Origin of the sequence: Seramator thermalis (assembly GCF_004138125.1) — a bacterium.
Lineage (GTDB): Bacteria > Bacteroidota > Bacteroidia > Bacteroidales > Dysgonomonadaceae > Seramator > Seramator thermalis.
This window is the reverse complement of the sequence record NZ_RXHS01000001.1, coordinates 346,029-461,371: the sequence shown is the minus strand read 5'-3', so window position 1 is coordinate 461,371 and position 115,343 is coordinate 346,029. Positions and strand designations below refer to the sequence as shown.

109 protein-coding genes, 1 tRNA gene, 1 other RNA gene, 1 pseudogene and 1 riboswitch (2 of these 113 cut by a window edge) are annotated in these 115,343 nt (G+C 42.7%); of the genes and pseudogenes, 61 read left to right on the top strand and 51 right to left on the bottom strand.

Features of this window, described 5'->3' with window-relative positions; translation table 11 throughout:
- The 3 genes in view from pdxB to EJN84_RS02055 are tightly spaced (at most 55 nt apart) and all read right to left on the bottom strand, a layout consistent with a single transcriptional unit that may run on beyond the window.
- Positions 1-1,133: the 5' portion of a 4-phosphoerythronate dehydrogenase PdxB gene (pdxB, locus tag EJN84_RS02065; protein ID WP_129593858.1), read on the bottom strand. 4 nt of this gene lie to the left of the window's left edge; the window shows 1,133 of its 1,137 coding nt (coding positions 1-1,133); the start codon lies at positions 1,131-1,133; its stop codon lies beyond the left edge, outside the window.
- Positions 1,130-2,608 carry an NADPH-dependent glutamate synthase gene (gene gltA / locus EJN84_RS02060; RefSeq protein WP_129593857.1) on the bottom strand — a complete coding sequence of 493 codons (1,479 nt, stop codon included), beginning with the start codon at positions 2,606-2,608 and terminating at the stop codon, positions 1,130-1,132. Before gltA ends, pdxB begins: the two co-directional genes overlap by 4 nt.
- A 55-nt stretch (positions 2,609-2,663) precedes the next feature.
- Positions 2,664-3,446 (bottom strand): sulfide/dihydroorotate dehydrogenase-like FAD/NAD-binding protein, encoded by a 783-nt coding sequence (locus tag EJN84_RS02055; RefSeq protein ID WP_129593856.1) that lies wholly within the window; start codon positions 3,444-3,446, stop codon positions 2,664-2,666.
- A 253-nt stretch (positions 3,447-3,699) separates the two neighbouring features.
- On the opposite strand from EJN84_RS02055, the gene ssrA reads away from it, so the two are divergent.
- Positions 3,700-4,097, top strand: a transfer-messenger RNA (tmRNA) gene (ssrA, locus tag EJN84_RS02050).
- Positions 4,098-4,190: 93 nt separating this feature from the next.
- On the opposite strand, the gene EJN84_RS02045 is transcribed toward ssrA, so the two are convergent.
- Entirely contained in the window at positions 4,191-5,090 is a 900-nt protein-coding gene (locus EJN84_RS02045) for a DUF368 domain-containing protein (protein ID WP_129593855.1), read from the bottom strand.
- Positions 5,091-5,307: 217 nt separating this feature from the next.
- Here EJN84_RS02045 and amrB point away from each other — a divergent pair, with 217 nt between their 5' ends.
- Positions 5,308-6,741: an AmmeMemoRadiSam system protein B gene (amrB, locus tag EJN84_RS02040; protein WP_129593854.1), complete on the top strand. Its 1,434-nt coding sequence runs from the start codon at positions 5,308-5,310 to the stop codon at positions 6,739-6,741.
- Here amrB and amrS read toward each other — a convergent pair.
- The 5 genes from amrS to EJN84_RS02015 form a co-directional block, all read right to left on the bottom strand.
- Positions 6,738-7,769 carry an AmmeMemoRadiSam system radical SAM enzyme gene (amrS, locus tag EJN84_RS02035; protein ID WP_129593853.1) on the bottom strand — a complete coding sequence of 344 codons (1,032 nt, stop codon included), beginning with the start codon at positions 7,767-7,769 and terminating at the stop codon, positions 6,738-6,740. The genes amrB and amrS overlap by 4 nt on opposite strands.
- A 131-nt stretch (positions 7,770-7,900) precedes the next feature.
- Positions 7,901-7,972, bottom strand: a tRNA-Arg gene (locus EJN84_RS02030).
- An 11-nt stretch (positions 7,973-7,983) separates the two neighbouring features.
- On the bottom strand, positions 7,984-8,604 hold the full coding sequence (locus EJN84_RS02025; protein WP_129593852.1) for a DUF3256 family protein: 621 nt from the start codon (positions 8,602-8,604) through the stop codon (positions 7,984-7,986).
- 143 nt (positions 8,605-8,747) lie between these two features.
- Positions 8,748-8,978 (bottom strand): hypothetical protein, encoded by a 231-nt coding sequence (locus EJN84_RS02020; protein ID WP_129593851.1) that lies wholly within the window; start codon positions 8,976-8,978, stop codon positions 8,748-8,750.
- Positions 8,979-9,122: 144 nt separating this feature from the next.
- The gene (locus EJN84_RS02015; RefSeq protein ID WP_129593850.1) at positions 9,123-10,772 is read right to left on the bottom strand and encodes an AMP-binding protein; all 1,650 of its coding nucleotides are present in this window, start codon (positions 10,770-10,772) and stop codon (positions 9,123-9,125) included.
- Positions 10,773-10,953: 181 nt separating this feature from the next.
- On the opposite strand from EJN84_RS02015, the gene mtaB reads away from it, so the two are divergent.
- The 4 genes from mtaB to EJN84_RS01995 all read left to right on the top strand — a co-directional run bounded on the left by mtaB (position 10,954) and on the right by EJN84_RS01995 (position 15,030).
- A complete protein-coding gene (gene mtaB, locus EJN84_RS02010) occupies positions 10,954-12,267 on the top strand; it encodes a tRNA (N(6)-L-threonylcarbamoyladenosine(37)-C(2))-methylthiotransferase MtaB (RefSeq protein ID WP_129593849.1) in 1,314 nt (437 codons plus the stop codon).
- A gap of 10 nt (positions 12,268-12,277) precedes the next feature.
- On the top strand, positions 12,278-13,180 hold the full coding sequence (locus tag EJN84_RS02005; protein WP_238943896.1) for a lysophospholipid acyltransferase family protein: 903 nt from the start codon (positions 12,278-12,280) through the stop codon (positions 13,178-13,180).
- Positions 13,177-14,211 (top strand): glycosyltransferase family 2 protein, encoded by a 1,035-nt coding sequence (locus EJN84_RS02000; RefSeq protein WP_129593848.1) that lies wholly within the window; start codon positions 13,177-13,179, stop codon positions 14,209-14,211. Before EJN84_RS02005 ends, EJN84_RS02000 begins: the two co-directional genes overlap by 4 nt.
- Before the next feature lie 129 nt (positions 14,212-14,340).
- Positions 14,341-15,030 (top strand): flavin reductase, encoded by a 690-nt coding sequence (locus tag EJN84_RS01995; RefSeq protein WP_129593847.1) that lies wholly within the window; start codon positions 14,341-14,343, stop codon positions 15,028-15,030.
- A gap of 45 nt (positions 15,031-15,075) precedes the next feature.
- On the opposite strand, the gene porT is transcribed toward EJN84_RS01995, so the two are convergent.
- From porT to EJN84_RS01975, 4 genes are all read right to left on the bottom strand, one after another.
- Positions 15,076-15,780, bottom strand: a complete 705-nt coding sequence (gene porT / locus EJN84_RS01990) for a type IX secretion/gliding motility protein PorT/SprT (RefSeq protein WP_129593846.1) — start codon at positions 15,778-15,780, stop codon at positions 15,076-15,078.
- Between the two features lie 51 nt (positions 15,781-15,831).
- Positions 15,832-17,193 (bottom strand): histidine--tRNA ligase, encoded by a 1,362-nt coding sequence (hisS, locus tag EJN84_RS01985; protein WP_129593845.1) that lies wholly within the window; start codon positions 17,191-17,193, stop codon positions 15,832-15,834.
- A 158-nt stretch (positions 17,194-17,351) separates the two neighbouring features.
- Positions 17,352-18,740 (bottom strand): PhoH family protein, encoded by a 1,389-nt coding sequence (locus EJN84_RS01980; RefSeq protein ID WP_129593844.1) that lies wholly within the window; start codon positions 18,738-18,740, stop codon positions 17,352-17,354.
- A 151-nt stretch (positions 18,741-18,891) separates the two neighbouring features.
- Positions 18,892-19,299, bottom strand: coding sequence for a lipocalin family protein (locus EJN84_RS01975; protein ID WP_129593843.1), 408 nt, complete (start codon positions 19,297-19,299; stop codon positions 18,892-18,894).
- A 451-nt stretch (positions 19,300-19,750) separates the two neighbouring features.
- Here EJN84_RS01975 and EJN84_RS01970 point away from each other — a divergent pair, with 451 nt between their 5' ends.
- The 8 genes from EJN84_RS01970 to EJN84_RS01940 all read left to right on the top strand — a co-directional run bounded on the left by EJN84_RS01970 (position 19,751) and on the right by EJN84_RS01940 (position 24,285).
- A complete protein-coding gene (locus EJN84_RS01970) occupies positions 19,751-20,092 on the top strand; it encodes an RNA recognition motif domain-containing protein (protein WP_129593842.1) in 342 nt (113 codons plus the stop codon).
- 90 nt (positions 20,093-20,182) lie between these two features.
- Complete coding sequence (locus EJN84_RS01965; RefSeq protein ID WP_129593841.1) at positions 20,183-20,395, top strand: hypothetical protein; 213 nt, start codon at positions 20,183-20,185, stop codon at positions 20,393-20,395.
- A 40-nt stretch (positions 20,396-20,435) separates the two neighbouring features.
- The gene (locus tag EJN84_RS01960) at positions 20,436-21,065 is read left to right on the top strand and encodes a reverse transcriptase domain-containing protein (protein WP_238943895.1); all 630 of its coding nucleotides are present in this window, start codon (positions 20,436-20,438) and stop codon (positions 21,063-21,065) included.
- Positions 21,005-21,355, top strand: coding sequence for a group II intron maturase-specific domain-containing protein (locus EJN84_RS12520; protein WP_394343070.1), 351 nt, complete (start codon positions 21,005-21,007; stop codon positions 21,353-21,355). The genes EJN84_RS01960 and EJN84_RS12520 overlap by 61 nt, the downstream gene beginning before the upstream one ends.
- A 413-nt stretch (positions 21,356-21,768) precedes the next feature.
- A complete protein-coding gene (locus EJN84_RS01955) occupies positions 21,769-22,110 on the top strand; it encodes an RNA recognition motif domain-containing protein (protein WP_129593840.1) in 342 nt (113 codons plus the stop codon).
- A 119-nt stretch (positions 22,111-22,229) separates the two neighbouring features.
- Positions 22,230-22,922: a tRNA (adenosine(37)-N6)-threonylcarbamoyltransferase complex dimerization subunit type 1 TsaB gene (tsaB, locus tag EJN84_RS01950; RefSeq protein WP_129593839.1), complete on the top strand. Its 693-nt coding sequence runs from the start codon at positions 22,230-22,232 to the stop codon at positions 22,920-22,922.
- 22 nt (positions 22,923-22,944) lie between these two features.
- Positions 22,945-23,133, top strand: a complete 189-nt coding sequence (locus EJN84_RS01945) for a CDGSH iron-sulfur domain-containing protein (protein WP_101487306.1) — start codon at positions 22,945-22,947, stop codon at positions 23,131-23,133.
- Between the two features lie 75 nt (positions 23,134-23,208).
- Positions 23,209-24,285 carry a family 20 glycosylhydrolase gene (locus tag EJN84_RS01940; RefSeq protein WP_129593838.1) on the top strand — a complete coding sequence of 359 codons (1,077 nt, stop codon included), beginning with the start codon at positions 23,209-23,211 and terminating at the stop codon, positions 24,283-24,285.
- Between the two features lie 3 nt (positions 24,286-24,288).
- Here EJN84_RS01940 and EJN84_RS01935 read toward each other — a convergent pair whose 3' ends face one another.
- Entirely contained in the window at positions 24,289-25,134 is an 846-nt protein-coding gene (locus EJN84_RS01935; protein ID WP_165004002.1) for a phosphatidate cytidylyltransferase, read from the bottom strand.
- Between the two features lie 179 nt (positions 25,135-25,313).
- A pseudogene (locus EJN84_RS01930) lies at positions 25,314-25,733 on the bottom strand (DUF5606 family protein); the annotation flags it as partial.
- Between the two features lie 185 nt (positions 25,734-25,918).
- Here EJN84_RS01930 and EJN84_RS01925 point away from each other — a divergent pair.
- Positions 25,919-27,100 carry a lactonase family protein gene (locus EJN84_RS01925; RefSeq protein WP_129593835.1) on the top strand — a complete coding sequence of 394 codons (1,182 nt, stop codon included), beginning with the start codon at positions 25,919-25,921 and terminating at the stop codon, positions 27,098-27,100.
- A gap of 47 nt (positions 27,101-27,147) precedes the next feature.
- On the opposite strand, the gene EJN84_RS01920 is transcribed toward EJN84_RS01925, so the two are convergent.
- From EJN84_RS01920 to EJN84_RS01890, 7 genes are all read right to left on the bottom strand, one after another.
- Entirely contained in the window at positions 27,148-27,477 is a 330-nt protein-coding gene (locus tag EJN84_RS01920; RefSeq protein WP_129593834.1) for a rhodanese-like domain-containing protein, read from the bottom strand.
- Between the two features lie 6 nt (positions 27,478-27,483).
- Positions 27,484-29,304: a peptidase U32 family protein gene (locus tag EJN84_RS01915; protein ID WP_129593833.1), complete on the bottom strand. Its 1,821-nt coding sequence runs from the start codon at positions 29,302-29,304 to the stop codon at positions 27,484-27,486.
- Positions 29,305-30,240 (bottom strand): homoserine O-acetyltransferase MetA, encoded by a 936-nt coding sequence (gene metA / locus EJN84_RS01910; protein ID WP_129593832.1) that lies wholly within the window; start codon positions 30,238-30,240, stop codon positions 29,305-29,307.
- A 64-nt stretch (positions 30,241-30,304) separates the two neighbouring features.
- The gene (locus tag EJN84_RS01905) at positions 30,305-30,877 is read right to left on the bottom strand and encodes a flavin reductase family protein (protein WP_129593831.1); all 573 of its coding nucleotides are present in this window, start codon (positions 30,875-30,877) and stop codon (positions 30,305-30,307) included.
- Positions 30,878-30,916: 39 nt separating this feature from the next.
- Entirely contained in the window at positions 30,917-31,369 is a 453-nt protein-coding gene (pyrI, locus tag EJN84_RS01900) for an aspartate carbamoyltransferase regulatory subunit (protein ID WP_129593830.1), read from the bottom strand.
- A 74-nt stretch (positions 31,370-31,443) separates the two neighbouring features.
- On the bottom strand, positions 31,444-32,364 hold the full coding sequence (pyrB, locus tag EJN84_RS01895) for an aspartate carbamoyltransferase (RefSeq protein ID WP_129593829.1): 921 nt from the start codon (positions 32,362-32,364) through the stop codon (positions 31,444-31,446).
- A gap of 209 nt (positions 32,365-32,573) precedes the next feature.
- Positions 32,574-33,776 (bottom strand): saccharopine dehydrogenase family protein, encoded by a 1,203-nt coding sequence (locus tag EJN84_RS01890; RefSeq protein WP_129593828.1) that lies wholly within the window; start codon positions 33,774-33,776, stop codon positions 32,574-32,576.
- Positions 33,777-33,822: 46 nt separating this feature from the next.
- Between EJN84_RS01890 and EJN84_RS01885 the strand changes: the two genes are divergently transcribed.
- Positions 33,823-34,149: a hypothetical protein gene (locus EJN84_RS01885; protein WP_129593827.1), complete on the top strand. Its 327-nt coding sequence runs from the start codon at positions 33,823-33,825 to the stop codon at positions 34,147-34,149.
- A gap of 334 nt (positions 34,150-34,483) precedes the next feature.
- Here the strand turns inward: EJN84_RS01885 and EJN84_RS12515 are convergent, their stop codons facing one another.
- The 3 genes from EJN84_RS12515 to EJN84_RS01870 all read right to left on the bottom strand — a co-directional run bounded on the left by EJN84_RS12515 (position 34,484) and on the right by EJN84_RS01870 (position 35,672).
- On the bottom strand, positions 34,484-34,711 hold the full coding sequence (locus EJN84_RS12515; RefSeq protein WP_129593826.1) for a helix-turn-helix domain-containing protein: 228 nt from the start codon (positions 34,709-34,711) through the stop codon (positions 34,484-34,486).
- Between the two features lie 191 nt (positions 34,712-34,902).
- Positions 34,903-35,184: a hypothetical protein gene (locus tag EJN84_RS01875; protein WP_129593825.1), complete on the bottom strand. Its 282-nt coding sequence runs from the start codon at positions 35,182-35,184 to the stop codon at positions 34,903-34,905.
- Entirely contained in the window at positions 35,184-35,672 is a 489-nt protein-coding gene (locus EJN84_RS01870; protein ID WP_129593824.1) for a class I SAM-dependent methyltransferase, read from the bottom strand. Before EJN84_RS01870 ends, EJN84_RS01875 begins: the two co-directional genes overlap by 1 nt.
- A gap of 221 nt (positions 35,673-35,893) precedes the next feature.
- Between EJN84_RS01870 and EJN84_RS01865 the strand changes: the two genes are divergently transcribed.
- From EJN84_RS01865 to EJN84_RS01860, 3 genes are all read left to right on the top strand, one after another.
- Complete coding sequence (locus tag EJN84_RS01865) at positions 35,894-36,418, top strand: hypothetical protein (protein ID WP_238943894.1); 525 nt, start codon at positions 35,894-35,896, stop codon at positions 36,416-36,418.
- Entirely contained in the window at positions 36,415-36,708 is a 294-nt protein-coding gene (locus EJN84_RS12330; RefSeq protein WP_238943893.1) for a hypothetical protein, read from the top strand. The genes EJN84_RS01865 and EJN84_RS12330 overlap by 4 nt, the downstream gene beginning before the upstream one ends.
- Positions 36,709-38,378: 1,670 nt before the next feature.
- A complete protein-coding gene (locus EJN84_RS01860; protein ID WP_129593823.1) occupies positions 38,379-39,461 on the top strand; it encodes a 3-oxoacyl-ACP synthase III family protein in 1,083 nt (360 codons plus the stop codon).
- A gap of 356 nt (positions 39,462-39,817) precedes the next feature.
- Here the strand turns inward: EJN84_RS01860 and EJN84_RS01855 are convergent, their stop codons facing one another.
- Positions 39,818-40,522, bottom strand: coding sequence for an SGNH/GDSL hydrolase family protein (locus tag EJN84_RS01855; RefSeq protein WP_129593822.1), 705 nt, complete (start codon positions 40,520-40,522; stop codon positions 39,818-39,820).
- Positions 40,523-40,723: 201 nt separating this feature from the next.
- On the opposite strand from EJN84_RS01855, the gene EJN84_RS01850 reads away from it, so the two are divergent.
- The 10 genes from EJN84_RS01850 (at position 40,724) to EJN84_RS01805 (ending at position 54,264) form a co-directional block, all read left to right on the top strand.
- Positions 40,724-41,821, top strand: coding sequence for an efflux RND transporter periplasmic adaptor subunit (locus tag EJN84_RS01850; protein ID WP_129593821.1), 1,098 nt, complete (start codon positions 40,724-40,726; stop codon positions 41,819-41,821).
- A 1-nt stretch (position 41,822) separates the two neighbouring features.
- Positions 41,823-44,915 carry an efflux RND transporter permease subunit gene (locus EJN84_RS01845; RefSeq protein ID WP_129593820.1) on the top strand — a complete coding sequence of 1,031 codons (3,093 nt, stop codon included), beginning with the start codon at positions 41,823-41,825 and terminating at the stop codon, positions 44,913-44,915.
- A 13-nt stretch (positions 44,916-44,928) separates the two neighbouring features.
- Positions 44,929-46,251 carry a TolC family protein gene (locus EJN84_RS01840; protein ID WP_129593887.1) on the top strand — a complete coding sequence of 441 codons (1,323 nt, stop codon included), beginning with the start codon at positions 44,929-44,931 and terminating at the stop codon, positions 46,249-46,251.
- A gap of 448 nt (positions 46,252-46,699) precedes the next feature.
- Complete coding sequence (locus EJN84_RS01835) at positions 46,700-47,290, top strand: hypothetical protein (protein ID WP_129593819.1); 591 nt, start codon at positions 46,700-46,702, stop codon at positions 47,288-47,290.
- Positions 47,291-48,184, top strand: coding sequence for a DUF2764 family protein (locus EJN84_RS01830; protein ID WP_129593818.1), 894 nt, complete (start codon positions 47,291-47,293; stop codon positions 48,182-48,184).
- 33 nt (positions 48,185-48,217) lie between these two features.
- A complete protein-coding gene (locus EJN84_RS01825) occupies positions 48,218-49,972 on the top strand; it encodes a V-type ATP synthase subunit A (protein WP_129593817.1) in 1,755 nt (584 codons plus the stop codon).
- Between the two features lies 1 nt (position 49,973).
- Positions 49,974-51,293 carry a V-type ATP synthase subunit B gene (locus EJN84_RS01820; RefSeq protein WP_129593816.1) on the top strand — a complete coding sequence of 440 codons (1,320 nt, stop codon included), beginning with the start codon at positions 49,974-49,976 and terminating at the stop codon, positions 51,291-51,293.
- 36 nt (positions 51,294-51,329) lie between these two features.
- Positions 51,330-51,944, top strand: coding sequence for a V-type ATP synthase subunit D (locus EJN84_RS01815; RefSeq protein WP_129593815.1), 615 nt, complete (start codon positions 51,330-51,332; stop codon positions 51,942-51,944).
- Positions 51,938-53,761 carry a V-type ATP synthase subunit I gene (locus EJN84_RS01810; protein WP_129593814.1) on the top strand — a complete coding sequence of 608 codons (1,824 nt, stop codon included), beginning with the start codon at positions 51,938-51,940 and terminating at the stop codon, positions 53,759-53,761. Before EJN84_RS01815 ends, EJN84_RS01810 begins: the two co-directional genes overlap by 7 nt.
- A gap of 41 nt (positions 53,762-53,802) precedes the next feature.
- Entirely contained in the window at positions 53,803-54,264 is a 462-nt protein-coding gene (locus tag EJN84_RS01805; RefSeq protein WP_129593813.1) for a V-type ATP synthase subunit K, read from the top strand.
- 282 nt (positions 54,265-54,546) lie between these two features.
- On the opposite strand, the gene EJN84_RS01800 is transcribed toward EJN84_RS01805, so the two are convergent.
- The 4 genes from EJN84_RS01800 to EJN84_RS01785 form a co-directional block, all read right to left on the bottom strand.
- Positions 54,547-55,524, bottom strand: a complete 978-nt coding sequence (locus tag EJN84_RS01800; protein ID WP_129593812.1) for an aldo/keto reductase — start codon at positions 55,522-55,524, stop codon at positions 54,547-54,549.
- 28 nt (positions 55,525-55,552) lie between these two features.
- A complete protein-coding gene (locus EJN84_RS01795; RefSeq protein WP_129593811.1) occupies positions 55,553-56,785 on the bottom strand; it encodes a PQQ-dependent sugar dehydrogenase in 1,233 nt (410 codons plus the stop codon).
- 91 nt (positions 56,786-56,876) lie between these two features.
- Positions 56,877-58,022, bottom strand: a complete 1,146-nt coding sequence (locus EJN84_RS01790) for an iron-containing alcohol dehydrogenase (protein WP_129593810.1) — start codon at positions 58,020-58,022, stop codon at positions 56,877-56,879.
- A gap of 35 nt (positions 58,023-58,057) precedes the next feature.
- Positions 58,058-59,020, bottom strand: a complete 963-nt coding sequence (locus EJN84_RS01785) for a diacylglycerol/lipid kinase family protein (RefSeq protein ID WP_129593809.1) — start codon at positions 59,018-59,020, stop codon at positions 58,058-58,060.
- A 122-nt stretch (positions 59,021-59,142) separates the two neighbouring features.
- Here EJN84_RS01785 and EJN84_RS01780 point away from each other — a divergent pair, with 122 nt between their 5' ends.
- Genes EJN84_RS01780 through yihA form a run of 3 tightly spaced genes read left to right on the top strand, consistent with a single transcriptional unit; the run spans position 59,143 to position 61,915 of the window.
- Positions 59,143-59,775: an HAD family hydrolase gene (locus EJN84_RS01780; RefSeq protein WP_129593808.1), complete on the top strand. Its 633-nt coding sequence runs from the start codon at positions 59,143-59,145 to the stop codon at positions 59,773-59,775.
- A 13-nt stretch (positions 59,776-59,788) separates the two neighbouring features.
- A complete protein-coding gene (locus EJN84_RS01775) occupies positions 59,789-61,267 on the top strand; it encodes a sodium:solute symporter (protein ID WP_129593886.1) in 1,479 nt (492 codons plus the stop codon).
- A 42-nt stretch (positions 61,268-61,309) separates the two neighbouring features.
- Positions 61,310-61,915, top strand: a complete 606-nt coding sequence (yihA, locus tag EJN84_RS01770; protein WP_129593807.1) for a ribosome biogenesis GTP-binding protein YihA/YsxC — start codon at positions 61,310-61,312, stop codon at positions 61,913-61,915.
- 43 nt (positions 61,916-61,958) lie between these two features.
- Here yihA and aroB read toward each other — a convergent pair whose 3' ends face one another.
- From aroB to EJN84_RS01750, 4 genes are read right to left on the bottom strand one after another with little or no spacing between them, the layout of a single operon-like run.
- A complete protein-coding gene (aroB, locus tag EJN84_RS01765; RefSeq protein ID WP_129593806.1) occupies positions 61,959-63,014 on the bottom strand; it encodes a 3-dehydroquinate synthase in 1,056 nt (351 codons plus the stop codon).
- A 14-nt stretch (positions 63,015-63,028) separates the two neighbouring features.
- Positions 63,029-66,004, bottom strand: coding sequence for a glycoside hydrolase family 3 N-terminal domain-containing protein (locus EJN84_RS01760; RefSeq protein WP_129593805.1), 2,976 nt, complete (start codon positions 66,002-66,004; stop codon positions 63,029-63,031).
- Entirely contained in the window at positions 66,001-66,834 is an 834-nt protein-coding gene (locus EJN84_RS01755; RefSeq protein WP_129593804.1) for a bifunctional metallophosphatase/5'-nucleotidase, read from the bottom strand. The genes EJN84_RS01760 and EJN84_RS01755 overlap by 4 nt, the downstream gene beginning before the upstream one ends.
- 11 nt (positions 66,835-66,845) lie before the next feature.
- Complete coding sequence (locus EJN84_RS01750; protein ID WP_129593803.1) at positions 66,846-67,601, bottom strand: 5'-nucleotidase C-terminal domain-containing protein; 756 nt, start codon at positions 67,599-67,601, stop codon at positions 66,846-66,848.
- Between the two features lie 253 nt (positions 67,602-67,854).
- On the opposite strand from EJN84_RS01750, the gene rplS reads away from it, so the two are divergent.
- On the top strand, positions 67,855-68,205 hold the full coding sequence (rplS, locus tag EJN84_RS01745) for a 50S ribosomal protein L19 (RefSeq protein ID WP_129593802.1): 351 nt from the start codon (positions 67,855-67,857) through the stop codon (positions 68,203-68,205).
- Between the two features lie 89 nt (positions 68,206-68,294).
- Positions 68,295-69,017 carry a DNA repair protein RecO gene (gene recO, locus EJN84_RS01740; RefSeq protein ID WP_129593801.1) on the top strand — a complete coding sequence of 241 codons (723 nt, stop codon included), beginning with the start codon at positions 68,295-68,297 and terminating at the stop codon, positions 69,015-69,017.
- On the opposite strand, the gene EJN84_RS01735 is transcribed toward recO, so the two are convergent.
- Entirely contained in the window at positions 69,014-69,634 is a 621-nt protein-coding gene (locus EJN84_RS01735; RefSeq protein ID WP_129593800.1) for a thiamine diphosphokinase, read from the bottom strand. The genes recO and EJN84_RS01735 overlap by 4 nt on opposite strands.
- 305 nt (positions 69,635-69,939) lie before the next feature.
- Between EJN84_RS01735 and EJN84_RS01730 the strand changes: the two genes are divergently transcribed.
- The 4 genes from EJN84_RS01730 to lpdA all read left to right on the top strand — a co-directional run bounded on the left by EJN84_RS01730 (position 69,940) and on the right by lpdA (position 74,942).
- A complete protein-coding gene (locus tag EJN84_RS01730; RefSeq protein ID WP_129593799.1) occupies positions 69,940-70,953 on the top strand; it encodes a thiamine pyrophosphate-dependent dehydrogenase E1 component subunit alpha in 1,014 nt (337 codons plus the stop codon).
- Positions 70,954-71,024: 71 nt separating this feature from the next.
- Complete coding sequence (locus EJN84_RS01725) at positions 71,025-72,026, top strand: alpha-ketoacid dehydrogenase subunit beta (protein WP_129593798.1); 1,002 nt, start codon at positions 71,025-71,027, stop codon at positions 72,024-72,026.
- 18 nt (positions 72,027-72,044) lie between these two features.
- Complete coding sequence (locus EJN84_RS01720; RefSeq protein ID WP_129593797.1) at positions 72,045-73,157, top strand: dihydrolipoamide acetyltransferase; 1,113 nt, start codon at positions 72,045-72,047, stop codon at positions 73,155-73,157.
- A 72-nt stretch (positions 73,158-73,229) separates the two neighbouring features.
- The gene (gene lpdA / locus EJN84_RS01715) at positions 73,230-74,942 is read left to right on the top strand and encodes a dihydrolipoyl dehydrogenase (RefSeq protein ID WP_129593796.1); all 1,713 of its coding nucleotides are present in this window, start codon (positions 73,230-73,232) and stop codon (positions 74,940-74,942) included.
- A 1,508-nt stretch (positions 74,943-76,450) separates the two neighbouring features.
- Here the strand turns inward: lpdA and pnuC are convergent.
- A complete protein-coding gene (pnuC, locus tag EJN84_RS01710) occupies positions 76,451-77,038 on the bottom strand; it encodes a nicotinamide riboside transporter PnuC (protein WP_129593795.1) in 588 nt (195 codons plus the stop codon).
- Between the two features lie 33 nt (positions 77,039-77,071).
- Complete coding sequence (locus tag EJN84_RS01705) at positions 77,072-79,309, bottom strand: TonB-dependent receptor (protein ID WP_129593794.1); 2,238 nt, start codon at positions 79,307-79,309, stop codon at positions 77,072-77,074.
- A 105-nt stretch (positions 79,310-79,414) separates the two neighbouring features.
- Positions 79,415-79,510, bottom strand: a riboswitch (TPP riboswitch).
- A 133-nt stretch (positions 79,511-79,643) separates the two neighbouring features.
- Here EJN84_RS01705 and EJN84_RS01700 point away from each other — a divergent pair.
- A complete protein-coding gene (locus EJN84_RS01700) occupies positions 79,644-81,947 on the top strand; it encodes a RelA/SpoT family protein (RefSeq protein WP_238943892.1) in 2,304 nt (767 codons plus the stop codon).
- A gap of 39 nt (positions 81,948-81,986) precedes the next feature.
- On the opposite strand, the gene EJN84_RS01695 is transcribed toward EJN84_RS01700, so the two are convergent.
- From EJN84_RS01695 to miaB, 4 genes are all read right to left on the bottom strand, one after another.
- On the bottom strand, positions 81,987-82,382 hold the full coding sequence (locus EJN84_RS01695) for a hypothetical protein (protein ID WP_129593793.1): 396 nt from the start codon (positions 82,380-82,382) through the stop codon (positions 81,987-81,989).
- Positions 82,379-82,750 (bottom strand): phage holin family protein, encoded by a 372-nt coding sequence (locus EJN84_RS01690; protein WP_129593792.1) that lies wholly within the window; start codon positions 82,748-82,750, stop codon positions 82,379-82,381. Before EJN84_RS01690 ends, EJN84_RS01695 begins: the two co-directional genes overlap by 4 nt.
- A gap of 28 nt (positions 82,751-82,778) precedes the next feature.
- The gene (locus EJN84_RS01685; RefSeq protein ID WP_101487422.1) at positions 82,779-83,021 is read right to left on the bottom strand and encodes a YtxH domain-containing protein; all 243 of its coding nucleotides are present in this window, start codon (positions 83,019-83,021) and stop codon (positions 82,779-82,781) included.
- A gap of 111 nt (positions 83,022-83,132) precedes the next feature.
- Positions 83,133-84,494, bottom strand: coding sequence for a tRNA (N6-isopentenyl adenosine(37)-C2)-methylthiotransferase MiaB (miaB, locus tag EJN84_RS01680; RefSeq protein ID WP_129593791.1), 1,362 nt, complete (start codon positions 84,492-84,494; stop codon positions 83,133-83,135).
- 246 nt (positions 84,495-84,740) lie between these two features.
- Between miaB and EJN84_RS01675 the strand changes: the two genes are divergently transcribed.
- The 5 genes from EJN84_RS01675 to nadD all read left to right on the top strand — a co-directional run bounded on the left by EJN84_RS01675 (position 84,741) and on the right by nadD (position 89,052).
- The gene (locus EJN84_RS01675) at positions 84,741-85,184 is read left to right on the top strand and encodes a hypothetical protein (RefSeq protein WP_129593790.1); all 444 of its coding nucleotides are present in this window, start codon (positions 84,741-84,743) and stop codon (positions 85,182-85,184) included.
- 58 nt (positions 85,185-85,242) lie between these two features.
- On the top strand, positions 85,243-86,727 hold the full coding sequence (locus tag EJN84_RS01670) for a succinate CoA transferase (protein WP_129593789.1): 1,485 nt from the start codon (positions 85,243-85,245) through the stop codon (positions 86,725-86,727).
- A gap of 147 nt (positions 86,728-86,874) precedes the next feature.
- Positions 86,875-88,017, top strand: coding sequence for a carboxynorspermidine decarboxylase (nspC, locus tag EJN84_RS01665; RefSeq protein ID WP_129593788.1), 1,143 nt, complete (start codon positions 86,875-86,877; stop codon positions 88,015-88,017).
- A gap of 115 nt (positions 88,018-88,132) precedes the next feature.
- Complete coding sequence (locus tag EJN84_RS01660; protein WP_129593787.1) at positions 88,133-88,378, top strand: GlsB/YeaQ/YmgE family stress response membrane protein; 246 nt, start codon at positions 88,133-88,135, stop codon at positions 88,376-88,378.
- Positions 88,379-88,464: 86 nt separating this feature from the next.
- Positions 88,465-89,052, top strand: a complete 588-nt coding sequence (nadD, locus tag EJN84_RS01655) for a nicotinate (nicotinamide) nucleotide adenylyltransferase (protein ID WP_129593786.1) — start codon at positions 88,465-88,467, stop codon at positions 89,050-89,052.
- A 24-nt stretch (positions 89,053-89,076) separates the two neighbouring features.
- Here nadD and EJN84_RS01650 read toward each other — a convergent pair whose 3' ends face one another.
- From EJN84_RS01650 to EJN84_RS01635, 4 genes are read right to left on the bottom strand one after another with little or no spacing between them, the layout of a single operon-like run.
- Positions 89,077-91,302: a tetratricopeptide repeat protein gene (locus tag EJN84_RS01650; RefSeq protein WP_129593785.1), complete on the bottom strand. Its 2,226-nt coding sequence runs from the start codon at positions 91,300-91,302 to the stop codon at positions 89,077-89,079.
- 5 nt (positions 91,303-91,307) lie between these two features.
- Entirely contained in the window at positions 91,308-92,177 is an 870-nt protein-coding gene (locus EJN84_RS01645; RefSeq protein WP_129593784.1) for a hypothetical protein, read from the bottom strand.
- A gap of 53 nt (positions 92,178-92,230) precedes the next feature.
- On the bottom strand, positions 92,231-93,445 hold the full coding sequence (gene serB, locus EJN84_RS01640) for a phosphoserine phosphatase SerB (RefSeq protein WP_129593783.1): 1,215 nt from the start codon (positions 93,443-93,445) through the stop codon (positions 92,231-92,233).
- A 5-nt stretch (positions 93,446-93,450) separates the two neighbouring features.
- Positions 93,451-94,293, bottom strand: a complete 843-nt coding sequence (locus EJN84_RS01635; protein ID WP_129593782.1) for a DUF4922 domain-containing protein — start codon at positions 94,291-94,293, stop codon at positions 93,451-93,453.
- 43 nt (positions 94,294-94,336) lie between these two features.
- Here EJN84_RS01635 and EJN84_RS12425 point away from each other — a divergent pair, with 43 nt between their 5' ends.
- On the top strand, positions 94,337-94,471 hold the full coding sequence (locus EJN84_RS12425) for a hypothetical protein (RefSeq protein ID WP_262707338.1): 135 nt from the start codon (positions 94,337-94,339) through the stop codon (positions 94,469-94,471).
- Between the two features lie 73 nt (positions 94,472-94,544).
- A complete protein-coding gene (locus EJN84_RS01630; protein ID WP_129593781.1) occupies positions 94,545-95,027 on the top strand; it encodes a DUF4348 domain-containing protein in 483 nt (160 codons plus the stop codon).
- Positions 95,028-95,056: 29 nt separating this feature from the next.
- On the opposite strand, the gene cdd is transcribed toward EJN84_RS01630, so the two are convergent.
- The gene (cdd, locus tag EJN84_RS01625; RefSeq protein WP_129593780.1) at positions 95,057-95,536 is read right to left on the bottom strand and encodes a cytidine deaminase; all 480 of its coding nucleotides are present in this window, start codon (positions 95,534-95,536) and stop codon (positions 95,057-95,059) included.
- A gap of 39 nt (positions 95,537-95,575) precedes the next feature.
- On the opposite strand from cdd, the gene EJN84_RS01620 reads away from it, so the two are divergent.
- The 7 genes from EJN84_RS01620 to metF all read left to right on the top strand — a co-directional run bounded on the left by EJN84_RS01620 (position 95,576) and on the right by metF (position 103,336).
- Complete coding sequence (locus tag EJN84_RS01620) at positions 95,576-96,514, top strand: glucosaminidase domain-containing protein (protein ID WP_129593779.1); 939 nt, start codon at positions 95,576-95,578, stop codon at positions 96,512-96,514.
- A gap of 4 nt (positions 96,515-96,518) precedes the next feature.
- Positions 96,519-97,109 (top strand): DUF4290 domain-containing protein, encoded by a 591-nt coding sequence (locus EJN84_RS01615; protein ID WP_129593778.1) that lies wholly within the window; start codon positions 96,519-96,521, stop codon positions 97,107-97,109.
- An 8-nt stretch (positions 97,110-97,117) separates the two neighbouring features.
- On the top strand, positions 97,118-97,639 hold the full coding sequence (gene rimM / locus EJN84_RS01610) for a ribosome maturation factor RimM (protein ID WP_129593777.1): 522 nt from the start codon (positions 97,118-97,120) through the stop codon (positions 97,637-97,639).
- A 76-nt stretch (positions 97,640-97,715) separates the two neighbouring features.
- On the top strand, positions 97,716-98,696 hold the full coding sequence (locus EJN84_RS01605; protein WP_165004000.1) for an ABC transporter ATP-binding protein: 981 nt from the start codon (positions 97,716-97,718) through the stop codon (positions 98,694-98,696).
- Positions 98,697-99,854: 1,158 nt separating this feature from the next.
- Positions 99,855-101,024: a 1-deoxy-D-xylulose-5-phosphate reductoisomerase gene (locus EJN84_RS01595; protein WP_129593884.1), complete on the top strand. Its 1,170-nt coding sequence runs from the start codon at positions 99,855-99,857 to the stop codon at positions 101,022-101,024.
- Between the two features lie 24 nt (positions 101,025-101,048).
- On the top strand, positions 101,049-102,371 hold the full coding sequence (gene rseP / locus EJN84_RS01590) for an RIP metalloprotease RseP (protein WP_129593774.1): 1,323 nt from the start codon (positions 101,049-101,051) through the stop codon (positions 102,369-102,371).
- Positions 102,372-102,382: 11 nt separating this feature from the next.
- Positions 102,383-103,336, top strand: coding sequence for a methylenetetrahydrofolate reductase [NAD(P)H] (gene metF / locus EJN84_RS01585; RefSeq protein WP_129593773.1), 954 nt, complete (start codon positions 102,383-102,385; stop codon positions 103,334-103,336).
- On the opposite strand, the gene mtgA is transcribed toward metF, so the two are convergent.
- From mtgA to EJN84_RS01570, 3 genes are all read right to left on the bottom strand, one after another.
- Complete coding sequence (mtgA, locus tag EJN84_RS01580; RefSeq protein WP_129593772.1) at positions 103,337-104,038, bottom strand: monofunctional biosynthetic peptidoglycan transglycosylase; 702 nt, start codon at positions 104,036-104,038, stop codon at positions 103,337-103,339. It lies immediately after the preceding gene.
- Between the two features lie 42 nt (positions 104,039-104,080).
- Positions 104,081-104,566 (bottom strand): alanyl-tRNA editing protein, encoded by a 486-nt coding sequence (locus tag EJN84_RS01575; protein ID WP_129593771.1) that lies wholly within the window; start codon positions 104,564-104,566, stop codon positions 104,081-104,083.
- Between the two features lie 142 nt (positions 104,567-104,708).
- On the bottom strand, positions 104,709-105,386 hold the full coding sequence (locus EJN84_RS01570) for a Crp/Fnr family transcriptional regulator (protein ID WP_101487440.1): 678 nt from the start codon (positions 105,384-105,386) through the stop codon (positions 104,709-104,711).
- A 127-nt stretch (positions 105,387-105,513) separates the two neighbouring features.
- Between EJN84_RS01570 and EJN84_RS01565 the strand changes: the two genes are divergently transcribed.
- From EJN84_RS01565 to EJN84_RS01535, 7 genes are all read left to right on the top strand, one after another.
- A complete protein-coding gene (locus EJN84_RS01565) occupies positions 105,514-106,080 on the top strand; it encodes a DsrE/DsrF/DrsH-like family protein (RefSeq protein ID WP_238943891.1) in 567 nt (188 codons plus the stop codon).
- An 81-nt stretch (positions 106,081-106,161) separates the two neighbouring features.
- Positions 106,162-106,413, top strand: a complete 252-nt coding sequence (locus EJN84_RS01560) for a sulfurtransferase TusA family protein (RefSeq protein WP_129593770.1) — start codon at positions 106,162-106,164, stop codon at positions 106,411-106,413.
- 28 nt (positions 106,414-106,441) lie between these two features.
- Complete coding sequence (locus EJN84_RS01555; protein WP_101487442.1) at positions 106,442-106,858, top strand: hydrogenase iron-sulfur subunit; 417 nt, start codon at positions 106,442-106,444, stop codon at positions 106,856-106,858.
- A complete protein-coding gene (locus EJN84_RS01550; RefSeq protein ID WP_129593769.1) occupies positions 106,858-108,162 on the top strand; it encodes a CoB--CoM heterodisulfide reductase iron-sulfur subunit A family protein in 1,305 nt (434 codons plus the stop codon). The genes EJN84_RS01555 and EJN84_RS01550 overlap by 1 nt, the downstream gene beginning before the upstream one ends.
- On the top strand, positions 108,159-109,883 hold the full coding sequence (locus tag EJN84_RS01545; RefSeq protein ID WP_129593768.1) for a CoB--CoM heterodisulfide reductase iron-sulfur subunit A family protein: 1,725 nt from the start codon (positions 108,159-108,161) through the stop codon (positions 109,881-109,883). The genes EJN84_RS01550 and EJN84_RS01545 overlap by 4 nt, the downstream gene beginning before the upstream one ends.
- A 7-nt stretch (positions 109,884-109,890) precedes the next feature.
- Positions 109,891-110,169 carry a winged helix-turn-helix domain-containing protein gene (locus EJN84_RS01540; protein WP_129593767.1) on the top strand — a complete coding sequence of 93 codons (279 nt, stop codon included), beginning with the start codon at positions 109,891-109,893 and terminating at the stop codon, positions 110,167-110,169.
- Positions 110,169-111,224: a 4Fe-4S dicluster domain-containing protein gene (locus tag EJN84_RS01535; protein WP_129593766.1), complete on the top strand. Its 1,056-nt coding sequence runs from the start codon at positions 110,169-110,171 to the stop codon at positions 111,222-111,224. Before EJN84_RS01540 ends, EJN84_RS01535 begins: the two co-directional genes overlap by 1 nt.
- A 133-nt stretch (positions 111,225-111,357) precedes the next feature.
- On the opposite strand, the gene EJN84_RS01530 is transcribed toward EJN84_RS01535, so the two are convergent.
- Together EJN84_RS01530 and EJN84_RS01525 are read right to left on the bottom strand one after the other, a co-directional pair.
- Complete coding sequence (locus tag EJN84_RS01530) at positions 111,358-111,900, bottom strand: 1-acyl-sn-glycerol-3-phosphate acyltransferase (RefSeq protein WP_129593765.1); 543 nt, start codon at positions 111,898-111,900, stop codon at positions 111,358-111,360.
- A 58-nt stretch (positions 111,901-111,958) separates the two neighbouring features.
- On the bottom strand, positions 111,959-113,902 hold the full coding sequence (locus EJN84_RS01525; RefSeq protein WP_129593764.1) for an ABC-F family ATP-binding cassette domain-containing protein: 1,944 nt from the start codon (positions 113,900-113,902) through the stop codon (positions 111,959-111,961).
- Between the two features lie 233 nt (positions 113,903-114,135).
- On the opposite strand from EJN84_RS01525, the gene EJN84_RS01520 reads away from it, so the two are divergent.
- Positions 114,136-115,343, top strand: the 5' portion of a protein-coding gene (locus EJN84_RS01520) for a SusC/RagA family TonB-linked outer membrane protein (RefSeq protein WP_129593763.1). Its footprint extends 1,732 nt past the window's final position; only the first 1,208 of its 2,940 coding nucleotides appear in the window; its start codon is at positions 114,136-114,138; its stop codon lies off the right edge, out of view.

Genomic DNA, 115,343 nt, shown 5'->3' with positions numbered 1-115,343 from the left:
AGAGTTTTTCGATTTCGAAAAGAATTTACATTGAATCCTAACATTTTTAAAGTTTCGGCAATTGTCGGATCTGCATTGACTACCGTATAGGCTACGTATTCACGCCGCAGCGGATAGTTCGATCTGAAACGGTAAAAATCTTCAGGATTCGATTTGAGTGCTTCTGTTTCTTTCATCGGATTGTAGGTATGCCACACCGCAGTAGGCAATTGTTCTTCAGGCGGAACATGTTGCAAATCGATAATTGGTTGATCGGGGTCGGGAATCTTTTGAAACGGTATGGGATCGATGCCTAATTTAAAGTAATCGTTCACGTTCTCAAGTGTCATTTTGGTGGCTGTCCATTTGCCGTCAGCCGAATAACCCGCGATATGCGGTGTCGCTATATCTACTTTTCGAAGTAGATCCAAATCGATATTGGGCTCATTTTCCCAACAATCTATCACCGATGCCGAGATTAAATGTTCATAGATGGCTTTCCCCCATGCTTGATTGTCAACAACTGCTCCGCGACAGGAATTAATAATAACCGGTTGTTTACGTAATGAACGAAAAAACTCGAAATCCACCAAGTGATATGTGGGGTATTTCCCGTTTTTTGTCAAAGGAACATGTAATGTAATGATGTCCGCTTCGTTTTTAATCGTATTGAGAGAAACGAATTTTTGTTTCCCTTCTCGTTCTTCGCGAGGTGGGTCGTTGAGAAGTACTTTCATGCCAAGTTTTCGACAAGCGGCTTCCACACGACTTCCCACATTCCCCACGCCGACAATTCCGATAGTTTTATCTTTTAATTCGCATCCTTGTTTCCGAGCGATGTAAAGCAAAGAGGCAGTAACATATTGTTCGACCGAATTGGAATTGCATCCGGGTGCTGTGCGCCAGGCTATGTTGTGGGCATCACAATAGGCCGTGTCGATATGATCGTATCCGATAGTAGCCGAACATATCAGTTTCACACTGCTCCCTTCGAGAATTTCTTTCCCGAAATGGGTTACAGTACGCACTATCAAGACATCCTTGTCTTTGATTTTTTCTTTGCTAAATTCATTGCCCGGCAAATATTCTACTTCGCCAAACAATTCGATTACACCTTTCAGGTAAGGTATATGAGCGTCCGCAAGAATTTTCATTCAGTTTGATTTGACGATAAATATTCATGCATCGATTTTGCCGCTTTTCTACCGTCGCCCATTGCGAGGATTACGGTTGCCCCACCGCGAACGATATCTCCTCCGGCAAATATGGTTTTTACTGCAGATTGCATGGTGTCGTTATTCACAACAATAGTTCCGCGTGACGTTACTTCGATACCCGAAAAAGATTGTGGAATAAGAGGATTTGGCGAAACACCAACGCTCACTATTACTTCATCCACATCTATCCATACCGTGTCTCCTTCTATGGCAACGGGACTGCGACGTCCGGAGGCGTCAGGGTCGCCTAATTTCATACGCTGAAGGAGCATCCGTTGAACGCGGCCGTTTGCATCGCTTTCATATTTAATGGGATTATGCAGGGTTAGAAATTCTATGCCTTCTTCCTTGGCGTGTTTTATCTCTTCAATTCGGGCAGGCATTTCTTCTTCCGAGCGACGATAAACGATCATCGCCTTTTCGGCCCCGAGACGCCGTGCCGTACGAACGGCATCCATGGCGGTATTGCCTCCACCAATTACGGCAACCTTTTTACCTAAATGTATGGGCGTATCGCTTTCGGGGTCAGCCGCTTGCATGAGGTTGATACGCGTCAGGTATTCGTTGCACGACATCACTCCGTTGAGATTCTCACCCGGAATATTCATAAAGTTGGGTAATCCCGCACCACTGCCAACGAAGATACCTCGAAAACCTTCCGCTACGAGATCCTCTTGCAGGATAGTTTTTCCGACTATGCAATTTGTCAAGAATTTAACTCCCATTTTTTTAAGTACGTCAATTTCAAAATCTACGATTTCGTTGGGAAGGCGAAATTCGGGGATTCCGTAGCGGAGTACTCCGCCCAATTCGTGCAGAGCCTCGAAAACCGTTACATCATATCCCATCTTGGCCATGTCCCCGGCAAATGAAAGTCCGGCCGGACCTGAGCCTACAACTGCTATTTTGATGCCGTTAGCCGGAGCAACATCGGGAATCGATATTTGTCCGCTATTGCGTTCGTAGTCTGCGGCAAAACGTTCGAGATAACCAATGGCAACGGGCTCTTTCTTTAGTTTGAGGGTGTAAAAACATTTGCTCTCGCATTGGCGCTCTTGGGGACAAACACGACCGCAAACTGCAGGCAAGGCGCTGGTTTCCTTTAATGTTTTGGCGGCTTCGAGAATTTCTCCGCGTTCGATATTTTTGATAAATTTCGGAATATTGATTTCAACGGGACATCCTGTTATGCAAGTTGGGTCCACGCAATCGAGGCAACGATGTGATTCGCCAATTGCTTGCTCGAGACTAAGCCCCAGATTGACTTCGTCGTATGTGTGACAACGGATTTCGGGAGGAACTTCCGGCATTTTCACTCGGGGCAAATCGGTTCGATCCTTATTTTTCATCGATTTTCGCAGGGTTTCGCGCCATTCTTGCGCACGTTCTGCCTTTAAATATTCATTATTCATTGTATGTTATGGATAGTTTACTTATGAATTTGTGTTTATTTTCTTTAGTATTTTTTTAATTGTATGCTTTCAGGCGCATCAGCATTTCGTCGAAATCGACTTGATGCGCATCGAATTCGGGGCCATCGACACATACGAAGCGTGTTTTTCCTCCCACCGTAACGCGGCATGCTCCACACATCCCGGTACCGTCAACCATGATCGTGTTGAGCGAGGCTATGGTTGGCACGTCATATTTTTTTGTTAATTCGGAAACAAATTTCATCATGATGGCGGGCCCGATTGTCACGCACAAATCAACTTTTTCGCGTTGAATGACATTCTCAACGCCATTGGTTATCAACCCTTTTTCGCCATACGAACCATCGTCTGTCATAATGATGACTTCATCGGAAAACTTACGAACCTGCTCTTCCAGAATTATTAGTTCCTTTGTGCGCGCAGCCAAAACGGAAATTACTTTGTTCCCTGCTTTTTTCATCCCTTCTATGATAGGAAGCATTGGCGCAACTCCAACACCGCCACCGGCACAAAGTACTGTCCCGAAATTTTCGATGTGCGTAGCTTTACCCAAGGGGCCTACTAAATCGGTTACATAATCTCCAATATTGAGTTGGCAGAGTTTTTCGGAGGATTTGCCTACACGTTGGATAACCAGAGTGATTGTTCCTTTTTGAGGATCTGCAGCTGCAATTGTGTAAGGAACGCGTTCTCCTTTTTTCCCGACTCTGACGATGACAAAATGTCCCGGTTTCCTGCTTTTTGCAATAAGTGGAGCTTCGATTTCGAACTTTACGACTTTATCGGATAAGCCTTCTTTTCCTACAATTTTGTTCATGATCTTGTGTTGTTTCTTTCAGTGTGTTTAATAATCTTGCAAAAATACAGAATTTTTGACGATCGAGAAATTCAAATTTCAATAATATTGATCAATGAAGGATAATTTGTACTTCGTCTTATTTTTTTATCATGGATATTGCAATATAACTCAATGACCTTGAAAAGACGCAATAAAATTTGGTTAGATTAAACCAAAATCGTAATTTTGTGTCAAAGGACAACCAAAAGTAAAATTTTTTGAGATGATACTCGGGGTTGACTGGTTTTGACAGCGAGTAGAAGAGGTTTGTAAGCATGCAGTGCGTTGACAGTTAGCACTTTAATCTCAAATGTCGAACAATTAACTGGCAATAACAATTATGCTCTTGCTGCTTAATCGAAGTATAGTAGATTGAAGCTTAATCCCGGCACAGGTGTTGGGACAAGACATCACCCGGAAGCTGTGGCTTCGAAGCGTTCCGAAACGGTGGTGCAGATAAATCGGAGATAGGACAGGCGAGGCTTTGGCGCCTATCTGAAACAAAAAAGCTAAGGAAAAAGTTGGTAGCTTCTGCCTTACTTTTTCTCGAAAAATCAAGAGAAGATAAGCATGTAGAAAGCAAATTGCTTCCTCGTTTGGACGAGGGTTCGAGTCCCTCCAACTCCACTTTGAATAGTTTTAACTGGTGATTGAGGTTTCAATTACCAGTTTTTTTTGAGAAAAAATTAGAATCTGAGATTTTTATTGATCGGTATTTTTTCCTTAGAAAATATCTTCTCTTGGGTACTTTTCTTCAACTTTACTAAACAGAAATGAAATAAGCGTCCCGATTGCAAAGAAAACGACGCACAGGAAAAATGCCATTCCGAAACTTAGCCTCGTAGCGGCGAGCTGCTCAGGTGCAAAAGCCGGAAACACCACTGTTGGAAAAATTGCCAGCGATGAGCCTATCACCATTCCCAGAATGAAATGATACATTTCGGAGTAGTAACGTTTGAAAAGATAAGCCGCCAGTTTTGCGAAAGCAAGTACACACAGGATAAAACCTATAAGTAGAGGAATGATTACTGCAAAATCGAAATCTTTGATCCCCGTTGCCATCTTATCGTATAACCCAAAGTATATCAGGAAATTGGATGGACTCATTCCCGGTACGATCACCCCCAGTCCGATTAGTGCTCCGGAAGCGGCCCAAATTAATAAATTAGGTGAAACTTCTGTAAATTGCCGACCACCATATATCATCAAAAGAAAAATAAATGCTGTCGAAAGTAGAAATATAAGCATATCGCGCCATGATCGACCTTCTTTTCCCGCCGTTTTGTATAGCGAAGGGAAAGTTCCTGCCACGAATCCGATAAATAGACAGATAAATTCGGCCGCATATACGCCAAAAGCTTTTTCGACCAAAATCGAAAATAAAACGATGCCAATCGCTCCGCCGATAATCACAGGTATGAAATAGAGGACGTTTTCGATGAAATGTTTTTTTAAATCGGATAAAAATCGTATCAGACGGTCATAAATTCCCAGAATAACTGCCAGAACCCCACCAGACAAGCCCGGAAGAATGAAGCCGATGCCCACAATAACTCCTTTTATCAATCTTATGAACCAGTCAATGATCGGAGTCGGTTTTTTCCCTTCTATTTTTGAATTCATATTGTCAATCGAAATTTTCCAAAGTGCAAAAGTACATCAATATTTTTATTCGATGGATGATATTTTCAGTTGTTTTTTACAAATTCGAACTATCTTCTCAGTTATCTATCTTCTACAAATAGATACGTATAAAGTTTTTAAAGTGATTTCACCAAAAATTAGGCAATTATGAAACTTTGATGTATACTTTGTTGTTAAAACAAAAAAATCCGATCTTATGAAAAACAGAAAACCTTCGGTAGCAGGCCAATTCTATCCTGACGATCCAAAACAACTGAAGACAGTGGTCGAAACCTATCTGGGAATAGCAGAACCACGTAAAGTGCAAAAGGTGAGGGCTCTCATTAGTCCACATGCAGGCTATGTTTTTTCGGGGAGAGTTGCAGCGTCAGCTTTTAATCAACTCGAAGAAGATCGACAATACGAAAACGTTTTTATACTTGCGTCATCTCATCATTATCAATTTGAAAAGGCATCGGTTTATTGTGATGGGAATTTTGAGATGCATTATGGTGAGGAAAAAGTGAATTGCGATATAGGTAGAAAACTTGTTTCGGATTTTCCCGATGTGTTTACGAATGAAATTGCTCCACACACAAATGAACATGCCATTGAGGTGCAGTTGCCTTTTTTGCATTACAAGCTGAAAAATGAATTTCAAATCGTTCCGATTGTTATAGCTGCTTCAAAGCCGGAGACTTGCTCTCGTATTGCCGAAGCTCTTAAACCTTACTTCACCGAAAACAATTTGTTTGTCGTTAGTACAGATTTTTCTCATTATCCTCATTATCAAGCGGCTAAACAGGTGGATACTGCCACAAAAGATGCCATAACGTCAAATAATCCACAAATTCTCATTGATACTTTAATCGAAAATCGGAAGAAACGTATTCCAAATCTACTTACGAGTTTGTGTGGATGGACTTCGGTCCTCACTCTCTTGCATTTGACTCACTCAGACTCCTCCCTTCATTATCAAGCTATCGATTACCGAAATTCGGGTGATGAACGAAACTACGGTGATCGTCGCGAAGTGGTCGGATATTGGGCGATAGTTGTTTGTCAACAGGCTGATCTCAATCAAAACGATGAGTTTTATTTAACCAACGAAGATAAGAAAACTCTGTTGGCGGAAGCGCGAAACAGCATAAAGTCTCTTTTTGGCCACGAGGCGAATAAAATAGATATCGGCTCATGCTCTCAAGCTATTTATTCGCATTGTGGAGCTTTTGTTACCTTACACAAACACGGGCAACTGAGAGGTTGCATCGGAATGATAGAAAGCGAAAATCCATTAATTCACACAATACGCCAAATGGCTGTTTCTGCAGCCATTCACGATTACCGCTTCCCACCGGTTGCCGAGCATGAACTCGAACAAATTGAAATAGAAATATCTGTGCTTTCGCCATTAAAAAAAATTGATGATATTTCTCAAATTGTGCTTGGCAAGCACGGAATTTATTTGCGAAAAGGTTCGGCAAGTGGTGTGTTTTTACCACAAGTCGCCGATGAGACAGGATGGAATTTGGAACAGTTTCTGGGCCATTGTGCCCGTGATAAGGCCGGAATTGGATGGGATGGTTGGCGGCAATCTGATATTTATATTTTTTCGGCCGTTGTGTTTTCGGAATCGGAGTTCAGAAATTAGCCCCAACTTCCGGCAATTTGCGTATTACAATATGGGCATCTCCCATCTTCTATATGGTTTTTTGTAATGGAAAAACCTTTTCGCTCAATTAATAAATTTCCGCATTGCGGACAATAGGTGTTTTCGCTTTCTGAATGAGGGACATTCCCAATGTAAACATATCTGATTCCGGAGTTTTTCGCGATTTCTCTTGCATTTAAGAGTAATTCTGTGGGAGTAGGCGGAAGATGAGACAATTTATACGCAGGGGAAAAGCGGCTGATATGCAAAGGAGTGTCATCAAATCCGTTGCGTACAAGCCATTCGCACATTTTTTTTATTTTTTCGAGATCGTCATTGAATTCCGGAATAAGAAGAAATGTAATTTCGAGCCAAACGTTTTGTTGTTTTAAGGTCAACAGAGTTTCGAGTACGGTCGAAAGACGTCCTCCGGTGAGTTTTTTGTAGGTCGCCTCGTCGAAACATTTTAGATCGATGTTAGCTGCATTTATCAAAGAGCACAATTCGACCAAAGGATCGTGGTTGATAAAACCATTTGAAACCATAACCGTTTTTATGTCCTTTTCGCGCGACAGTTGAGCAATGTCATACATGTATTCGTAGAATACGGTAGGTTCGGTATATGTAAAAGCAATAGATCCTATATTTTGCGATAAAGCAGCATCCACAATCCTTATTGGTTCGATGTAAGGATGTGCATTTTGAGGCGAAGTTTGCGATATTTGCCAATTTTGGCAGTTTAAACAATGGAAATTGCATCCGGCGGTTGCGAGGGACAAAATCTTGCTACGGGGATAGAAATGAAATAAAGGTTTTTTTTCAATAGGATCAATACCTATTGAACACGGCCGGCCATAGGATAACGAATATAATGTACCATGAATGTTTTTGCGTGCACGGCATAATCCTGACTGTCCCTCCTTCAAAATACATTCGTGAGGACAAAGAATACATTTTATGTTCCCGTTTTCCTCCGGTTTCTGAAATCGGGCTACACAGTTTCGATCGTCAAATTCAGTATAATTCACGTCGCAATTTTTTTCGAAATATAGGAAAAATTTGGGATCCGTGTATAAGGTATCGAAGAAAAAAATTGCGGCTGAAAATCATTTTCAGCCGCAAAACCGGTAGCTTTGATTTTATGGAGAATGTGTTAGTGTACACCCGGCGAGAATCGAACTCGCATCGTCGGAACCGGAATCCGGTATTCTATCCATTGAACTACGGGTGCATTCAGTAAAATTAGTTTTGGAATGAGGTTTTATTCCACCGCAAAGTTATTGAATCTTGTTCAATAAAAGACTTTATTAGTTCAACATTTTCAGCAGATACATACGATTCGTAATCCAAAATAAGAGTAAGATCGTCAGATCCACCTTTAAATTCGGCTTTAATTGGCTCCATGTCAATTAATCGAAGTGCTTTTTCGAAATCGATGTTGTTTTTTTGCGATCGATCAAAAAACATTTCTGCCGAAAGATGAGGCAGAAGGGGCTCAGATTCGATCGGATTCCACTCGGTTGAATAAAATTGAATTTGACTGTCGCATGCTTGTCCACAAACAGTTTTCACAACACATACAATTTTTGTGTTATTAATGAGTGGAAGTAATTTTATCTGAAGAGTTCCTCTGCTCGAGGTTTTTATTTTTAAAAAATCGTCGCTGTAGTTAATCCTTTCAATATTTCCCAATGGATAGGGAATGCTTGTCAGTGCTGTGTCGACGAGTAGCATAATTTTGTCTGCTTCGGAAAATCCCGGCAGAACATATTGAGGCATTGTTTTGAAAAGTTCTCCCATTTTTTGGGCGGAACAGGTGAGTGCAATTAGAAGAAATCCTAAGGGAATAAATCTTTTAATCATTTGATCGTTCAATATCTATAACGTTAATGTTATCATGATTCTCGTTACGTACGATACAAAGATAATACTTTTGTTTCATAACGCCATGAAAAAAGCCACCCTCTATGGGATGGCTTAAGCATTCTTTCGAACAATGTCGTTTCTTACTTTACAGCAGCAGCGGCTTCCTCTGTAGCTTGTTGCAAAGTGTCGGCAGCAGCAGCGGCAGCAGCGGCAGCGATGCTGTCGGCTTGAGCTTGAGCGATGCTGTCTAATCTTGCAACTTCAGCAAGACTGTCAGCTTTAGCTTTTTCAGCTTCAGCCTGTTTGTTACCAGTGCATGATGCAAAACCCAAAGTAGCTACAATAGCTACAAATAATAATACTTTTTTCATCTTTCAATAATTTTAAACGATAAATAAATTTCTTTTTCAAAAACGCAGCAAAGATATATGATTTATATGTTATACAACATATTTAACGTTATAAATTATCTAAAAAACAAGCCGTATTAGTATTGTTTAACTTTTTCGGGGCGATTATTGGTAAATAAACCGTTTGATGCTTTGTTTAGGAGTCATTTCAAAATCATTTTCCATGAGTTCTATCTTGCTGATTTTTTCGTAGTTAGCAAGATGTTTGTTTAGCGTGTTGAGATTATCTACCATGATGTTATCGAGCATCTCGCGAGGAATATCGGCTTCTTTGAGTGACAGGTAATCCGGAAATACAAGTGCTATTAATTTCCCATCCCGACTAATCACCAAACTCTGAGCCACGTAAGGAAGATTGTTCAATCTGGATTCTATTTCTTCAGGAAAAATGTTTTGACCGTTAGGGCCGAGAAGCATGGCTTTGATTCTTCCTTTGATATATAGACAATTGTTTTTATCCATAACGCCCGAATCTCCGGTTTTGAGCCATCCATCTTTGGTGAAAGCAGACGAAGTCGCCTCGGGATTTTTGTAATATCCCAACATCACATTTTCGCCTCGCACCTGGATTTCACCCGGAATATTTTCAGGATCTTCGGAGTCGATTCGTGCCTGCATGATGTCTTTCAAAACTCTGCCACACGATCTCGGTATAAATTCTTGGTGAGGACTGTACGAGATAAGTGGTGCACATTCGGTCATTCCATACCCTACGGTAAATGGAAAACCTATGGCATAAAAGAAATCTTCCACCTCTTTATTGAGCGCAGCTCCACCGATAATTACTTCTCTAAAATTGCCTCCAAGCGAATGGGTAATGTTTTTTTTGATTTGACTATAGATCATGTGCTTTACAACCGGAATCTTCAATATAATTTTCATTATCCGTTTGTTAAGCAGCGGCTGAATACTTTTTTTGTAGATTTTCTCGAGGATAAGTGGCACCGTAATAATAATATGTGGTTTGACTTCCTGTAGAGCCTCGACTAAATTTCGCGGTGTTGGAGGAATGCCAAGCAAAGTAACATGAACTCCTTGGCTAAGAGCATACAAAAAATCGAAAGCACAGCCATAGGCATGAGCCAATGGTAAAAAAGCTAAATCGCGTTCGCCAGGGAAGAGCAGTTTGAGCCGCTGCGCAAAAGTGATGTTGCCTGCAAAATTGTTGGCCGTAAGCATTACACCTTTGCTAAATCCAGTTGTTCCCGACGTATAGTTCAAACAAATCACTTCTTCGTTTCCAATAGTTGGGTACTGAATATCAGACTTGCGAAATCCTTCCGGATACTTTATTTTAAACGAGTCATCCACTTGTTTGCGTATGTCTGCCGAATCCATGTTTTCTCCTTTTATCAGTTCAAAAGATGGAATCGCGAATACGGGGACGTTTATTTTTTGCGAATCTATGTTTTCCCAAATTTGTTTATTAATAAATACAAGCTTCGCTTCGGAGTGATTGATGATATGCTCGATGCTTTCAGGATGAAAATCTGCCAGAATCGGTACAATAACCGCTCCATAAGTAATTGTGGATAGAAAAACGGTTGCCCACGAAGTGTGATTTTTTCCTATAAGAGCTATTTTATCTCCTTTGGCAAGGGACATTTTCTCGAACAAAAGATGTGTGCGTGCAATGGAACGGGCTAAATCGCCATAAGTTAAAAGATTATCGGCGTGGTAATCGCTAAGGGCATTGAGTTCCCAATGTTTTTTGAAACTATTTTCGTAAAGTTTGATGAAGTTTTGTTCTATCATTGCTGCACATTTTTATCTTTTTTGTGCAAAAATAAGTCCTTCTTTTCAAATTGCAAAAGAAAAACCTCATTAAATAAAATGATTTTGTTGTATTTTTGTACAGCCAACTATTAAGTTTCAAAAAAACCAATCCGAAATATCTTTCGACAAAGAAGATGTATCTCCTTTGCACTTTAAAAATATGATTGACAGATCCATATTCGAGAATAAAACAGCTGCATATTATACACTCGGATGTAAATTGAATTTTGCAGAAACATCTGCTATAGGACGACAGTTGTCTCAGGCGGGTATAACGAAAGCAAGAAAAGGACAAAAAGCCGATATTTGCGTGATAAACACATGTACGGTTACCGAATTGGCCGACAAGAAAGGCCGGCAGGCTATTCGCAAGATGATTCAGCAACATCCGGATGCATTTGTAGTGGTAACCGGATGCTATGCACAGCTCAAACCCGATGATATAGCCTCGATAGAAGGCGTGGATTTGGTATTGGGTGCTGAACAAAAACTCGATATTTTTCAATATCTCAACAATCTGACCAAGAAAGACAAGGGAGCGGTGATAACGTCCAAAACCAATCGGATAAAGACATTTGTGCCTTCTTTGTCGGCTGACGATCGAACACGATATTTTTTGAAAGTACAGGACGGATGTGATTATTTTTGTTCGTTTTGCACCATTCCCCACGCACGGGGCAGAAGTCGTAACGGTTCTATTGCAGATCTGGTGACACAAGCGCAATCGGTTGTGGCTGAGGGTGGAAAAGAAATTGTGTTGACAGGCGTCAACATTGGAGATTTTGGTCATACAACAGGCGAGCGTTTTTTTGATTTGCTGCTTGCTCTCGACGACATACAAGGTATAGAGCGTTTTCGCATTTCGTCAATCGAACCCAACTTGCTTACCGATGAGATTATCGATTTTGTGGCAAATTCAAAGCGCTTTGCACCGCATTTTCATTTGCCTCTGCAGGCCGGCAGCGACGATGTTCTGCAATTGATGAAACGTCGCTACGATACGGCTTTGTTTCGCCACAAAGTGGAAAAAATAAAACAAACAATGCCCGACGCATTTATCGGGGTGGATGTTATTGTGGGAGTGCGGGGCGAGACCGATACTTATTTCGAAGAAAGCCGAAAATTTATTGAATCGCTACCTATTTCGCAACTACACGTGTTCACATATTCCGAAAGAGCAGGAACTCAGGCGCTCAAAATACCTCACAGTGTCGATCCGAAAGAGAAACATGCTCGAAGTAAGGCTTTACTGGATATTTCGGATAGAAAATTGCACGAATTTTATCTCTCTCAAAAAGGTGCTTCAAAAAAAGTGATTTTCGAACATACTCGATATGGTTCAAAAATGTATGGATTTACGGAAAATTATATCAAGACGGTTGCCGATTATAATCCTTCTCTCGTAAATAAGGTCACAAAAGTGCAAATTGGAGAATTGGACGAAGATCGATCGGCGATGAAAGCAATTATATAAGAGGTATTTCATGAAAAAAATCAACTATATCAAGTATTATTTACTGTATGGTATTTCATACATCCATGCCCTGCTCCCATGGAGTTTGTTATATTTTCTTTCCGATATACTTTTTATTGTTTTGTACCGACTTGTAAGATATAGGCGTAAGATAGTTCGTGTTAATCTTCAAAATGCATTTCCCGAAAAATCGGTGATCGAAATAGAAAAAATTGAGCGTCAATTTTATCATTTTCTGTGTGATTATTATATCGAAACTATTAAATTGTTGCACATTAGCGATGAAGATGTGAAACGTAGGATGAAATTTGAAAATCCCGAATTGCTCAACGAGCTTACGAAAGACGGTAACTCTTGTCTGCTCAGTTTGGGGCATTACGGCAATTGGGAATATGTTTCGTCTATCGGCTTTTATCTATCTCCCGAATTGTTTCAGGGTCAAATTTACCACAAATTGCGTGACGGAGCATTCGATCGTTTTTTTTTGAAAATTCGATCTCGTTTTTCTCCTCTGAGCATAGAAATGAGTGATGCCATGCGGACGATCGTTCACAATCGTCAGCAGGGAAAGGCTATGGTCATTGGTTTTATCAACGATCAACGACCTCGCCGTAACGCCGGCCAGCATTGGACTCGATTTCTCAATCAGGACACGCCGGCGCTTATAGGTATGGAGCGCATCGCACGAAAATTTGGATTCTCCGTTGTTTATCTCGATCTACGTCGTGAAAAAAGAGGGCATTATGTCGGTCGATTTTCTGTAATTACGACCGATGCATCCAAAGAAGAAAAATTTGCCGTGACCGAACAATATATGCGGCTTCTCGAAAAAACCATCTTACGCGATCCTGCGTATTGGCTTTGGTCGCACAAGCGATGGAAATTTAAGCGTGAAACGGCTGAAAAAATATGAATAAAACATCGGTCATCATTTTGAATTGGAATGGGCGAAATTTGCTCGAACAGTTTTTGCCCGGAGTATTGAAGTTTTCGAAATCAAACGATACCGAAATCGTCGTTGCCGACAATGGGTCATCTGACGATTCGGTTTCTCTACTCGAAAAGCAGTTTCCCGATGTTCGACTTCTGGCATTCGATAAAAACTATGGTTTTGCGGAAGGATATAATAAAGCCATCCGCGAGGTTGAGGCCGAATATGTAGTTTTGCTGAATTCGGATGTCGAAGTAACCTGCAATTGGCTATCGATACTCGTCTCATATCTTGATCGTCATCCGGAGACGGTAGCAGTGCAGCCAAAAATTCGTTCGTTTCATAGTCGCGATCTGTTTGAATATGCCGGAGCTGCCGGTGGTTTTATCGATCGGTATGCCTACCCGTTTTGTCGTGGACGCATACTTCAACGTGTGGAGCAAGACTATGGTCAGTACGACACCGCAATTCCCATTTTTTGGGCTACCGGTGCCTGTATGTGTATTCGACGCGAAAAATATTTGGAAGTAGGTGGATTGGATGCACGTTTTTTTGCTCACATGGAAGAAATTGATCTTTGTTGGAGGCTCAATGCACGAGGATATGTTATCGAGTGTGTTCCGACGTCGGTTGTATATCATGTTGGTGGCGCGTCTCTCAACAAAGAGAATCCGCAGAAGACTTATCTCAATTTTCGCAATAATCTGCTGATGATATACAAAAATGTATCGGACAGAATGTTGCCAAGAGTGCTTTTTGCACGTTTCATCCTCGATTTTGCAGCGTTCCTGCATTTATTGATAAGCGGAAAATTCGATAATGCCCGTGCCGTGATGAGAGCCGAATCCGATTTTATGCGAATGAGACCGGCATATCGTCTGTTGCGTGAACAAAATCTCGAAAAAACCATTGTCCCCTGCATCAAGCAGCAATTTGGTGGCAGTATTCTCTACAACTATTATTTGAAAGGCAAAAAAACGTTTCAGTCGATTTTCGATCGAAATCATAAATAGATCCGAAAATTACGAAATGTTTTCTTGCTTTTTACACACTGTGCATATTAAGTTACCTCTTTTTGAAAAAAAGGTTTATATTTGCATACCGTATAATAACGACAAACCATTGAAAAATATCTTTTTTATATGATCAATCCCGATTTATTTTCAAAAATTTCGTATGGGCTATATGTTGTCTGTTCGGGCAATAGATTCCGAGGCACCGGATTTGTTGCAAATACCGTTTTTCAAGTAACATCAAAACCGCCTCGGTTTGCTGTTTGTTGCAATAAAGACAATTATACATCCGATTTCATCAAACAGTATAAAGCTTTTTCGGTTTCGGTTCTTTCGCGTGATGTTTCGTCCGATCTTATCAATCGATTTGGATATAAATCGGGTAGGGATATCGATAAATTCTCGAGTTTGGATGTGACGTATGGCGAAAGTGGAGTTCCGATTCTGAAAAACGAAAGCTTGGCCTACTTCGAATGCACTCTTATCGATGCGTTTGATGTGGGTACTCACCTGATATTCATTGGCGAGTTGCTGAATGGTGACGTTCTCGATCTTGAGGGTGAGCCGCTTACTTACGATTATTACCATAAGGTGAAAAAAGGAGTTGCGCCCAAAAATGCACCCACTTATGTCGATCGTTCTCTTTTTGATGAAAAAACGGAATCAGACAAGATGGTTGGATTAAAAAAATACGAGTGTACGGCTTGCGGTTATGTGTATAACGAAGCCGATGAGAAAATTCCGTTTGCCGATTTGCCGGACGATTGGGAATGTCCTATTTGCGGAGCCAAAAAATCGGAATTTGAGGAAATTCTGTAGGCCTGTTTTTTTTGAAACGCTTTTTTTTCGGTAAAGTTTTTACGATTATTCGAAATTAAACGAGAGTACGATCATGCGTTGCGTCGCTTTTGAAAGGGATTTTGCATATTTTTGCAAAGCTTCGTCCTTTAAATCCGAACGATCTGTCTCGAGAATATCGGTCAATCCGAAACAAAATTTCAGCTCGGGCGATAACTTAAACATCGGCATATAGAAATCGCATCCAAAGCCCAATTCTATCCCGTAGTCAAAAGATTTGAGCAGCACTGCTTGCTCTTTCTTGCGATTTAATTCTATGCTACCGTAGCCACCCAACAACAGATAGGGGCGATAGTTGTTAATTCTTCCGGCGGCCATTTTCACCTGCAACGGAATTGTTAAATAGTTGTTTCGTATCGATGTTGCGAACTCTTCACCCGAAGTTTGTTCCTTGAAGACAAGGTCTTTGCTCCCGAAGTGCAGGGTAGGAATGAGGCGCAGGTTCATATATCGGTTCAGATAACGATCGGCAATCAGTCCAACGCTGAATCCGGGAGAATAATGCGGGATTTCGGAAAACCAGACTTCTCCGTCATCATTGATATAACCCGATTGGGTGAGAATGAGGTCTTGCGTGTTTAGTCCGATAGTGAATCCCAAATGAAATATTCGCTGATCGGCATAAGGCATGTTCTGCAGTTTGCGCTGTTGTGCAAAACAGTTTATAGTGATGATGGACAGCGATGATAAAACGATGAGGATCTGTTTCATGTTTTAATAAACGCTTTTTGAGAACAGATAGTATAAAATCGGAATGTTTTTTCAGGAGGTTATCTTGTTGATGAGCTGAAAGAGTGTGAGAGATTGTTGCTCGCCTGTTTTCATGTTTTTGAGCGAAATAGTGCCGTTGCCCATTTCGGTCTCGCCCACCAATGCCACGAACGGAATTTGATTGCTGTCGGCATATGATAGCTGTTTCTTCATTTTTGCAGGTTCCGGATACAGTTCTACTGAAATACCCGCGTTACGCACTTGTGGCAGCAAGGAGAGAATGTATGTTTCTTCTTTCTGTCCAAAGTTCACGAAAAGGATGTCGGTGCCGTGCGTGGATTTTTCGGGGAAAAGGTTGAGTTGTGCCAGCACATCGTAAATGCGATCGGCGCCAAAAGAAATTCCTACACCCGAAACGCCCGGAAGTCCAAAAATACCGGTCAGATTGTCATATCGCCCTCCTCCGGTGATGCTGCCCATTTCGGCATCGAGCGCTTTCACTTCGATAATGGCTCCCGTGTAATAATTGAGGCCGCGGGCCAGCGTCAAATCCAGTTGCAATTCGCTTCCCGGAGCTATTGCATCTACTTTGTTGAGAATATATTCGATTTCGGCCACGCCTTTCATTCCGGTTTCTGAATCGGAGAGCACGTTTTGTAGTGTGGCTATTTTTTCGCGATTGTTGCCTTGCAACAGGATAATCGGTTGCAGCTTGTCGATGGCTTGCTGCGAAATATTCTTCGAGCGCAATTCGGCGTTCACATTGTCCGGCCCGATTTTGTCGAGTTTATCTATTGCAACGGTGATGTCCGTTATTTTATCGGCTTCGCCGATGATTTCGGCAATGCCCGAAAGAATTTTCCGATTGTTGAGTTTTATGCAGACCCTAATGCCGAAGCGTGTGAAAACTTCGTCGATGATTTGCACCAGTTCTACTTCGTTGAGCAGCGAGTCGGAGCCCACAATGTCGGCATCGCACTGAAAAAACTCGCGATAACGGCCTTTTTGTGGACGATCGGCACGCCAAACGGGTTGAATCTGGTAGCGCTTGAAGGGAAATGTGATTTCGTTGCGATGCATCACCACATATCTTGCAAATGGCACGGTCAGATCATATCGAAGTCCTTTTTCCGAAATCTTGGTGGCAGTCCGGGCAGCGTTACCTTCCGTCAAGTCACCAGCATCGATATCTGCAAGAAAATTTCCCGAATTCAATATCCTGAAGAGCAGTTTATCGCCTTCTTCGCCATATTTTCCCATCAGTGTGGACAGGTTTTCCATGGCCGGCGTTTCTATCGGCCGGAAGCCATGCAGGCGATATACTTCTTTGATGGTGTCGAAAATATAATTGCGTTTTGCCACTTCTTCGGGCGAAAAGTCGCGTGTTCCTTTCGGGATGGATGGTTTTTGCATCTTTCTCTATTTTTTTGCAGTGCAAAGATAAACAATTTCGATGATATCTTTTTTTCGTTTTGCGGTGTAGGCAATAGTCGAGGCATGGAATGATAGGAAAAAGCGCTCCCCGAAAAAGTTTTTCCGAGAGCGCCTGAAAAAGTTATGGCATAAAAATACTAAAGCAAATTGCTCGCAAGTTCCGATAGTTCACTCCTTTCGCCTTTCACCAGATTGACGTGCGCGAAAATCGCCTGGCCTCGCATTTTATCAATCATGTAAGCCAATCCGTTGGATTGAGCATCCAGATACGGTTGATCGATTTGTTGCAAATCGCCTGTGAAAACCATTTTTGTTCCTTCGCCGGCACGGGTGATAATGGTTTTCACTTCGTGAGGCGTAAGGTTTTGGGCTTCGTCGATAATGCAGTACGTTTCAGAAAGGCTGCGACCACGAATGTAGGCCAATGCTTCAATTTCGAGTTGTCCCGATTTTTGAAGTTCTTCAATCACCCGCAACTCTGAGCTATTGATGCCAAGTTGGGCTTTTATCACATTCAGGTTGTCGAAAAGCGGCTGCATGTATGGGGCGATTTTTTGCTTTTCGTCTCCCGGCAAAAAGCCCAAATCCTTGTTCGAAAGCGATACAATGGGACGTGCCAGCAGGATTTGCCGGTAAATTTTGTGTTGTTTGAGAGCCGAAGCAAGTGCAAGAAGTGTTTTGCCGGTGCCGGCTTTTCCCGTGAGACCCACCAACTTGATATCGGGATCGTTGAGCACTTCGAAAGCGAAAGCCTGTTCGGCATTGCGGGGAAGGATGCCGAAATTATTGTCCTTGTCAACCTTTTTGATTTTTTTCGTAAACGGATTGTAGCGTGCCAGCACACTATTGCGATCGCTTTTCAGAATAAAGCATTGATTGGGTTCGATGGGCATTTCAAAATTGAATTCGTCGAAATCCACACCAGCCGGTTGCGCATAAATTTTGTCGATCAGGTCGGGATTAATTCCTTCGAAGGTTTCTTCGCCTTTATAAAAAATATCGACGTTCACTACCTTGTCGTTGATGTAATCTTCAGCCAACAGTCCCAACGAACGGGCTTTCATGCGAAGATTGATATCTTTCGAAACCAGAATGGTTTTCATCTTCGGATATTTTTCCGAAATATCGACCACTGTCGAAAGAATGCGGTTGTCGGAAGAGTATTCGGGAAAGGCTTCCGCAATGCGTATGTTGGTTTTAGGACTGTTTACGATATAAAGTTTGCCTCTACCGATGCCCAAATCGGCGCCATTGGTAAAGAGCGTATCATCGGTGATTTCGTCCAGTTCGCGAATGAAAGCGCGGGCATTATAATTGATTTGGTCACTTCCTTTTTTAAACTTATCCAATTCTTCGAGTACCACAAAGGGGATGTAAATATCGTTTTCTTCGAAATTGTCCAGGCATTTGTAGTCGTGGAGAATGACATTGGTGTCGAGGATGAAATTTTTTTTCTGATGTGCCGATCCGGTTTTTGCTCTGCCACTCTTCGTTTTCGGCCGTGGCTTAGTGTCTGTGTCGTTCATATTCAAATCAAATTAGATGTTTGTCTGTGTTTTAAACGTAGTCGGGGAAAGAATGTTTTTTCCCTTCGCATTTATTTTGCAAGGTAGAATAAAAAATGCAATAACGAGTAATCGATATTGCATTTTTTGAAGATAAATGACCGAATCCTGATTACTTAAAGGTTACTTCTACTAAGCCCATGTCTCCAATGGTCATTTTCAAAACCAGTTTGTCGAGCGCAATGTCCACTACTTCATAGTTAGTGGTTATGGCGCCTACTTTCAACGACAATTGTTTGCCGTCGGTGGATAATTGCCAGTTTCCTTCCTGATTTGTTTCGCTGAAGCAGGTCGAAGTGCCAACATTGATGGAAAAAGTACCGTCCGATTTGAAATTGTAAACATCGTCCTTCAAGCAATCGGGCAACTCGTGCCCTTGAATGGAGGAGTATTTCCAATTTTTCACGATCATGGTGGCTTTTGTGATATTGCCTTCCACTTCTTCTTCGGAACACGACGATAGTGTGAGTGCGAATGTAGCAACGAGTGCTAACATGAATAAGTAATAAAACTTTTTCATAATTTCTGAATTGGTTAATAATTAATTGTCTTTTTGCAAACAATGTTTTATCTTTATTGTTGGATGGTGTAAACATTTTTTTCGTAATTCATCCTCGATTTCTGATTTTATAACCTGAAAACGATAGAAATTGATTTTTTTTCATCTTCCTGTTTAAACATCCCTGTTAAAACAATTCCGAAAGGTATCGTTTGATTGCTTTCGGATGATATATCGGATTATGCAATCCCTTTTGCAGGCTTGTAATATGATTATCGTGAAAAAATATTCGAAAAAAAATATTTGTTTTTGCATTATTGTTTCAAAATTCTTTTTACCTTTGTCCCGCAAAAGTTTTTTATGGCAGAACGTTATCTGGTTTCTACTCTTTCAAAAGTACGTAATTGTTAACCTCTCTTAAACATACTTCTGCAAACAGTTTTTTACTTATTTATTTTTTTAATTTTTTTACATGAACATTTTTGTTGCTGGCTTAAGCTATCAAATTAGCGATGCCGATTTAAAGGAACTTTTTGAGGAATACGGAGACGTTACCTCTGCAAAAGTCATTACTGACAAAGAAACTAGCCGTTCAAAAGGATACGGTTTTGTGGAAATGGCAGATGAAAACGGTCAAAATGCCATTGATGAATTGAACGGTGCCGAATACGACGGTCGTACTTTATCGGTATCTGTTGCTCGCCCTCGCACTGAAAACGAAGACAGAAGAGGCGGTGGTTTTCACAGAGGTGGAAACAATAATCGCGGCGGTGGATACGGAAATCGCGACAATAGAGACAGGAACCGTTATTAAGTAATTAAAAGAAATCTCATCGAAGGCCATATCCCTGCAAGGGGCTATGGTCTTTTTTAGTATGCCAGGCATATACATACTACTAACAAGATGCAAGTTCTTGTACACGCCGAGTTGGAAGGAAGTGTTAGCGAATGGCAAGGCTTCGGCCGTGAGCTCAGCCGAACGGGTGTTGCAGGTGACTGCAAATCTGAAAGAAGCCATCAGCAAAGACAGCGTATCAACGCACAGAAATCGGATATAAGGCTGACAAACGGAGGGCGAGCGAGCCATGGATTGCGATATCCCAAAAACCAACCGTAACCGTTTCCAGTAAATCCGGTGGTACCTGTCGAAAGCAGTATTGTTTATCCCGGGAGATCTTGCAGAATGCACCAACAGTGCGGGATATGCAGCGATGTGGATCTATGAACCGCAAGGCGTCAAACAAGTCGAGATTCCGAAGCTCAATGGAGGCAAGCGCAAGTTGGGTATACCCACGGTCACCGACCGTATCATCCAACAAGCCATAGCCCGGGTGCTGAGTCCCCTCTACGAACGCACATTCTCTGACCACAGCTACGGATTCAGACCCAATCGAAGTGCTGCTCACCAAGCGCTTAAGAAAGGGCGCGAATATGTAGAACAGGGTAGATACTTCGTTGTCGATATGGATTTAAAAACATTCTTCGATGTTGAAAACCACGACCGCTTAATGTATCGATTATCATTAACCATTGGCGATAAAACGCTATTGAAACTGATACGCAAATACCTTCAAAGTGGAATAATGGTTGATGGCATTGTAAGTCAACGTACCGAAGGCACCCCTCAGGGAAGCCCTCTTTCTCCGCTGTTGTCGAACATCGTCTTAGATGAGTTGGACAAAGAACTGGAGAAAAGGGGACACAAATTTGTTCGATATGCCGACGATTGCAACATCTACGTACGCAGCCAAGCGGCAGGCGAGAGAGTCATGAAAGTGGATGGTTGAACTACTTTCGCTTTGCCCGATGCAAAGGCTTATTAAAGAATCTCGATTCATGGATACGCAGAAAACTTCGGTGCTACAGATTAAAGCAGTGCAAGAGGGTAATTACCCTGCAACGTTTTCTTGAAAGACAGGGAGTTGAAAGTCGGCAAAGCTGGATATTACCCCTCTCCGGAAAAGGACACTGGTGCAAGTCAGGTTGCCCACAAGCCCACCAGGCTCTTAATAACAAATGGTTTGATGAAGCGGGTCTATACAACCTCACATTAAATTACGAGAAGTTAAACAATTAAAAGAAACCGCCGTGTGCGAGAGCATGCACGGTGGTGTGAGAGGGCGGGGGAGTAATCCCCCTACCTACTCGATTCGGATGATAACCGATATATCGAATAATCCAACCTCATTGCAAGCCTGCAAAACATCTGCACAAGTTTGAATTAGCACTTTGCAGATGTGCAAAGCACTTGAATAGGGTTGATCTGGTGCTTTGCAGACCTGCAATATGATTATCGTGAAAAAATATTCGAAAAAAATATTCGTTTTTGCATTTTTATTTCAAATTTCTTTTTACCTTTGTCCCGCAAAAGTTTTTTATGGCAGAACGTTATCTGGTTTCTACTCTTTCAAAAGTACGTAATTGTTAACCTCTCTTATACATACTTCTGCAAATAGTTTTTTCACTTATTTATTTTTTTAATTTTTTTACATGAACATTTTTGTTGCTGGCTTAAGCTATCAAATTAGCGATGCCGATTTAAAAGAACTTTTTGAGGATTACGGAGACGTTACCTCTGCAAAAATCATTACTGACAAAGAAACTAACCGTTCAAAAGGATACGGTTTTGTAGAAATGGCAGATGAAAACGGTCAAAATGCCATTAATGAATTAAACAGCGCCGAATACGACGGTCGTACTTTATCAGTATCTGTTGCTCGTCCTCGCACTGAAAACGATGACAGAAGAGGCGGTGGCTTTCACAGAGGTGGAAACAATAATCGCGGCGGTGGATACGGAAATCGCGACAATAGAGACAGGAACCGTTATTAAGTAGTTAAAAGAAATCTCATCGAAGGCCATATCCCTGCAAGGGGCTATGGTCTTTTTTTATGGAATTCGCGGTGAACCAATTTTCGAATCAAATGTTTAAACTTCAAATTTAATCGTAAATGAGTGTTATACTTCATATCGAAACTGCTACACCTGTTTGTTCGTGTGCATTATCCGAAAATGGACAAATTATTTTCAACCGCCAAAATCGCGAGGGACTGTCGCATGCCGTTTTGTTGGGCGTTTTTGTGGACGAGGCTATCGCTTTTGCCCGCACCCAACAGAAAAAGATCGAAGCTATTGCTGTGAGTAGTGGTCCCGGCTCCTATACGGGATTGCGAATTGGCGTTTCGGAAGCCAAAGGATTGAGTTATGGATTTGGCATTCCTTTGATAGCCATACCCACGCCGCTCATTATGGCGCAGATGATGATTGATACTGCAGATGCTCAAACGCTGTTGTGTCCCATGATCGACGCACGCCGGATGGAAGTGTTTGCAACGGTTTACGATCATTCGTTGGAAACAATCCGAGCAACTACGGCCGAAATTATTACTCCCGACAGTTTTAGCGATTTACTTGCCGAGCACAGAATCCTCTTTTTTGGAAATGGATCCGACAAATGCAAAAACACCATCACACACGCCAATGCACTCTTTGCCGACAACATTTACCCTTTGGCCATTGCCATGATTCCCCTTGCCGAAAAAGCTTTCGATGCTAATGATTTCGTAGATGTTGCCTATTTCGAACCACATTACCTGAAAGAATTTGTGGCCACAGTGCCAAAAAATAAAGTAATTGAAGTTTAACCCTTTTAAAAAAACATGCTTTATGAGTTCATTAGTCGAAATCAAAATGCTGCCCAATGGGCCACTTCACCTCGAAGGTGATTTCAAGATTGTTCATCCCGACGGAAAAACGGAAGAAAAAAGCGGTGCAATACATTTGTGTCGTTGTGGTCATTCAAACAACAAACCTTATTGTGATGGCTCACATCACAAAGTCGATTTCAAAGGTTAATTTGTTTTTTTTAATCATAAGGTTGAAGAACTTGCAAAAGATCTTCAACCTTTTATTCCTTTTTTTACTAATAATATGAGAACAAAACACATCCTGCTTTTAGCATTTCTCGTTTCATTTTCTGCATCCGTTTTGCATGCACAACCTGTAGCCGTGGTTCGTGGACTTTGTTTGAATGCCCCGTCAAAAGCCGATGTCGAAAGGTTTGTAAAATTAATCGACACCACACTGGCTGCCGACAGTGTCAATACCATTGTTCTCCGAATCGATTATCGTTATGAATACAAATCGCATCCCGAGTTGCAGGCAAGCGATCCGCTGTCGGAGTCCGATTTGAAAAAGATTGCAGATGCGTGTCAAAAAAATCATATCCGCCTCATTCCACAAATCAATCTTTTGGGACACCAATCATGGGCAGGACAAGTCGGCAAATTGCTCGAAATTTATCCCCAATTCGACGAAACACCTTCGATTCAACTGCCCAAAGATTACAAGTGGCCTAACGCCGACGGATTGTATTGCAAAAGTTATTGTCCGTTGCATCCCGATGTACACAAGGTCGTGTTCGATGTGGTAGACGAAATCGTGGAGGCTTGCCGGTCCGATGCATTTCATGCGGGGATGGATGAGGTCTTTTATATTGCTCATCCCGATTGCGAGCGGTGCAAGGGCGAAGATCCGGCAGTACTTTTTGCACGGGAGGTAACCCTCATTCGCAATCATTTGGCTGAAAGCGGAAGGCAGTTGTGGATTTGGGGTGACAGACTTATTGACGGAAAAACAACGGGCGTTGGGGAGTGGGAAGGAAGCTACAACAATACGTATCGAGCCATCGACTTGATTCCGAAAGATGTGATCATCAATGATTGGCACTACGAACAGGCTGTGCCGACACCTGCGTTTTTTGCTGCAAAGGGCTTTTCGGTCGTGGCATGTCCGTGGCGCAAGCCCGAAGTTGCCATTCAACAGTCGGCAATGATGAAAATGTTTCGTGAGAATTCTTCTTCGGTTATGAGTTCCCGATTTGCAGGAGTAATGCACACGTTTTGGAGCGATACGCGCATTTTTATCGACGGAATGAACGGAACCGACGAAAAAGCTCAGAACGATCCATCGGTGCAGACGTTCAAGGCGTTGGTGAAAGTGTGGTGATTTTTATCGGATGGCCAATTCGAAATAAGCCATCAAAAACAAATAGGAAGCCGGAAGCGCAATGAGTACACTGTCGATACGATCGAGAATTCCCCCATGTCCGGGAATAAGGGTTCCCGCATCTTTCAGATCGTAGGTTCGCTTGATGAGCGACTCGAATAAATCGCCCAATGTTCCGAATATGGAAACGACAAATGCGAAGATGACCCAAAAATCTGTCGGATATTCGGGTATAAGATGTGCAAAAATCAGTCCTGCAATCACCGTAAACACAATTCCTGCGATAAATCCTTCCACTGATTTTTTCGGCGAAATTCGTGAAATGAATTTATGTTTGCCGATGAGTGAGCCGATGAAATAGGCAGCCGTGTCATTCACCCAAATGAAAACAAAAATGGCAAGTCCCGGTACGTAATGAAATTTTTCGTCGAAAAGGTTGAAATGATACGAAAGCAGCATCAGTAAACAGAGTGGAAGAGTGATATACATTTGGCCGAAGACCGAATAGATGATGGCATGAAGAATATCGTATCGATTGACAATGATTGCCGACATATAAAGCGCCAATAAGTAGGCCAAAATCGCTGCCGGAAAAGCGAAAAGATTGATTTTTTCGAGAAACAGAAAAGCAGTAAAGAAGATGAGTACTCCGGAAAAGATATTAAATATCTTGCTGATGGCATGGGTGGTATTTTTTTCCACCATCCGGTAAAATTCGTAAAGGCCAAATCCGAGAATGGCGGCAAAGATGGGCATAAACCAAAACCTGCCGCCAAGCAGGCCAATCAGTATGACGATGATATAAATCGTACCGGCTATTGCCCGGGTAAATAAATCTTTTGTATTCAAAATCTGGAATAAGTGATTTCGGGTAAAGTGTCTATTTTTTTTGAACTACATCTTTAGTGTTTGCTTCGTGTTTGCGTCTCAACTTTTTTCGATTTCGAATCGGCTTTCTTTGACGAAGATTCGGAATGTTTGGCATTCACTTCATTCCTGGCTTCGTTGGTCAAAGTCGAGGACTTTTCTTCCTGCATTTCGGTTGATTCTGAGGCATTGTTTTCTGCTTCAAAATCGATATTATTTTCTATCAAAATATTGTACCAACCAATAAGTTTTTTTATGTCGGAGGCATAAACCCTGTTTCTGTCGTAGGTCGGAAGAATTTCGGCAAAATAGGCAAAAAGGTCCTTGTTTTGAGTCAATTTATCGATAGCAACTTTTTTGCCTTCTTCTTTTTCTTTAATTTTTGCGAAAACTTCCCGCAAGGGAACATCTTCTTCTTCGGTGTAAATCGAGACATCACTCAATGCAACGGCTTTTTCAGAGAGATAGATGGGAATACGTTTGCCATCGGCAAGCGATTCTACGATGTTCATGTTTTTACTGGTCGATATCAATTTATATAAACCCGGTTTGCCTGAAACAGATAGTATTTTCGTAAGCATATCTTTGAGTTATTTGTTATCTATATGTTTAATAGAGCGATTTTTGACTCACAAAGGTAGTTATAGGGTGGCATATATGCAAACTTTCGTTTTTTAAATTGAAAAATTGCCTGAGTGATAATTTAAGAGATCGATCCGATTTTCGAAAGAAAGATGTATCTTAGCATTGCAAAAACAAAACAAGTATGAAACGAATCGTTGTTTTTTTATCGATAATAGCCATGTTGTTTGCCTCTTGTTCCAATAAGGATAAAACTCAGAAAACATCTGCCGAAGGTTCGGTTGCAGAAAAAATTGTTGCCGGCGAAAGCGATCTCTTTATGCTGGTCGGAACGTATACTTCGGACAAAGGCAGCAAGGGTATTTATGTCTATCGTTTTAATATGGATTCGGGTAAAGCCGATTCTGTGAGTATGGTTGAAACGGAGAATCCTTCTTATTTGACCATTAGTCCGGACAGTAAATTTGTGTATGCGGTCGAAGAAAATGGTGAAAAACACAGTGCGGCTCATGCATTTTCGTTCGATAAATCTACGGGAATACTCAAACATCTCAACAAACAATTGACAATGGGTGCCGATCCTTGTTATATTACAATTGACCCAAAAGGGAAAACCGTGTTTACTGCCAATTACAGCGGCGGCAGCATTTCGTCTTTCCAAGTCGAAAAAGACGGATCGCTTTTGCCTATTAATACGCTCTTGCAATTTCATGGCTCGAGTTCCGATAAAGATCGTCAAACAAGTTCCCATCTGCACTCGGTAAGATATTCGCCCGATGGGCAATATATTTTTGCTGCCGATTTGGGAGCCGATAAAATATATCGACTGACTCCACTCGAATCACCTTTCAAAGGTCAACCTTCTGTTTTGAACGAAAGTTTAAAGGAATTTCCTGTCCCCGCAGGAACAGGGCCGCGACATTTCGATTTTCATCCGAATGGACGATACGTTTATTTGTTGGGTGAGCTTTCGGGTCAGGTTATAGTGTTCGATTACAGCAGCGGAATGTTGACCCAAAAGCAAACGATAGCTTCCGACACGGTTGGTGCACATGGCAGTGCCGATATTCACGTTTCACCTGACGGACGTTTTGTATATGCTTCCAACAGGTTGAAAGCCGATGGTATTGCAATTTTTACCGTTAACCCCGATGACGGCAAACTTACCAAAATCGGTTATCAGCCTACCGGCTTGCATCCGCGCAACTTTGCCATTACTCCAAACGGAAAATATTTGCTCGTTGCGTGTCGCGACGACAACAAAATTCAGGTGTTTTCGATTGATTCCAAAACCGGACTGTTGAGCGATACTCATCAGGATATTCAACTCAGTAAACCGGTTTGCGTGAAATTCACGTCGATGTAATTCGGGAAATTTTCTTAACTGTAAATAATCCCGGCGATTGTAGCCGATTATTTCCAGGCTAATATACCGCCTTTAAGGTTGTAGATGACGGGGAATCCCTCTTTGGTCAGCATTTGGGCTGCGCGCATGCTTCTCACCCCGCTGCGGCAGAATACTGCAACAGGGCGTGATTTGTCGAGCTTTTTCCTTGCATTCTTGATAAAATCGGGCGAAGTAATGTCTATTTGAATGGCTTGGCCGATCGTGCCAGAGGCATATTCATCGAGTGTGCGAACGTCCACCAATTGCACTTTCGGATCGGCAATTATTTTTTTGAACTCGTTTGCGTTAAGGGTTTTAATATTTCCGGAAGTTGATAAAAAATTAAATAGTCCCATATCGGTTTATTCGTTTTGAGTGATTTGCATGAGGCATTCTTTGCAATCGAATGAAAGTCTCAATTTTGATTTGCCATTCATAAGATAAAGTGGCTCTTTGAAATCGTTTTTTCGGTCTGTTTCTTTCGGACAGTATCCGAGTGCAAATTTGATGCAGTGTCGGGTTGTCATGAGTACAACATTTTTCTGTGCAACTTGTTCGAACGATGGTTGCAGAATCTCCGTATGGTGGGCATTGTAAAACAATCGACTTTTTTCGTTAGAAACATTGCCTAAGTAGGTAAGTTCCTTTGTAGGAAAGGGATGTGTTGTTGCCTGTAGTTTTTTTGTCTCCCGCCGATAATTTATTCTTCGTGCCGAAAGCAGTTTTTCCACGAGTTTTTTGCGCCAGTCACTCAATATCGAGGAGGGAATGAACCATTGACTATCGAAATCGATGTTTACCGACTTAATTTCAAATGGCGTATTTCCTGTTCGTGAGAGCTGCGAGCGTATATTTTCGGTTTGTTCCGTTTTTGCGGGATTCTTTTCAAAAGGTTCTGCAAGACAAATGCTCACGCCGTCTTCATCTCTGATTTGGAGCGCAAAACCGAATGGCTGTTCGCTGATTGTAATAACTGCAGAGATCTTACGATCGGCAGTTTTTTTCGATAATTGCGTTTCGAATTCGTGATCGTAATTTCTGTAGATTTTTGTTCCGACGTTCACATTTGGCATTTCTGCGGGAAATATCGTATTTCCTTCGGCGCGATTGACGCGAAAGCCCGTTAATCCGTCACGATCGATAAAGCAAAGTCCGTCGCCGTTGTCTAGCGATAGTTTCGTATTGATTACCATCGAGTTTCTCCTGACAGATTTAATGGTTCCGATATATTCGCCGACAGATTTGGGTGATTCCGACGAAACAATATCGTGCTGCCGACCATACGAAAAATAATCGGTGAATCCGCGATTGAAGCTTTTGGAAAGATTGGGCGCGAATGTAATTTTGCTGATGCCCGATGAAGCACGGGTAAACTCAGGCCTTCGATTGAAAATCTCGTCGAGTTTCTGACGATATGCCGAAACAACGTTTTTCACATACGAAACATCTTTGAGACGACCTTCGATTTTCAGCGACGATACGCCGGCATCGAGCAATGCTTCGAGATGATCCGACTGATTCAAATCTTTCAGCGAAAGTAAATGGGCGTTTTTTTGCAATACCTGTCCGTTGGCATCCACCAAATCGTAAGGCAACCGACAGAGTTGTGCACACTCGCCCCGATTGGCACTTCTGCCCGTTATGGCCTGACTCAGATAGCATTGTCCGCTATAGGAGACGCATAGCGCTCCGTGAACGAAAACTTCGAGCGGAACGCTCGTCTGCGAAGCAATTTCGGCAATGTCGCCGAAAGAAAGTTCCCGAGCCAGCACCACTTGCGAAAAACCGGCTTGTTCCAGAAATCGGACTTTTTCAACCGTTCGATTATCGGTCTGAGTGCTCGCATGAAGCGGGATAGGAGGAATATCGAGTTGCAGAATGCCCATGTCCTGCACGATAAGTGCGTCAGCCCCTGCACGATAAATTTTGTGAATTAACTTTTCGACGTTCGAAAGTTCCTTATCGTAGAGGATGGTATTCATTGCCACATAAACGCGAGCATTGTAGATATGGGCAAAATCGGCTAATTCTGCGATATCTTCAATGGAATTGCCGGCAGCCGAACGGGCACTGAATCCTTCGATCCCGATATAAACTGCATCTGCTCCGTGCAAAATCGCTTCTTTCCCGATTTGCTTATCCTTTGCCGGAGCCAATAACTCAATTTTTCGTACGGTTTTCAATTACAAATCTCCCAATTGTTGTATTTCGCTCAAATTGAATGGTGTTGCCTGATAAACGAAATAGTTGAGCCAATTGATATACAGTAGATTGGCATGCGATCGCCAACGCACCAGCGGAGGTTGTTGAGGATCGTCGTTACGGTAATAATTTTTTGGCAATTCCACCGAAGTAAGTCCTTTTTTCAAATCACGAACATATTCGTTGTGCAGCGTTAGCGGCGAATACTCGGAATGGCCGGTAACGTAGAATTCCCGGCCGCCTCTCGACGAAACAATATAAACACCTGCTTCGTCCGATTCCGAAAGAATCTTCAGATCGGGACATTGACGGATTTCGTCGGCATTCACCGTTGTGTGGCGGCTATGGGGCGCATAAAATTCGTCGTCGAAGCCTCGAAACAGAGGATATGCGGGATCGTTGATCGTATGTCGAAAAACGCCGAATAATTTTTTTTCGAGCGGGTATTTTTCTATTCCGTAGAAATGGTGCATTGCCGCCTGTGCTGCCCAGCAGATATAAAATGTGGAGGTAACGTGCGTACGTGCCCAATCAAAAATACGCGTGAGTTCGTCCCAATATTTCACTTCGCTGAATGGAAGCAGCTCGACGGGAGCTCCTGTAATAATCATTCCGTCGTAAAACGAATTTTTGATTTTCGAGAATTTTATATAAAACTGAATCAGGTGTTCGATGGGCGTATTTTTTGGTGAATGCGAAGATAGTGCCAGAAACTCGATTTCAACCTGTAAGGGTGAATTCGACAGCAACCGAATCAAATCGGTTTCGGTGGTAATCTTCAAGGGCATTAGGTTGAGAATAAGTATTTTCAATGGACGAATGTCCTGCATGGATGCACGCAGATCGTTCATCACGAAAATATGTTCGTTTTTCAGAATCTCAATAGCGGGCAGGTTATCGGGTAATTTTAGAGGCATAGTTTATTCTTTCGGGTGAGTAATTCAAATTATTTTTATGGATAAAAACGGAAAGAAGAGTTTTTTATGATTTTTTCTTTTTTTGCACACTCCAACCAAATTTTCCGATTGATTTACCCAATCCGTAGTAATTGCCATGTACGTAGGCAAGTAAACCGGCCTGTTGGAGATCGAATTTTCCCGTTTCGGCGTCCATAAATTGTTCGTCGGCTTTCACATTTAGCACTTCGGCTATGAACATATCATGCGAGCCGAGTGAAATAATTTCTTTCACACGACATTCGATATTTAACGGCGATTCTTCGATGATGGGCGCTTCAATCATGGATGCTTTGCCGGGCGTAAGTTTCATTTCCTGAAATTTGTTGAAGTTTTTGCCGGAACGTACCCCACACCAATCGGTCGCGTAAGCCAATTTCTCGGTGGTCAGATTGATCACGAATTCCATATTGCGTTTGATGATTTCATAAGAATGTCGCTCAGGGCGCACCGAAATGTAGCACATGGGCGGATTCGAACAAATCGTTCCAACCCAACTTACAGTGAGGATATTGTATTCTTCGGGTTTGCTGCCGCAACTGATCATTACGGCCGGCAATGGATATATCATAGTGCCGGGTTTCCAGTCCTGTTTCATTTTTTTTCTAAGGGATTTTCCAAATATTTCGTCTCGCAATTATTTCAATTCGATTTCATCCTTGTTAATCTTCAATTCACAATAATGGCATTGCAAAATCACTTTTTCCTTGTCGATGACGTGAAATCGTGTTTTCATCGGTTCGTTGTTGGTGATGCACTTTGGATTGTTGCATTTCACAATTTCTACGATTTCGTCGGGAAGCGTAATCTCTTTTTTTTCGACAACTTCGTAATCCTTGATGATATTGAGGCTTACACTGGGGGCGATCAGAGCGATACGATTGATTTCGTCTTCACGAAAGAATTTATCGGCAATCTTGATGATGCCTTTTTTCCCCATTTTGCGGCTTCGCAGGTTGTTGCCGATAGTGATGCGATGATCGATTTTCTGCAATTGCAGCAGCGAAACAACTTTAAACAGTTCCTCGGTGGGAATATGGTCGATGGCGGTGCCGTTTTCGAGTGCGGCAACTTGCAATTCTTTTCTCATATCTCATTTTTGTTTAAATCTCTTTAAATCTCTTCGGAATAGGGGAAACCCAATCTCGAAAAAATGCAAAATCGTTATTCGTGATATTCCATGTTCAGCAAATCGCAAATTACGGCTTGTCGTGCATATATGCCATTTTTTGCTTGTTGAAAATAATAGGCTTTCGGATTGTCGTCCACATCCTGATCGATTTCTTTCACGCGAGGAAGTGGATGAAGCACACGAAGATTGCTTTTCGAATTGTTGAGCATCTCGTTGTTGAGAACATATGCGTTTTTCACTTTTTCATATTCCATCAAGTCCGTAAAGCGCTCTTTTTGAACGCGTGTCATATACAGAATATCGGCTGTTTCGATGGATTCGGGAGCAAAATCCACAAATTCTCTGTATCGAATCTGTTTGCTGTCGCAAAAGATTTTGTATTTGTCGGGAATATGTAATTCTTCGGGAGCCACAAAATTGAATGTCGGATGAAAATGCGAAATTCCTTGAATGAGTGAGTGCACGGCTCGTCCATATTTCAAATCTCCTACGATGGTAATCGTCAGATTTTCGAGTGTACCCTGAGTTTCGTAAATGGTGAACAAATCGAGCAGTGTTTGCGTAGGATGCTGGTTTGAACCATCGCCGGCATTGATAATGGGTACCGGAGAAATTTCGGATGCATAGCGTGCCGAACCTTCCAGATAGTGTCGCATGATGATGAGGTCGGCATAGTTGCTCACCATCATGATGGTGTCTTTGAGTGATTCTCCTTTGGTGGAGCTTGTAGTGCCTGCGTCCGAAAATCCGATGACTCTGCCGCGAAGTCGATTGATGGCCGTTTCGAAACTCAGGCGCGTGCGCGTGGATGGTTCGAAAAAAAGCGTGGCGCACACTTTCCCTTGCAACAAATCGCTGTTGGGATTGGCTTTGAAGCGAGCGGCACTCTCAAGAATACGCACAATATCATCCTTGTTGTAATCGTTGATATCTACTAAACTTTTGGGCTTCATTGGCGAATTGAAGTATAGATGTTTATATCGGCAAAAATACGGAAATTTGCTCCAAATTTTGAAGTTCGTTCAATAAATTTTTGTTGTTCCGGCACAATCATTTCATTTTCCGATCAAATCGATATAACGAAATGTTTTGAGCTTGTGTGAAAAAAAGCCCGAATTTGCGGTTGCAAGTTCGGGCAAGACTTTTTGTATGAGCGAGTTTGCTATACTTCCAAATCGATATCGAAAAGTTCGTGCCAAGGAAGCCCTTGCTTATTGAGTTGATCCATAAACGGATCGGGATCAAATTCCTCTACGTTGTGTACGCCGGGTTTCTTCCACAGTCCCTGCATAAACATCATTGCTCCGATCGTTGCGGGCACGCCTGTCGTGTAACTTACTCCCTGAGCTCCGGTTTCCCGATATGCGGCTTCGTGACTGCAGTTGTTGTAAATATAATAGGTGCGTTCTTTACCATCTTTTATACCTTTTATTCTGCAGCCGATTGAGGTTTGTCCCTTGTAGTTTTCACCCAGTTTTCCCGGATCGGGAAGAACGGCTTTCAGAAACTGAATGGGAACAATTTTTTGTCCGTTGAATTCCACTTCGTCGATACGCGCCATTCCGATATCCTGAATCACACGCAGATGCGTGAGATATTCCTCACCAAAAGTCATCCAAAAGCGGGCACGCTTGATCGTGGGAAAATTTTTTACCAGCGATTCGAGCTCTTCGTGATAAATCACGTATGATTCTTTTGGTCCGATTTCGGGATACGTAAGTGGTTTATGAATTTCGTGCGGTTCGGTTTCGATCCATTTTCCGTTTTCCCAATATTTTCCTTTTTGGGTTACTTCGCGGATATTGATTTCGGGATTGAAATTTGTGGCAAATGCTTTGCCATGATCGCCGGCATTGCAGTCCACGATATCGAGATAATGAATTTCATCAAAATGATGTTTTGCCGCATACGCCGTGAAAACGCTTGTAACGCCCGGGTCGAATCCGCATCCGAGAATGGCAGTTAGACCGGCTTTTTCGAATTTATCTTTGTAGGCCCATTGCCAACTATATTCGAAATGTGCTTCGTCGCGCGGTTCGTAGTTTGCCGTGTCCAGATAGTTCACGCCACATTCCAGACAGGCATCCATGATGGTTAGATCCTGATATGGTAGTGCTACGTTGATCACGATATCGGGTTTGTACGTATCGAAAAGCTTTACCAATTCGGATACATTGTCGGCATCTACCTGCGATGTCTTAATCGTCACGCCGGTACGACGTTTCACATCTTCGGCTATGTCATCGCATTTGCTTTTTGTACGGCTTGCCAACATAATTTCGGTGAAAACGTCATGATTTTGAGCCACTTTGTTGGCTACTACCGTTCCTACACCGCCTGCGCCAATAATTAATACTTTTCCCATCTATGACTGATATTTAGGTTTGAATTTTGAAAATTATTGTACACAAATGTACAATAAAATTTTTGAAAATACATCCCTTATATCGGTTAAAACGCCGGAGCAAGCCATCGAGCCTTTAGAAAAACAATTCAGACTATCTGCGGAATGGGATATGAATGCCAAGATCCTTATTGAAGAAGGCTCTCTGATTTTTATACGGTTCATTCGCAGCGACTGTAAATTGCGTATTCTCGATTCGGTTTTTAGTGTTGATGAAAAATTGAAATATTCATACGTAATCGCACGAATCGTCATCGAAAAGTATGTTTTAACGGTCTCGAGAAACAACATCGTTTATCATATTTTCCCTTTCCCGATGTTTCTTCCAAAATAAACAACGTGTAAATGAACTCCTGATATTTTGACTGTCCTAACAAGTCGGCCAACCCCATGGGGTTGTGTCAACGAACCGTGATACATTCCCTTGATTAGAATGTAAACGAACTCCTGATACACTTTCCTCGCTTAGAAGTGTAAACGATCTTATGATACATAACAGATAAGCTTTAGGAGCGAGTTTTGTTACATCCAGCTGCACTCTATCGCCAGGAATCTCTTTGTTGTAGAGTTTATAATCACTTTTCTTACGCCGTTTAACGACTGGTTTAACATGATGTTTTTTTCAACACTCTCCATATAGTCATTGTTGACAGATGAATATCGTTCTTTCATAATAAAAATGTTGAGATACGTTGTGCTCCCCAGTTGTGTCTTCTCCTAATATCAAGGATAAGAGTTTCTATTTCGTCTGAGACCTTAAGGTTGGTGAGGATTTTAGGACGTTTCGACTTATCTGACAGTTTTGAATCTACGTCCGATCTTGACCTATCAATCCATCTGTAAAGTGTAGATCGGGAGATACCGCACTTTATAGATGCTTTAGTTACTGACCCCATCTCTTTGTAGATGTAGATATGTAGCCATTTTTAGCGTGCTTTTATGTTTCGCTCTTTATCTTTCATGCCCAAAAAATAAAGAATCTCAACAACTTTACAAAATCAAAATGTATCGTTTCTATTGATATGTTACAATTCATATCAAAAAAAATTTTTAATTCTAAAAAATCGCAATCCCTTGTTAATCGTCACTAATACATTTTTTTAACAATCCATCTGACTTTTTTTAAACCTGTTGGTTCAAGATAATAATTTTGGACTGTAGCCTTTCCTGTTGTCAATCTTTGTGGTTTATCTCTTTTTCCTTTTTCAAAAACTACAATACTATCGTAAAAGTGTATTGCCTTAATGCTTTTGGTATACTTGTTGACTTTTAGTGATGATTGTTCTGAAAAATAAGCATTAATATAGTCGATAAAATTTTTTGAATATTCAATAAATGTCCCGTATCTTTTATGACCACCGCCATACATTATTTGATAGGATGAGTGGGTATCTTCACATAAATAAATACCATCTTCTTTGACATGATCAAACAACTCTCAAAAGCAATAATTTGTTGATTCATTTTATGTCCTCCGTCGTCTATTAGAATGTCAACTTTAGGTATTTCTTGTTTGATTTTACGCAGAAATGCTCTGTCGGATTGTGATTCTATGAATATTTCTATATTTTTTTCTTCAAAACTTTTACAATTAGGATTGATATCTATCCCATAAATTTTAGCATTAGGCCCAAAATAACTTTTCCACATTTGTAGACTTCCGCCTTGAAACACACCAATTTCCAATATAACTATTTCTTCTTTGTTTTTGTATTTGTTAAAATATATATCATAGATATTGAAATAATGTAGCCATTTATCGATCAATTTATCATTATTGTTATAAAAATACTTTTCAAGATCGTTCATATTATTCGTATCCAGTAATTTAGATTCATAATTCTCTATAGAGAACATCAGTTCTCGTTTTTACGACACAAAGGTAACTTTTTTGATTGAAAATATCTATATTCCCTTAATTCCGCAACCAAATTTTAAATTTAAAAGAGCAAAGCGTTGATAAAAAACAAATTACCAAACGCTTTGCCAAGTGTAAGATTTCACCTATTTTTATGAGTGAAAAACAAAAAACAAAGTAAATCTTACAGAAGATGAAATAACAAAAAGTTTCGCAATCCGTGAGTTCATTTGCAGGAATTTCTTTTGTTCACGAAGAATTTGACAACTGCGGTTTATTGCAACTCATAGACGAACACCCGGGGCAAAGGAATGCTTCGGGATACGGTCACGGAGAACTGTTCAGGACATGGTTGGAGGTGTTTTTTTGTGGCGGTGAAGTGGCAGAAGACGTTCACGAACATTTACGATCGACATCGGAAAGCATGACGGAACAGATAAGCCGAATAAGCGAATGGGAAAAAGCAGAGATCAACTACAAGACATACGAAGTAGCATCCATTCCCTTTAAACGGTTTTTTGAAGAGCGCAATTATCGATTGGTGGTTATGCGGGAAAAATCGGATGATGCCCAAATGAATCTGTTTACGGGAGGCAACATGATTTATCGCTCCATCTTAACCAATGATCATGAATCGGATGAAAAGCAGGTCATCGAATACTGCAATATGCGTGGATCAAGCGAGGAGCTGTTCGATACCAAAACACCGACTTCGGTTGGGGACGTCTTCCGACATCAGAGATGAAGAGCAATACCGTATTTTTGATTATGTCGGCCATGATGAAAAACTTTTACAACTACTTTATCGAAAAGGTATCGGCGGTATTCGAAGATATTCCTTCAACCTCAAGAATAAAACGGTTTATTTTCAAATTCATCCGTGTTGCCGGCAAATGGATCAGACGAGTTGACAATGGAAGCTCCGACTTTACACCTACCGCCCGTACGATCAGCTGTGCTTATCCTGAATATCTTCCTGTCAGCCGCTCAAATCGACAAACGAGAAAGGGGAAAATATGTCTTGACGTTAAATGAAGGATGAAATATCACATTTTCTCTCCTTAAATTTGCAAACAGGAGGCACATTTTTGTGGACAATTTTATGCATTGAGAAAAAAACGGCGTGAAATCTTGAAAACGGCAATTTGAACATCTGCCGGAATATACCTGCTTTTTTCAAAATAATTGACTTGCGGATTTTTAGGTATTATATAAATGATAAATGACCCTTCTATTCCCAAAGAAGTGCCCGGTAACACACAAGAATGACTACTTTTTCGGAGAAAACCCATCGTCCGCATTCGCGGAAAACTACATCAGCCGAAAAAATGGTGGTTTCTACACTTCGTGATGATGCAAATCCGTAGAAAATCGTTAAATAATGAGGCCAAATTAACACTCCTGTTACTCAAATTCCATCATCTTCACTCAAAGATGACACGTTTGGCGAGGAATGATCCCCCGTTTTCACTTCGAAATGACACGATTGTCTTGTCGTGACCTGTCATTTTGGAGTGAAGAAAGCATGTTCGTCATAAAAAGTCATGGTTTCTACGTTGCAGATTACATGTTTTAGCCAAAAAATGCCTATAGAATGTTAACAGAAAAGGCAATTTGGCTCGAAAATGTACCTTTCAGGAATGTAGACGGGGCAATCGGCGGACAAAATTGCTCCGTCTACTTTGTAGAAAGTATGTTCGTCGGACAAAGTTGTACTTTCTGCACTTCAATATTGGGCAATTTGGCGCCGAATCCCTATAGAATGTTAACAAGATTGGACGTTTTCGTTCACATTTGCGAAATCTACAAAGTAGATATAACATTCTTTAAGTCGAACGTGGTTTCTACAAAGTAGAAAACAGGTCCGTCGGAGTCAAACGCGTTTTCTACATTTCTGACGGGGCAATTTTGTTGCCGAATCGATGAATTTTTACTTCAGAAACATACAACTAATCTTCTGAAACAGAGAGATTGATATCCTGCAAAAAGCTCACGGCGAAATATAGTGCAATTTTATTAACAAAACATCACAATTGCGAAAGTGAAAGAATGTGAATGGGCGAGAATTACAAATTACGGATTAATTACCAATTAGTCAAATTGCAAATAAAACGGATGGAAACGGAATGATCTTTGTGAAAAAGAATATTTCGCAGCGATGCACCTTTGTTATTTGGATAGATAAATGTTTTTTGCTACAAAAGATTGTGGTGCCATGCACCATAAGTCAATTGATAATTGAGAATTGATAATGTACAATGGATAATTTACCGATTCGATGATTTATCGATGAATTCCGAGCAGTGCGGGGTTATGATAATCTGAGGGCGAAGCCAACTCGCGACTTAGCGTCTTCGTGGCAAATATTAGCCACAAAGGCACTAAAATTCAAAGTAAAACTCTTGATGCGAAGATTTACGAATTGGATAATTCTTTGAAATTCGTAATTAGAAATTTTCAATTTTCATCCCTGCCTTTTTTATTCCTTCCAAATTGACGAAAAACAATTACACCTGTGAAGGCGTTCTAAAACAAAGATAGCTGACAAAACAGTGGTTTTACGAGAACATTTGACAACCTAAAATATTTGTGAATGACGAATTGCAGAATAAAAACGCAAAAATAAGATACGCCAAATCATTTCATTGCAAATTAATTTTTACCTTTGTAGTGATTTAAGTTAAATGATAATTAAAAGTCGATATATGAGTAGAATATATAGCGTGATAACCGGAACGGGAAGTTATATTCCGGCTAAAAGGCAGAAAAACAGTGATTTTCTGTCGAATGAGTTTTACGATTCCACCGGCGAAAAAATTCCTACACCCAATGAGGAAATAGTCCAAAAATTTCTCGAAATAACCACCATTGCCGAAAGGCGGTATGCAGAACCCGACGAAAATACGTCGGATATGGCTAAAGTTGCAGCCGAAAGAGCTATCGAAACTGCCGGCATTGACAAGGAAGAACTCGATTATATTATTTTTGCACATAATTTCGGCGAAACAAAAGTGGACAACAATCGCATTGACATTGTGCCGACATTGTCAGCTCGTGCCAAACAGAAATTGGGTATTGCCAATCCCTACACGGTGGCTTACGATTTGTTGTTTGGTTGCCCGGGATGGATTCAGGCGCTCATCCAGGCCGATTATTACATTCGTTCGGGTGATGCCCAAAAAATATTGGTTATTGGTGCCGACATTCTTTCGCGCATTTCCGATCCGCACGATCGCGACAGCATGATTTATGCCGACGGTGCCGGAGCTGCCATAATCGAAGCCCGCGAAAGCGATGAGCCTATCGGCATTATCGGTCATAATTCGCGAAGCGATGCTTTGGAATATGCCAATATGCTGCATATGGGATATTCCTATAATCCCGAATTGGCCGAGAAAAAAGAACTTTATCTGAAGATGAATGGCCGCCGTTTGTATCAGTATGCGCTCGAAAATGTTCCCAAAACTATTAAGGATGGTCTCGACAAACTTAAACTTCATATCAGCGATGTGAAAAAAGTGCTTATTCATCAAGCCAACGGAAAGATGGACGATGCCATTATCAAACGTCTTTTCAAACTTTACGATTTGAACGAAGTGCCTGAAGATGTGATGCCCATGACTATTTCGTGGCTTGGCAACTCTTCGGTTGCTACTGTTCCTACGCTTCTTGATATGGTAATGAAGGGTAAGATGCATCCGCATAATCTTGAAAAAGGAGATACGATGGTGCTTGCTTCCGTGGGAGCCGGAATGAATATCAATAGCGTTGTTTATCGTTTTCCCTAAGGATCTTAATTTCATTATGATATCATTTTGGGCTGTTTCCTGTATTTCGGAAAACAGCCCGAAATGTCATTGGTCATATTTTGTTTGTTTCAAGTTTGATGTTGATCGTGGTTTGAATTGATTTTCTTTTGAAATCAAAGTGAAGCATTGTCTGTTTTTGAGTAAAAATGTGTTCGTAAGCAATGAGCAAAACTGCCTGTAAATATAGTGACGTGATCGATCATAGAGATCCAAAATTTGAATGTAAAAAATGCGGTGCTACAGTGAAGAAAGAGAAGCATGCATGCAAACCGCATAAAATAAAAAAATAAGGCGGTTACGACCGCTTTATTTATCTTTCATTACTTCGTTTTCTCTTATTTCCATTCTTTCCACATGAGCAGAGCTTGAGCAATGGCTCTCTCGACGAGCGGGGCCATAATGGCATAACCGGCCTTGTTTGGATGTACACCGTCTTCGGATAATTTTTTCGGTAATCCGTTATTTTCATCAGCCATTGCCGAAAAGTAGTCGCAATATACCACTCCATGTGTTCGAGCATATTCTTTGATACGTTTGTTGAGATCCACAACTTTCAGGGCAGGTTCCATGCCTGGTCGCCACGGAAAATCGAGAGCCGGAAGCACAGAGCAAAGGACTACCTGAATGCCATGTGCTTGTGCAAGCTCAGTCATCGAATAAAGATTGTCTTCGATCATTTCGAGTGTCGAAGGGCCGGTATTTCCTGCAATATCGTTTATCCCTGCCAAAATCACCACAACTTTTGGATACAGGTGAATGACGTCTTGACGAAATCTGACGAGCATTTGAGGTGTAGTTTGGCCACTGATACCCCGATTGATATACATGCCGTTGGCAAAAAAATGGGGAACCTGCTTAATCCATCCTTCAGTAATGGAATTTCCCATGAAAACTACGCGCGTGTCGCAAGTGCGCGGCAGTCCTAATTTGGTATTCTCCTCGCGATAGCGGGCAAGATTAGCCCAATCCTGCGACATCATTTCAATGGTTGAAGTCATAAATAAGACAAGTACGACTAATAATAACTTACGATAATTCATAATCTCTGTGTTTTTTGATGTGTAAAAAAGACCGATCAGATAATTGTCAAAATTAGTTATATTTTTTCTGATTTTAGTCAGTTTCGTCGATTAAATTTTACTATACGTCTATTTTCGAAACTAAAAAACCTAAAAGTGTAAACCGGCTATTCGTTAAAGTCAGACGGAATAGCTAAATTTGAGGAAATTTGTATCCACATCATGAGTAAGAAAACCCGAATAATTATTTTTGTTTCCATCGGTTTATTGATTTTGATAATGGCTTTGTTTCCTACTATCAAGAAGAAAGTAAAAGCCGACGACAATGTATCACCTCGCGAAACGGGAATGAGTGGAGGTCGACAACCTTTGGTCGTTACGGCCACTATTCTTCAACCACAGACACTTAACGATATGTTTCGCATGAAAGGTATCATGTTACCTGATGAGGAGGTAGATTTGACGTTTGAGACATCAGGTAAAATCACGAAAATTTATTTTCAGGAAGGAACCTTTGTTAAAAAAGGAGATTTGCTGGCTAAAGTGAATGATGCTCCTCTTCAAGCAGAATTAAAAAAACTCGAAGCGCAATTGCCATTGGCCCAAGATCGTGTATATCGCCAACAGATTCTGCTCGAGAAAGATGCCGTGAGTCAGGAAACGTATCAATCGGTACTTACCGAACTCGAAACATTGAAAGCTGACATTGAGTTGACGAAAGCACGCATCGCCCAAACCGAATTAAGAGCACCTTTCGATGGCGCTATAGGTCTCCGACTGGTGAGCGAAGGCGCCTATGCATCACCTACAGTCGTCATTGCCAAACTTACTAAAATCTCTCCTCTGAAAATTGAATTCTCAGTTAATGAGAATATGGTAAACGAAATCAAACCTGGTACAAATCTGGCATTTACGGTTGACAATGATTTGGCCACCTATCATGCAACAGTGTATGCAATCGAATCGCGACTCGACGTGCAAACATTAACCTTTTTTGCCCGGGCACTTTTTCAAAACCCCGGAGGGAAGATCAAACCCGGACAATCTGCAAACGTCATCATACAATTGGATCAGAAAAATGATGCCATTGTGATTCCCAGTATTTCTATGATCCGCGAAATGGGACGACAACTTGTTTATATATATAAAAACGGAAAAGCCAAGGAAGTGGAAATCAAAACCGGATTGAGCACAGCTTCCTCTGTGCAGGTTACCGACGGATTGTCGTTTGGTGATACACTGCTGACAACCGGCGTCATGCAGCTTACGGACGGCGCTTTGGTGAAAATTGGAGAATTTGTACCTAACAAAACCGAGTAGCATGAATTTATCGGAATTAAGTATCCACAGACCGGTATTGGCAACGGTTTTCGTGCTTGTTATCATTCTCTTTGGAGTGATAGGATACACGAGTTTGCCGGTTCGCGAATATCCCAACGTGGATAATCCCATCATCACCGTAACTGTATCCTATCCGGGAGCAAATGCCGAAGTTATCGAAAATCAGATTACAGAACCACTCGAACAAAACATAAATGGCATTCCCGGAATTCGATCACTCACCAGCCAGAGTAGTCAGGGACGTTCGCGTATTACCGTCGAATTTGAACTCAGTGTGGATATGGAGACTGCGGCTAACGACGTGCGCGACAAGGTTTCGGTTGCACAGCGCTATTTGCCGCGAGATGCCGATCCTCCCACAGTGTCGAAAGCCGACGCTGACTCTGAACCTATTATGCAGATTACGATTGAAAGTCCCACTCGATCGCTGCTCGAATTGTCTGAAATTGCCGATCTTACCGTCAAGGAACGATTGCAAACCATCTCAGATGTCAGTGCTGTAGAAATTTGGGGTGAACATCGCTATTCGATGCGCCTTTGGCTCGATCCGGTGAAGATGGCAGCGTATGGAGTTACGCCTATAGATGTCAAAAATGCTCTCGATCGCGAAAATATCGAACTTCCGGCCGGAAGCATCGAAGGCGATCAGATAGAACAGTCTATTCGAACTATGGGGTTATTGCAATCGCCTGAAGATTTCAACAACCTAGTCATCATCGAAGATAATTTTCGAATCGTACGCTTTAGAGATATTGGATATGCCGAACTGGATGCCGAAAACCGTAAGAACATCTTACGTAGAAATGGCGTGCCTATGGTTAGCTGTGTCATTATACCCCAACCCGGAGCCAATCATATCAGTATAGCCGACGAAGCCCGCTTACGTGTAGAGCAGATGCAGAAAGATTTACCGAGCGACGTAAAACTTGATTTTGCATTCGATAATACACGCTTTATTCGTGCCTCTATCTACGAAGTGCAAACAACCGTGATCATTGCATTTTTACTGGTGATCCTGGTTATTTTTGTATTTCTTCGCGACTGGCGTATCACACTCATCCCGACGCTGGTAATTCCGATTTCGCTGATCGGGATATTTTTTGTGATGTATCTGGCCGGATTTTCGATTAATGTACTTTCCATGCTTGCTGTTGTGCTTGCCGTGGGATTGGTGGTGGATGATGCAATTGTGGTAACGGAAAATATTTACAAAAAGATAGAGCAGGGAATGAGCCCTCGAAAAGCATCTATCGAAGGATCGAAGGAAATATTTTTTGCTATAATTTCCACCACAATCACACTTGTAGCCATTTTCTTCCCGATTGTTTTTTTGGAAGGAATGACCGGCCGCCTTTTTCGCGAATTTAGTATTGTAATAGCCGGTGCCGTGACGATTTCGGCTTTTGTGGCTTTATCGTTTGTGCCGATGCTCTCGTCCAAAATGCTTAAACCCAAGACAAAGCGAGGAAAGTGGCATGAAAAAACTGAGGCTTATTTTGACAAGTTCAACCTACTTTACGAACAGATGCTCCAACGGTTTTTGGCGCGCAAATGGCTTATATTTCCCATTATAATATTCACGGCACTTCTTATCGTCGTGCTTTGGGAAATCATTCCTGCCGAAATGGCCCCGTTGGAAGATCGATCGCAAATTGTTCTTCGTACGTCCGTTCCGGAGGGAGCAACATTTGAGTTTACGAGAGATTATACTACACGGATTTCCGAAATAGCCGATTCCGTTGCTCCCGAAAGAGTTTCGAATTTGAACATTATTCGAAGCGGGATGGGAACAGTGCGATTGACCCTTCCGGATATCGATCAACGCGAACGTACGCAAATGGAAATAGCAGATGAGCTTTCGAAAGCCGTGCGGAACGAAACTGCGGCACGTACTTTTGTCCAACAACAACCAACTTTCGGAGGACGCAGAGGCGGAATGCCCATTCAATATGTGTTACAAGCCAACAATCTCGAAAAACTTCGAGAATTTCTTCCTCCATTCATGGAAAAGGTAAATCAAAGCCCTTATTTTCAGATGGCCGATGTCAACCTAAAATTTACCAAACCCGAAACGCAAATCGTGATCGATCGAGACAAAGCTGCCGTTTTGGGCGTAAGTACACGCGATATTGGGCAAACCTTGCAATATGCGCTCAGCGGTCAGCGCATGGGCTATTTTTACATGAACGGAAAACAATATCAGATTTTGGGCGAAATCAATCGTCAGCAGCGTAACACTCCTGTCGATTTAAAAGCTATTTATTTGAAAAACAAAAACGGGCAAATGATTCAGATGGATAATCTTGTGAAACTGCAGGAAACCGTTGCTCCGCCGCAAATATATCGTTACAATCGTTTTAGTTCTGCCACTGTTTCTGCCGGTTTGGCTCCTGGATATTCGCTTGGTCAGGGGCTTGAAGAAATGGATCGGATTGCGGCAGAGGTATTGGATGACAGTTTTCGGACAACGCTCGAAGGCGAATCGCGCAATTTTAGAGAAAGCTCGTCGAGTTTGCTATTTGCTTTCGGATTGGCCATTCTACTTATATTTTTGGTTCTGGCTGCACAATTCGAGAGTTTCAAAGACCCGTTGGTTATCATGTTGTCTGTTCCATTAGCTGTTTTTGGAGCTATGCTGTTTATGTGGATGTTTGGTGTTACGATGAATATCTATAGTCAAATCGGAATTATTATGTTGATAGGATTGGTAGCAAAAAATGGAATATTGATCGTCGAATTTGCCAATCAACGTCAAGAGAGCGGTTTGTCGAAATATGAGGCCGTAATGGGAGCTTCCGTGCAACGATTACGTCCCATACTCATGACAAGCATTTCCACCATTCTCGGAACTTTACCTTTGGCTTTTGCGACGGGCGAGGGTGCTAATGGTCGTATTGCAATGGGGACGGCAGTAGTAGGCGGTTTGCTGATAGCAACCTTGCTCACTCTATTTCTTGTGCCGGCAATATACATGTATCTTTCTACTGACAGAAAAATACGTAACGAAAAACAAACTGACATATCGGTAGCGTTGATCGATAATTCTGCAGATGACAAAACAACAAACGATTGAAAATTATTTAGATATGAAGAAATGGGTGTGGATGGGATTAATGTGTTTGCTTTGGTATCCGGCTGCCCAAGCACAATCTGTAATGAATTTGAAAGAATGTTTACAGATTGGGATAGAAAATAATTACGATCTCAGAATTTCGCGAAATGAGCAGCGAGTTTCCGACAACAATTTATCGTTGGGCAATGCAGGTTTTTTACCCGTTCTGGATGCTTCTGCCGGCTTATCGACTCGTAATAACAATTCCGATCAATATCCGGCTGATGAAGGCGAAACGGAGGTTTTGCGAAATTCCAACACAAATACCCTCACTGCCGGAGTTGATTTGAATTGGACACTTTTCGAAGGATTTAAGGTACAAACGAATTACAAAAGGTTGAAAGAACTGAAAAGTATTGGCGAACTCAATACTCAATTCGATATCGAGAATTTTATCGCCGACTTTACCTCCGAGTACTATAATTATGTTCAACAGGCCATTCGGATGCGCAATTTGCGTCATGCGGTTGATTTGTCCCGTGAACGGCTCCGTATAGTTGAGTCGCGCTATCAGATTGGCTCGCTTTCGCGATTGGATTTGCAGCAAGCACGCGTCGATTTCAATGCCGACAGCTCGCAACTCATACAACAGTATGAAGTGCTTCATACATCGCGAATCAGGCTCAATCAGATGATGGGGATGGAAAATGTGGAACAACCTCTATTCGTGAGTGATACCGATATTGTTTTTAATGATGCACTGTCCAAAGAAGAATTGTTTCGTGATATGATGGCAAAAAACACATCGTTGCAACTTTCCGAAAAAAATCGATTGCTCGGCACGCTCGACCTCAAAACCCTGCAAAGTCGCAATTATCCGTACTTGAGACTGAATGCGGGTTATGGTTTCTCCGATTACCGATACAATAAGGGGACATGGGACAAACAGCGGAACTGGGGACCAAATATCGGACTCACTCTCGGATTCAATATTTTCGACGGTTTCAATCGAAAACGTGAACAGAAAAACGCACGGATAACCATGGAGAACCGTCAACTTGAGCTTGATCGACTCAAACTTTCATTACAAAGCGATTTTTCGAATATGTGGATGGCCTACAAAAACAATATTCTGCTTACTCAGTTCGAAGAGGAAAGTCTCCGGAATGCCCTCCTCAATTACGAAATTGCGATGGATCGATACAAGCTTGGCGACTTGTCGGGAATTTTATTGCGCGAAGCGCAAAACAGTTTGCTCGAGGCCGAGCAACGATTGCTGACTGCCAGATACCAAACTAAACTTTACGAAATTTCGCTCATGTTGATCTCGGGAAAGATTGACGAATATTTGAATTGAAATATAGATAGTTGGAAAACCATGCTGCTTGACTGAAAAATCAGAAGCCTTTAAATATAGTTTAATCAGTGCCGAATAACTATCGGGTTTACTTACTATTTTTGCATACGTGCTTGGGATTTGTTTCGGTCGTATTTGGGTCGTACTTGCGTCGTACATGTTTCGAATAGAGTACGACCCATTTTTTGACCTCCATTTTTCGATTCATTGACCTGTTTACGGTTCGCCATATTCCATAAAAAATCGCATAAGAAAATTCTTGTGTATATGAATGAGCCTTTGTTGACTAATTTTAAAAAAAAGCGTGTTTGTTTAAAAGATTTTTACTTCATTTTTTTCCCATGATTGCTTTTGTTTTATACCTTTGTGAATACAATATCTATAAGTGGAATAAAAATCATAAGTCATTTCGTCTCAAATTTAGCTCTTAATACATCTCAAATCACATATGGACAAAATTCAGGAACTCACATCGAAATTATACGCTGAAGGAGTAGAAAAAGGAAAACAGGAGGCCGAAAAAATTATTGCCGAAGCAAACGCCCAAAAAAAGCAAATTTTAGACGAAGCTACAGCTAAGGCACAAGAAATCATTGCTACGGCCGAAAAGCAAAGTGCAGAAATGCGAAGTCATACCGAGGCAGAACTTAAACTTTTTGCTGCGCAAGCCATCGAAGCACTCAAAACCGAAATCACGAATCTGATTACAGACAAGCTGGTATCGGACAACGTGAAAGCAGCAATGCAGGATCAAACATTTATTCAAAAGATAATTGTCGAACTGGTGCGAAACTGGTCGAAAAACGAGAAGCTTACCATCGGCGTTCAGAATTCCAAAGATATAGAAAACTACATTGCATCCAATGCAAAAGACATACTCGATAAAGGATTAAAAATAGAATCGGTAAACGGCATCAAAAGCGGATTTACATTATCTCCCGAAGATGGCTCATACAAGGTCAAATTTGGGGAAGAAGAATTTATCGAATATTTCAAGGAGTTCCTCCGCCCGCAAGTTCAAAAGCTTTTATTTCAATAATTGAGGTATCCGACAGCCATCGATATCCGTTTGATTTTGCCTATGCTATTCAAAAATCAATATTATTATTTTGTGTCCGGTCTGCCCGATTTTTCGTTCGACAGCACCAAACTGCCATTCACTGTAGAAGAATTCAGAGCTTTACTCGATGAAGAATTAAAGCCTGCCGATAAAAAATTGCTGGATATCTATTTTTTCAGTTACGACAATCGCAACCTGCTCGAAATACTCAAAAACAAGGATGCTGCCATAAATTCGTTAGGTGTGTTATCGCGACACGAAATCATCGAAGCGATCGATGATGCTTCCTACGAATTGGTGAAGCCGAACGAAAAAATCCCGTCGTATTATATTCAATTCATTCAAACCTGGCTGAGCGATGAAGCTCAAAACAGTGGTCAATTGTGGGAAGATCTTCTCTCCTCATTGTACATGGATTATGGCAGAGAGACAAAAAACAGCCTTATAGCTCGGTGGTTCGAGCTCAATCTGAATATTGGTAACGTGCTTTCGGCTATCTATGCACGAAAATACGGGATGGATGCAGCGCGTGTAATTGTAGGAAATAACGAGATTGCCAAAACCATGCGGCTCAATATCAATGCCCGCGATTTCGGAATAGGTCAGGAACTCGAATATTTTGATACGCTTCAGCGCCTCTCCGAAGAAGGTGATATCTACGAGCGTGAACGAAAGACCGATAAATTTCGCTGGGAGTGGCTCGAAGAAAATACGGTGTTCGATTATTTCGATATCGAATATATTTTTGCTTACTTGTGCAAATTACAGATACTGGAACGATGGGTAGGCCTCAATGCAGAAGAAGGTGAACGCGTTTTTCGTCAATTAATAGAGAGATTGAAAAACGAAATAGAAATCCCTGAAGACAATTGAACAAAATACGATTCCAAACAAGAATAATTATATATGTTGACAAAAGGAACAGTAAAAGGGATCATTTCCAATCTGGTGATCGTAGAGGTGGAGGGGCCTGTTTCCCAAAACGAAATTGCTTATATCGACCTTGAGGGCACCCGCTTGATGTCGGAAGTGATTAAAGTTATAGGTAAAAATGCATATCTGCAGGTATTCGAAAGTACACGCGGACTCACTGTCGGTTCGACAGTGGAATTTCAGGGACATATGCTCGAAGTGGTTCTTGGTCCCGGACTTTTGGAGAAGAATCTGGATGGTCTGGAAAATGATCTCGACAAGATGGAAGGCATTTTTCTCAGACGTGGCGAATATACCTTTCCTCTCGACGAAGAAAAACTTTGGGATTTTAAACCTATTGCAAAGGTGGGCGACGTGGTAACCGCCGGGTCATGGTTGGGTGAAGTTGACGAAAATTTTCAACCGCACAAAATCATGTTGCCTTTCACCATGAACCGACAATATACGCTGAAAAGTATCGCGGAAGCAGGGGAATACAATATTTATAACACCATAGCCGTAGTTGTTGATGATGAAGGAAATGAATCCGAAATCAACATGATACAGCGTTGGCCGGTTAAAATTCCCATCACAACCTATAGGGAAAAACACAGACCTTACAAGTTACTCGAAACGGGAGTGCGCTCAATCGATACGCTAAACCCTATCGTTGAAGGAGGTACAGGTTTTATTCCGGGTGCATTCGGCACGGGAAAGACAGTGCTTCAGCATGCCATATCCAAACAGGCCGAGGCAGATATCGTTATCATCGCTGCTTGCGGTGAACGTGCCAACGAAGTAGTCGAAATTTTTACCGAGTTTCCCGAACTAATTGATCCTCATACCGGCCGAAAATTGATGGAACGAACGATCATCGTCGCCAACACGTCAAATATGCCGGTATCCGCTCGTGAAGCATCGGTTTATACGGCGATGACTATCGGCGAATATTATCGTTCGATGGGATTGAAAGTTTTGCTTATGGCGGACTCCACATCACGTTGGGCTCAAGCTCTGCGAGAGATGAGCAACCGCTTGGAAGAGCTTCCCGGTCCCGACGCATTCCCGATGGATTTGTCGGCTATCATTTCCAATTTTTACGGTCGTGCCGGACACGTGGTTTTAAATAACGGACACGAAGGTTCAATTACTTTTATCGGGACTGTTTCGCCTGCCGGAGGAAATCTGAAAGAACCGGTAACCGAAAATACGAAGAAAGTGGCACGATGTTTTTATGCCCTCGAACAAGATAGAGCCGATAAAAAACGTTATCCGGCCATCAATCCTATCGAATCTTATTCAAAATACATCGAGTATCCCGAATTCGAAGAATTCATTTCTGAACATATTTCGAGCGATTGGACACTGAAAGTTAACGAAATCAGAACTCGTTTGCTACGTGGAAAAGAAATCGCCGAACAAATCAACATTTTAGGAGACGATGGTGTGCCGGTGGAATATCACATCACATTCTGGAAATCGGAATTGATAGATTTTATCGTGTTGCAACAGGATGCATTTGATTTGATAGATTCCGTAACACCAATTGAGCGTCAAAAAGAAATATTGGATATTGTCGTGGACATTTGTCGTACCGATTTCGAATTCGATAATTTCAATCAAGTGGCCGATTTTTTTAAGGAATTGATCTACGTAGGTAAACAGATGAATTACGCCGAATTCGAGTCCGATAAATACAATCAATATCGTGAACAATTAAAAACATTAGTTTCTCAAAAGAAAATTTGAAATCATGGCAAAGGCATTTCAAAAAATATATACGAAGATTACCCAGATTACAAAAGCTACTTGTTCGGTGAAAGCTACCGATGTGGGTTATGACGAATTGGCAACCGTCGAGGGTCGTCTTGCACAGGTTGTGAAGATTATAGGAGACGAGGTTACGCTTCAAATTTTTGAGGGAACGGAAGGGATACCTTCAAATGCCGAAGTGGTTTTTTTGGGTAAGGCCCCATCTTTAAAAGTTGGAGACCAGTTGGCCGGCAGATTCTTCGACGCCTATGGCAATCCTATCGACGGTGGCCCTGTGCCCGAAGGCGAAGAACGGCCCATTGGTGGCCCCTCTGTAAACCCCGTGCGCAGACGACAACCGTCGGAGCTGATCGCAACCGGTATAGCAGGCATCGACCTCAACAACACGCTTGTTTCAGGACAAAAGATTCCTTTCTTTGCCGATCCCGATCAACCATTCAACCAGGTTATGGCAACGGTGGCCTTGCGTGCCGAAACCGATAAAATAATTTTGGGAGGCATGGGGATGACCTATGACGATTACCTGTACTTTAAAAATGTGTTTAGCAATGCCGGCGCTTTAGACCGAATCATTTGTTTTATGAATACTACCGAAGATCCGGCCGTAGAACGATTACTCGTTCCGGACATGGCGTTAACTGCTGCCGAATATTTCGCTGTTGACAAAAACGAAAAAGTACTGGTCTTGTTATCCGATATGACTTCCTACGCCGATGCACTGGCAATCGTATCAAATCGTATGGATCAGATTCCTTCGAAAGACTCGATGCCGGGTTCGCTTTATTCCGATTTGGCTAAAATTTACGAAAAAGCTGCTCAGTTTCCGACGGGTGGATCCATCACTATACTCGCTGTAACTACTCTTTCGGGAGGCGATATCACGCATGCCGTTCCCGACAATACGGGATATATCACCGAAGGCCAATTGTTTTTGCGTCGGGATAGTGATGTGGGTAAGGTCATCGTCGATCCTTTCCGTTCGCTTTCGCGCCTGAAACAATTGGTTCAAGGCAAGAAAACACGTGAAGATCATCCTCAGATTATGAATGCTGCTGTCAGACTTTATGCCGACGCCGCCAATGCCAAAACGAAACTCGAAAACGGGTTCGATCTCACCGATTACGATGAGCGTGCGCTGGCTTTTGCTCGCGATTATTCCGAATATATTCTTTCGATCGACGTTAATTTAAATACAACCGAAATGTTGGACAAAACCTGGAGTTTGCTTTCCAGGCATTTCAAGCCCGCAGAAGTCAATATGAAACAAGAATTGGTCGAAAAATATTGGACTAACTGATTGTGTTATTTTCCGAAGTTTTCACTCTTTTATCAGATGGCAATCAAATTTCAATACAATAAAACGTCGCGGCAACAACTCGAAAAACAGCTAAATGTAAGGGTTCGGGCATTGCCTACGCTGCAAAGCAAGGAAACCGCTTTGCGTATGGAAGTGAAAAAGGCAAAAAACGAAATGAAGCTGCTTGAGAAGGAACTCGAAGAAAAAATCCACTCCTATGATAAGATGGTGGGCTTGTGGACAGAATTCGATGCTTCGCTTGTCAGTATTAAAGATGTTCATCTCTCGAGACAAAAAATAGCCGGTGTTCCTGTTCCGTCACTCGACAAAGTGGATTTTGAGGTAAAGCCGTTCAGTTTATTCAATCAACCTAAATGGTTTTTGGACGGAGTTCAAACTCTCGAAACATTGGCCGAAATAGGTATCAAGCGCGATTTTTACGAATTGAAATTAACGAGATTGGAGTTTGCGCGCAAAAAAACTACGCAAAAAGTCAACTTGTTCGAAAAAGTTCAGATTCCCGGTTATCAGGATGCTATTTTGAAAATAAAACGTTATCTCGAAGATGAAGAAAATCTCTCGAAATCGTCTCAGAAAATCATGCGTGCCCATCAGGAACAACGTAAACAGGAAGGGAACAGCCTATGGTAGCGAAAATGAAAAAATTTACCTTTTTGGTATTTTATAAAGATTATGAAGTGTTTCTCAACGATCTGCGTGATCTGGGATTGATTCACGTTGCCACCAACGATAAAGTGGTTTCCGACGATGAGGCATCTCTATCGCTTGTAGCAAAACTTAAACAATTGCAGGAAACAAAAAAAGTATTAAATAAAGCACGGGATAAAAAAAACGATCAAACACTTCATCCTGCCGATATCGAACGGGGATTTCAGTTGATTGATGAAGTCGATGGCATTCAACAGAAAAAAGCTTTGCTTCAACAACAATTGCAGGTTGCCACAAAAGAACGCGATGCGATAGCACCTTGGGGCGATTTTGATCCTCAGATACTGAAAAAAATATCAGATAGCGGCTATAAGATTCATTTTTTTGTTGTTCCGAGTTCTCAATATAATCCTGAATTGGAGTCGAAATTAGATGCAATTCTTATAAAGAAGGAAGCTTCCAAAACATATTTTATTACCGTTACAAAGAGTGATGTTCCCATTGATGAGCTCAATATAGAGGAAGTGAAAATACCCGAAGTTTCGCTCAGCAAACTTAATGGGTTGACAGATTCGTTGAAAGATGAAATGCGACAGCTCGAACTGCAGATGACGCAGTTATCGGCTGATATTCCTTCACTAGATGTAGCGATCAAACAAGTTGAATCGGAAATTACTTTTGCCCGTGTGAAAAGCAGTGGCAATAAGCTTGCTGACGATAAATTGATGCTTTTGCAGGGATGGGCTCCCGAGGACAATATGAACGAGATTTCGCAATATCTCGAATCGAAAAATGCCTATTTCGAAATTTCTGATCCCGCTCCGGAAGACGATGTTCCCATCAAATTTAAGAACAATAAGTTTACGAAGCTTTTCGAGCCGATAGCCGAAATGTATATGTTGCCCAAGTATAATGAGATAGATCTGACTCCTTATTTTGCACCATTCTACATGATATTTTTCGGATTGTCGCTCGGCGATGTCGGATACGGATTGTTTCTCTTTCTTGTGTCCACTGTCGCTGCAATTTTCATGCGGAAAACCCTTTCGGCTAATCTAAGAGGGATGCTGACATTGGTGCAGATTTTGGGCGCTTCGGCGTTTTTCTGCGGTTTACTGACCGGCGGATTTTTCGGATTTCAGATTTACGATATGCAACTACCCGTTTTTCAAAAACTGAAATCAATCGTTTTTCTCGACAACAATCAAATGTTTATCCTCTCTCTGGTGCTTGGGGTTGTACAGATACTGTTTGGTATGATTCTTAAAGTCTTTAACAGGATACGTCAATTTGGATTTGTGTATGGTTTAGCCACAATAGGGTGGTTTGTATTGTTGGTAAGTATGATTATTTCGGCGTTATTGCCGAAAATTATGCCTATGTTCGGCACATTGCATCTGACAATAATCGGGATATCGGCCATATTCATCTTATTTTTCAATTCGCCGGGTAAAAATTTATTCATGAATTTTGGATTGGCGCTTTGGGATACTTATAATATGGTCACAGGCTTGCTTGGAGATGTGTTGTCGTATGTGCGTTTGTTTGCACTCGGATTGTCGGGAAGTATATTGGCAAGCGTATTCAATAGCCTTGCTGCCGGAATGAGCCCGGACAATGTAATTTTGGGGCCGATAGTTGCCGCACTGATATTTATTGTGGGGCATGCCATCACTATATTTATGAACACTTTGGGCGCTTTTGTTCATCCGATGCGTCTCACATTCGTAGAATTTTATAAAAATGCCGAATTTTCGGGAGGAGGAAAAAAGTATAGTCCTTTCAGAAAATTATCATAGAATATATCGATTCAATTAACAACAATAAAACAATTTAGAGTATGGATACAAATTTGTTATTAGCCTATTTGGGCATAGGCCTGATGATTGCGCTCTCCGGAATCGGAAGTGCTTATGGAGTTACTATTTCGGGAAATGCTGCAATAGGAGCTTTAAAGAAAAATGAGAGTGCTTTCGGAAATTTTCTTGTATTGACCGCACTTCCGGGAACACAAGGCTTGTATGGTTTTGCAGGATATTTTATGTTCCAAAATATTTTTGGGGTTCTAACGCCTCAAATAACTGCCATACAGGCAGCGGCTGTTTTTGGTGGAGGATTGGCAATGGGATTGGTAGGTTTATTGTCAGCTATCCGACAGGGACAAGTATGTGCCAACGGTATAGCCGCTATAGGACAAGGACACAATGTCTTCGGAAACACGCTTATCTTGGCCGTATTTCCCGAGCTTTATGCTATCGTAGCCTTGGCAGGAGTATTTCTTATAGGTAGTGCAGTAGCTTAGTTTGAAAAAGAGAGCTGTGTTATCAACTAAAAAAAGTTGTTTCAAAAACCAGTTTGAAACAACTTTTTTAGTTTTGTCGGGTGAAATTGTCGTTGCAATTATCAATGGATACGTTTAGTTGCACATTGCGGAAGAAGTTTTGAATTGCCCGTGAGCGCTATTGACCGACAGAGTGACACTCCGCAGTGAGTTGGATATACTCCCGAAGGATCGCAATCCTTCCGTACTCGTAAAGTACAAAATGGCGGTTGTTCGATTAATTGTTTACAACGTTCTCCCTTCTCATGTTCTTGGTTCGAAGAAAGGGTGATCTTTTACGGCGAGAAACTCGCGATCGAGCAGTGCCTGTTCGCTATTTGAAAGAGGAGATCCTAAAATTTCGTCGATATGATCGACACAGAATGCGAAATCGCGAAAGTCGCCCGGCGGAATTATTACGTCTGCACCGCTTTTGAAAGTATATTTCAGGGCAGCAACTCCGAAAGGAACATCTGACACATCAATGGGTTTACACCAGGATTTAGGGTATGCTTTCCGCTCCTCTTGGTTGATCCAACTGCGATGAATGAGGCCTTTGATGGCGATAACGCCCATATCGTGTTTTTTTGCGGTCTTTATTGCTTCGGTACTCCATCCGTCACGCATGATCATTTGCCAATTGGTAGGGAACATCATCGTGTCGAAATCATACATCGAAATGGCGCGAATGGCCTGTGTTTGCGAATGTGCCGAAAACCCGACTTTGCGAATACGTCCTCGTTGTTTTTCTTTTTCGATCATTTCCATAACCCCTCCGGGACCGAAAGCTTGATCTACGTCGTCGGGTGTAGTCAGACTGTGAAGTTGATAGACGTCGAAATAATCGGTGTGAAGCATTTTCAGCGATTGCTCAAATTCCTTTTCTGCGTCCACCCGTTTGCGCTGTGTTGTTTTGCAGGCCAAATATTTGTCTTTCCGGTAGGGTTGCAGCGAAATTCCGAGTTTTTCCTGTGCATCGCCATAAGAAGGAGCGACATCAAAATAATTGATGCCACGATCGATTGCCCAGGCGACATAATTGTTCGAAGCCTCCTGTCCGTCTTGCCTCGAAATAATACCACCGTAAAGAACAGGAAAAACTTCAAATCCGGTTTTGCCAAGCTTGCGTTTTTTTACTTCAGGAATTTTCTGATTTTCAGCGAGGGTAACGGATGTTTTTCCTGTTATCCCCAAAGCTATTGCTCCCGTAACGCTCCGTTTGATAAATTCTCGCTTGTTCATTGGCTGTAATTTTTAGTCCGATCGTTTATTATTTTTTGGAAATACGGTATAATCTGCCTTCGTCTGTTACTGCATAAAGAGCACCATCCTTGCCTTCGGCCACATCGCGAAAGCGTTGATTCTCATTGGCAAGCAACCGTTCTTCTCCCACCACTTTGTGCTCGCGTATGACAAGTCTGGCAATATGCTTGCTGCTCAATCCCCCGATAAACAAATTGTTTTGCCATTCGGGGATGATATCGGAACTATAAAACGTCATTCCGCTTGGAGAAAGCACCGGATCCCAATAATAAATCGGCTGCTCCATTCCTTCTTTTTGGGTGATGCCTTCGCCCACCGGTTTGCCGCTGTATTCGAGACCGTAAGTTATGACAGCCCACCCGTAATTTTTTCCCGCTTCAATTAGATTTAGCTCATCGCCTCCGCGGGGTCCCATCTCGCTGAGCCATAACTCATTCGTTTCGGGATGAATGGCCAGTCCCTGAGCGTTTCGGTGACCGTAAGAGTAGATTTCGGGCATAGCACTTGTTACGCCTATAAAAGGATTGTCCGGTACCGGTTTCCCTTCGGGAGTAATATGGATTACCTTTCCGTATCCGTTATCGAGAAGTTGTGCCTTAGGGCGTGTGGCCAGGTCCGAGCGTTCGCCGGTAGAGACGAAAATATTGCCGTTTTTATCGAAAACTATGCGGCTACCAAAGTGCATGCTGTTATCAAAATAGGGAACAGCTCGGAAGATTGCCTGAAAGTTTTCGATTTTGGTTTCATCGGTCGAAAGTTTTCCTTTTCCAACTGCTGTAAGCGAACCTTGAGGCTTTTTTTCGGCAAAGGTAAAATACAACATTCGACTGCTTTCGAAATCGGGAGCGGGAGCCACATCAAGCAAGCCACCCTGACCCCGGTCATCCACTGCAGGAAATCCTATAATCGGATCACTGACCGACCCCTCGGCAGTGGCAATACGCATGGTTCCACCCTTTTCGGTTATAGCCAGTCTTCCATCAGGGAGAGGAGTGACGCCCCAAGGTTTCGATAACCCTTCGGCAATTATTTTCACTTCGTAAGGTGTAATGGTTTTTACGCCTCCGATGCGCGTTTGTCCTTCAAATGCCGGAGCATAATTGGTATTTGCCGGTTGAGTTTCTACCGGAGGAAGTGTACCAATTTGTCCATTCGTGGTTTTATCCTTTTCTTGGGCCTGGCAAGATATGGAAACTGACAATAGGATGAAAAAGATAAGAAAAAAAGTTCTCGGTTTCATATTGAAAGTATTTTTTCGATATTACTTATAACATTGCATAAAACAAATGGTTTATGTGTGAGATGTTAAAAGAGGAATCGTGTCCGAACTTTCACTTGCAACTTTCCAAAATTTGGCGAATAATTTTCGAATTCACATTATGATTTTCGCCCAAAAAATAACCTCTTTTGCTGAAGCGTTCTTCGATGATTTTGATGGTATCATCGCCAATGTTCACTTCGGATAAACGGGTTGAAAGACCTAACGAACGATAAAAATCTTCGGTTTTTTCGATTGCCTTGTCGGCGCGCTCGTTTTCCGAACCTTCGGTAATCCCGAAAACCCGTTCGCCATATTGCAGCAGTTTGGCTTTTTTCTGCTCTTTGAGCACGCGAAGCGTACCAGGCATAACAATAGCAAGCGAATGTCCATGAGTGATTCCATGTAGAGCCGTGAGTTCGTGCCCGATTTGGTGAGTCGTCCAGTCTTCGGTGACCCCCATGCGGATGAAATCGTTCAATGCGAGTGTGGCGGAAAGCATGTAATCGGCCATCAGATCGTAATTAGTGTGATCGTTTTTGATTTGTGGAGCAATTTCGATAACGGTCAATAGCAATCCTTCGGCCCAGCGATCCATAATACGTGACTGTCCGGGAGTAGTCATATATTGCTCCATGACGTGCGTGTAGATGTCCGAGAGTCCGCATGCGATTTGATAGTCGGACAACGAGTAAGTAACTTCGGGATCGAGAATGGAAAATTCGGGATAATTTTTGCCCCCAAATCCATATTTCTCGTTTGTTTCGGCACGCGAAATGACGCCACCCTGATTCATTTCCGATCCGGTAGCAGGCACAGTCATAATTGAAGCAAACCGAATTTGCTTATCGGCATAGCCCGAAAGTACAATTTCCCAAGCATCTCTTTCGTCCGCTATACCTGCAGCGATAAGTTTGGTTCCATCAAGTACCGAGCCGCCTCCAACGGCAAGCAAAAAATCGATTTGATTTCGTTTGCCTTCGTCAATAGCTTTGCGCAGTGTTTCTACATGAGGATTGGGCTCAATTCCCCAAAATTCGATGTATTCCCGACCTTTCAATGCTTCTTTCACTTGGTCGTACACACCGTTTCGTTTGACGCTCCCTCCTCCGAAAGTGATCATCAATCGGACATTGTCCGGAATCAATTCGGGTAATTTAGCGATTTGTCCTTTTCCGAATACCAGTTTGGTCGGATTTTGAAAGATAAAGTTTTTCATATAAATAAGTTTTATTGTGGATTGATTATTTCGATTTAGAAAATTGAGCCTTCATCAGCAAGCCAACGAGTGAGTGCAGTAAAAATGTTTTCGTTTTCTTTCTTTTTTATGTCCATTTTCGACGGCGCTAAAACCTTTAATCCTTTTGGCACGATTTTAACGTGAATTTCACGATCTGTACTTACAGGTTCACCATCGACGTGCATAATGCCGGGATGTGATCGTTTGATGACGAGATTACTCGTGATCAACGTAATCATCTTGCTGTTTTTATCTATATTTTTGGTGAAAAGCTGTAGTGTGGTTTGAGGTATTTCGAGCGCGTTCAGTGGCTTGAGTATCGACACGTTCATTTTGCCATCTTCTAAATTGGCTCCCGGTGCAATGAAAGCATCGTTGCCATATTGTGATGCATTGCCACAAGTGACGATAAAAGCACGTTCTTTTATCGAACCTTCATCGTAGATTATCTCATAATCTTCCGATTTGAAATCAATCACACTTTCCAGGACATTACGAACATAGCCGAGAGGACCTCGCTTTTTTTCGTCGGCAAATTTTTCGCTTACAAATGCGTCGAATCCTACTCCGCAAGTAGTGAAGAAGATGTGGTTATTGGCAACACCATAATCAATTATACGTGTATGATTGTCGCGTATGATTTCGATAGCTTTTGGTGTATCCATAGGAATGCCCAGCTCTCGCGCTAATCCGTTTCCCGATCCCGAAGGAATGATGCCCAGCGTGGTGTCGGTATCAACCAGAACACGAGCAACTTCATTCACAGTGCCGTCGCCTCCGACCGTGATCACAGTGCTGACATTGTTGTTTATGGCTTCCCGTGCTATTTCGGTGGCATGTTCGGGATAGCCGGTGATGCGAATTATCACATCGAACTGTCGCTGGTCGAAAGCGCCTGCTATCATTTCGGGAATATTCTGTTTTGATTCGCTACCCGAAACCGGATTAATGATCACATAAATAGGCGACTTTTTCATAACGCACATCTTTATTGCAAATTTAGCATAAAATAGAGCAGCATTTTGTTTTTAACGTTCTTTTAGTTGCCCTTTCTGTCGTGGTTACTTACTTTTGCATTCTATTTAAAATTGATTTTGAGATGAAAAGACCCGACGGATTGATTTTTGATATGGATGGAACGCTTTGGGATAACGTGGATACCTATGTGAAGTGCTGGAATATAGGACTTGAGAAGACCGGTCATGACAAAAAAGTTACGCGTGCCGATATTCGCGCCCTCATGGGCAAAGAAGCCCGATATATGTTGAATACTATTTTACCCGGTGCGAGCGAAGAGGAGCAAAACGAATTGTTTAAGGCGGTGATCGATGCCTATTTATCGATGCAGGGAAGTATGACTCCCCGCGTTTTTCCCGGAGTGCGGGAAGGATTGGAAAAACTTTCGAAGAAATACAAACTTTATTTGGTAAGTAATTGCGAAGAAGGTGGACTGGTGAATTTTATGAATTACACCAACACGCGATCGCTTTTTTTGGATTATGCCGAACATGGCCAGAACTTTCAACCCAAAAGTGTGAATATGCAGTTACTCATCGAACGGAACGGTTTGCAATCACCGGTTTATATCGGCGATACCGATTCGGATAGCCGCGAGGCGGCAAAAGCCGGAGTGCCTTTTGTTTTCGTTACGTATGGCTTTGGAACGACCGACCGGTATGTTTTGAAATTCGATTCGTTTCCCGAGCTGACAGACTATTTCATGAACCTTTAAAGTGGAAACAAGGATGCAGGGCACTTTTATTTTGATAGTTATTGCTGTGTATTTGGGATTGTTGATGCTCGTGTCTTATCTTACCAGTCGTAAGGGATCGGACAACGATGCTTTTTTCCGAGCCAACAAATCATCAAAATGGTATGTGGTGGCGGTGGCCATGATTGGAACATCGATTTCAGGTGTTACCTTTGTTTCCGTTCCCGGAATGGTTCGAAATCTCGACATGACCTATATGCAAATGGTTTTCGGGTTCTTTTTTGGTTATTTGGTCATCGCCTACGTGCTTTTGCCATTGTATTACCGCCTCAATCTGACAACGATTTATGGATATCTTGGTCAGCGTTATGGTGAAAAATCGTATAAATCGGGAGCTTGGTTTTTTCTTGTTTCTAAAATTGTAGGAGCGGCGGCACGTCTCTATCTGGTTGCATTCATTCTTCAATCGCTTGTTTTCGATCAATGGGGAGTTCCTTTTGTGCTGACTGTTGTCGGCATTATTTTGGTGATTTGGCTTTATAGCAATAAAAGCGGAATAAAAACCATTATATGGACGGATTGGCTTCAAACATTACTATTTCTTGTGGCATTAGTATTGATTATTTTTTACGTTTCAAAAGAGATAAATATGAACATCGGAGAAATGGCCGTTGCCATCAAAAATAATCCGCATTCGCGTATGTTTGTTTTTGACGATTGGGCAAGCACACAGAATTTCTTCAAGCAGTTTTTCAGCGGCATGTTTATCACTATCGTGATGACGGGGCTCGATCAGGATCAGATGCAGAAGAATCTTACGATTCGCAACCTGAAAGATGCACAGAAAAATGTGGTTTCGTATGGGCTCGCTTTTGCGCCGATCAACTTTTTGTTTTTGTGTCTGGGTGTTTTACTTCTGATTTTTGCGCAGCAAAAGGGAATCGAGCTTCCCGCCGTTTCGGACAATATTTTGCCGATGATTGCCAGTCAATACTTGGGAGAAGTTGTGTTAGGCGTATTTGTCGTCGGCATTGTAGCAGCCGCTTTTTCGAGTGTCGATTCTGCATTGACAGCACTCACAACCTCGTTTTGTGTGGATATTCTCGAAATGAAAACCGCGAATAATAATTCCGATCTCGAGAAGCAAAATATCCATACACGTCGGCTTGTTCATATAGGAATCAGTACCGTATTTGTGATTATAATCCTGATTATCGATGCTATTGGCTCGGATAGTATTATTACGGCGATTTATAAGCTTGCGTCCTATACTTATGGGCCCTTGCTCGGGTTGTATGTTTTTGGACTTTATACGCGATTAAAACCTGTGGATAAGTACGTTCCTTATGTAGCGGTGTTGGCTCCGATTTTGTGCTTTGCTTTCGAAGTGGCAATGAAAAAATTTGCAGGATATATTGTTGGTTATGAATTGCTTTTAATGAACGGACTACTTACCGGATTGGGTTTGTGGCTGCTTTCTGTTCGACGTAGCGATCAGATGGTTCGCCAATAATGTTTATCGAGAAAAAATAAATTCAGAAAAAATACATTCGTTATGATTATTAAAACGGCAGAATTTGTGATTAGTAATACCGATTATCGAAAATGTCCACAGGAGGGCAAACCGGAGTATGCTTTCATCGGACGATCCAACGTCGGGAAATCATCGCTTATCAACATGCTTGCCAACCGAAAAGGCTTGGCAATGACTTCATCTACTCCGGGTAAGACGATGTTGATCAATCATTTCGTGATTAACGACGAATGGTATTTAGTGGATTTGCCCGGCTATGGTTATGCCCGCAGGGGAAAGGAAAATCGTGAGCGTTTGCGTGCAATCATCGAAGATTATATATTGGAGCGTGAGCAAATGACAAACCTGTTTGTTTTGGTGGATAGTCGACTCGAACCGCAGAAAATCGATTTGGAGTTTATGGAATGGTTGGGCGAAAACGCTATTCCGTTTGCCATCGTATTCACCAAAGCCGATAAGTTGGGAACCGGCCGCTTGCAAATGAATATCGAAGCTTATCGGGAAAAATTGCTCGAGACCTGGGAGGAACTGCCTCCGATTTTTGTTACTTCTTCTGAAAAAGGGCAGGGCAGAGACGAGTTGCTCAATTACATAGAAGCTGTCAACAAAAGCTTGAAAAACTCATGAGGCAGACAGCTCCCTTATTTTGCCTGTCTTGTTTTTATTTTCCTTAAATGCCCACAGCATCCCTAAAGAAATCGAGTGATTCGAAAATGAGTTTTTTGTCGGCATGCTGGTCAATTTTCACATTTCCAATTTCTGACAGCAACGTAAAGTTAATGGCTCCTCCTTCGTTCTTTTTGTCGTGAGTCATCATACGATACAATTCTTCATAATCGTCGCACGTAATGTTGAAAGCACCATAATGCTGATGAATGAAACGTGCAGTTTTTTGCAGTTTTTCTTTCGGAAATTCACACAGGCGGTGCGAAAGATACAGCTCTGCAATCAATCCCCAAGCCACGGCATATCCATGTGGAACGGGTTGCATTTTTTCGAGGGCAAAACTTTCGAAAGCATGGCCGACGGTGTGTCCCAGATTCAGTGCTTTACGTATATTTTGCTCGAAAGGGTCTTTTTCGACAATGCGTTCTTTGATGGATACGGATCGGAAAACCAATTCGAGCATTTCTTCCCAATGAATGTCTGTCAGCTGAAAATCAAGAAGTTTTTCCCAATCGAGTTGCGAGTGAATAAGTGCATGCTTAATCATTTCGGGATATCCCGAAAGGATGTCTTTAGGCTGAAGCGTCGTGAAAAATGTGGAAGCAATAATTACATATTCCGAAGGATAAAAAGCGCCGATTTCGTTTTTCAATCCCATAAAATTGATGCCGGTTTTTCCGCCTACGGCCGCATCCACCGCTCCGAGAATAGTGGTGGGTATATTGATGTATTTAATTCCGCGTTTAAACGTGGCTGCCGCAAATCCACCCAAGTCGGTAACCATTCCTCCGCCCAGATTGATTAAAAGCGAATGGCGACTGGCTCCGTTTTCAGTGAGGAACTGCCACACGCGTTGCAGGTTTTCGATGGTTTTGTTGGTATCGTCTGCCGGAATGACCACTTGTGCCGCATTTTTCACCGATTCCAACGGTTCGATGACAGGAAAACATAGTTGAGAGGTATGCTCGTCTGTCAAGACAAATAACTTGTCGTGATGAATACTTTTGATCACCTTTTCGAGATCGTCGGCTATGTGACTGCTTTTGATGATTTCTTGCATGGAATAATGTTCTTTTAGTGGGTCGTATCTTTTTTTGTATCGATAGCTTTATAGATTTCGTCCTGAATTCGTTCGCGAATATTTAACGTCGAAAGCTTGTTGGGAGTTCGCGACGGATATACTCTGTTCGACAAAAATATATAAATGAGATTGTTTTCGGGATCAATCCAGAAGCAAGTACCCGTAAATCCGGTATGTCCATAAACCGATTCGGGCGTCAAAGTTCCTGTGGGGCTAAGTCTTGGATTTTTGGGATCGGGTTTGTCAAATCCCAATCCGCGCCTGCTGACCATACTTTTTTTGGTAGTGAACAGGTTAACGGTTTCCTCGCTCAAAAAACGTTCATCGCCATATTTTCCCTTGTTAAGCCACATCTGAAAAAGTTTAGCCAAGTCGTTAGCCGTCGAAAACAAACCGGCATTGCCCGAAATTCCTCCAAAAAGCGCTGCTCCTTCGTCGTGAACGTATCCTCTGACAAGTTGTTTTCTGAAAAAAGGATCGTTTTCGGTGGGAGGAATATCGTTGAGCGATAGATATTTGAGGGGTTGGAATGTAGTAGTATATGCCCCCAATTTTCTGTAAAAATTTTCTTGTACATAGGTGTTTAAATCTTGCCCCGAAATATGTTCGACGGCTTCTTTCAGAAGCATAAAGTTCAGACAACTGTAAGCATATCTTCCTCGATTTTTCAACGGCGTATCGATGATGTCCTTAAGCAGCACATCATGCATTTTTTTGCCGGCATAGAGATCTTTTGCAACGGGCAAGTTGAAGTTGTTCGAAGGTTGCGAGGCTATCAGGTCTGAACGAAATTTATAGTCGGTTCGTCCCCAAGCTCCCGCATAATAGGCGTTATAGGTTTCCGATTTAGGTCCAAAAAGCGGACCGGAATAGCTGCGTTTGTCGATAGCGGACTCGTAATATGGGATGAAAGGAGTGATGCCCGATTCGTGAAAAAGAAGTTCCTGAACGGAAATGCCGGCTTTGTTGCTATGTTTCGTTTCGGGAACAAATTTGCTGATCGGATCTTGCAATTTCAATTTTTTTTCGTCGAAAAGTTTCATGACGGCAGGCAAGGTTGCCGATGCTTTTGTGACGGATGCCAAGTCGTACACCGTTTCGTCGGTAACTCGAGATCCAAGTCCGTATTCAAAATTACCGAATGCTTTTTCGTAGATAACAACCCCATCTTTGGCAACCAAAACTACACAACCCGGATAGGCTTTGTTGCGAATGCCTTCGTAAGCAATGGTTTCGATATTTTTCAAATTAGCGGAAGCAATTCCAACTTCTTCCGGAACGTTATATGCGAGCCGGATTTTATTCGTCCGTATTCCATGATTAAGCTCGAACCCCGTCGTCTGCACCTGTAGTTTACCGGAAATGGAAATTCCTCCAAAAATTCCCTGCGCTGCACTCATTTGTGCAAAGGTACTGTTATCTTGCGCTATCAGGACAGCTTTGGCTTTCGAAACCGAGAGTTTGTACGAATCGGTCTCCGAAGGAGAGGTGAAAAATACAAGAATCCCGTTTTTTTGTTCCACGAGTTTTTGCAATAGAGGCGCATCTTTCAATCCGGTATTGTGTATCGAAAAAATCACGATATTATAATCGGACAGCTGTTGTTCGATTTTTGCCAAATCATCCGGTGTCGATACCTGAAAATCTTTCACGTAGTCATACTTGCGAAGCATCTTCTGAAAATCGTTTCGTACCACTTCTCCAATAGCAACGGAGGCTATGATTTTTGTTTCGAGGTGTTTCAAAGGCACCAAATCGGTTTCGTTTTTTAATAGCGTAAGGGCATTATCATATAGTTTTCGTTGAAGCCATTCGGTATTGCCTGTGCTGATTTGTTGTTTCAGCATGAAATCCGAAACATCGGCAGGTTTTTTCTGGGATACGCCGAGAATGTATTTGTAGGCAAGGATTTTTTTTACCTTCTCTTCCAACATCGATTGCGAAATGATTCCTCGATCAACGGCGCTTTTCACGGATTCGAATTCCTGTGACAGCTTTGGAGTTCCCAAGACGATGTCATTTCCAGCCAACAAGGCTTTCACACTCATATCCGGCTGTTTTGCGACGGCTTTCATTGCCATTCCGTCCGTAAAAACAAGTCCGGTAAAACCTTCTTTTTCCTTGAGCAATTTTTCGCCAACATTCGGGGAGAGGGAAGAGGCCTGGCCATTGGTTTGGAGAGCGGGGACATTGAGATGTCCGATCATCAAACCCGAAAGGCCGGCTTCAATATATTTTCTGAAGGGAAAAAGTTCGATTTCGTTCAATTGATCGGCAGAAAGATTTACGGTTGGCAATGTTTTGTGTGAATCTTCCGAAGTATTGCCATGTCCCGGAAAATGCTTGGCGACAGCCATCACACCATTATCCTCCAATCCTCGCGAATAGGCGATGCCTTTGCGTGCCACATTTTGTGGATCGGCGCCATAGGAACGTGTTCCGATTACCGGATTATTGGGATTAGTGTTGACATCGAGCGTTGGTGCGAAATTGATGTGAATGCCCATTTGTTGGCACTGTCGGGCTATTTCGGCACCATATCGATAAAGAAGCGTGTCATTGGTGATTGCGCCCAAAACCTCATTACGGGGGAATTGTGGAGCATCGACCAACCGCATTGAAAGACCCCACTCGCCGTCGAGGGCAATGAACAGAGGAATTTTCGAAATTTGTTGTGCATATCTCGCGATTTCGGCTTGCGAAGAAAGCGTTCCTTTACCAAAAAGGATTCCTCCGATTTTTTGATTTTGTATGTATGCTGAAACTTGCGCTTTGCTCTGTTTGTTGAGTTCGACGATGGGCATAAAAAGCTGTCCGACTTTTTCTTCAACAGTCATGGTGCGATAAACGGAATCAACCCAAGTTGACATTTTTTGTTTATCGACTTTGTTATAAAAATTTGTCGGGATTTGTGCCGAAAGTGTTGTTACGATGAATAAAAATAATCCCCATAGAAAATAACGTTTCATTTTTTTGTCTTCTCCAATTCCACATCCAAACGGCCGATATACATTCCTCGGTCGCCATTCTGAAATATCACTATATCTTTTCCGTCCGCGTTTTTCAATGTTTTAGCTTCCTTCATAAAGGTGTGGCTATGTCCGCCCAAAATGAAGTCGATGTTGTGTGAATTTTCAGCCAAATTGATATCGTCGGTGTATCCGAGATGAGAAAGACAGATCACAATATCACATTTTTTTTCTTTTTTCAACATAGTCGCATATTGATTGGCTGTAGGAATGGGCGAGAGAAACTGCATTCCCTCATAATTCGCGGACGCAATTAGTCCTTTGGGTTGAATGCCAATTCCAATAATGCCAATTCTGACTCCTCCTTTTTTCAGAATGATATAGGGCTTGGTCAAACCTTCGACAGGTGTTCCGATGAAATCGTAATTGGTACATACGATGGGGAATTTTGCCCTGCGTGCTACGCTGGCGATCGTGTTTAATCCATAATCAAATTCGTGATTCCCGAGCGTGGTCGCATCGTATCTCAATAAGTTCATGACCTCGGTCTCAACCTCGCCTTTGAACATATTGAAGTAGGGTGTACCTTGCAGAAAATCGCCCGAATCGAGAATCAGGACATCTTTGTTGTCTTTTCGCACCGAATCAAAATAGGCAGCACGACGTTCTGCTCCGCCCAAATTGGCATTGCGACTATCGGTTGCCGGTACCGGTTCGATGCGACTGTGGGTATCGTTGGTGTGTAATATCACAAGTTTCACCTGTCCCCATATCCCAACACTGAAGGACAGGAAAATAATTAACAGAAGATGATTGTATGAGGTTTTCATTTCGCCATAAATTAGTTGAGTACAGTAATTCTACCGTCGAGTTGCGACGTTATTTCTTTTCCCTGACGGGTTTGTTCGCGAACGTAATCAATCATAATGTCGCGAAGCGTAATGCCGGTATCGGTCAACTTCACGGCATTTTTAAAAGCCGACATTCCGTTATTACCGTCGGCCAGGTAGTCCAACGTAACGATATGATAGATTTTGTTATCGTCGATGAGCTTCCCGTTAATGGAAACACTTTTCACCTTTTTGTTCTCGATGACCAGTTTTACGTTCGATGATATTCCTCCGCCTCCCATGCCGGCATAAGCTCTGAAAATATCGTTCAAATCGGAGCCTTTCAGATCGAGAAAGACGATGGTGTTGTCAAAGGAATAAATTTCATAGAGATTGCCGATGGTGATTTCCCCTTTTGGCATCGTTGCTCTGTGTCCGTGAACGTTCATCACGGCAATATCTGCACCTGCCGGCAAATGTTCGTCTCCATAGGCTTTCATGACATCGGAGGTGAAATTGGTGAGCAGACTTTCAGGAATGCCGTAGTCCATGAATTGTGTCGAAGTTCCGATTACCTGATTCATCTCTTTGTCGAGCAGAGTTTTGTATTTTTTTACCAGTTCATGCATTTGGGGTTGCGGGTATGCATCAAAAGTGCTGTCAATCTTTACAACAGAATTTTCGACGTGGGTGATCATATATGACGGTTTGCACGAAACGAGCAGCAATCCGAGCGTGAATAGATAGAGTAACTTCTTGAATATCATTTTTTGATGGTTTATCTCTTTTTTATATTAAGGCGATTTTCTGTGTGATGAATAACCTTTGAGCGTGTCAAAAATACGTATTTTTCCGTCATCGAAAGGTATAAAAACGAAAAAATGCACATAAAAAGATATTTCTCGTTGTGGATTAAAGATTTATTACTATCTTTGCAACCGCTTTGCGCAATCTCTGTCGGGAAATGCCGTTATATTGCGTTCTTTTTTCGTTAATTATTAACATAAAGCTTTACAAAACATGGATTTAATAAAAATAGCAGAAGAGTCTTTTGCCGGGACTAAAAAGGAGTTCCCAAAATTCAAAAGTGGAGATACGGTGACGGTTGCCTATCGCATCGTCGAAGGGAACAAGGAACGTATTCAGCAATATCGCGGTGTTGTGATCCGAATCTCGGGGCATGGCGACAACAAACGATTTACCGTTCGCAAAATGTCGGATAATATCGGCGTTGAACGTATCTTTCCCATGAATTCTCCTTTCATTGAAAATATTGTTCTCAACAGTGAAGGTAAGGTTCGTCGTACCAAACTTTATTACCTCCGCAACTTGCGTGGGAAAGCTGCCCGCATCAAAAAGAAAATGTATTAATCGAAAAATATACAATCGCTTCATAAACGCTCCAATGCAAATTGGGGCGTTTGTCGTATATTTGCCGAAGATTATTTTTCGAAAAAGATATGCAGCATAAAACACGTGGTGTGGTGTTGGGCATTTCGCCATATAGCGATGCTTTTTCGGTGGTTCATGTTTTTACGCTCGATTTCGGACGAATTTCATATCTGCTGCCCCAAAAAGCCGGCAAAAAAGCAAAAGTGAAGCCGTCTCTGTTCTTTCCGTTTTCGATATTGGAAATGGATGTGGAGCACCTTCCGTTGCGCGAAATTCAGCGGCTGAAAGATGTGGAACGAACATTTTCGTTGAAGGCACTCAATTCCGATTTGGGTAAAATCTCGGTGATTTTCTTCCTTTCGGAATTTCTGGATAAAATATTGCGCGAAACGCAAGAAAACAGGCCTTTATTCGCTTTTCTCGAACATTCTGTCGAGGTGCTCGAAAATACCGATTCAGGCATAGCCAATTTCCACATTGCCTTTCTGCTTCAATTGACGCGTTATCTGGGTATTATGCCCAATTTGGAACACTATCGACAAAATTGCTGCTTCGATTTGATGAATGCCGAATATGTGGATTTGAAACCTTTTCATCGACATTTTCTTTCGCCGGAAGAGACTGCATATCTCGAAAAGCTGAAAAGAATGAGTTTTCGAAACATGAATTTGTTCCGCTTGTCGAAAGCCAATCGCAACTTGATTATCGATTACCTGCTCGAATATTATCGGTTGCATGTTTTCGATTTTCCACCCCTCAAATCGCTTGATGTGTTGCGCGAATTATTTTAAAATGCCTGAAAAACAATCACTCTTCCCTGCGTACTGACGGTAAATTCTCGGCCAAGCGATTCGTTGAGTGTGCCTTGCCACCAATTGGTGAGTAGTGCGTTTTCGAGTGGATATTTCAGCCCTGTCAGAGTTATTGGATTGGAATCGATACAGAATACCGAAACTTGTTGCCCTGCTTTGCTCTCGAACGTAGTTTCGCCGTGGATAGGGGTAAAGCGGCCGTAATCGGTAATCATGGTTACCCTCACTTTCAACCGATATTCGGCTAAAAGCGAAATATTGCCCAAGGTATGATCTTCGCGTTTGCCTGTGGCACCAACGATAGTGATATCCTTTATTCCTCGACTGATGCAAAAGTTGACGGCCTTTGTCAAATCGTTGGTATATTGATCGGGATCGGGATATATCCGATCTTCGAAACGGATTTTGTTTTCCGGCGAAATGGAATCGCAGTCGCCAACTATCGCATCCGGAATTCCGATATTGGAAATGAATGCATTGGCAGCTCCGTCGCAGCATACGATATATTTTGCCTCGCGTAGAGCCAATAACGGAATCGGATGGGTGGGGAATTGCCCGTTAGCCACAACAACTGCGGATGTTGGTTTTTTAGTCATTCTAACACTTTGTATTGATCGGATCAAAATTACACATTTGTATTTGCATGGAACGCTTGTCGAAGAAAAAAAACATTTTTGTTACGAACAAAAAATAATCTGATTTGTTTTTCTGTCTGAAAAATTATGTAAAACGGTTCTAAATAAAATTCCGTAAAAAATTTTATAAAGTGACTTATGAGCAAGCTGCTTATGAAAATGCCGATAAAAAAAACGGTATGTTAAACAATATGGTACGCTCAAGCGTTACTTTGTCTATAAGAAAATAGAACTTGAAATAATTGATAAAATCACAGCAAAAAATTATGGCTTCAAAATCCAAAGAATCCACCAAGACAACAGACACAATTAAACAAGCTCTTTCGAAAGACGAATTCCTTACCATGCATCGGCAGATGTTGGATATTCGAAATTTCGATAACAAGGTGAACGAGCTTGTGAAGAGAGGAAAAGTTCCCGGTATGACGCATTTTTCGGTAGGCGAAGAAGCGGCAAGCGTTGGCGCTATTGCCGCTATCGGCGAAGGCGATCTGATTACCTCCAACCACCGCGGGCATGGTCAAACCATTGCGATGGGGATCGACCTGAACGAGATGATGGCCGAAATTTTAGGACGTGCCACCGGCACGTGCAAAGGTAAAGGGGGATCGATGCACATTGCCGATCTCGATAAGGGAAATCTTGGTGCTAACGGCATTGTAGGAGGTGGCATGGGAATGGCTATTGGTGCAGCCCTAACACAACAAATGAAAAAAACCGGAAAAATAGTAATTTGTTTTTTTGGTGATGGCGCCGTTAACGAGGGCACATTTCACGAGACCCTCAATCTTGCTTCCATCTGGAAACTTCCGGTCATTTTCTATTCCATCAACAATATGTACGGAATAAGTACGCCGATCAAGAGTGTAATCAATATCGATTACAATTATCGTCGGGCTGCTTCGTACGGGATTCCGGGCTATCTGATCGAAGACGGCAACAACGTAATGGACGTTTACGACAGATTCCGCGACGTGGTAGCGTATGTTCGCGAAGGAAACGGTCCTGTACTGGTAGAAAGCCTCACCTACCGGTGGTACGGACACTCCACTTCCGATCCGGGAAAATATCGGACGAAAGAGGAAATTGATGCGTGGAAGAAAAAAGATCCTATCCTCAAATTCTCGAAATATTTGATCGATAACAAAATCGCAACTCAAAAAGAACTTGACGATTTGGACAAGGCTTCGAAAGAAGCAGTTGAAGAAGCCGTACAGTTTGCTTTCAGCAGTCCGGAGCCTTCTCTTGAATCGGCTTTCGAAGATATCTTCGCACCATAACGGAGCCAATTTTCCACTCATGCGAATTATTATCAATCACAGCTAAATCAAAAAAAATCACAACAACATAAATGGAAAACGAAACCAAATTAATGTCTGTCAGAGACGCAGTTATTATGGCCATGTCCGAAGAAATGCGTCGCGACGAAAACGTATTTCTAATGGGTGAAGACGTCGGAATATTCGGCGGAGATTTCGGAACATCGGTAGGAATGCTCGAAGAATTCGGGAAAGAACGCGTGCGCGATACGCCAATTTCCGAAAACGCCATTTCGGGATGTGCCATCGGCGCTGCCATGACCGGGATGCGCCCTATAGTGGACGTAACGTTTATGGATTTCATCGTTTACATGATGGACAACATCGTCAACCAGGCGGCCAAAACGCGATATATGTTCGGCGGTAAGGGTCAGATACCGGTTGTGTTTCGCTGCGCTGCAGGATCGGGAGTCGGTTCGGCCGCACAACACTCGCAATCGCTCGAAGCGTGGTTCACGCACATTCCCGGACTCAAAGTGGTGGCTCCCGGTACGCCTGCCGATGTCAAAGGACTTCTGAAAGCAGCCATCCGCGACAATAACCCGGTTATTTTCCTCGAATATAAAGCACAATACAACATGAAAGGCGAGGTGCCGCTCGATCCCGATTTTGTGTTGCCGCTCGGCAAAGCCGAAATTAAGCGCGAAGGCAACGACGTGACGGTGGTAACTTACGGCAGAATGCTCGAACGAGTGCTGAAAGCCGCGGACGAACTGGCCGAATCGGACGGAGTGCACGTAGAGGTGGTGGACTTGCGAACGCTGGCTCCCCTCGACAAGGAAACCGTTCTCGAATCGGTGAAGAAAACCGGTCGCGTGCTTTTGGTGAACGATGCCCACAAAACCGGCGGATTTATCGGCGAAGTGGCTGCCATGATTGCCGAAAGCGATGCTTTCGATTATCTCGACAGTCCCATTCTGAGACTGGCTGCCGACGATATTCCTACGCCATACAATCACCTGTTGGAAACGGCTATGGTTCCGAGCGTGGAAAGAATTAAGAAATATATTCTCAAACTGGTAAACAAACGATAATTGAAATTGTACATATCGATGGAAGAAACGAAATTACGGGCAACTCCGGCGGCAAGAGCTTTGGCAAGGCGATTGGGCGTCGATTTGTCGAATGTTATCGGAACCGGCTACAAAGGGCGCATTCATCGCGATGATGTGGCAGGATTCAACTTTGAGGACAAAATCCACATTTCGCCTTTGGCCAAGCGAATTGCCGAAGACAATCAAATATCGTTGAAAGGAATCAGAGGAAGCGGACGCAACGGCAAAATCATGAAAGATGATGTGATAAAGCTCATTTCCGATCCCGAACTCAAAGCACGATTGACCAGCGATTATTTTGCAGAACTTTCGACACCGAAAGCTCCATCGCAGGCAACAGCGAAAACGCAAAACACGACTCAACAGTCAGCAGAGCCTTCTACTTCTGTGGCGACACAATCGCAACCGGCAGGCGAAACCGAAACAGTTGCATTGAGCCAGATGCGCAAAATCATATCCAAACGCATGACCGAGAGCTTTTATTCGGCGCCCACGTTTACGCAGACATGGGAAGTGGATATGACCGAAATGCTTGCCCTGCGTGCGAAACTGCTCGATCCGATCAGGGAGAAAACGGGGAAGAAACTGACCGTTACCGATTTGATTTCGATGTCGGTGGTGAGAACATTGTTGAAGCACAAATTCATCAATGCCAGCCTCAACAAGGAAGCAACCGAAATTACCTTTCACAACTACGTGAATTTGGGAATAGCGGTGGGTATGGACGAGGGGTTGCTGGTTCCGGTGGTAAAGAATGCAGAAAAAATGTCGCTGAGCGAATTTGTCGTAGCTATCAAAGACCTTACCGAACGCACTTTTTCGAAGAAACTGCTGCCCGACGAACAATCGGGAAGCACGTTTACGATCAGCAATCTGGGCATGTATGGCGTGGATAACTTTACGGCGATCATCAATATGCCCAATGCGGCCATTTTGAGTGTGGCTGCTACAAAAGACACACTGGTAGCATACAATGGCGAACCGAAAATCCGCCCGATTATGAAAATGAGCCTCACCTGCGATCATCGCATCATCGACGGGCTGACAGGTGCCAAGTTTATGGCCGATCTGAAAGCTTCGATGGAGAATCCGCTGTCGCTGCTTATTTAAAACGGAAATCCGTTCCGAAATTTCGGAATCAAAAACAAATACTGATCATTAACATCATTCAACCTAAAAAATATGGCTTTTGAAATTATTATGCCCAAAGCCGGTATCGACATGAGCGAAGGGCAAATCGTAAAATGGCTCAAGAAAGAAGGCGACCCCGTGACCGAAGGTGAAATTATTCTCGAAATCATGACGGACAAAACGAGCATGGAAATCGAGGCCGAAAAATCGGGCGTTCTGCTCAAAATCGTGCATCACGATGGTGAAACTGTTCCCGTAACTACCGTCATAGGTTATATTGGACAGCAAGGTGAAAACGTAGATCTCATCCCCCAAGAGGAAGAAGAGCCCCAACCTGTGGTGCAGCAGGGAGAAGAAAAACCCTTGATCCGCATGGAGGAAAACTCCTATCACGTAGTTGTCATCGGAGGGGGACCGGCAGGCTATGTTGCCGCCATCAGAGCAGCCCAACTCGGTGCCAAAGTGGCTATTGTGGAAAAGGGAACTTTTGGAGGAACGTGCCTCAACGTGGGATGTATTCCGACAAAAGCCTATCTGAAGAATGCCGAAATCATCGAAAATATCGAAAATGCTGCTTCGCGTGGAATCATGCTCGAAAGCACGAAATTCACCGTCGATATGGATAAAGTGATGAGCTTTAAAAACAGTGTGGTGAAAAAGCTGACGAGTGGTGTTGAAGGACTCCTTAAAAGCAATGGCGTGGACATTTACAAAGGCGTGGGCAAAATCAACCGAAATAAAAATGTAGTGGTCAACGATAAGCAAATTCTGAAAGCGGATAAGGTTATTCTGGCGGGTGGTTCGAAAGTGAACCGCATCAACATTCCCGGAATCGAAAGTCCGAAAGTGTTCACCAGTGACGATATCCTCTTCACCACCGAAGTGCCCGAGACACTTGCAGTGATTGGTGGCGGCGTAGTGGGAATCGAGTTGGGGCAGTCGTTTGCTTCGTTCGGTTCGAAAGTTGTCGTAATAGAAGCGATGGACCGCATCATCCCCATGATCGATCACGAAGCTTCAGACCTGCTCACGCAGACACTTCGCAAGAAAGGTATGGAAATCATCACTTCCGCTCGAATTACCGAGATTGTGGACAAGGACAATCGGCTCGAAATAAAAATCGACGGTCACGATTCCGTATTTGCCGACAAAGCGTTGCTTGCCATCGGCAGAGTGCCCGACACGGAAGGAATAGGCGAAGTGCAATTTGAAATGGATCGCGGGAAAATAAAGGTGGATAAATATATGGAGACGAGTGTGAAGGGAATTTACGCTCCTGGCGATGTCAACGGTTTGTGGATGCTTGCGCATACGGCTTTTCGCATGGGCGAAGTAGCTGCCGAAAACGCCGTCAAGGGCAATCATCGCGAAGCCAACCTGCATTCGGCGCCGTCGGTAGTTTATACCCTGCCCGAAGTGGCGATGGTGGGCCTTACCGAAGAGAAAGCGCGCGAAAAATATGGTGATGTGCGTGTAGGTAAATTTCAGTTTGTGGCCAACGGACGGGCTCTTGCTTCGGGCGACACTGTCGGTTTTGTGAAAGTGATTGCCGACAACCGTTATGGCGAAATACTCGGTGTTCATATCATCGGGCCAATGGCGGCCGAGATCATCAATCAGGCTTCGCTCATCGTGGAGATGGAAATTACGGTGGATGAAGTGGTGAAAACCATTTACGGACATCCCACCTATTCCGAAGCACTTTTCGAAGCTTGCGCCGATGCCTTGGGAGAAGCTATTCACATTCCGAAGAAGAAGAAGTAAATGCAGTTTGCAACAGTAGCGAAGCACGGATTAGCAGAGCAAAGCGGATCCGTGCTTTGTGTCTTTGTGGCAGTAAACAATTTCTCGTAGATCTGGAAAAATAGCTCTCGCAAATGTACGTAGATTTCGACCCTGATGATCGCAGAAAAAAATCAGTGAGAATCGGCGAGAAAAATTTTCAACCCACAGCTAAGACGTTCCGAAATATAAATTCTCTGCAACATGAAAGAAAAAAATTCGGTTGATTGAATTCAACATTTTGTGACGCCTAACCGATTTTCAAAAACCGGTTAGGCGTTTTTCGTTAAGTTGTATTTACTCGAAAAAACATAGTTAATTACTGAAAATAACCATCAATATTTATTTAATATCACATTCTTTCCAATTTGTAAATATGTTCACGTTTATTTACATTTAGATATAGTTGTTAAGTTGAAACGGCTGTTTTATATCGATTTTCACACTTCATAACGTGACGAGTAGGTTTTGTGTCATAACATTGGTCACTTTCCATTTTGACGAGTGACCTTTGTGTTCACACAAAACGCACTTTCCAAAATGCGGAATGGCATTTGTGAACCCAAAATGGTCGCTTTTCACTTTGACGACCGACCTTTTACGATTTACATGACCCACTCCGTTAACAAATTATGGGATGTTGTGCCCTTTTCGATAACTATTTTTAAGGGAGAGTGGCTTTTGTGCAGACACAAAACCCGTTCCTCGCGGCGACGAGTGAGTTTTGTCTGCGAACAAAGGTCGTTCGTCTTAACGCCGAATAACCTTTTTCGGGTGAAAAAGGTCGTTCCTCATTTTGCGGAGTGAGTTGTTTCGATAGTAAAAGGTCGTTCCGCACGATGAGGAGCAGGCAATTCGGTAAAAACAGGCCACTCTGCATCCTACGGACGGGGTGTTTTACCGGTAAAAAGTCGTTCCTCAGCGCGGAAAGTAGGTTTTGTGTCTGCACAAAAGCCGTTCCTCGTGATAACAAGTCGTAATTTTCGGCGGAAAATTATCGTTCCTTTAACAGTCCGGTAACCTTTTCGAATAGCAATTGGCCGTTCCGCAAAAGGGAGACCATATAATGCAGCGGCGAAATGGGCGTTCGGCACGGAGCAAAGTGAGGATATTCCGTGAGCAAACAGATAAGAAACAAAAAAATAGTCATATTTGCTTACTTTTATTGTGATACAAATTTAAGAGGGTTTGGAAATCTGCCGGACCAATAAACAAAAAGAGCATCTGCGATTTATGTCCAACGAAGTCGATATATTAGAAAACGAAATACGGAATAAATATCCGGAAGTATTGGAAATTCTTTTGAGAGACCATACCACACAAAAGAATATTTTTTGGGCTACCGATAATTACAGGAAGTTTGGAAGCGTATACGAATACGATTCTCCGATTTTGCCCGAACTGATCACCAGTGAACGTGGGCGTATCATCATGCCGAGATATCATTTTTCCCTCTTGCCATGTGAGAACATTCAAGCCGAAATCGGATATTATTCGATATTCATCGACATTGTTTCCTGCTTTTCTCCGGACATTCGTTTCCATTTGTAATATCCGAACGCCGAGACCACAGAATATATGGCAAACAATCCGGCGGTAGGATACAATCCTTTCCAGAAATACAACCCACACGACACGACATTCACCACAAACCACAGCCACCACTGTTCTACGTATTTTTGCGCCAGCATCCACATGGCAACGATGCTCAATGCTGTGGTGAAAGCGTCGCCGTAGGGCACCGGACTGTCGGTGAAACGGACCAGGACGAAGGCGATGGCTGAGAATAAAATGACTCCAATGGCTGTCAGAGGAAAAATATATCGAGTGGGAGTGTGTACGATAGGCAATTCGTTTTGTTTGTCTTTCCCCCGGTTCCATCTAACCCATCCGTAGATGCTGGCGAAAAAATAGTAGATGTTGATGCCCATGTCGGCATAGAATTTACTTTCGAAGAAAATCCACACATACACCATGGGCATCAACACACCCACCGGCCACAACCATTTGTTGGCTTTGTATTCGAGCATCAAATAAATGATGCCGATGATGGCGCCGATGATTTCGATAGTTTGCATGTTCGAATCGATTTTCGTGGGGGAGTTATCCTACTAAAAATTGACGACGATGTTGGCCAGCACGTTAGTGCCCGCTTGCGGAAAATAACGCTTTTCGTTCACCCGTTTTCCGGCCAGATAATAGGTGTACCAGATATAGCCGTTGGTTTCGTATTCGGTGTTGAATAAATTGTTTATCAGAAGACCGAAATCGATTGATTTGGCGTGCGGCGTCTTTAGGGAATAGCTCAACCGGAGATGATTCACAAAATAGGGATCGATGGATCGATCGTGGTCGGACGTATTGTCGAGATATTGGCGGCTTACGTAGCTGCTTTGCAGCGCTGTTTCGAATTGCCGGTAAGTGAAAGTAAAGATGCTGTTGGCGATGATATTGGGCGAAAAGGCAATATCGGTTTGTCCGAGATCGTTGTCGCGCGATCCGATCCAATTCCAGTCGGCATCATACTCATCCACGCTCTGTTCCACAAAATGATCGATTTTGTTGCTGCTCAGGGTCAGGTTGGCATCCCATCGCCATTGAGGGTGAAACTTAATAGCCGTTGTCAGTTCCAAACCGGTGCGATAACTTCGGGGAATATTGGTTGTGAGCGGTTCACCTATTTCGCTGATTTTACCGGTCAGGATCAGCTGATTTTTGTAGTGCATGTAGTAGTAATTGGCTCCGAAGCTGAAGTTCGGCGATTCGTAGCGATAACCGACTTCGGTGTCATACAACCTTTCCGAAGTGGGTTTTTCGTTGGGGCCGGCATCGGTGTAGTTGTTGCGATTGGGTTCGCGATTGGCAACGGCGAACGAAGCATAAAGGTGGTTGCGAGGGTTGATTTTGTAAGTGAGGCCGGCTTTGGGATTGAAAAACGAAAAATCGTGTTGTTGCGTCAAATCGATCATCGTTCCTTTTTCTGCGTCGTATTTGTCGTTCTGACCGTTGAGTTCGTAAAAGATATGTCGAAATTGCAAGTCGGCAAACCCGATTAGGTTGGGAAGAATTTCGGAAGTAGTCTTCACATAGATATTCCAATCGTTTTTGTCGGATGTGCTTCGATACCATTCCCGGCCGGGTATAAATTTGTCGGGAAAGCGCACCCAAAGTACTTTGCCATAATGATTGCCGCCATAATGGTTTGCTCCGCCACCCAACGTAACTTCGGTAGCTCGGTGATGATAGTTGGCGGCAAAAACGAGTCCGTAGAAATCGTTGTCGAGCCATTTCTGACGGATGAGGTCGGTCTCCATACGAGGTTGACCATCTTCGATGGGAGGCGTCAATCCATATTCGGCATAATCGCGATCGGTTTTATATTCTTCGTAATATCCTTTTCCTTTGGTATAATGCAAAGCTCCGTTTAACATCCATTTTTCATTAAGCGATTGCGTGAGCAGCAGTTGATAATGTGTTTGGTGGTAATCGTCTATCTGGTTGTCATAAAACCGGATATTGCCATCCTCATTCACATAGCGTCCCAGCTCGTTGTAATGGCGGGTGTAGTGTTCGGGATCGGATTTCACCAAATCGAGATCAACACCATTCCAGGCCTGATAGGTTTTTTCTTTCCCGTCGAAAGTGAGGAATTTGATCATGGTTTTATCGGCAAAATAAGTAGCCGAAAACATATAGGATTGCATATCTGCCGAAGCCCGATCGATGAATCCGTCGGATTTCACATTCGAGAATCGTCCGTCGATGGCAAAATGGCGGTTCAGCAGTCCGGTTCCCACCGAAATCGTGTTTTTCAACGTACCGAACGAACCGAAACTTGTTCCTATAGAACTATAAGGTTTTATGCCCGAGTTATCGGTTTTCATATTGATGCTTGCACCGAAAGCTGCCGCACCGTTGGCAGAAGTGCCCACGCCACGCTGTATCTGCATGGATGCGAGTGATGAAGCGAAATCGGGCAAATCGACAAAGAAAACGCCATGCGATTCGGCATCGTTATATGGGATACCGTTGATGGTTACGTTGATGCGATTGACATCCGTTCCGCGAATGCGGAAAGCCGTGTAGCCAATGCCTGTGCCGGCGTCTGAAGTAACGGTAACCGATGGCGAGAGCGCCATGATGTAGGGAATGTCGCGCCCGAAATTGTTTTGATCGATCGATTTCTTTTCGATGTCGGTAAAAGCCACAGGCATACCGTGCGTTGCCCTTGTGGCCGAAACCACTACTTCCTCGAGTTGAATGTTTTTTAAACTGTCGTTTGGAGCTTGCTGAGCTTCGAGGGTTGTAAGAGAAAGAACTCCTGTCAGAAAAGTAAAAACCTTTTTCATTTTACGTTGGTTTAGCCTCCGAATCTTTTGATCGAAACGGAAGAATGTGAAACAAAAAAGGGGATTATTGAAGAGAAATACCAAAAAAATAAAGCCACGTGTAGATGTGAGCTTTGCCTTTTTCCCTACGCCGGCATTATCCGGATCAGGTAATTGGGTATGATCTCAGCCCGTTGTTATAAGGCACCCCTGTTAACTGTGCGACAAAGGTATTTTATTTTGTCGAAATAAGGATATTTTTTTCTCGTTTTAACAATAAAAACGAGAAATAGGTATTTGTCTGCTAATTCTTGAGAAGAAATACTATAATTGGCAGAATTTTTGTAATTTCGCTATGTATATATTACAGTTCAGCACAATGAGCGACGAAGAAAGACAGGCAGCAGAAGAGAAAATGATCAACGATGAGTTTCAGGCTCTTCTCAACGATTATTTAAATTCTAATCACCGGCGCAAGGTCGATATCATTACCAAAGCATTTAATTTGGCAAATGAGGCCCACAAAGGTGCGCGCAGGCGATCGGGCGAACCGTATATCATGCACCCGCTGGCCGTAGCTCGCATTGTTTCGAGGGAAATGGGGCTCGGTTCGACTTCCATTTCGGCAGCATTGCTGCACGATGTGGTGGAGGATACAGATTACACGGTGGAGGATATTCGCATGATGTTCGGTGATAAAATTGCACAGATTGTGGATGGACTCACCAAAATTTCGAGTGGAATGTTCGGCGACAATGTTTCGGCTCAGGCCGAAAATTTCAGAAAGCTGTTGCTCACCATGTCGGAGGACATTCGCGTTATTCTTATCAAAATTGCCGATCGACTGCACAATATGCGCACCCTCTCGTCAATGGCTCCTGCAAAGCAATTCAAGATAACCGGCGAAACGCTTTATATCTATGCGCCGCTGGCGCACAGATTGGGATTGTTCGCCATCAAAACCGAGCTCGAAGAGTTGTGCTTTAAGTACGAGCATCCCGATATTTATGCCGAACTGACCAGAAAAATAGAAGAGACTGCTCCGGAACGAAACAAGATTTATGAACATTTTGCCGAACCTGTCATTAAGGCTTTGGACAAAATGGACATACAATACGAAATGCGTGCACGAGTGAAATCGGTTTACTCCATTTGGAAAAAGATGGAAGCCAAGGGAATCAGCTTCGAAGAAGTGTATGATTTGTTTGCCGTACGCATTATTTTCGAAGTAACGCCCGGAATGGATGAGAAAAAACAGTGTTGGGACATATATTCGGCCATTACCGATATTTATAAACTTCGACCTGACCGCATTCGCGACTGGTTGAGTCATCCCAAATCGAATGGGTACCAGGCACTCCATCTAACTGTTATGGGCCCTGACGGAAAATGGATCGAGATTCAGATTCGTAGTCGCCGCATGGACGATATCGCCGAAAAAGGGTTTGCTGCTCATTGGAAATACAAGGAAAATAGAGTGGAGGAAGACAGTGAGCTCGACAAGTGGATTCGCACCATTCAGGAAATATTGGCTAATCCCAATCCCAATGCAATCGACTTTTTGGATACGGTGAAAATGAATCTCTTTTCGTCGGAGATTTTCGTGTTTACGCCCAAAGGCGAAATTATCACACTGCCGCAAGATGCCACTGCTCTCGATTTCGCTTACCGCATTCATACCCGAATCGGGGATCATTGTCTCGGCGCAAAAGTCAATCATACGTTGGTGCCTTTGAGTTATAAGCTGAAGAGCGGCGATCAGGTAGAAATTCTTACTTCGCAAACCGTGAATCCACAGCCCGAATGGCTCAATTTCGTAACCACGGCCAAAGCCCGTACAAAAATCGAAGCGTCGCTACGACGACAGAAACGAAGAATTGCCGAAAAAGGCAAGGTCATGCTCGAAGAACTGTTCAACAACGAACCCATCGACAATAATGTCATGACCAAAATATTGAATTACTATAAGGTGGAGAAACGGGAAGATCTTTATTATCTGATAGGAAACAACGAGGTTGTTTTGCCCGAATCACCCGATCGTTTCTACAAAATAAAGGAGACATTGCCTAAGAGCGAAAATTTGTTCATGAAGTATATGAAGCAGGCTATGAGCGCGATGAAAAAATCTTCGGTTGAAACAAGCCCTATTGTTCCCCAGTCCGACAGCAATAAAAAAAATATATCGTCCTCTCCTGCCGTTGATACGAAAGAAGTTTATGAACTCAAGGAAGAGCGATTCAAAAAAAATTTCATTGTAGCGCCATGCTGCAAACCTTTGCCCGGTGATGATGTTTTTGGTTATATCAACGATCGCAACGAGGTGGAAGTGCACAAACGTTCGTGCGAAACAGGAATAAAGTTAAAATCGAATTTTGGCGACAGAATAATCGCCGTGCGCTGGGGCGATTATCATCAGTATTCTTTTTTGGCGTCAATAGCTTTCACCGGAATCGATCGAATTGGCATTTTGAATACTATTTTGTCAAAACTGTCTGAAGATGTGGTTGTGAATATCCAGAGTGTAAATGTGTCGTCGAACGACGGTATTTTCGAAGGGGTTATCAATGTTCATGTGCATAGTGTAGAGGATGTGAATTTGTTGTGTTCGAAGATAGCAAAAGTGGACGGCGTTAGCACCGTCCACCGATCGTTGATTTAACTGACGCTTTTAGTGATGAAGCGCCGTCCAAAATTTTTCTCACTTTTTAAGTAATTTCCTTCGTCGCCCGAAAATAAGGGACGATACCTTTTTTGCTGCGAAAGCAATTAATGCGGGTTTTGCCGTTTTCCATACAATTGAACTTACGAGAAATGGCAGGTTGGATTTGATCAATCCTCTCCAGTTAAACACCGATAACGGTTTGGTGATGAAAGGTGCCGGCGAAGCATTGCCTGCTGAAGAAATGCCATCTACCGTTTCCGTAATCTTATTTTTGATGGAAGAGGCCACACCTTTTGTGAGGAGAGTTCCCCAGTTATCAGCCAAGTATTGGAATTGAAAACCCATGCGCTGCTCGGCAATGGCACGTTCTTCACGAAGCCTTTTTTGCTCCATTTGGAGTTGTTCGAGAGGAGTAAGCTTATATGTTTTCATTTCTCTTCTTTTTTCTTGTTTTCGTCTTCCATCAAAAACTCAATTATCTTATTGGTAATGGATTTAGTTATCGATTTTTTCGAAAGTAGTAATATGAGAAGCAGCAGTAGAGTCACTCCCGACACGATACCAAAACCTACCCAATTGCTTTGAAACAACTCACCCAAATAGAAACCTACAGTGATGAGTATGAGCGACAAAGCTAACAAAACAAAAAAGATGAGAAGGACACTATAAGCTGTTTTGCCGGAGCCTATTCCGATTTTTTCGAAGGCCTGAAGTTTGACGAGCTGAATAGTATCGTTCGCATACTTCGATACATCTTCTTTCAATTCCTCAAACAATGTACTAACTGTTTTATCTTCCATCGTTTAGTTAATAAAAGGAATATACAATTTATTGCTTGGCAAGTTCTTTTTTCGCAATTTCGGCTATATCGTCGATATCTTCTTTCAAATCATTTACTTCACTTTTTCCGCGATATATGGCCGTTTTAACGTTTGCGCGAACTTTGTCGGCGAATTCGTTGGCCTGTTCGAGCCATTCTTCTTTACGATCGCTTCCCATGATGTAGCCGATAGCAGCTCCCAGAGCTACACCGATACCTAATCCTAAAAGTAATTTAGCTTCTGATTTCATAGTTTTAATTTTTTTAAATAGTTAGTTTGTTGCTTTTTCGACGGTTTATAAAACCATCTTTATTATTTACAACGATTTTTGTCGGAAAATTGTTCTCGAATTTGTTAAAAATTATTCGACCTTGTCGATAATAGTTTCCCCAAAAAGAGTTGCAGAAGTGTGTCCGGTGATGCGAACCGTGACCAAATCGCCTACACGATAATTCTGTTTATCGAAAATAACCACCTTGTTTTGATCGGTACGACCAAAAAGTTGTTCGCGCGAACGTTTCGAAAATCCTTCTACCAACACTTCAAAAGTCTTGCCGACATCATTTTGGTTGCTTTGTTGCGAAAGTTGATTTTGCAAATCGATAATTTCTTGCAGCCTGCGCACTTTCACTTCTTCGGGAACATTGTCCTCGAGCCTTTTGGCCGCAAAAGTACCCGGTCGTTCGGAGTATTTAAACATGAACGCCGAATCGAAGCGTACTTCACGCATCAGCGAAAGCGTTTCCCGGTGATCTTCTTCTGTTTCGGAGTGGAACCCGCACATGATGTCCGTCGACAAACCGCAATCGGGAATGATGCGACGAATAGCAGCAATGCGGTCGAGATACCACTCGCGATCGTATTTTCGATTCATCAGTTTGAGCATGCGCGAACTACCCGACTGCACCGGCAGGTGAATAAAGTTACACAGATTGCGATATTGGGCTATCACTTCAATCGTTCTGTCTGTCATATCCTTGGGATGGGAGGTTGTGAAGCGGATGCGCATCGTAGGGAACGCTTGAGCCACAATTTCGAGCAACGACGGAAAATCGATTTTTCGATTGCCGTCATCGTAAAGATATGAATTGACGTTTTGCCCCAAAAGCGTAACCTCCTTAAATCCCTTTTGCTGCATGTCTCGTATTTCGTTCAGAATGCTTTCCGGTTCGCGGCTTCGTTCTCTGCCGCGGGTGAACGGGACGATGCAGTAGGTGCAAAACTTGTCGCATCCGCGCATGATAGAAACAAATCCGGTGATGCCTCCTCCAATCTTTAACGGAATGACATCTTTATATGTTTCGGTCTTCGACAACTCCACATTGATGGCTTTTTCTCCCTTTTCGGCCAGCCCGACAAGGTTGGGTAAATCGAGATAGGCGTCGGGCCCGATGACAATATCGGCTTTGTATGTATCGATGAGATCTGTTTTGGCTCTTTCGGCCATACAACCGAGCACACCGATAATCATTTTCCCTTTTTTCTGTTTTTTGATTGCATTCAGATATTCGAGGCGCTGTACCACTCGTTGTTCGGCATTGTCGCGTATGGAGCAGGTGTTCACAAAAACGGCGTCGGCTTCCTTCAGATTTTCGGTAAGTCGATATCCTTCCATTTGCATGACCGAGGCTACTACTTCAGAGTCTGCCACATTCATCTGACAGCCATAAGTTTCGATAAATAATTTTTTTTCGGTATTTGTATGATTGTTGTTTTTATCCATTTTGTGATTATTCCATATTAAAATTTTGCTGCGAAAGGAAAAAGATTTTCTATTCGAAAAGTTGCAGATTCAATGATCTTGTTTTACATTTGCAGTGAAGAAATAATAAAATTTTTTCATAGTTAAGGTTTTGGTTAATCTGTCGGGAGAGACTGTGAAGTTACTCCCGATTTTTTATTGACCAACTTCCTTAATTCGTAAATTTTCACTACTTTTGTGGACTGCAAAATTAATCAAAATAAATATATGGACGCCGGAGATATTATTTATTTTATTCTCGTCTTATTCATTCTCGTATTTTCATTCTTCAAAAAACCGAAAAAGGAAAATAACGGCGGTCCTGTTGTTTCCTCCTCTCCGCAAAATCATCCGCCCATCAATGATCGAACACCGGATATTCTTCGTCGACGTTCGGTTCAAAAAGCGAAAAACGAAGAATCGGTAAGACCAAAATCAAGCCAACGTCCCGTTTTCCAATCTTCCATCGATCTTGTGAATAATAGTCATATTAACGAAGGAGAAAAGGCCATCGAAAATTCTTTGTACGCAATTGCAGACGCAGAGTCGCCGGACGAAATCTCACGCCGGACCGGACGAGCTCATCCCTTGCTGCGTGAACTTGTTGATGGAGACACCGATGAGTGGAAGAAGGCCTTTATATACTCCGAAATCTTTACTCGAAAATACTAAACACTCAGACGAATTTATTAGTTTTTCAACGACAACAAAAATAACAAACTTTCGTATTATGTCTTTAAATTATGTGAGCGCTCAAGAAGCTGCAGCCCTTGTCAAAAACAACGATAATGTTGGGTTCAGCGGATTTACGCATGCCGGATGTCCCAAAGTTGTTCCGGTGGAAATCGCCAAACGCGCGGAAGAAGAACACGCTAAAGGCAATCCTTTCAAAATTGGTGTTTTCACCGGTGCCTCCACGGGAGACGCTATCGATGGAGCTCTTTCGCGTGCCAAAGCCATTAAGTTTCGTACGCCTTATCAAACCAATAAGGATTTGCGGAACGCCATCAACAGCGGCGAAGTGGCTTATTACGACCTCCATCTTTCGCAACTTGCGCAGGAAATTCGTTACGGATTTTTGGGCAATGTGGATGTGGCCGTGGTTGAAGCATGCGAAGTTACCGAAAACGGTCAGATTGTTCCTACTACAGGTGTAGGTATTCTGCCGACCATTTGCCGCATGGCAAAGATCGTGATTGTGGAATTGAATAAAAGTGTTCCTCAGAAATTGCGTGGACTACATGATATGTATGAATTGATGGATCCGCCAAAACGTCGCGAGATACCCATCTATGAAGTACAAAACCGCATCGGATTGGAATACGTGAAGGTGAATCCGAACAAAATTTATGTTGTGGAAACAGAGAAAGACGGCGATGGGAGTCCATTTGCACCCGTAGATGAAATTACGGCAAAGATAGGAGAGAATGTGGCTGACTTTTTCGTCGAAGAAATTAAAGCCGGCCGCATACCTCGCACTTTCTTACCCGTACAGTCGGGTGTCGGAAATATCGCCAATGCTGTGCTCTCGGCTATGGGCAACAACGATGGCATACCTCGTTTCGAAGTTTACACCGAAGTCATTCAGGATGCCGTGATCGAAATGATGGAGGAAGGCAATATTTCGTTTGCAAGCGGATGTTCACTCACGGTCAGCAATGATGTGCTCCATCAGTTTTATAACGATTTGGATTATTTCAAAAAGAAATTAGTGCTACGTCCTTCCGAAATTTCGAACAATCCGGGTGTAATTCGCCGTATGGGCGTCTTGGCACTCAACACGGCTATCGAAGTGGATATTTTCGGAAACGTGAATTCGACTCACGTAAACGGAACGCGAATGATGAACGGCATCGGCGGTTCGGGAGACTTCACTCGCAACGCTTATCTTTCGATTTTCCTTACCCCGTCTGTTGCCAAAGATGGCAATATCAGTTGTATCGTTCCTAAGGCTACTCACGAAGATCATAGCGAACATTCGGTGAAAATTATCGTAACGGAGTATGGTGTGGCCGATTTGCGTGGCAAAGATCCTCGTTCGCGTGCCGTCGAAATCATCGAAAAATGTGCTCATCCCGATTACCGTCCGCTTCTGCACGAATATCTCAATTTAGGTGTTAAAGGGCATATTCCTCAAAGTTTGGATTCATGCTTTGCTTTTCATAAAGCTTTGCTTGAAACCGGCAGCATGAAGAATGCCACTTTTTCGAAATAACATGGAGAATTTTTTTTATACGCACTCATCAATCGTCGGAAGTTAGCTTTCGACGTTTTTTGTGTGATAACAGTTTTCTCGAAAAAATATATTCCAACGAAACTTCGAAAATTGCTTACCTTTGTCGGCAAAACAAATTCTCCGAAAATGATAAATCTTTCTAAAATTCCTTCTCCATGTTATGTAATGGAAGAAGAGCTATTGCGACGAAATCTACAACTTATCCGCTCGGTAAAAGATCGGACAGGCGTCAATATTATTTTGGCTTTCAAAGCTTTCGCTTTATGGAAATCGTTTCCTATTATACGTGAATATATCGGCCAATCCACTGCAAGTTCAGTAGCAGAAGCTCAACTTGCTTTCGAAGAAATGGGAAGTCAGGCTCACACATATGCACCATCTTATACCGATGATGAGTTTCCAGTTTTATTAAATTATAGCAGTTATATCACCTTCAATTCGCTTAGTCAGTTTGAACGGTTTTATCCGCAAGTCAAGTCTTCGGGAAAACCCGTTAAATGCGGATTGCGCATCAATCCGGAATTTTCGGTTGTTGAAACCGATTTGTACAATCCGAGTGCGCCCGGTTCACGTCTCGGAGTTACGGCCGATAAACTTAGTGACAAGCTGCCCGAAGGCATTACAGGTTTGCATATTCATAACCTGTGCGAGAATAATTCTTATGCGTTGGAAGAAACCCTGAAAGTGGTGGAAAGCAAGTTCGGTCATCTGTTCCCACAAATCGAATGGCTTAATTTGGGTGGTGGACATTTGATGACGCACAAAGATTATAATATCGAGCATCTGATCGGACTATTGAAAGATCTGAAATCGCGTTATCCGCATCTTGAGATTATCCTGGAACCCGGAAGCGCGTTTGCCTGGCAAACAGGTCCTTTGGTATCCACCGTTACGGACATCGTCGAAAATCACGGTGTGAAAACCGCAATGCTCAATGTTTCGTTTGCATGCCACATGCCCGATTGTCTCGAAATGCCCTACAAACCTGTTATTCGGGGTGCTTATCAGGAGGCTGTTGCGGGGAAGCCTACTTACCGCATGGGAGGAAACAGTTGCTTGAGTGGCGATTTCATGGGCGACTGGTCGTTCGACGAGCCTCTGAAGGTGGGCGATCGAATTGTTTTTGAGGATATGATTCATTATACCATTGTCAAAACCACCATGTTCAATGGGGTTTCGCATCCTTCTATCGGTCTGTGGACAAAAGACAACGAATTTGTGCTTTATCGGCAATTTGGTTACGAAGATTATAAAAACCGGATGTGTTGATGATGAATTGTTTCTTTGTTGTAAACAATTTCCAATTTTGAGATGTTTATAACAATATTATTATATGATCGATTGCAAATTGCAACCCGACAGACAACTTTTAAATCAGAAAATTATGAATTGGTTATTGTTTATTATCATCGGTGCAGTTGCTGGATGGCTGGCCGGTAAAATAATGAGAGGCGGAGGCTTCGGACTGCTCATCAACCTTGTGGTAGGTATTGTTGGCGGAGTCATTGGTGGATGGGTTTTCGGACTGTTGGGCATTGGCCCCGACGGTAGCATTATCGGAAGTCTCGTTACGTCTTTGGTAGGAGCAATTTTGTTGCTGTGGCTTATATCGCTATTTAAAAAAGTATGATTCGCGATATGCCCGAATGCTAAAAGGTCGAAAATTTCGGTGAATAGCTGTTATGATCTTTATGCTCTATCCGAAATTGGATGGAAATGAATAAAAAACAAATCGGAATATTCTCGGGAACTTTCAATCCCATCCATGTAGGTCATTTGGTTTTGGCCAACTATATGCGCGAATTTACTTATCTGGACGAAGTGTGGTTTGTGGTAACGCCTCACAATCCGTTGAAAGAGGCCGATGATTTGTTGGACGACGATATCCGCCTCGAAATGGTTCAAATTGCTTTGCACGATTTCGACAATTTGCAGGTTTCGGATGTCGAATTCCGCATGCAGCGACCGTCCTATACTATTGACACGCTCGAAAAACTTTCGGGCGAAAATCCCGATACCGAATTTACATTAATTATTGGCAGCGACAATTGGATAATCTTCGATCAGTGGAAAGATTATGAGCGCCTTCGCCGCGAATATCAAATCCTTATTTATCCCAGAACAGGGGCACCTGTCACAATTCCTTCGGAATTTTCATCGAATGTATATTGCGCTGCCGCTCCGATTATCGAAATCTCATCCACTTTCGTCAGAGATGGTATAAAAGCAGGTAAAAACATGCGGGCTTTTGTTCCTTCGCAAGTGTATGATTTTATCGTGAAGAAAAACCTTTACAAATCATAACTCAATTTCGTGTTCAACAGATGATCATTGATTTTCTTCCTGATCGTACTTGATTTTATCCACGATAATCGGCAATAATTCGATATTGACGCCTGCTTCGCGAAGTTCATCCTTATCTTCGTGCAACATCGATATGAATACATCAAAGCTATCTGACAGTTTGAGCGACTGTTCATAAAGTTCTATGGCCGTTTTGATATTATCCGTACAAAGTTCTACGTGTCCGGCATTCATATAGTCCTGAGCATTGGGCTTCGATTCGATGATTTTGGCATAATGGGACCGTGCGATATCGAATTTTCGGGACAGAAAAGCACACCAGGCGATTGAACGCCAAGCTCGAGTATTGCTGCCATCGATGAGCTCGACCTTAAAATAATAATTGAGAGCTTCCGCAAAATTTTTCAGCTCAAGATAACAATGTCCGATGTTGAGTTGGATATTTAAATCGTTAGGTTTCAGTTGTTCCAGGCGACGATAATATTCGAGTGCATCCTTCGGCTGCTTCAGCAAACGATAGCATTGGGCTATCCGACGCAATGCCCACGGGTTGTTTTCGTCGATGAGGTCGGCATTGAGGTAAGCATCGAGTGCATCGCGAATATCGCCCAACATTTGACGGCAGTAACCTATTTTTTGCCACACTTCGGCATTTTGCAATCCCTCGCCGGCCAATAAGGTATATGCTTCAAGCGCTTCTTCGAAGTGATTTTTCTCGAAATAATAGAATGCTATTCGTTGAAGATTTTCGGGCGTTCCCGTAATCGGACTTAATATTTCGATTTTGTGAAAATCGAGTGGGAGAGCAAAGATGTCGATGAAATCGGACTTTTTAGAAAAAAGTTTATGGAAGCGATATAAATCCTGTAAATATTGCCGACAAATCATTTCCTCTTTTTGATTAGGATTGAGAGCCACACCTTCTTCAATCATCTTCTGAATTTCATCACCTTCGGCGGAAAGTTGCGAAATCGTCATCTTGCGATATTCTGCCGGCATCAGCATAATGCTGAAGCAAAACGAATATTTGTCGGAATCGCAGATAATGGGCTGTTCGATAAGCGACTTCAAAAGCTGATTGCTGTCTGCAAGATCCGAAATGAGTTGTTGCACTTGCGAATGATGTCCATCAAAGGGTAAAAACCAGTTGCTCATTTCATGGAAAAAAGGATAGGATTTCAGATTCGAAAAAGTAGAGTGCATAATGTCAGCCCCTTCGAGTTGCATTTCGGAGAACTCTTCCAGTTTGCGGCTCAACCCCGATTCGTCAAGAATTTTCTGCCATTCGGGATTTTTGTCTTCGAAGTTGCTTTCTCCGATCCATTCGTCCCAATTGATTTTTTTCCCGATCATTGGGCTTATTTTCATCATTTCAGGCAGAATTTCTTCGGTAAGCTTCTTTGCAATTTTTTCGGTTTCGCGTGCCTGAATATATTGTATGAGGGCAAACATTGTGCGGCGAGTGAACAACGGATCGTCAGCCAAAACTTCCAACCGGTTGACGATTTCGGGATATAGCTTCCAACGTGAAGCATAAATCTGAAAAACGGGAATCAATCCGATAACCGCCCTGATGGCTGTTTCGGGGACTCCGAACTGAGCCACGTCGATCATAAATCCGATTTTTTTAGAGTCAAACCGCTGCATCACATTCATTGTCAGTGCCGACACCAGCATGCATTTGTCGTTGATCGGGATGATCGTATCGTTCATAAAGTTACGATACGATTCGATCAGATCGTCGTTGGCACGAGGGCCTGCAAACACAGCATAGAAAAGATCGGAAACCGTGTGTTCGTGAGCTTGTGCATTGAGCTTCATTCTTGAATTTTTTTCATATCCATCTTCCAATAAATCGAGCACCGCAAACGTGTCCATCTGTTTGTTTATCATTTCACGATATTCGTCTATCGAAATTGGCTGACGAATCATTAGCACTCGCGATTTTTCGAAAAAGAGCAACGAACTTGTTTTCATACATAAATTCTCGGCCGCATCCTGAGCCAGTTTATATGTGTTGCGTTGCAATTGCCGGTATATATTGCGCTGATCGGGATCTTTGCCGCCATCAGTCAGATAATGAATCATGTATCTATAATTGGTTTCGATCTCGTTCAGACTGTCGGCAAGAGCCCAATTCTGTTGTCCTCCGAGTAACTTTTTTATACCGTCGAAAGCGTCTTTCAGCCGATTGCCTTCAATTGCACGATTGACAGTCGATAAAGTATCTTGTATTTCTTTTTGAGTCATGAGTTTCAATCTGTTTTGTCTTTGATGATTAACGTTGAAGGTAGAGCGTGACACCACGTGAGGGCGGCCCCAATGAGTTTGCCCCAACTTTCAAGGCCAATAATCATTAAATCCTGCTGTTCAATAAAATTACAATCTATTTTTTTGTTTGTATCCCACAGGGTAAATTTTCCATCGCTACTCCGTAACTTATCTCGATACATTTTTTTTAGATCCGGATTGTTTTCGATGATACCAACGGCATCCCAGGTGATTACCGATGATACTTCTTTGATGGAAAAAGAATTGACAAACCTGAAAAGAGGAATGTCTTTATTGTCGAGAAGAGGAATAAAAATGTTGTTCATCTTTTCAAAATTCTTATTGATAAAGATTCCGGTCATAATCATTACTCGATTGAGCAACGACGAAATTTGTTCGGCGATATCGTTTTTTCTGACAACATTGTCATTTGCATTCGATGCTTTCCACATTATCGGGGATTCGTTGTTTTGCAGGTTCATATTTTGTGGCCAGGCAGGGTCGTCGATAATTTGCTGATGAATGCCTACTGAAAGAAAATTGTAACCAAATTCTTCAATCATGCTAACGATGTCGTCCGGGAAATTTTCGGAAATCTTTACGAAAATGCGGATTGTGATCCCTTTATTTTTACATAGTTCGATTGTTGATCGAAATGTGTCGTTTTTGTATTTCTCAAGATTGTCTATACCGGCAGCTTGTTCTTTGTTCATCAGCTGAAGCAGCGTGATAGACGATTCGTTTGTTCGCGAGATGAGTTTTGCCGAAAGCTCACACAGTTTTATTCCCGTGTCGGTATCCATGAAACAGATCAGTTGATTGACAGGTGTGTTAGAATCCGGATTCTTACCCATTGCAATGATTTTGAATGATTAAACTATAAACAGTTTGTTTTCGGAACAAGTTCTCAATAATTGTCCAACATCGAATCTTTGTATCCGAGAAAATATAAAATGCCGTCGATTCCGACGGTCGATAACGATTGTTCGGCATTTTGCTTCACTTTCGGTTTGGCATGAAATGCAATTCCCAATCCGGCAACGCCGAGCATAGGCAGATCATTTGCTCCATCACCCACGGCTACCGTTTGTCGAAGGTCGATTTTTTCGACTTGAGCAATCAATCGGAGCAATTCGGCTTTGCGCTTTCCGTCCACAACATCGCCAATGTAATTTCCGGTAAGTTTGCCGTTTTCTATTTCGAGTTCGTTGGCATACATGTAATCGAACCCATATTTATCTTTCAGATAGTTGCCAAAATAGGTGAATCCACCCGAAAGAATGGCAGTTTTAAACCCTACTTTTTTCAGTATGGACATTAGTCGATCTAAACCTTCGGTTATGGGCAGATTTTCGGCTATTTCGTGCATCACCGATACATCGAGCCCTTTGAGCAATTTGACTCGCCGATGGAAACTTTCCTGAAAATCGATTTCGCCTCGCATAGCCGCGTCGGTGATGGCTTTCACCTCTTCGCCTACTCCTGCTTTGTCGGCAAGCTCGTCGATGACTTCGGTGCGAATCAGGGTCGAATCCATATCGAAGCAGACCAGCCGTCGCATTCGTCGATACATACTTTCCTCTTGAAACGAAATATCGAAATTGAGTTCGGACGAAAGCCTCAAAAATTCTTCCTGCATAAAGCGGCGATCCGAAGGTGTTCCTCTCACCGAGAGTTCGACACACGATTTGGGAGAACGCTGTTTCTCATCAAGAGGCACGCGACCCGTGAGTCGGACAATGTTATCGATATTCAGATTTTGATCGGCAACAATTTTCGAAACTGCAGCTATCTGCTTTGCGGTAAGCACTCTGCCCAACAGTGTGATGATGTAGCGGTTTTTGCCCTGCAGGCTGACCCAATTGCTGTACTGCTCTTTCGATATCGGGTTAAAACGAATGTTTACATCCATCTCGTATGCCTTAAAGAGCAAATCTTTCATGATTTCGCCTGAATTTTGGGCCATGAACAAAATCCCCAGCGAAAGGTTGCGATGGATATCGGCTTGTCCGATATCGAGAATGAATGCATCGTGACGGGCAAGTATTTCGGTCAATCCCGAGGTTACTCCGGGACGATCTTCGCTATTGATGATCATGAGAATGATTTCCGAATCTTTCATAAAAATTAAATGATAGGCATCGAAACCTGTGAATAAATATCTTCGATCTCTTCCGGTTTTATTTTTTCAAAATCTTCTTCGCGGGGCACAATGATCAATCCCGCCATATCGATTGCTCCGGGACTTACCATCAATCGATTTTTTCCTTCCAGAAAATATTGGCGGGGGCGATGTGCTTTGCGCGGGAAAATGTGCAAAACGAAATTTTCGTTTTCCTTATAGGCTATGATGTTGAGCATGGGCTCATCTTCTTCGGGTTGACGATTTCGGAGATAATGATAAACATCTTCGAATCGTTCTTCGGCTTCCTCTTTCGTCGAAGATTCGATGATCAGACAGGATCGAAGTTCGTTTTCGCCCTGAAGCAAAACGGGGGCTTTGAGACCTGCCTGCAAATGAAAATGATCGGGTGCCGATGCCCCGCATTTGGGACCGTTGTAAAAAACGATATAATCCGGTAGCATTTCGGCCAACGAGAGCATGTCGCCAATTTTTTTGCGAATGCGTTGAGGTACGTGTGAATGAATGGGAATAGTGAGGTGGTTTTTAAGAATAGGAAACGGATTGACAAGAATCGAATATTTGTCGAGAAACGGAATGCCTCGTTGCACCTTCGGCCTGTTGGCTTCGCACAAAAAGCAGGGCCGGTGTTCGATGCTTTGTTTGTCGATGTTAGCCGCCGTCGAAACCATTCTTCCGGGATTGAATTGAACGCTTACCGAAACATCTTTTCCCCAGCGGAATGTTTTAACTTTTATGTTATCGAGTTGGAGCAGAGCTTCGTCAAATTCTTTCCACTCGCCGCGTTGTGACGCTATCAATTCATTTACTTGTTCTTGTAGGTTCATTTATTTTACAAGCGTTTTATTCGAACAAAGATAGCTATTTTTAATGAAAACGAAAGACAACATCGGAGTTATAATCCGGCTCACTTCGGCGACTTATTTTATCGTAACAGACGAGTGGTTTAGAGAAGCAGGAATTTGCATCTGCATGGGCGAAAGAAGAAATTTATCGAATTTGTAGTTATTTTTATCGGATAATCAGGATAATGTAATGGTTTTATATGTAATTTTGCATCATATTTTAAAGACAAAAAATGAAGGTTATCGCATTGCTTTTCATTTTGATAAGCACTTTCGGCTCAGGGTGTACCACAAAGGATTCACCAAAGCACTTTTCCGATGGCATAAACGCATCAAAATCCACCGTTTCCGTTTCGAAAAATCAATCCCAAATCGAAGATTTTTCCACTTTCTTTGAAAATTTCAACGACGATCGAATTTTTCAATTAAAACGTATATCGTTTCCGATTTACGCAATTGTGGGAAACCCTGACGACGAAGGCCTTGCACCCATGCAGGAAGTGATTGAAAAACAGGACTGGGAATACCTCGACCTATCATATGACAGCACTTACGTTTCACGCGATTACGATCAATATTTGCAACGGGTTCGTTTTACTTCCGATTCGGCCATTGTCGAGCTTCGTGGAATTGATAATGGCATTTATGCCAATTATTATTTCAAGCAAAACAATGGGAAATGGTTTCTTGTAGGTATCGAGGATACATCGTTTTGAGTTCTGACGGGAATCAACTCCGATTTCTTTTATCGCAACATTGAGTCTCCGAAACTGAGCGGCAGAATGTCTTTTACGCTTTTTACGCAATAAATTTCTTCTTCGGAATACATCAAAATTTTCATAGGCATATTGAAGCGATTTTCCACTTCGAGTAGTACCTGTCGGCATGCGCCGCAGGGAGTGATCACCTCTTTTGTAAATTTTCCTTTGTAGAAAGCCGCAATCGCAATTGTCAGGATTTTTTGATCGGGGTAGTTGGCGTTCACAAAAAACACAGTCGTCCGTTCGGCACACAATCCCGAAGGATAAGCGGCATTTTCCTGATTGTTTCCCGAGATTATTTCTCCGTTTTCGAGCAATACCGCAGCTCCAACGCTAAATTTCGAATAAGGTACATAAGCATGTTGGGTGGCTTTTTTTGCGGCTTCAATCAGATTTTTTTCTGTTTCGTTGCACTCCTCAATGGTATAAACCGTTATCTTTGTGGTTAGATTGATTTCTTTCATGCGATTATTCTGATTTATATTTTAAAAAGATCGACAATAATGACCGTTTTACCCGACAAATATACGCACAATTCATTATGCCGGCTCGTTTTGTTGTTTTTATTTCTTGCTACTTTTGGCATTTCTGCTCAAAATCGTAATCCTGCATACGAGAAATACATTACTCGCTATAGCCAAATTGCAGTTGATCACATGCGCGAATACAGAATTCCGGCATCTATTACACTTGCTCAAGGTTTGCTCGAGTCAGGTGCCGGTATGAGTGATTTGGCCATTCGATCCAACAATCATTTTGGCATCAAATGCCACAGAGGATGGGAAGGCCCTAAAGTTTTTGCGCCGGACGATGGCCCAAACGATTGTTTTCGCAAATATCGCAGTGTGGAAGATTCTTATAGAGATCATTCGGAATTTTTGTCGAACGGCGCACGCTATCGCAGTCTTTTCAATCTTCAAATCACCGATTACAAAGGGTGGGCGCGCGGTTTGCAAACCACCGGCTATGCTACCGACAGAGCCTATGCCAATAAGCTGATCAAACTTATCGAAGATTACGAATTGTATCGATTCGACGATAAAAACTATAGAAAAAACGATTCAAAGTCGCGATCGTCGGAATTGGCCGAACATCCCGAGTGGAAACATCAACCCTACAAGACGCACGGATTGGTGTATGTAATTGCTATCGAAGGAGACACATTTGAAAGTATTGCCAAAGAATTTGGATTTAAAACGAAAGATTTGCTCAAATACAACGAAGTTCCCGAAAATTTCCCGTTGAGCGAGGGTGATATCGTTTATTTCGAAAAGAAAAAATCGAAAGCCGACAAGCCATATTTTGAGCATGTGGTGCAGATTGGCGAGTCGATGTATAGTATTTCTCAGAAATACGGCATTCGCGTCTCGAGTTTGTATAAGTTGAACAAAAAAAATTATGAATACGTTCCCACCGAAGGAGACGTACTCAAACTCAGATAAAAATATGATTTACAATACACAACAGAAAAAATTGATTATGCCCGAATATGGACGCAACATTCAGAATATGGTGGATTACTGCGTAACCGTCAAAAATCGGGAAGAACGTACCAAATGTGCGTATGCAATCATCAACATCATGGGAAATATGTTTCCTCACTTACGTGATGTGAATGATTTTAAACACATCCTTTGGGATCATTTGGCCATAATGTCCGATTTCAAGCTCGATATCGACTATCCCTACGAAGTCATCAAGCAAGAGGAGCTAAATACTCCTCCCGGTCATATCGATTACAGTCGTCCAACGATGAAATATCGCCATTACGGCAAAATACTCGAACGCATGATCAAGATTGCAGCTGCGATGGAAGATGGGACGGAAAAAGATCATTTGGTGCGCATGTTGGCAAGTCAGATGAAAAAATCGTACATGCAATGGAACAAAGATGTGGATAATGCCAAAATTTTTAGCGATTTATACGAATTGTCTGATGGCAAAATCATGCTCGACGAAACCTATCACTTAGCGGATATGAAGGCAAATGCATCGCCTCAAAAACTAAAGTCCATCAAAATGCAACGCAAACGCTGATTGGGCCTATGATTACCGATAACGACGTTTTGCAGATCGGGCGTTTGCTCAAACCTCACGGCATCCAAGGCGAAATTGTGCTTCTTTTCGATAAAGAGACTTATGCCGACATCGATTCATCGTTTTATTTTTTTGACATCGACGGCATTTTTGTCCCCTTTTTTGTTGAAGAAATGCGCTTTCATACCGATATTTCCGCTTACGTAAAGTTTGAAGGCATCGACGATCAGTCTGTTGCTGCGAGATATTGCAATACTCCCGTATTTTTGCCGCGCAATGTCGTACAATCTGTTGCTGCGGATAATGCCCCCAATTTCGATTTTTTCGTGGGCTACACAGTGCATGACGAAAAAAAGGGCGAAATCGGCAAAATCACATTTGTTGATCATTCCACAATGAACGTGCTTTTTGTAGTAGCCGGCTCAGAAACCGAACATTTGATTCCCGCAACAGAAGATTTCATTACCGAAATAGACGATAATCAAAAAATTATCCGAATGGAATTGCCTGAAGGATTAATCAGTCTTTAAACCATTTCTCGTCAATCGCATTTCTAATTATTGTAAATAGTTTCGCAAATTCGTGTCGCACCTCCAGTTGCAAAATGTGAGCATCGGTTATTTCTCCCGAAAACAACCGATTTTTGTGCAATCGGGATTGAATCTCTCAGCCCGCGAAGGGGAACTGATCGCTTTGATTGGCCCAAACGGATGTGGAAAATCTACCCTGATTCGCTCTATTGCGTGTTTGCAACCCCTCTTGAGCGGAACAATTTTCATCGACAACAAAAATATTCGACAGATTCCCACCCGACAAAGGGCAACTTTAATTTCCGTAGTTCTCACCGACAATCAACCGCCGGCATCATTCACCGTGCGTGAGCTTATCTCCATTGGACGCGATCCTTATACCGGATGGTTGGGAAAACTTACCGACGAGGATCAAGAGTTGGTCGATCGTTCTATCGACATGACAAATTTGAAGGGGTTCGAGCAACGAAACGTCAACGAATTGTCGGATGGAGAGCGTCAACGGGCATTCATTGCACGTGCATTGGCACAGGATACTTCAGTAATTTTGTTGGATGAACCTACCTCGCATCTCGACTTATCTAACCGAATCCGTATTTTGCTTTTGTTGCAGAAATTAGCTCGCGACACGAAAAAAATCATATTGCTCTCGACACACGAAATCGAAACGGCTATGCAAGTGGCCGACAAAATATGGCTGCTCGACAAAAGTCATCGGGTGATTATGGGTACACCCGAAGATATGGTGCTGACCGGAAAAATAGATGACGTATTCAAAAATCCTTCCTACGAATTTGATAAGGAATATGGTAGTTTTGTTGTTAAAAAACTTTTGGACAAAACCATTGCCACTCGTGTAAGTCGTCCCGACGGATTGATGGCCCGATGGACCACCAAAGCCCTTTCGAGGAAAGGATTCCGTATCGACAATCAGTCTCCGGTGGAGTTGACGATTGACGACGTGAGTCGATTGTGGACAATTCGCAAAGACAATCTGACCATGACTGCACATTCCATCGACGATATGTTGCAAAAACTCTCCTCGCTCTACGAATAACGTTAATTCTTTTGGATTGTTACAATGCCATGATAGGAGAGGGCAGTAGCGCAAAGAAATAATAGTGTTGATTTGAAGATTTATCGATTCAACGATTCATTGATGAGGAAATTGGCGATGCTTGAGTTATCTCCATTCGTTCAAGTTTAGCGATGGCATAACTTGGACGCAAAACGACCGGCAGTTTTCAAACTTCCGTTGTTTCCGGCACAAGTTCGGGAACTTGCTCTATTAGAGAAGAAGTGAAGAAGTCGGAAATGAGAATTTTAAATTACGAATTTTCGTTTTGTTTGTTCTTTTTTGCCGGTGTGGATATTCATTTGTACAACGGCAAGAGTTCTGCCTTTCAGGCAGTAATGGTAGGGACGTCTTTGTCCGCAGGTCACCGACCTGCGGTTATGAAGGTTATTGCCTTTCAGGCAAAAGTGAGCCAGTGAATTGAATGCTTCCACTGCGATGGGTTTCTGTATTCGAAGGTATTTTTGGCTTGAAAAGCCGAATTTTCATAACCGCAGAATTTATTCTGCGGCATGAATCGTCGTCAGAAACCTGCCTGAAAGGCAGTACTTTTCCCTCTTTGTGTTAATTCTGCAAACATACGAGGTCTGAATTATTATCTCAACTGCTATCCGTTCAAGTTTAGCGGCAGCATAACTTTAGGCAGGAACTTTATGACCTTTAAAAACTTTACAAACTTAACTGATTATCATATCCCCTACACAGCGCGAAATTCATCAGTAAATCATTAAATCATAGAATCTGTAAATTATTCATTGTGCATTATCAATTATCGATTGACTTGTTGGGGCTTTGCCGCAAACCCAACATGCTTTTTTGCCTTGATGCCAAAAAGATCAAGACCACATCTCCCAAAAAATAATGGATAATTGACAATTGAAAATTTAAGAAAGAAGAGAAGAAGTCGGAAGTGGAGGAATATCATAACCCCTGCACTGCCCGGCGGCAGTGCTTGTCTCCTTATCTTAAGAGGACAGTTATGACCGGAATTCACCGGCAAATCGGTAAATCATTTTCCAACCCATAACCTCCTCATTGGAAACATTTTCAGAATGGTTAGAATTGAAATTTTATTCAGTGGGTATGTGGATTAAAAATTATCATGTACCTTTGCACGGTTTAAAGGACAACCCTTTGCTCATGGAAGATAAAAAAAGATCCATCGCCATACTCGGTTCCACAGGATCCATCGGTACGCAGGCACTCGACGTGATTTCGCAACATCCCGACCGGTTCGAGGTGTATGCACTCACGGCCAACAATCATGCCGAATTGCTGGTGGAACAAGCTCGTCGCTTTCGCCCCGAAATGGTGGTGATTGCCAATGAGGCAAAGTATGCTTTCGTGAAGGAGGCTTTGGCTGATTTGCCGATGAAGGTGTGGAGTGGGAGTGAAGCGATTGCTCAAGTCGTGCAGAGCCAACCTATCGACATTGTGCTGACGGCGATGGTCGGCTTTTCGGGATTGAAACCGACGATAGAAGCCATCAAGGCCGGAAAGACCATCGCTTTGGCCAATAAGGAAACGCTGGTGGTTGCCGGCGAACTGATTACCGAACTGGCTCTTCATTATCGAACACCTATTTTGCCGGTAGATTCCGAACATTCGGCCATCTTTCAGTGTCTGAATGGCGAAGGCAACAATGCCATTTCAAAGATAATCCTCACTGCATCGGGTGGCCCTTTTCGTGGCTATTCGGTGGACGAATTGAAAAAAGTGACCAAGACTCAGGCACTTGCCCATCCCAATTGGAATATGGGGGCGAAAGTTACGATTGATTCGGCCACGTTGATGAACAAGGGGTTTGAGATGATCGAAGCCAGATGGCTGTTTGATGTGACTCCCTCGCAAATCGAAATCGTGGTGCATCCGCAATCTGTCATTCATTCGATGGTGCAATTCGAAGATACTTCGGTGATCGCCCAACTCGGTCAACCCGACATGCGATTGCCCATACAGTATGCACTCTCATATCCCGAAAGGTTGAATCTGAACATACAGCCTTTGGATTTTGCGACTTTGGGCAGTTTGACGTTTGAGAAACCCGATACCGACAAGTTCCGAAATCTTACTTTTGCGTACGAATCTGTGGCTAAAGCGGGAAATATGCCGTGCATCATGAATGCTGCAAACGAAATAGCAGTGGCTTCGTTTTTGCGCGAAGAAATCGGATTTTTGCCGATGAGCGACGTCATCGAATACACCATGCAAAAAGTTTCGTTTTTGGAGTCGCCTTCGCTCGACGACTACTTTGCAACCGATGCCGAAGCCCGAATGGTGGCAACTGAATTGATAAAACGAATAAAATAAACAACTCAACTCATTAATATTTACATGGAGACTTTTTTAATCAGAGCATTACAATTAATATTAAGTTTGTCTATTCTCGTCGTTTTTCACGAATTCGGGCACTATCTGTTTGCCCGAATTTTCAAAATAAGGGTCGAAAAGTTTTATCTGTTTTTCGATCCCTGGTTCGCTCTTTTTCGATACAAACCCAAAAACAGCGAAACGGAATACGGAATAGGTTGGCTGCCCTTGGGAGGTTATGTTAAAATAGCCGGAATGATAGACGAATCGATGGACAAGGAACAAATGCAACAACCTGCACAACCTTGGGAATTCCGATCGAAACCGGCAGGACAGCGTTTACTGGTGATGATTGCAGGCGTTTTGTTCAATCTTATTCTTGCTTTTTTCATCTATTCGATGGTGCTTTTCACCTGGAACGATACCTATTTGCCGATGAAAAATGCCACGATGGGAATGGAATTCAGTCAAGCTGCACAGCAGGCCGGATTTAAGGATGGAGACATTCTGCTCAGAGCCGATGGAAAGGAATTGGAACGATATGGAGTGAGCACATTGCTCGATGTAGCCGATGCGCGCCAAGTTACCGTATTGCGCGACGGCCGGGAAGTTACCATCGATATCCCTGAAAATTTCATGCAAACATTGATGTCGTCCAAGCAGGGATTTGCCTCGTTTCGTCTGCCGACAGTTGTTTATGATGTTCAGCCCAATTCGGGAGCCGCACAGGCCGGCTTGATGTCCGGCGACAGTTTGGTCGCGATCAATGGCGTAATTACTCCTACCTTCAATGATTTTCGAGAAGAATTGTCGAAATATAAAAATCAGGAGATTACCCTCGATTTTTACCGAAAAGGCATTTTGGAGTCTACCGTTGCCAAAGTGGATACGGCCGGATATCTGGGTTTTTATCCGAAAAACGAAATGCAAGTCTATCAAACGGTAACGCTTGAATATGGATTTTTCGAATCATTTCCTGCCGGAATAAAAATGGGTATTCAAACGCTGAAGGATTATGTAAATCAGTTTCAATACGTATTTACTAAGGAAGGAGCATCGTCGTTGGGCGGTTTTGGTGCAATCGGAAGTCTTTTCCCGCCAACTTGGAACTGGCATGCATTCTGGATGATGACCGCTTTTCTTTCGGTAATTCTTGCCTTTATGAATATACTCCCTATCCCCGGATTGGATGGCGGACATGTGTTGTTTCTCCTTTACGAAGTTGTCACACGTCGCAAGCCGAGCGAGAAGTTTATGGAATATGCACAGATAGCCGGCATGGTTTTATTGTTGGGGCTTGTGATCTATGCCAACGGAATGGATATAATAAGAGCAATTTTTAAATAATCGTCAAAAATATGAGCGTTTCGGAATTGATCAATTCAAATTCGGGGAAAACGGCGTTTTCCTTCGAGTTGCTCCCTCCTCTCAAAGGAAACAGTATTCGACATGTTTTCACGACAATTGACCGATTGAAGGAATTCGACCCGAAATATATCAACATAACTACACATCACAGCGAAAATATTTATAAGGAAGGCGATGATGGGGTTATCCGCAAAATTAATATTCGCAAACGTCCGGGCACAGTAGCCATTGCGGCTGCCATTCAAAACAAATACGGAATAATGGCGGTGCCTCACCTCATTGCCAAAGGCTTCACCAAAGAAGAAACCGAATATGCCCTGATCGATCTGTCGTTTCTCGGCGTTACCGATTTGCTGTTGCTGCGTGGTGATACCAACAAACTCGACATCGAACAGCGAAAAATGGATAGCCACGAACATGCCACCGATTTGCAAATTCAGGTGAACAACTTCAACAAGGGAATCGGCTATGACGGGACTCGGTTTGAAGCGCCAGAAAATCCGTTTTCGTACGGTATGGCATGTTATCCCGAAAAACACGAAGAATCACCCAACATGGAGTCCGAAATCTATTACACAAAAATGAAAGTGGATAATGGTGCCGAATATTTGGTAACGCAAATGTTTTTCGACAATCAGAAATATTTCGACTTCGTCGATAGATGCCGAGTTGCAGGAATTACTGTCCCGATTATACCCGGCATTAAACCCATCCACTTGATGAGTCAGTTGACCGTTTTACCGAAGGTTTTTCGTTCGGACATTCCCGAAGATTTGGCAAGGGAATTGCGCAAGTGTACTACGGATGACGAAGCCAAGGAAGTGGGTGTGGAGTGGTGCATCACCCAGTGTAAGGAGCTGATTCGGCATGGGGTGCCCAGCATTCATTTCTATTCGCTGATGGCCACCGAGAGTGTGTATCGTGTTGCAAAAGAAATCTACTGATTATTTTGATTTTTTCCCGGCAATCTTTTTGTCGGGCAATTGGATATATCTCATTTGCGCCATTATCTGCGATTGGCGACGCAAGATATAGGCCGATGGCTTTGCCGAATTGTATCGAATGGGATTGGGCAGTGTGGCTGCGATGAGAGCCGACTGCGAAGCCGTCAGCTTTTGGGCTGTGGTATTGAAATGTTGGTTGGCAACGGCTTCGGCTCCATATATTCCTTTCCCGGTTTCCATACAGTTGAGATAAACTTCCAAAATTCGCTCTTTCGGCCAAATCAATTCGATCAGAACCGTGAAATAGGCTTCCAATCCTTTACGCACCCAAGATGAGTTTGGCCACAGAAAAACATTTTTAGCCGTTTGTTGCGAAATGGTGCTTGCACCGCGAGGACGTTTTCGTTTTTTGTTTTCCTTCAGAGCTTTTTCAATTTCGATGGTGTCGAATCCGTTGTGTTCGAAAAAACGCTGATCTTCCGAGGCAATTACGGCCCGTTTCAGATTATCCGATATATAGTTGTAAGAAACCCATTGGTGATGAAAAACCGGTTTTTCTCCTTCGGCGATTTGTTGAACCATCCTTATGCCCATCAGAGGGGTGAATACGACCGGGAAAAAACGATAGAGTATTACCCCGCCAATCGATAAAATGAAAAACCACAGAATGACTTTGCGTATAAATCGAAAAATCTTTTTCATGTCAACAATAATCGATAAAAAGATGCGATGTTGGAGCTTTTTTTACAAGTGATTGTTTTTGAGCCTAAAACGTACGCGCCAACGCCCGTCTGCGTAATCGTGGCTGATGATTTCGAATCGTCCCACTTCGGATGTATGTTTGACGTGCAGCCCGCTGCAGGCACATGCATCATAATCGCCTATGCGTATGATACGCAATGTTTGCGAAACATCGGCCGGCAATTTCGACAAATCCACAATATGAGAAGCTTCTTCCATTGACATAAATTCTTCCGTAACGGGCAAATCGCGTGCAATCACTTCATTAACGGCTGTTTCGATGGCATTCACCTGTTCGTCGGTTGGCGGTTGCGGGAGCAGATAATCGGCCTTACTCTTTTTCTGTTCGATATGGGCATTACGCGAGCGCGGACAACCAAACATGCGTACCATTGTTTGGTTCAGAATATGTTCTGCCGTGTGCATGGGAGCAATCGATTCGCGCTGAAACTTTTTGTCCAAATTATTTTCGCCTTCAGTCGTATCCATACGATTTTTTTATCGACTGCAAAAATACATGATAATTTTCAATCCGCGCTGTGGCCGGTAAAAAAATCGTATGATGGAAATTGTGTGGGAATGGGGAAATTCCATCCATATGGGCACACAATCACAATGAAGGTTCGCCACTTTATCCGTTTTGAGAAATCAATTGCAGCGAAGATTTGTTCAAAATCTCTATTTTCCTTCCTTCCATGCGGATGATTCCATCGTTCATCAGTTCGGATAGAAGTCTGTTCACGCTTTCGCGACTGGCATCAACCAGATTGCCTATATCCGATTGAGAAATGGGCAAGACGAATTCAGCCGACTCGAAAACGTTTTCCGACAAATCGAGCAAAACATCAGCCAAATTGCCTCGCGTTTGCTTTTGAGTGCGGTTGGCACATCTGCGATAGCTTTCGAGTTCGCTTTTGCATAACTCGAGAATGATATGGGACGAAAAGTCTTTGTTTTCTTCCAATACGCGCTTAAAGATGTTCAGATCGATAAAGCAAACTTCGGAATCCTGCACTGCCGTAACGGAATATTGATTGATTTTATCGCCGATTGTGGTTGGCAAACCCAAATAAGTAGGCGCTTTGGCCAAACGCACGATCTGTTCGTGATAAGGGCCCGTGATGTGAATTTTGACCAACCCGCTTTTCAGAAAAACAACGTTGGTCGAAAACATTCCCTGTTTGATGATGGGATCACCTTTCCGAAATTGCACTACGGCATGATTACTTTCGAGCTGTTCCAACTGACAGCTTTTGAGCGACTGCATCGATTTCATGACGCAGGCGCAATTGAGGCATTCGTTCTTCATACGACAAAGATATCTAAAAAGTGATACATATCACAAAATATTGTATGATTCTGCACGTGATAAAAAGAATTTAATAAGGAAATATTTCCTTATTTCGCATTGTATTCATTTACAAAAAATCAACAACATGGAAGAATCGGGAGAAATAAGCATGGAAAAGCTTTTGGCGGAACTCGAAACCCTGAAAGCACAAACCTCACGAATGGAAAATTCGCGAAAAGATCAATTGTCCATCGCCATTGTTTCGGGCGATATGGATAAAATATTGGCCGGAATGATCATCTCGCTGGCTGCCGCGGCTATGGACACACAAGTGAAACTGTTTTTTTCGTTTTGGGCATTGGCGGCTTTGCGCGATCCCAAAAAGAAAGCCAAAGGAAAAGATTTTATTTCGAAAATGTTCGGATTCATGCTTCCCAAAGGACGCAACAAACTGAAACTTTCCAGACTCAACATGTGTGGAATGGGACCCGTGATGATCAAAAGTCTGATGAAAAAACAAGGCGTAATGTCGCTCGACGAAATGTTCAAGGAAGCAGCGGAGCTCGGAATCGAAATCACGGTGTGCGAAATGTCGATGCACCTGATGGGCTTCAAGAAAGAAGAAATGATCGATTACCCCAATCTCCGTTTTGCCGGAGCAACCACTTTCGTTGCCGATGCAGGCGAAAGCAGCATGCAATGGTTTATTTGACCGTTTCCCAAAAAAAATATTCACATTAAATATTCACCTCGTTTCCTCGACTAAAAGGGGAAACCATAAAAAACAAACATCATGACAACAGAAGAATTGAAAGGATTGAAAGTAGCCAAATCGGTTGATGCACGCGGGACTGCCTGTCCGGGACCGCTTTTGGAAGCAAAAAAAGCCATCGGAACCATAAATGTGGGAGATGTGATGGAAGTATTGTCGGCTGACGAAGGCACAAAAATAGATATCCCGAAATGGTGCACCAAACAAGGGCACGAATTTCTCGGATCGATTGACGAGAACGGATATTTCAAAGTTTATCTGAGAAAAAAATAACCCCAACATCGAAAAAAACTGTTTCGAAATGTCGGATTCCTTCAAAAAGAACGCGAAGATACTCGTATTTTCCACAGAAAAGATTTCGGATCCCGCCATCGACATGGCGGGATTGCTCAAGCTGCACTATCCGCCTACGGTTTATACCATCACGGTTCCGTGTTCGAGCGGCATCAAACCGTCGTGGATTATGCATGCCTATGAAAAAGGCTTCGACGGAGTTTTCATCGCAGCCGACGGCACCGATTGCATTTTCGGCGAATCGTGTACCGAAAAAACCGGAAACATCGTGGCGATGACACACGAAAAAATGAAAGAGAAGGAAATCGATCCTGCGCGTCTACGCATGGCAGCCCTATGCTCGGTTTGCAGTGAGGCCTTTGTGAAGCAAATGCGCAGTTTCAACGATTATCTGATAAAAACCATCCATTCAAACAATAATTAATGGAAGACAGAAAAATTATCGAGTACGATGCTTTGGTAATCGGCGCAGGAATTGCAGGAGGTGAAGCTGCCATCAATCTTGCAAATACCGGCTACAAGGTGCTGCTGGTAGAAAAAGATCACTCGCTTGGCGGGAAAATGATTTTGTTGAGCAAGGTTTTCCCGACCCTCGATTGTGCCGCTTGCATCACGACTCCAAAAGTATCGGAAATAGCTCGTCATAAAAATATTACCGTTTTCACGGAAAGCGAGGTAACCCATATCGCAAAAAAAGGCGACAACGATTTCGTTGCACAAATCACGAAAAAACCACGTTATGTAAGAGTGGAAGACTGCACGGCATGTCAACTGTGCGAAAAAGCCTGCCCTGTGAGTGTTCGGGACGAATATCAATTCGGGCTCATCGGTCGCAAGGCGGCTTTTATTCCATTCAGCATTGCCAATCCCAAAGCGGCGGTCATCGATATCGAAAACTGTACGCTGTGTGGCGCTTGCGAAAAAGCCTGTCCTACCCACTGCATCGATTTTACGATGGAAACGGAATACTATGAGCTTCACGTCAAAACGGTCATTCTCGCCACAGGCTTCAATCTTTTTGATCCGCTCGAGATACCGCGATTCGGATACGGTCAATACAAGAACGTGATTACTTCCATGCAGATGGAACGCGAAATTGCTCCGACACGACCCTACAATACCATTTTGCGACCGGGCGACGGCAAAGTGCCCGACCGCATCGCTTATGTACTTTGCACCGGTTCGCGCGACAACACCGTCGGCAACCCCATTTGCTCACAAATTTGCTGCATGTACTCCATGAAGCAGGCGCAATTGCTGATGGGTGCTTTACCAATGGCAGATATTACCATTTATTATATCGACATTCGAGCCTTCGGCAAGGGATTCGAAGAATTTTACCGGCAAGCCGAAGGAATGGGCGTGAATTTTGTGAAAGGAAAAATCGGCAAAATCACCGAGAAAGAAAACGGAAATCTTATTCTGCGTTACGAAGATATAGCCGAAGGGGTGGTGAAGGAAGCCGAACACGATATGGTAGTGCTTTCGGTGGGTGTAAAATCTAATCCTTCGGCAGGAAAAATATTCGACGGCAATTCGCTCAAACTCGATCCGCTGCAGTTTGTGGCGCAACAAGATTTGTTGGGCAGTCCGGCCAAAACCAGTATCGACGGGGTTTTTGTTGCCGGCACGGCATCTGGACCGATGGATATCCCCGATTCCATTCTATCGGCCGGTTCGGCATCGTCGGAAGCAATCAGTTACTTAACCCGGTATCAAAGCGTATGAAAGAAAGATTAGGCGTTTATATTTGTCATTGCGGCGGAAATATTTCCGACTACGTGGATGTAGAAAAGGTACGCGCTGCCGTAGAACACGAGCAGGGTGTGGTGATAGCCAAAACTACCATGTTTGCTTGTTCTGATACCAATCAGACCGATATGGTGCAGGATATTCACGAACACAATCTCGACGGAGTGATTGTGGCTTCGTGTTCACCCAAATTGCATCTCACCACATTCCGCAATGTTACCGAACGGGGCGATTTGAACAAATATACGTATGTTCACGCTAACATTCGCGAACAAGCTTCGTGGGCACATTCCGACGACAAACTCGGTGCAACCGAAAAAGCCATTCGGCTGGTTAAGGCGGCTATTGCCAAATCGCGATATGCCGATCCGCTGTTTCCCAATCAGTTCGAAGCCGAAAAAACCATCGCCGTCATCGGTGGCGGTATTGCCGGAATGAAAGCAGCTTTGTCGCTCGCCGAAAAAAAATCGAATGTGATCCTGATTGAAAAGGAAAACCGATTGGGAGGACACACTGCCGAATGGGGCAGTCTGTTTATGACCGATGAAAAAGGTTTCGAACTGACGACCCGCATCGAAAGCGATTTACGAAAGTATAACAATGTAACCATTCTAACAGGTGCGGAAGTTACGGACACCAAAGGAAGCATTGGCAATTTCGAGTTGAAAATTCGCAGGCGTCCGCAGAAAGAGGACGATCCGATGGAAATCATCGAACTGCATGTAGGCTCAATTGTGGTAGCAACAGGCTACGATCATTATTTGCCGAAACAGGGGGAATATGGATTCGGAACGAGCGAGGTTGTGATCACCTTGCCCGAATTTAAACAACTGGTCGATAAATCTGCCGGCAAATCATTGGATTTCAACGGCAAGAAAATCAACAATATCGCTTATGTCTATTGTGTCGGCAGCCGTCAGAGTGAGGGCGAAAACACGTATTGTTCGCGATTTTGCTGCACTTCGGTCATTCACACGGCCATCGAAGCCAAAAAGAAGTTCAAAGGCATTCAAAATATCCATCTAACGCGTGGCATCCGCACCTATGGCAAGCAGGAGTTGCTGTATGCCGAATCGCTGCAAATGGGCGATCTGTATCTGCAATTCGATGAACATAATCTCCCCGAAATTCGTACCGAAGGCAAAAAAACGGTCGTAACCGTAAAAGATATTCTTTCGGCCGAAAAGGAGATGGAAATGGAAGTCGATTTGGTGGTGCTGGTAACCGGAATGGTGCCGCGAGCAGACCAGTCTATCGGTACGATGCTTAAATTGCCGAAAGGCAGAGACCGGTTTTTCAACGAAATTCACATGAAACTCCGACCGGTGGAAACCGTGATCGATGGCGTAACCATTGCCGGGACCTGTCAGGGGCCGAAAAACATCAGCGAATCGGTAAATTCGGCCTTGTCGGCAGCAACAAAATCGTTTTCGTATATCAGCAAAGGGACACTCGAAACGGAACCGATTATCGCCGAAATCGATCAGAATATTTGCTCCTGGTGCGACAAATGCAGCAATGCCTGTCCCTTCGATGCTATCGAACAGATAGAAACGGGTGGAAGAAAGGTTGCATCCGTCAACCCGATGGTGTGCAAGGGTTGTGGCATGTGTGCTCCCGTTTGTCCGGTAGATGCCATCAACCTGATTGGCTATACGAGTGAAGAAATGATGAGTATGATCGATGCTTTAGCTTAACAAAATTATGGAAATAGAAATCGGAAAAACCGCCAAATATCTTCGGGACAAGCAAGGTGTTCCCGATAGCGCAAAGGAACAACTCAAAGAGTTCAATCGCATCAAAAAGGCCATCTTCGATGCCCTGAAAGAGCAGGAAATGACAATTCCGCAACTGGCCGAAAAATTGCAAATGTCCAAACCCGACGTTACCTATTATCTTCTAACGCTAGTGAAATATGGTATGGTAGTTGTTGGCGAAATTGACGATATGGATGAATATTTTTCGTATAAACCGGTAAAATAATGGCAACAAAAATCAATCCCAAGTTTTCGGAAGAACTAAAAAAATACGGTGCCGTAAACATGAACGCGTGCTACAATTGCGGAACCTGCACGGCGGTATGTTCGCTATCCACCACCGACGATTCTTTTCCACGCGAAATGGTTCGATACAGTGCACTGGGGCTCGAAGACGAAATCAAATCGTCGCTTAAACCGTGGGAGTGCTATTACTGCGGCGAATGCACAGCCAATTGTCCGCAAACGGCCAATCCGGGTGAACTGATGATGTCGCTCCGCAGATGGCTTACCGCACAATACGATTGGACGGGGTTGTCGGGACTGCTCTATCGTTCGCTCTCGTTCACCATTGCTGCATTATTGCTGGTGTTTGCCGGCGTTTTGTTGTTTGCCAATTCCGTGGGTTTCGATGCCGAACGCATGCTCCACATTGGGCACTATTTCGAAATGACCGCGATCGGGACAGTTCTTCTGGTAATTTTTCTTCCCAACCTGTTGCGAATGTGGTATTTCACCATCGTCAAGCCAAAAGTGAAAGCTCCGTTAAAAAATTATGTATCGGCACTTAGCGATCTGCTGGTTCACATGTTCACTCAAAAACGATATAAGGATTGCGACGGCGACGTTCATTTCCGATGGCTCGAGCATTTTGTGCTCGTGATTGCCTATCTGTCGCTGCTTTTCACAACGGTTTTTCTCAACTGGTTCGGCTCTCAAAGCATTTTTGTGATCGCGTTGGGATACATCGAAAGTTTTCTGATATTTGTGGTAACGATCGATTTCGTAGGGAGTCGCATCAAGAAAAATAAATCGCTCAACCAGTTTTCGCAACCTTCGGATTGGTTGTTCGTGATATGGCTTTTGTTGATGGGAGTTACTGCTTTTTTGGTCAGATTATTCATCGATTTGGGACTGATCGAAACCCAACAATGGATGTACATCATTCACCTGACGGTGTTGGCGCAATGGGCACTTATCATCGTTCCTTTCGGTAAATGGACGCATTTTCTTTACCGCTCGTTTGCCATGTATTTTTCCAAAATAAAAAGCATGCAATAAAAAAAAATTATGGCAACTTTATTCGATCCATTGCTTAAGAAAAGAAGATGATGGTTTTATTAAATATCTCATCGGAAAATGCTTTACCGGCAAACAATGCAGCAAAGGAATGTCCCGTAGCCGACAATGAATGTTACGAAGAAAAATTGTCGGGATTTTTGCCTGACAATCCTTTATATCTCGATTGAATAGTAAGCATGTCTTCTTCCACATGACTTGTGGGAGTGAAAACATCGAGAAAAGAAATGATTTTATTCTTATAGTCCAGGCCGATGAGTACAATAGGAACTTGTGCTTTATCGGCGATATAGTAAAAACCACGCTTCCATTCGGTTACACGTTTACGCGTTCCTTCAGGAGTAATAGCGATTTGAAACCGGTCACGTTTGCCGAATTCTTCGGCCATAATGTCCGTCATCGATTGTTTTTTTGATCGATCCACAGGGATGCCCCCAATGCTTTTGAAAAAAAGGTTGAACGGGAAAAAAAACCATTCTTTTTTTATGAGGAAATGGGCATTTCTGCCAAGGGACGTATAGGCCAATTTTGCAATCAAAAAATCCCAATTGCTGGTGTGAGGAGCTATAGCCAATACGCATTTGGGAATATCGGGAATGATATTTGTTATTTTCCAGCCAAGGGTTTTCAAAATAATTTTGCTGATTTTTTGCCACATAATTAATTTTTTGCGCTTATTTTTAACGCCGAATCCGCGTTTATTGTTTAGAATTAAATCAGGTTCGATTCAGAAAATCGTTCAATTCGTTTTGTTTATTTTCCCATGCCTGCATCAGCGTGTCGAGTTTCGTATTAAGCTTGAGATGCTTATAATACAGAGATGTGTCGGAAGAACCTTTTTGGGTGGATAGTTGAGATTCGAGGAGCTCGATTTCTTTCTCGATGGATTCTATTTCAGATTCCAAGTCTGCAACTTCTTTTTCGAGTTTTCTCGTTAGTCGATTCCGCTCTTTCTGTTCCTGATACGAAAGTTTGCCGGCCGAAGTAGTTTCATTCATCTCCGAAACGTTTTGCGCCGAATTCGGAGTAGCAAGTTCCAATGCTTGCAGATTGTCGATGTTTTTTCGATTCAAAAAATCGTAAATTCCGCCAAGGTGCTCAACTACTTTTCCATGCCCAAATTCATACACTTTGCTGACGATGCCGTCCAAAAAATCGCGATCGTGCGAAACGATAATTGCCGTACCATCAAATTCGCGAATAGCCTTCTTTAGCACATCTTTCGAAGCCATGTCCAAATGATTTGTAGGCTCGTCGAGAATGAGCAGATTTACCGGTTCGAGCAGCAGTCTGATCATTGCCAATCGGGCACGTTCGCCGCCGGACAGTACTTTCACTTTTTTTTCTGATGCCTCGCCGCCGAACATAAAAGCGCCCAAAATATCGCGAATCTTCGTACGGATATCGCCGACGGCCACATAATCGATGGTTTCGAAAACCGTAAGATTTTCGTCCAGCAATTGCGCCTGATTTTGAGCAAAATAACCTATTTTGACATTGTGCCCCAATTGCAGCTTGCCGTCGAAAGAAATTTCATTCATAATGCACTTAACGAGCGTCGATTTTCCTTCGCCATTTTTCCCGACAAAAGCCACCTTTTCTCCTCGTTCGATGGTAAGTGTTACATCCGAAAAAACCGTGTGATCACCGTATTTTTTCGACACATTTTCCATGATGACAGGGTAGGAACCTGAGCGGGGAGAGGGGGGAAATTTCAGATTCAGCTTCGAATTATCCACTTCGTCCACCTCGATGATTTCTATTTTTTCGAGCTGTTTGATACGCGATTGCACCTGATTGGATTTTGTTGGTTTATATCGAAAACGTTCGATAAAATCTTCGGTTTCCTTAATTTGCTTTTGCTGATTTTCGTATGCTCGAAGTTGCTGTTCCCGACGTTCGTTACGCAACTCTACATATTTGCTGTAGTTGACCTTATAGTCGTGAATATTGCCGAGCATAATTTCGATAGTCCGGTTGGTTACCTTATCCAGAAAAGCGCGATCGTGCGAAACCAGCATTACTGCCGTGGAATGCGAAACCAGAAAGTTTTCGAGCCATTGGATGGATTCTATGTCGAGATGATTTGTGGGCTCATCGAGAAGCAACACGTCGTGATTTTGCAGCAAAAGTTTGGCAAGTTCTATGCGCATGCGCCATCCGCCGCTGAATTCGCGAGTCGGCCTGTCGAAATCGGAGCGCGAAAAACCTAATCCCAACAGTGTCTTTTCGACTTCTGCTTCGAAATTGTGGATTCCTGACAGTTGCAGAAGCTCCTGCAAATCACTTGCTCGTTGGATAAGTTGGCCGTATTCTTGCGATTCGTAATCGGTTCGTTCTGCAAGCTGGATGTGCAGTTTTTCCAAATCACGTTCCATCTTTTGCAGATGTTCGAAGGCCGTAGATGCTTCTGCTTTCACCGTTCGCGAATCGCTTAAAGTCATCTGCTGAGGAAGATAACCTACCGAAATATCCTTTGGATAAGCTATCGATCCATGCGTCGGCATTTGTTTGCCGGCCATAATCTTGAGTAAAGTAGATTTTCCGGCTCCATTTTTTCCGACCAATGCGACGCGTTCGTTTTTGTTGATTACAAACGAAATATCATTTAACAGGACAAAACCACCAAATTCAACCGTAATATTTTCGACAGAAAGCATAGTCAGTAAAAAATTTGTGCAAAGGAAATCAATTTTATTACACTTTCGAAGTGTTCGTTGTGAATAATCATGAAAGGGGATCAATTAACATTGCTTTGATTTAGGTCTTTCTGCGTAGCTGTAAAATTAAAATAAAAAAAATATTACAAAAACTTTGAATATTTATTTTGATTTGATATATTTGTCCTGTTCTAATTAAAAAATCGCAAACATTTAACTTAAAAAAATGATCTATGACACCTAAAGAAAAAAATTTATGGAAACTGACGAAAGGAGCTTTATTCCTGGTTTTTTGCTTGTTTTCGTTCAGTGTGTTTGCTCAAAATCGCACCGTTAGAGGAACGGTGAAAGATGCATCGGGAGAACCATTAATCGGAGTAACGGTTCAAATTCAGGGGACTTCTTCGGGAACGGTTACCGACATGGATGGAAAGTTCGAATTGGAGAATGTCCCTACCAACGCCGTTCTCGATTTTTCGTATGTGGGAATGCAGCAGCAGTCGGTTGCCGTAAATGGCCGATCGACTATTGACATTACAATGCGTGAAGACGTGGCTGCTTTGGATGAAGTTGTGGTCGTAGGATATGGGACACAGACAAGGAGAGAGATTACAGGATCTGTTGCCAACGTTTCCGAAAAAGATTTTAACAAAGGTTTAACTAAAGATGCAGCCGACTTGCTTCAAGGAAAAGTTGCGGGTCTTTCAATAACATCTGCGAGTGGAGATTTAAATGATAGTCCAACTATTCGTTTAAGAGGAGTTAATACACTTCAAAGGGATAACGGTCCATTCATTGTTATAGATGGTGTTCCCGGAGGTGATTTAAATTCAGTTGCACCTCAGGATATTGAATCCATTTCCGTTCTTAAAGATGCGTCTTCTGCAGCTATTTACGGGTCGCGTTCTGCCGGAGGTGTTATTCTGATTACAACAAAAAGAGGTTCAGCAAGTGCTCAACGAATTTCTTACGATGGATACGTTGCCATTTCTACTGCCGCCAACAAGCCGGAGATGCTTTCGGCTCAAGATTGGCGTAATTATGTAACTGAAAATGGATTACAGGAACAGGCCGCTGCTTTTGACCGTTATAATGCCGATACCAATTGGTTTGATGAAATATTGAGAACTGGATTTTCCCAAAATCATTCTCTATCTCTTTCCGGGGGAGGTTCGGCGAATAATTATAGGGCATCTGTCAATTATCGGAACATGGAAGGAATTATGAAAGACAACACTTTTGAAAATTTCAATTTCAGATTCCAATTCAGCCAAAGAGCTATTGACAACAAACTCAGAATTGGACTCACAGGCGTTGCAAACATCCGAAATATTTCTCCAAGCGATAAATCTAATTCAATGTTAGCTTCAAACTTTTTACCGGTTTATCCTGTGTATAATTCGGATGGAAGTTGGTTTGATTTGACCGAATGGAATCAAGG

Coding starts and splice junctions, on each gene's coding strand:
- gltA (WP_129593857.1), bottom strand. CDS start 2,608: ATGAATAATGAATATTTAAAGGCAGAACGTGCGCAAGAATGGCGCGAA.
- EJN84_RS02055 (WP_129593856.1), bottom strand. CDS start 3,446: ATGAACAAAATTGTAGGAAAAGAAGGCTTATCCGATAAAGTCGTAAAG.
- EJN84_RS02045 (WP_129593855.1), bottom strand. CDS start 5,090: ATGAATTCAAAAATAGAAGGGAAAAAACCGACTCCGATCATTGACTGG.
- amrB (WP_129593854.1), top strand. CDS start 5,308: ATGAAAAACAGAAAACCTTCGGTAGCAGGCCAATTCTATCCTGACGAT.
- EJN84_RS02025 (WP_129593852.1), bottom strand. CDS start 8,604: ATGATTAAAAGATTTATTCCCTTAGGATTTCTTCTAATTGCACTCACC.
- EJN84_RS02020 (WP_129593851.1), bottom strand. CDS start 8,978: ATGAAAAAAGTATTATTATTTGTAGCTATTGTAGCTACTTTGGGTTTT.
- EJN84_RS02015 (WP_129593850.1), bottom strand. CDS start 10,772: ATGATAGAACAAAACTTCATCAAACTTTACGAAAATAGTTTCAAAAAA.
- mtaB (WP_129593849.1), top strand. CDS start 10,954: ATGATTGACAGATCCATATTCGAGAATAAAACAGCTGCATATTATACA.
- EJN84_RS02005 (WP_238943896.1), top strand. CDS start 12,278: ATGAAAAAAATCAACTATATCAAGTATTATTTACTGTATGGTATTTCA.
- EJN84_RS02000 (WP_129593848.1), top strand. CDS start 13,177: ATGAATAAAACATCGGTCATCATTTTGAATTGGAATGGGCGAAATTTG.
- EJN84_RS01995 (WP_129593847.1), top strand. CDS start 14,341: ATGATCAATCCCGATTTATTTTCAAAAATTTCGTATGGGCTATATGTT.
- porT (WP_129593846.1), bottom strand. CDS start 15,780: ATGAAACAGATCCTCATCGTTTTATCATCGCTGTCCATCATCACTATA.
- hisS (WP_129593845.1), bottom strand. CDS start 17,193: ATGCAAAAACCATCCATCCCGAAAGGAACACGCGACTTTTCGCCCGAA.
- EJN84_RS01980 (WP_129593844.1), bottom strand. CDS start 18,740: ATGAACGACACAGACACTAAGCCACGGCCGAAAACGAAGAGTGGCAGA.
- EJN84_RS01975 (WP_129593843.1), bottom strand. CDS start 19,299: ATGAAAAAGTTTTATTACTTATTCATGTTAGCACTCGTTGCTACATTC.
- EJN84_RS01970 (WP_129593842.1), top strand. CDS start 19,751: ATGAACATTTTTGTTGCTGGCTTAAGCTATCAAATTAGCGATGCCGAT.
- EJN84_RS01965 (WP_129593841.1), top strand. CDS start 20,183: ATGCAAGTTCTTGTACACGCCGAGTTGGAAGGAAGTGTTAGCGAATGG.
- EJN84_RS01955 (WP_129593840.1), top strand. CDS start 21,769: ATGAACATTTTTGTTGCTGGCTTAAGCTATCAAATTAGCGATGCCGAT.
- tsaB (WP_129593839.1), top strand. CDS start 22,230: ATGAGTGTTATACTTCATATCGAAACTGCTACACCTGTTTGTTCGTGT.
- EJN84_RS01945 (WP_101487306.1), top strand. CDS start 22,945: ATGAGTTCATTAGTCGAAATCAAAATGCTGCCCAATGGGCCACTTCAC.
- EJN84_RS01940 (WP_129593838.1), top strand. CDS start 23,209: ATGAGAACAAAACACATCCTGCTTTTAGCATTTCTCGTTTCATTTTCT.
- EJN84_RS01925 (WP_129593835.1), top strand. CDS start 25,919: ATGAAACGAATCGTTGTTTTTTTATCGATAATAGCCATGTTGTTTGCC.
- EJN84_RS01920 (WP_129593834.1), bottom strand. CDS start 27,477: ATGGGACTATTTAATTTTTTATCAACTTCCGGAAATATTAAAACCCTT.
- metA (WP_129593832.1), bottom strand. CDS start 30,240: ATGCCTCTAAAATTACCCGATAACCTGCCCGCTATTGAGATTCTGAAA.
- EJN84_RS01905 (WP_129593831.1), bottom strand. CDS start 30,877: ATGAAACAGGACTGGAAACCCGGCACTATGATATATCCATTGCCGGCC.
- pyrI (WP_129593830.1), bottom strand. CDS start 31,369: ATGAGAAAAGAATTGCAAGTTGCCGCACTCGAAAACGGCACCGCCATC.
- pyrB (WP_129593829.1), bottom strand. CDS start 32,364: ATGAAGCCCAAAAGTTTAGTAGATATCAACGATTACAACAAGGATGAT.
- EJN84_RS01890 (WP_129593828.1), bottom strand. CDS start 33,776: ATGGGAAAAGTATTAATTATTGGCGCAGGCGGTGTAGGAACGGTAGTA.
- EJN84_RS01885 (WP_129593827.1), top strand. CDS start 33,823: ATGTACAATAAAATTTTTGAAAATACATCCCTTATATCGGTTAAAACG.
- EJN84_RS12515 (WP_129593826.1), bottom strand. CDS start 34,711: ATGGGGTCAGTAACTAAAGCATCTATAAAGTGCGGTATCTCCCGATCT.
- EJN84_RS01875 (WP_129593825.1), bottom strand. CDS start 35,184: ATGTATGGCGGTGGTCATAAAAGATACGGGACATTTATTGAATATTCA.
- EJN84_RS01870 (WP_129593824.1), bottom strand. CDS start 35,672: ATGTTCTCTATAGAGAATTATGAATCTAAATTACTGGATACGAATAAT.
- EJN84_RS12330 (WP_238943893.1), top strand. CDS start 36,415: ATGAAGAGCAATACCGTATTTTTGATTATGTCGGCCATGATGAAAAAC.
- EJN84_RS01860 (WP_129593823.1), top strand. CDS start 38,379: ATGAGTAGAATATATAGCGTGATAACCGGAACGGGAAGTTATATTCCG.
- EJN84_RS01855 (WP_129593822.1), bottom strand. CDS start 40,522: ATGAATTATCGTAAGTTATTATTAGTCGTACTTGTCTTATTTATGACT.
- EJN84_RS01850 (WP_129593821.1), top strand. CDS start 40,724: ATGAGTAAGAAAACCCGAATAATTATTTTTGTTTCCATCGGTTTATTG.
- EJN84_RS01845 (WP_129593820.1), top strand. CDS start 41,823: ATGAATTTATCGGAATTAAGTATCCACAGACCGGTATTGGCAACGGTT.
- EJN84_RS01840 (WP_129593887.1), top strand. CDS start 44,929: ATGAAGAAATGGGTGTGGATGGGATTAATGTGTTTGCTTTGGTATCCG.
- EJN84_RS01835 (WP_129593819.1), top strand. CDS start 46,700: ATGGACAAAATTCAGGAACTCACATCGAAATTATACGCTGAAGGAGTA.
- EJN84_RS01825 (WP_129593817.1), top strand. CDS start 48,218: ATGTTGACAAAAGGAACAGTAAAAGGGATCATTTCCAATCTGGTGATC.
- EJN84_RS01815 (WP_129593815.1), top strand. CDS start 51,330: ATGGCAATCAAATTTCAATACAATAAAACGTCGCGGCAACAACTCGAA.
- EJN84_RS01810 (WP_129593814.1), top strand. CDS start 51,938: ATGGTAGCGAAAATGAAAAAATTTACCTTTTTGGTATTTTATAAAGAT.
- EJN84_RS01805 (WP_129593813.1), top strand. CDS start 53,803: ATGGATACAAATTTGTTATTAGCCTATTTGGGCATAGGCCTGATGATT.
- EJN84_RS01800 (WP_129593812.1), bottom strand. CDS start 55,524: ATGAACAAGCGAGAATTTATCAAACGGAGCGTTACGGGAGCAATAGCT.
- EJN84_RS01795 (WP_129593811.1), bottom strand. CDS start 56,785: ATGAAACCGAGAACTTTTTTTCTTATCTTTTTCATCCTATTGTCAGTT.
- EJN84_RS01790 (WP_129593810.1), bottom strand. CDS start 58,022: ATGAAAAACTTTATCTTTCAAAATCCGACCAAACTGGTATTCGGAAAA.
- EJN84_RS01785 (WP_129593809.1), bottom strand. CDS start 59,020: ATGAAAAAGTCGCCTATTTATGTGATCATTAATCCGGTTTCGGGTAGC.
- EJN84_RS01780 (WP_129593808.1), top strand. CDS start 59,143: ATGAAAAGACCCGACGGATTGATTTTTGATATGGATGGAACGCTTTGG.
- EJN84_RS01775 (WP_129593886.1), top strand. CDS start 59,789: ATGCAGGGCACTTTTATTTTGATAGTTATTGCTGTGTATTTGGGATTG.
- yihA (WP_129593807.1), top strand. CDS start 61,310: ATGATTATTAAAACGGCAGAATTTGTGATTAGTAATACCGATTATCGA.
- aroB (WP_129593806.1), bottom strand. CDS start 63,014: ATGCAAGAAATCATCAAAAGCAGTCACATAGCCGACGATCTCGAAAAG.
- EJN84_RS01760 (WP_129593805.1), bottom strand. CDS start 66,004: ATGAAACGTTATTTTCTATGGGGATTATTTTTATTCATCGTAACAACA.
- EJN84_RS01755 (WP_129593804.1), bottom strand. CDS start 66,834: ATGAAAACCTCATACAATCATCTTCTGTTAATTATTTTCCTGTCCTTC.
- EJN84_RS01750 (WP_129593803.1), bottom strand. CDS start 67,601: ATGATATTCAAGAAGTTACTCTATCTATTCACGCTCGGATTGCTGCTC.
- rplS (WP_129593802.1), top strand. CDS start 67,855: ATGGATTTAATAAAAATAGCAGAAGAGTCTTTTGCCGGGACTAAAAAG.
- recO (WP_129593801.1), top strand. CDS start 68,295: ATGCAGCATAAAACACGTGGTGTGGTGTTGGGCATTTCGCCATATAGC.
- EJN84_RS01735 (WP_129593800.1), bottom strand. CDS start 69,634: ATGACTAAAAAACCAACATCCGCAGTTGTTGTGGCTAACGGGCAATTC.
- EJN84_RS01730 (WP_129593799.1), top strand. CDS start 69,940: ATGGCTTCAAAATCCAAAGAATCCACCAAGACAACAGACACAATTAAA.
- EJN84_RS01725 (WP_129593798.1), top strand. CDS start 71,025: ATGGAAAACGAAACCAAATTAATGTCTGTCAGAGACGCAGTTATTATG.
- EJN84_RS01720 (WP_129593797.1), top strand. CDS start 72,045: ATGGAAGAAACGAAATTACGGGCAACTCCGGCGGCAAGAGCTTTGGCA.
- lpdA (WP_129593796.1), top strand. CDS start 73,230: ATGGCTTTTGAAATTATTATGCCCAAAGCCGGTATCGACATGAGCGAA.
- pnuC (WP_129593795.1), bottom strand. CDS start 77,038: ATGCAAACTATCGAAATCATCGGCGCCATCATCGGCATCATTTATTTG.
- EJN84_RS01705 (WP_129593794.1), bottom strand. CDS start 79,309: ATGAAAAAGGTTTTTACTTTTCTGACAGGAGTTCTTTCTCTTACAACC.
- EJN84_RS01700 (WP_238943892.1), top strand. CDS start 79,644: ATGTATATATTACAGTTCAGCACAATGAGCGACGAAGAAAGACAGGCA.
- EJN84_RS01695 (WP_129593793.1), bottom strand. CDS start 82,382: ATGAAAACATATAAGCTTACTCCTCTCGAACAACTCCAAATGGAGCAA.
- EJN84_RS01690 (WP_129593792.1), bottom strand. CDS start 82,750: ATGGAAGATAAAACAGTTAGTACATTGTTTGAGGAATTGAAAGAAGAT.
- EJN84_RS01685 (WP_101487422.1), bottom strand. CDS start 83,021: ATGAAATCAGAAGCTAAATTACTTTTAGGATTAGGTATCGGTGTAGCT.
- miaB (WP_129593791.1), bottom strand. CDS start 84,494: ATGGATAAAAACAACAATCATACAAATACCGAAAAAAAATTATTTATC.
- EJN84_RS01675 (WP_129593790.1), top strand. CDS start 84,741: ATGGACGCCGGAGATATTATTTATTTTATTCTCGTCTTATTCATTCTC.
- EJN84_RS01670 (WP_129593789.1), top strand. CDS start 85,243: ATGTCTTTAAATTATGTGAGCGCTCAAGAAGCTGCAGCCCTTGTCAAA.
- nspC (WP_129593788.1), top strand. CDS start 86,875: ATGATAAATCTTTCTAAAATTCCTTCTCCATGTTATGTAATGGAAGAA.
- EJN84_RS01660 (WP_129593787.1), top strand. CDS start 88,133: ATGAATTGGTTATTGTTTATTATCATCGGTGCAGTTGCTGGATGGCTG.
- nadD (WP_129593786.1), top strand. CDS start 88,465: ATGAATAAAAAACAAATCGGAATATTCTCGGGAACTTTCAATCCCATC.
- EJN84_RS01650 (WP_129593785.1), bottom strand. CDS start 91,302: ATGACTCAAAAAGAAATACAAGATACTTTATCGACTGTCAATCGTGCA.
- EJN84_RS01645 (WP_129593784.1), bottom strand. CDS start 92,177: ATGGGTAAGAATCCGGATTCTAACACACCTGTCAATCAACTGATCTGT.
- serB (WP_129593783.1), bottom strand. CDS start 93,445: ATGAAAGATTCGGAAATCATTCTCATGATCATCAATAGCGAAGATCGT.
- EJN84_RS01635 (WP_129593782.1), bottom strand. CDS start 94,293: ATGAACCTACAAGAACAAGTAAATGAATTGATAGCGTCACAACGCGGC.
- EJN84_RS12425 (WP_262707338.1), top strand. CDS start 94,337: ATGAAAACGAAAGACAACATCGGAGTTATAATCCGGCTCACTTCGGCG.
- EJN84_RS01630 (WP_129593781.1), top strand. CDS start 94,545: ATGAAGGTTATCGCATTGCTTTTCATTTTGATAAGCACTTTCGGCTCA.
- cdd (WP_129593780.1), bottom strand. CDS start 95,536: ATGAAAGAAATCAATCTAACCACAAAGATAACGGTTTATACCATTGAG.
- EJN84_RS01620 (WP_129593779.1), top strand. CDS start 95,576: ATGACCGTTTTACCCGACAAATATACGCACAATTCATTATGCCGGCTC.
- EJN84_RS01615 (WP_129593778.1), top strand. CDS start 96,519: ATGATTTACAATACACAACAGAAAAAATTGATTATGCCCGAATATGGA.
- rimM (WP_129593777.1), top strand. CDS start 97,118: ATGATTACCGATAACGACGTTTTGCAGATCGGGCGTTTGCTCAAACCT.
- EJN84_RS01595 (WP_129593884.1), top strand. CDS start 99,855: ATGGAAGATAAAAAAAGATCCATCGCCATACTCGGTTCCACAGGATCC.
- rseP (WP_129593774.1), top strand. CDS start 101,049: ATGGAGACTTTTTTAATCAGAGCATTACAATTAATATTAAGTTTGTCT.
- metF (WP_129593773.1), top strand. CDS start 102,383: ATGAGCGTTTCGGAATTGATCAATTCAAATTCGGGGAAAACGGCGTTT.
- mtgA (WP_129593772.1), bottom strand. CDS start 104,038: ATGAAAAAGATTTTTCGATTTATACGCAAAGTCATTCTGTGGTTTTTC.
- EJN84_RS01575 (WP_129593771.1), bottom strand. CDS start 104,566: ATGGATACGACTGAAGGCGAAAATAATTTGGACAAAAAGTTTCAGCGC.
- EJN84_RS01570 (WP_101487440.1), bottom strand. CDS start 105,386: ATGAAGAACGAATGCCTCAATTGCGCCTGCGTCATGAAATCGATGCAG.
- EJN84_RS01565 (WP_238943891.1), top strand. CDS start 105,514: ATGGAAGAATCGGGAGAAATAAGCATGGAAAAGCTTTTGGCGGAACTC.
- EJN84_RS01560 (WP_129593770.1), top strand. CDS start 106,162: ATGACAACAGAAGAATTGAAAGGATTGAAAGTAGCCAAATCGGTTGAT.
- EJN84_RS01555 (WP_101487442.1), top strand. CDS start 106,442: ATGTCGGATTCCTTCAAAAAGAACGCGAAGATACTCGTATTTTCCACA.
- EJN84_RS01550 (WP_129593769.1), top strand. CDS start 106,858: ATGGAAGACAGAAAAATTATCGAGTACGATGCTTTGGTAATCGGCGCA.
- EJN84_RS01545 (WP_129593768.1), top strand. CDS start 108,159: ATGAAAGAAAGATTAGGCGTTTATATTTGTCATTGCGGCGGAAATATT.
- EJN84_RS01540 (WP_129593767.1), top strand. CDS start 109,891: ATGGAAATAGAAATCGGAAAAACCGCCAAATATCTTCGGGACAAGCAA.
- EJN84_RS01535 (WP_129593766.1), top strand. CDS start 110,169: ATGGCAACAAAAATCAATCCCAAGTTTTCGGAAGAACTAAAAAAATAC.
- EJN84_RS01530 (WP_129593765.1), bottom strand. CDS start 111,900: ATGTGGCAAAAAATCAGCAAAATTATTTTGAAAACCCTTGGCTGGAAA.
- EJN84_RS01525 (WP_129593764.1), bottom strand. CDS start 113,902: ATGCTTTCTGTCGAAAATATTACGGTTGAATTTGGTGGTTTTGTCCTG.